Source organism: Sphingopyxis sp. (genome assembly GCF_016704835.1).
GTDB lineage: Bacteria > Pseudomonadota > Alphaproteobacteria > Sphingomonadales > Sphingomonadaceae > Sphingopyxis.
Genome location: NZ_JADIZJ010000009.1, coordinates 1 through 108,938, shown reverse-complemented (window position 1 = coordinate 108,938; position 108,938 = coordinate 1). Strand labels below are relative to the sequence as shown.

At 63.1% G+C, this 108,938-nt stretch carries 98 protein-coding genes and 12 pseudogenes; 34 read left to right on the top strand and 76 right to left on the bottom strand.

Going from position 1 to position 108,938, the window contains the following annotated elements; translation table 11 throughout:
• Positions 1-163: 163 nt before the first annotated feature.
• The 18 genes and pseudogenes from IPF76_RS13730 to IPF76_RS13645 all read right to left on the bottom strand — a co-directional run bounded on the left by IPF76_RS13730 (position 164) and on the right by IPF76_RS13645 (position 15,371).
• Positions 164-502, bottom strand: coding sequence for a conjugal transfer protein TraG N-terminal domain-containing protein (locus IPF76_RS13730; protein ID WP_293845029.1), 339 nt, complete (start codon positions 500-502; stop codon positions 164-166).
• A 10-nt stretch (positions 503-512) separates the two neighbouring features.
• A pseudogene (locus IPF76_RS13725) lies at positions 513-1,844 on the bottom strand (conjugal transfer protein TraH).
• A gap of 81 nt (positions 1,845-1,925) precedes the next feature.
• A pseudogene (locus IPF76_RS13720) lies at positions 1,926-2,730 on the bottom strand (conjugal transfer protein TraF); the annotation flags it as partial.
• Positions 2,731-4,439, bottom strand: a pseudogene (locus tag IPF76_RS13715) (conjugal transfer protein TraN); the annotation flags it as partial.
• Positions 4,436-5,032 (bottom strand): type-F conjugative transfer system pilin assembly protein TrbC, encoded by a 597-nt coding sequence (gene trbC, locus IPF76_RS13710; protein WP_293845026.1) that lies wholly within the window; start codon positions 5,030-5,032, stop codon positions 4,436-4,438. The pseudogene IPF76_RS13715 and the gene trbC, both read right to left, overlap by 4 nt.
• Positions 5,033-5,185: 153 nt before the next feature.
• Positions 5,186-6,199 (bottom strand): conjugal transfer pilus assembly protein TraU, encoded by a 1,014-nt coding sequence (gene traU / locus IPF76_RS13705; protein ID WP_054588511.1) that lies wholly within the window; start codon positions 6,197-6,199, stop codon positions 5,186-5,188.
• Complete coding sequence (gene traW, locus IPF76_RS13700) at positions 6,196-6,828, bottom strand: type-F conjugative transfer system protein TraW (RefSeq protein ID WP_054588510.1); 633 nt, start codon at positions 6,826-6,828, stop codon at positions 6,196-6,198. Before traW ends, traU begins: the two co-directional genes overlap by 4 nt.
• Positions 6,828-7,332 (bottom strand): annotated as a pseudogene (locus tag IPF76_RS13695) (S26 family signal peptidase). Before IPF76_RS13695 ends, traW begins: the two are co-directional and overlap by 1 nt.
• Positions 7,329-7,724, bottom strand: a complete 396-nt coding sequence (locus tag IPF76_RS13690; RefSeq protein ID WP_054588508.1) for a TrbI F-type domain-containing protein — start codon at positions 7,722-7,724, stop codon at positions 7,329-7,331. The pseudogene IPF76_RS13695 and the gene IPF76_RS13690 overlap by 4 nt, the downstream one beginning before the upstream one ends.
• Complete coding sequence (locus IPF76_RS13685) at positions 7,717-8,121, bottom strand: hypothetical protein (protein ID WP_034953502.1); 405 nt, start codon at positions 8,119-8,121, stop codon at positions 7,717-7,719. Before IPF76_RS13685 ends, IPF76_RS13690 begins: the two co-directional genes overlap by 8 nt.
• Positions 8,121-10,671, bottom strand: a pseudogene (gene traC, locus IPF76_RS13680) (type IV secretion system protein TraC). The gene IPF76_RS13685 and the pseudogene traC overlap by 1 nt, the downstream one beginning before the upstream one ends.
• On the bottom strand, positions 10,668-11,249 hold the full coding sequence (locus IPF76_RS13675; protein WP_173585659.1) for a hypothetical protein: 582 nt from the start codon (positions 11,247-11,249) through the stop codon (positions 10,668-10,670). Before IPF76_RS13675 ends, traC begins: the two are co-directional and overlap by 4 nt.
• A complete protein-coding gene (locus tag IPF76_RS13670; RefSeq protein WP_054588505.1) occupies positions 11,246-12,115 on the bottom strand; it encodes a DsbC family protein in 870 nt (289 codons plus the stop codon). The genes IPF76_RS13675 and IPF76_RS13670 overlap by 4 nt, the downstream gene beginning before the upstream one ends.
• Entirely contained in the window at positions 12,112-13,398 is a 1,287-nt protein-coding gene (locus IPF76_RS13665; protein ID WP_293845020.1) for a TraB/VirB10 family protein, read from the bottom strand. Before IPF76_RS13665 ends, IPF76_RS13670 begins: the two co-directional genes overlap by 4 nt.
• Positions 13,398-14,153 (bottom strand): type-F conjugative transfer system secretin TraK, encoded by a 756-nt coding sequence (locus IPF76_RS13660; protein WP_054588503.1) that lies wholly within the window; start codon positions 14,151-14,153, stop codon positions 13,398-13,400. Before IPF76_RS13660 ends, IPF76_RS13665 begins: the two co-directional genes overlap by 1 nt.
• Entirely contained in the window at positions 14,150-14,719 is a 570-nt protein-coding gene (locus IPF76_RS13655; protein ID WP_054588502.1) for a type IV conjugative transfer system protein TraE, read from the bottom strand. Before IPF76_RS13655 ends, IPF76_RS13660 begins: the two co-directional genes overlap by 4 nt.
• Before the next feature lie 12 nt (positions 14,720-14,731).
• On the bottom strand, positions 14,732-15,019 hold the full coding sequence (traL, locus tag IPF76_RS13650) for a type IV conjugative transfer system protein TraL (protein ID WP_054588501.1): 288 nt from the start codon (positions 15,017-15,019) through the stop codon (positions 14,732-14,734).
• 25 nt (positions 15,020-15,044) lie between these two features.
• Positions 15,045-15,371 (bottom strand): TrbC/VirB2 family protein, encoded by a 327-nt coding sequence (locus IPF76_RS13645; protein WP_034953512.1) that lies wholly within the window; start codon positions 15,369-15,371, stop codon positions 15,045-15,047.
• A 360-nt stretch (positions 15,372-15,731) separates the two neighbouring features.
• Between IPF76_RS13645 and IPF76_RS13640 the strand changes: the two genes are divergently transcribed.
• Together IPF76_RS13640 and IPF76_RS20875 are read left to right on the top strand one after the other, a co-directional pair.
• Positions 15,732-16,214 carry a helix-turn-helix transcriptional regulator gene (locus IPF76_RS13640; protein WP_054588500.1) on the top strand — a complete coding sequence of 161 codons (483 nt, stop codon included), beginning with the start codon at positions 15,732-15,734 and terminating at the stop codon, positions 16,212-16,214.
• Positions 16,153-16,485, top strand: a complete 333-nt coding sequence (locus tag IPF76_RS20875) for an AlpA family phage regulatory protein (RefSeq protein WP_366499695.1) — start codon at positions 16,153-16,155, stop codon at positions 16,483-16,485. The genes IPF76_RS13640 and IPF76_RS20875 overlap by 62 nt, the downstream gene beginning before the upstream one ends.
• Positions 16,486-16,707: 222 nt before the next feature.
• On the opposite strand, the gene IPF76_RS13630 is transcribed toward IPF76_RS20875, so the two are convergent.
• From IPF76_RS13630 to IPF76_RS13600, 7 genes and pseudogenes are all read right to left on the bottom strand, one after another.
• Entirely contained in the window at positions 16,708-17,067 is a 360-nt protein-coding gene (locus IPF76_RS13630; protein WP_054588499.1) for a copper-binding protein, read from the bottom strand.
• Positions 17,068-17,238: 171 nt separating this feature from the next.
• A pseudogene (locus tag IPF76_RS13625) lies at positions 17,239-18,590 on the bottom strand (heavy metal translocating P-type ATPase); the annotation flags it as partial.
• A gap of 145 nt (positions 18,591-18,735) precedes the next feature.
• Positions 18,736-18,867 (bottom strand): hypothetical protein, encoded by a 132-nt coding sequence (locus IPF76_RS13620; protein ID WP_293845008.1) that lies wholly within the window; start codon positions 18,865-18,867, stop codon positions 18,736-18,738.
• Positions 18,868-19,132: 265 nt separating this feature from the next.
• Positions 19,133-20,499: pseudogene (locus IPF76_RS13615) on the bottom strand (IS3 family transposase).
• 719 nt (positions 20,500-21,218) lie between these two features.
• Complete coding sequence (locus IPF76_RS13610; RefSeq protein WP_293845005.1) at positions 21,219-21,338, bottom strand: PEPxxWA-CTERM sorting domain-containing protein; 120 nt, start codon at positions 21,336-21,338, stop codon at positions 21,219-21,221.
• Between the two features lie 44 nt (positions 21,339-21,382).
• Positions 21,383-21,853 carry a hypothetical protein gene (locus IPF76_RS13605; protein ID WP_293845002.1) on the bottom strand — a complete coding sequence of 157 codons (471 nt, stop codon included), beginning with the start codon at positions 21,851-21,853 and terminating at the stop codon, positions 21,383-21,385.
• A 128-nt stretch (positions 21,854-21,981) separates the two neighbouring features.
• On the bottom strand, positions 21,982-22,521 hold the full coding sequence (locus tag IPF76_RS13600; RefSeq protein WP_293844999.1) for a hypothetical protein: 540 nt from the start codon (positions 22,519-22,521) through the stop codon (positions 21,982-21,984).
• A 413-nt stretch (positions 22,522-22,934) separates the two neighbouring features.
• Between IPF76_RS13600 and IPF76_RS13595 the strand changes: the two genes are divergently transcribed.
• Positions 22,935-23,576, top strand: coding sequence for a PEPxxWA-CTERM sorting domain-containing protein (locus IPF76_RS13595; protein WP_293844996.1), 642 nt, complete (start codon positions 22,935-22,937; stop codon positions 23,574-23,576).
• 455 nt (positions 23,577-24,031) lie between these two features.
• Here IPF76_RS13595 and IPF76_RS13590 read toward each other — a convergent pair whose 3' ends face one another.
• From IPF76_RS13590 to IPF76_RS13580, 3 genes are read right to left on the bottom strand one after another with little or no spacing between them, the layout of a single operon-like run.
• The gene (locus IPF76_RS13590) at positions 24,032-24,523 is read right to left on the bottom strand and encodes a HipA domain-containing protein (RefSeq protein WP_293844993.1); all 492 of its coding nucleotides are present in this window, start codon (positions 24,521-24,523) and stop codon (positions 24,032-24,034) included.
• A 17-nt stretch (positions 24,524-24,540) separates the two neighbouring features.
• Positions 24,541-25,317 carry a HipA N-terminal domain-containing protein gene (locus IPF76_RS13585; RefSeq protein ID WP_293844990.1) on the bottom strand — a complete coding sequence of 259 codons (777 nt, stop codon included), beginning with the start codon at positions 25,315-25,317 and terminating at the stop codon, positions 24,541-24,543.
• A complete protein-coding gene (locus IPF76_RS13580) occupies positions 25,317-25,670 on the bottom strand; it encodes a helix-turn-helix transcriptional regulator (RefSeq protein WP_293844987.1) in 354 nt (117 codons plus the stop codon). Before IPF76_RS13580 ends, IPF76_RS13585 begins: the two co-directional genes overlap by 1 nt.
• A gap of 719 nt (positions 25,671-26,389) precedes the next feature.
• On the opposite strand from IPF76_RS13580, the gene IPF76_RS13575 reads away from it, so the two are divergent.
• Entirely contained in the window at positions 26,390-26,656 is a 267-nt protein-coding gene (locus IPF76_RS13575; RefSeq protein WP_293844983.1) for a hypothetical protein, read from the top strand.
• 137 nt (positions 26,657-26,793) lie between these two features.
• Here IPF76_RS13575 and IPF76_RS13570 read toward each other — a convergent pair whose 3' ends face one another.
• From IPF76_RS13570 to IPF76_RS13560, 3 genes are all read right to left on the bottom strand, one after another.
• Entirely contained in the window at positions 26,794-28,122 is a 1,329-nt protein-coding gene (locus IPF76_RS13570; protein ID WP_293844980.1) for a HipA domain-containing protein, read from the bottom strand.
• Positions 28,122-28,361 carry a helix-turn-helix transcriptional regulator gene (locus IPF76_RS13565; protein WP_293844977.1) on the bottom strand — a complete coding sequence of 80 codons (240 nt, stop codon included), beginning with the start codon at positions 28,359-28,361 and terminating at the stop codon, positions 28,122-28,124. Before IPF76_RS13565 ends, IPF76_RS13570 begins: the two co-directional genes overlap by 1 nt.
• Positions 28,362-28,465: 104 nt before the next feature.
• The gene (locus tag IPF76_RS13560) at positions 28,466-28,801 is read right to left on the bottom strand and encodes a hypothetical protein (protein ID WP_293844974.1); all 336 of its coding nucleotides are present in this window, start codon (positions 28,799-28,801) and stop codon (positions 28,466-28,468) included.
• A gap of 257 nt (positions 28,802-29,058) precedes the next feature.
• On the opposite strand from IPF76_RS13560, the pseudogene IPF76_RS20870 reads away from it, so the two are divergent.
• Positions 29,059-29,340: pseudogene (locus IPF76_RS20870) on the top strand (acyl-homoserine-lactone synthase); the annotation flags it as partial.
• A gap of 245 nt (positions 29,341-29,585) precedes the next feature.
• Here the strand turns inward: IPF76_RS20870 and IPF76_RS13550 are convergent.
• From IPF76_RS13550 to IPF76_RS13520, 7 genes are all read right to left on the bottom strand, one after another.
• Positions 29,586-30,773, bottom strand: coding sequence for a carbohydrate porin (locus IPF76_RS13550; RefSeq protein ID WP_293844971.1), 1,188 nt, complete (start codon positions 30,771-30,773; stop codon positions 29,586-29,588).
• Positions 30,770-32,038: a putative porin gene (locus tag IPF76_RS13545; protein WP_293844968.1), complete on the bottom strand. Its 1,269-nt coding sequence runs from the start codon at positions 32,036-32,038 to the stop codon at positions 30,770-30,772. The genes IPF76_RS13550 and IPF76_RS13545 overlap by 4 nt, the downstream gene beginning before the upstream one ends.
• 10 nt (positions 32,039-32,048) lie before the next feature.
• The gene (locus tag IPF76_RS13540; RefSeq protein ID WP_293844965.1) at positions 32,049-33,137 is read right to left on the bottom strand and encodes a PepSY-associated TM helix domain-containing protein; all 1,089 of its coding nucleotides are present in this window, start codon (positions 33,135-33,137) and stop codon (positions 32,049-32,051) included.
• A gap of 139 nt (positions 33,138-33,276) precedes the next feature.
• Complete coding sequence (locus tag IPF76_RS13535) at positions 33,277-35,457, bottom strand: TonB-dependent receptor (protein WP_293844962.1); 2,181 nt, start codon at positions 35,455-35,457, stop codon at positions 33,277-33,279.
• Positions 35,458-35,626: 169 nt separating this feature from the next.
• On the bottom strand, positions 35,627-37,297 hold the full coding sequence (locus IPF76_RS13530; protein WP_293844959.1) for an amidohydrolase: 1,671 nt from the start codon (positions 37,295-37,297) through the stop codon (positions 35,627-35,629).
• Complete coding sequence (locus tag IPF76_RS13525; protein ID WP_293844956.1) at positions 37,294-37,788, bottom strand: hypothetical protein; 495 nt, start codon at positions 37,786-37,788, stop codon at positions 37,294-37,296. The genes IPF76_RS13530 and IPF76_RS13525 overlap by 4 nt, the downstream gene beginning before the upstream one ends.
• 86 nt (positions 37,789-37,874) lie before the next feature.
• Positions 37,875-39,335, bottom strand: coding sequence for a PLP-dependent aminotransferase family protein (locus IPF76_RS13520; protein WP_293844953.1), 1,461 nt, complete (start codon positions 39,333-39,335; stop codon positions 37,875-37,877).
• 189 nt (positions 39,336-39,524) lie between these two features.
• Between IPF76_RS13520 and IPF76_RS13515 the strand changes: the two genes are divergently transcribed.
• Positions 39,525-40,154, top strand: coding sequence for an FMN-binding negative transcriptional regulator (locus IPF76_RS13515; RefSeq protein WP_293844950.1), 630 nt, complete (start codon positions 39,525-39,527; stop codon positions 40,152-40,154).
• A gap of 12 nt (positions 40,155-40,166) precedes the next feature.
• Positions 40,167-41,552: an amidohydrolase family protein gene (locus IPF76_RS13510; RefSeq protein ID WP_293844947.1), complete on the top strand. Its 1,386-nt coding sequence runs from the start codon at positions 40,167-40,169 to the stop codon at positions 41,550-41,552.
• A 67-nt stretch (positions 41,553-41,619) separates the two neighbouring features.
• On the opposite strand, the gene IPF76_RS13505 is transcribed toward IPF76_RS13510, so the two are convergent.
• Entirely contained in the window at positions 41,620-41,847 is a 228-nt protein-coding gene (locus IPF76_RS13505) for a hypothetical protein (RefSeq protein WP_293844944.1), read from the bottom strand.
• A gap of 154 nt (positions 41,848-42,001) precedes the next feature.
• Positions 42,002-42,322: a hypothetical protein gene (locus tag IPF76_RS13500; protein WP_293844941.1), complete on the bottom strand. Its 321-nt coding sequence runs from the start codon at positions 42,320-42,322 to the stop codon at positions 42,002-42,004.
• 46 nt (positions 42,323-42,368) lie between these two features.
• On the opposite strand from IPF76_RS13500, the gene IPF76_RS13495 reads away from it, so the two are divergent.
• The 4 genes from IPF76_RS13495 to IPF76_RS13480 are packed head-to-tail and all read left to right on the top strand — an operon-like array spanning position 42,369 to position 47,828.
• On the top strand, positions 42,369-42,833 hold the full coding sequence (locus tag IPF76_RS13495) for an amidohydrolase family protein (protein ID WP_293845041.1): 465 nt from the start codon (positions 42,369-42,371) through the stop codon (positions 42,831-42,833).
• Positions 42,833-43,618: a pyrroline-5-carboxylate reductase gene (proC, locus tag IPF76_RS13490; RefSeq protein ID WP_293844938.1), complete on the top strand. Its 786-nt coding sequence runs from the start codon at positions 42,833-42,835 to the stop codon at positions 43,616-43,618. Before IPF76_RS13495 ends, proC begins: the two co-directional genes overlap by 1 nt.
• A gap of 50 nt (positions 43,619-43,668) precedes the next feature.
• A complete protein-coding gene (locus IPF76_RS13485; RefSeq protein WP_293844936.1) occupies positions 43,669-46,884 on the top strand; it encodes an amidohydrolase family protein in 3,216 nt (1,071 codons plus the stop codon).
• Positions 46,866-47,828 carry an alpha/beta hydrolase fold domain-containing protein gene (locus tag IPF76_RS13480; RefSeq protein ID WP_293844933.1) on the top strand — a complete coding sequence of 321 codons (963 nt, stop codon included), beginning with the start codon at positions 46,866-46,868 and terminating at the stop codon, positions 47,826-47,828. The genes IPF76_RS13485 and IPF76_RS13480 overlap by 19 nt, the downstream gene beginning before the upstream one ends.
• Positions 47,829-47,983: 155 nt before the next feature.
• On the opposite strand, the gene IPF76_RS13475 is transcribed toward IPF76_RS13480, so the two are convergent.
• From IPF76_RS13475 to IPF76_RS13460, 4 genes are read right to left on the bottom strand one after another with little or no spacing between them, the layout of a single operon-like run.
• Complete coding sequence (locus IPF76_RS13475; RefSeq protein WP_293844931.1) at positions 47,984-48,910, bottom strand: VOC family protein; 927 nt, start codon at positions 48,908-48,910, stop codon at positions 47,984-47,986.
• A gap of 24 nt (positions 48,911-48,934) precedes the next feature.
• Positions 48,935-49,534 carry an NAD(P)H:quinone oxidoreductase gene (gene wrbA / locus IPF76_RS13470; RefSeq protein WP_293844929.1) on the bottom strand — a complete coding sequence of 200 codons (600 nt, stop codon included), beginning with the start codon at positions 49,532-49,534 and terminating at the stop codon, positions 48,935-48,937.
• Positions 49,535-49,548: 14 nt separating this feature from the next.
• Positions 49,549-50,490, bottom strand: coding sequence for a 3-carboxyethylcatechol 2,3-dioxygenase (locus tag IPF76_RS13465; RefSeq protein WP_293844926.1), 942 nt, complete (start codon positions 50,488-50,490; stop codon positions 49,549-49,551).
• Positions 50,491-50,505: 15 nt separating this feature from the next.
• A complete protein-coding gene (locus IPF76_RS13460; RefSeq protein ID WP_293844923.1) occupies positions 50,506-51,390 on the bottom strand; it encodes an alpha/beta fold hydrolase in 885 nt (294 codons plus the stop codon).
• A 227-nt stretch (positions 51,391-51,617) separates the two neighbouring features.
• Between IPF76_RS13460 and IPF76_RS13455 the strand changes: the two genes are divergently transcribed.
• From IPF76_RS13455 to IPF76_RS13435, 5 genes are all read left to right on the top strand, one after another.
• Positions 51,618-52,253: a GntR family transcriptional regulator gene (locus IPF76_RS13455; protein ID WP_293844920.1), complete on the top strand. Its 636-nt coding sequence runs from the start codon at positions 51,618-51,620 to the stop codon at positions 52,251-52,253.
• Positions 52,254-52,392: 139 nt separating this feature from the next.
• On the top strand, positions 52,393-52,626 hold the full coding sequence (locus IPF76_RS13450) for a hypothetical protein (RefSeq protein ID WP_293844917.1): 234 nt from the start codon (positions 52,393-52,395) through the stop codon (positions 52,624-52,626).
• 98 nt (positions 52,627-52,724) lie between these two features.
• Positions 52,725-54,218: an NAD(P)/FAD-dependent oxidoreductase gene (locus tag IPF76_RS13445; RefSeq protein WP_293844915.1), complete on the top strand. Its 1,494-nt coding sequence runs from the start codon at positions 52,725-52,727 to the stop codon at positions 54,216-54,218.
• 96 nt (positions 54,219-54,314) lie between these two features.
• Positions 54,315-56,549: a TonB-dependent receptor gene (locus IPF76_RS13440; RefSeq protein ID WP_293844912.1), complete on the top strand. Its 2,235-nt coding sequence runs from the start codon at positions 54,315-54,317 to the stop codon at positions 56,547-56,549.
• Positions 56,550-56,678: 129 nt separating this feature from the next.
• Positions 56,679-57,173 carry a luciferase family protein gene (locus tag IPF76_RS13435; RefSeq protein ID WP_293844910.1) on the top strand — a complete coding sequence of 165 codons (495 nt, stop codon included), beginning with the start codon at positions 56,679-56,681 and terminating at the stop codon, positions 57,171-57,173.
• On the opposite strand, the gene IPF76_RS13430 is transcribed toward IPF76_RS13435, so the two are convergent.
• Positions 57,154-57,900 (bottom strand): IclR family transcriptional regulator, encoded by a 747-nt coding sequence (locus tag IPF76_RS13430; protein WP_293844901.1) that lies wholly within the window; start codon positions 57,898-57,900, stop codon positions 57,154-57,156. The genes IPF76_RS13435 and IPF76_RS13430 overlap by 20 nt on opposite strands.
• A 79-nt stretch (positions 57,901-57,979) precedes the next feature.
• Here IPF76_RS13430 and IPF76_RS13425 point away from each other — a divergent pair, with 79 nt between their 5' ends.
• The 4 genes from IPF76_RS13425 to IPF76_RS13410 are packed head-to-tail and all read left to right on the top strand — an operon-like array spanning position 57,980 to position 61,507.
• On the top strand, positions 57,980-58,765 hold the full coding sequence (locus IPF76_RS13425; protein WP_293845038.1) for a fumarylacetoacetate hydrolase family protein: 786 nt from the start codon (positions 57,980-57,982) through the stop codon (positions 58,763-58,765).
• Positions 58,766-58,769: 4 nt separating this feature from the next.
• Positions 58,770-59,726, top strand: a complete 957-nt coding sequence (locus IPF76_RS13420; protein ID WP_293844899.1) for an acetaldehyde dehydrogenase (acetylating) — start codon at positions 58,770-58,772, stop codon at positions 59,724-59,726.
• Positions 59,723-60,745, top strand: a complete 1,023-nt coding sequence (gene dmpG / locus IPF76_RS13415; RefSeq protein WP_293844897.1) for a 4-hydroxy-2-oxovalerate aldolase — start codon at positions 59,723-59,725, stop codon at positions 60,743-60,745. Before IPF76_RS13420 ends, dmpG begins: the two co-directional genes overlap by 4 nt.
• Before the next feature lie 15 nt (positions 60,746-60,760).
• A complete protein-coding gene (locus tag IPF76_RS13410) occupies positions 60,761-61,507 on the top strand; it encodes an SDR family oxidoreductase (protein WP_293844894.1) in 747 nt (248 codons plus the stop codon).
• A gap of 372 nt (positions 61,508-61,879) precedes the next feature.
• Here IPF76_RS13410 and IPF76_RS13405 read toward each other — a convergent pair whose 3' ends face one another.
• The 16 genes and pseudogenes from IPF76_RS13405 to IPF76_RS13330 all read right to left on the bottom strand — a co-directional run bounded on the left by IPF76_RS13405 (position 61,880) and on the right by IPF76_RS13330 (position 76,734).
• Positions 61,880-62,635, bottom strand: coding sequence for a fumarylacetoacetate hydrolase family protein (locus IPF76_RS13405; protein WP_293844891.1), 756 nt, complete (start codon positions 62,633-62,635; stop codon positions 61,880-61,882).
• 12 nt (positions 62,636-62,647) lie between these two features.
• Positions 62,648-63,316, bottom strand: coding sequence for a class II aldolase/adducin family protein (locus tag IPF76_RS13400; RefSeq protein ID WP_293844889.1), 669 nt, complete (start codon positions 63,314-63,316; stop codon positions 62,648-62,650).
• Positions 63,309-64,184 (bottom strand): VOC family protein, encoded by an 876-nt coding sequence (locus IPF76_RS13395; protein ID WP_293844886.1) that lies wholly within the window; start codon positions 64,182-64,184, stop codon positions 63,309-63,311. Before IPF76_RS13395 ends, IPF76_RS13400 begins: the two co-directional genes overlap by 8 nt.
• Positions 64,185-64,191: 7 nt before the next feature.
• A complete protein-coding gene (locus tag IPF76_RS13390; RefSeq protein WP_293844883.1) occupies positions 64,192-64,701 on the bottom strand; it encodes a VOC family protein in 510 nt (169 codons plus the stop codon).
• 15 nt (positions 64,702-64,716) lie between these two features.
• Positions 64,717-66,219 carry a 2-hydroxymuconic semialdehyde dehydrogenase gene (locus IPF76_RS13385; RefSeq protein ID WP_293844880.1) on the bottom strand — a complete coding sequence of 501 codons (1,503 nt, stop codon included), beginning with the start codon at positions 66,217-66,219 and terminating at the stop codon, positions 64,717-64,719.
• Positions 66,216-66,977 carry a GntR family transcriptional regulator gene (locus IPF76_RS13380; protein WP_293844877.1) on the bottom strand — a complete coding sequence of 254 codons (762 nt, stop codon included), beginning with the start codon at positions 66,975-66,977 and terminating at the stop codon, positions 66,216-66,218. The genes IPF76_RS13385 and IPF76_RS13380 overlap by 4 nt, the downstream gene beginning before the upstream one ends.
• 31 nt (positions 66,978-67,008) lie before the next feature.
• Positions 67,009-67,908 (bottom strand): fumarylacetoacetate hydrolase family protein, encoded by a 900-nt coding sequence (locus tag IPF76_RS13375; RefSeq protein WP_293844874.1) that lies wholly within the window; start codon positions 67,906-67,908, stop codon positions 67,009-67,011.
• Positions 67,905-68,102: a 2-hydroxymuconate tautomerase family protein gene (locus IPF76_RS13370; RefSeq protein ID WP_293844872.1), complete on the bottom strand. Its 198-nt coding sequence runs from the start codon at positions 68,100-68,102 to the stop codon at positions 67,905-67,907. Before IPF76_RS13370 ends, IPF76_RS13375 begins: the two co-directional genes overlap by 4 nt.
• On the bottom strand, positions 68,102-68,638 hold the full coding sequence (locus IPF76_RS13365) for a nuclear transport factor 2 family protein (RefSeq protein ID WP_293844870.1): 537 nt from the start codon (positions 68,636-68,638) through the stop codon (positions 68,102-68,104). The genes IPF76_RS13370 and IPF76_RS13365 overlap by 1 nt, the downstream gene beginning before the upstream one ends.
• A gap of 202 nt (positions 68,639-68,840) precedes the next feature.
• Positions 68,841-69,020 (bottom strand): annotated as a pseudogene (locus IPF76_RS20865) (hypothetical protein); the annotation flags it as partial.
• 80 nt (positions 69,021-69,100) lie between these two features.
• On the bottom strand, positions 69,101-69,880 hold the full coding sequence (locus IPF76_RS13355) for an SDR family NAD(P)-dependent oxidoreductase (protein WP_293844865.1): 780 nt from the start codon (positions 69,878-69,880) through the stop codon (positions 69,101-69,103).
• Positions 69,870-70,250, bottom strand: a complete 381-nt coding sequence (locus tag IPF76_RS13350) for a nuclear transport factor 2 family protein (RefSeq protein ID WP_293844862.1) — start codon at positions 70,248-70,250, stop codon at positions 69,870-69,872. The genes IPF76_RS13355 and IPF76_RS13350 overlap by 11 nt, the downstream gene beginning before the upstream one ends.
• Positions 70,247-70,705 (bottom strand): SRPBCC family protein, encoded by a 459-nt coding sequence (locus IPF76_RS13345; RefSeq protein ID WP_293844859.1) that lies wholly within the window; start codon positions 70,703-70,705, stop codon positions 70,247-70,249. The genes IPF76_RS13350 and IPF76_RS13345 overlap by 4 nt, the downstream gene beginning before the upstream one ends.
• Before the next feature lie 12 nt (positions 70,706-70,717).
• Positions 70,718-71,410 (bottom strand): SDR family oxidoreductase, encoded by a 693-nt coding sequence (locus IPF76_RS13340; RefSeq protein ID WP_293844856.1) that lies wholly within the window; start codon positions 71,408-71,410, stop codon positions 70,718-70,720.
• Positions 71,411-71,486: 76 nt separating this feature from the next.
• Entirely contained in the window at positions 71,487-73,646 is a 2,160-nt protein-coding gene (locus IPF76_RS13335) for a TonB-dependent receptor (RefSeq protein WP_293844853.1), read from the bottom strand.
• A gap of 1,327 nt (positions 73,647-74,973) precedes the next feature.
• Positions 74,974-76,734: a diguanylate cyclase gene (locus tag IPF76_RS13330; protein ID WP_293844850.1), complete on the bottom strand. Its 1,761-nt coding sequence runs from the start codon at positions 76,732-76,734 to the stop codon at positions 74,974-74,976.
• 327 nt (positions 76,735-77,061) lie between these two features.
• Between IPF76_RS13330 and IPF76_RS13325 the strand changes: the two genes are divergently transcribed.
• The gene (locus tag IPF76_RS13325; protein WP_293845035.1) at positions 77,062-77,442 is read left to right on the top strand and encodes a PilZ domain-containing protein; all 381 of its coding nucleotides are present in this window, start codon (positions 77,062-77,064) and stop codon (positions 77,440-77,442) included.
• A gap of 334 nt (positions 77,443-77,776) precedes the next feature.
• The gene (locus IPF76_RS13320; RefSeq protein ID WP_293844847.1) at positions 77,777-78,565 is read left to right on the top strand and encodes a hypothetical protein; all 789 of its coding nucleotides are present in this window, start codon (positions 77,777-77,779) and stop codon (positions 78,563-78,565) included.
• 27 nt (positions 78,566-78,592) lie between these two features.
• Here IPF76_RS13320 and IPF76_RS13315 read toward each other — a convergent pair whose 3' ends face one another.
• On the bottom strand, positions 78,593-81,259 hold the full coding sequence (locus tag IPF76_RS13315; protein ID WP_293844844.1) for a response regulator: 2,667 nt from the start codon (positions 81,257-81,259) through the stop codon (positions 78,593-78,595).
• Between the two features lie 252 nt (positions 81,260-81,511).
• On the opposite strand from IPF76_RS13315, the gene IPF76_RS13310 reads away from it, so the two are divergent.
• Complete coding sequence (locus IPF76_RS13310; protein WP_293844841.1) at positions 81,512-81,832, top strand: hypothetical protein; 321 nt, start codon at positions 81,512-81,514, stop codon at positions 81,830-81,832.
• 144 nt (positions 81,833-81,976) lie between these two features.
• Here the strand turns inward: IPF76_RS13310 and rlmJ are convergent, their stop codons facing one another.
• A complete protein-coding gene (gene rlmJ, locus IPF76_RS13305) occupies positions 81,977-82,807 on the bottom strand; it encodes a 23S rRNA (adenine(2030)-N(6))-methyltransferase RlmJ (RefSeq protein WP_293844838.1) in 831 nt (276 codons plus the stop codon).
• 62 nt (positions 82,808-82,869) lie between these two features.
• Here rlmJ and IPF76_RS13300 point away from each other — a divergent pair, with 62 nt between their 5' ends.
• Positions 82,870-83,205, top strand: a complete 336-nt coding sequence (locus tag IPF76_RS13300; protein WP_293844835.1) for a hypothetical protein — start codon at positions 82,870-82,872, stop codon at positions 83,203-83,205.
• A gap of 18 nt (positions 83,206-83,223) precedes the next feature.
• On the opposite strand, the gene IPF76_RS13295 is transcribed toward IPF76_RS13300, so the two are convergent.
• Entirely contained in the window at positions 83,224-83,961 is a 738-nt protein-coding gene (locus IPF76_RS13295; RefSeq protein ID WP_293845032.1) for a Fic family protein, read from the bottom strand.
• 207 nt (positions 83,962-84,168) lie between these two features.
• On the opposite strand from IPF76_RS13295, the gene IPF76_RS20860 reads away from it, so the two are divergent.
• The 8 genes and pseudogenes from IPF76_RS20860 (at position 84,169) to IPF76_RS13260 (ending at position 93,391) form a co-directional block, all read left to right on the top strand.
• Positions 84,169-84,822 (top strand): PhoD-like phosphatase N-terminal domain-containing protein, encoded by a 654-nt coding sequence (locus IPF76_RS20860; RefSeq protein ID WP_366499676.1) that lies wholly within the window; start codon positions 84,169-84,171, stop codon positions 84,820-84,822.
• Positions 84,823-86,223: an alkaline phosphatase D family protein gene (locus IPF76_RS13290; protein ID WP_366499674.1), complete on the top strand. Its 1,401-nt coding sequence runs from the start codon at positions 84,823-84,825 to the stop codon at positions 86,221-86,223.
• Positions 86,224-86,371: 148 nt separating this feature from the next.
• Positions 86,372-87,130 (top strand): trehalose-phosphatase, encoded by a 759-nt coding sequence (otsB, locus tag IPF76_RS13285; RefSeq protein ID WP_293844832.1) that lies wholly within the window; start codon positions 86,372-86,374, stop codon positions 87,128-87,130.
• A pseudogene (locus IPF76_RS13280) lies at positions 87,127-88,922 on the top strand (glycoside hydrolase family 15 protein). The gene otsB and the pseudogene IPF76_RS13280 overlap by 4 nt, the downstream one beginning before the upstream one ends.
• Positions 88,919-90,286 (top strand): trehalose-6-phosphate synthase, encoded by a 1,368-nt coding sequence (locus IPF76_RS13275; RefSeq protein ID WP_293844829.1) that lies wholly within the window; start codon positions 88,919-88,921, stop codon positions 90,284-90,286. Before IPF76_RS13280 ends, IPF76_RS13275 begins: the two are co-directional and overlap by 4 nt.
• Positions 90,287-90,809: 523 nt before the next feature.
• Entirely contained in the window at positions 90,810-90,947 is a 138-nt protein-coding gene (locus IPF76_RS13270) for a benenodin family lasso peptide (protein ID WP_293844826.1), read from the top strand.
• A 270-nt stretch (positions 90,948-91,217) separates the two neighbouring features.
• A complete protein-coding gene (locus tag IPF76_RS13265; RefSeq protein ID WP_293844823.1) occupies positions 91,218-91,643 on the top strand; it encodes a lasso peptide biosynthesis B2 protein in 426 nt (141 codons plus the stop codon).
• 218 nt (positions 91,644-91,861) lie between these two features.
• Entirely contained in the window at positions 91,862-93,391 is a 1,530-nt protein-coding gene (locus IPF76_RS13260) for an asparagine synthetase B family protein (RefSeq protein WP_293844820.1), read from the top strand.
• Here IPF76_RS13260 and IPF76_RS13255 read toward each other — a convergent pair.
• The 9 genes from IPF76_RS13255 to IPF76_RS13215 form a co-directional block, all read right to left on the bottom strand.
• A complete protein-coding gene (locus IPF76_RS13255; RefSeq protein WP_293844817.1) occupies positions 93,353-95,482 on the bottom strand; it encodes an Atxe2 family lasso peptide isopeptidase in 2,130 nt (709 codons plus the stop codon). The two genes, IPF76_RS13260 and IPF76_RS13255, sit on opposite strands and share 39 nt — an antisense overlap.
• Positions 95,483-95,490: 8 nt before the next feature.
• Positions 95,491-97,695, bottom strand: a complete 2,205-nt coding sequence (locus IPF76_RS13250; RefSeq protein ID WP_293844814.1) for a TonB-dependent receptor — start codon at positions 97,693-97,695, stop codon at positions 95,491-95,493.
• Between the two features lie 165 nt (positions 97,696-97,860).
• On the bottom strand, positions 97,861-98,130 hold the full coding sequence (locus tag IPF76_RS13245) for a hypothetical protein (RefSeq protein WP_293844811.1): 270 nt from the start codon (positions 98,128-98,130) through the stop codon (positions 97,861-97,863).
• A gap of 361 nt (positions 98,131-98,491) precedes the next feature.
• Complete coding sequence (locus IPF76_RS13240; RefSeq protein WP_293844809.1) at positions 98,492-98,977, bottom strand: hypothetical protein; 486 nt, start codon at positions 98,975-98,977, stop codon at positions 98,492-98,494.
• Positions 98,947-99,234: a DUF4880 domain-containing protein gene (locus IPF76_RS13235; RefSeq protein ID WP_293844805.1), complete on the bottom strand. Its 288-nt coding sequence runs from the start codon at positions 99,232-99,234 to the stop codon at positions 98,947-98,949. The genes IPF76_RS13240 and IPF76_RS13235 overlap by 31 nt, the downstream gene beginning before the upstream one ends.
• Positions 99,235-100,180: 946 nt before the next feature.
• Positions 100,181-100,678 carry a hypothetical protein gene (locus tag IPF76_RS20855; RefSeq protein ID WP_366499668.1) on the bottom strand — a complete coding sequence of 166 codons (498 nt, stop codon included), beginning with the start codon at positions 100,676-100,678 and terminating at the stop codon, positions 100,181-100,183.
• 149 nt (positions 100,679-100,827) lie between these two features.
• A complete protein-coding gene (locus IPF76_RS13225) occupies positions 100,828-101,193 on the bottom strand; it encodes a hypothetical protein (protein WP_293844802.1) in 366 nt (121 codons plus the stop codon).
• Complete coding sequence (locus IPF76_RS13220) at positions 101,190-101,756, bottom strand: acyl-homoserine-lactone synthase (protein ID WP_293844799.1); 567 nt, start codon at positions 101,754-101,756, stop codon at positions 101,190-101,192. The genes IPF76_RS13225 and IPF76_RS13220 overlap by 4 nt, the downstream gene beginning before the upstream one ends.
• A 162-nt stretch (positions 101,757-101,918) precedes the next feature.
• On the bottom strand, positions 101,919-102,668 hold the full coding sequence (locus tag IPF76_RS13215) for a LuxR family transcriptional regulator (protein WP_293844796.1): 750 nt from the start codon (positions 102,666-102,668) through the stop codon (positions 101,919-101,921).
• A gap of 678 nt (positions 102,669-103,346) precedes the next feature.
• On the opposite strand from IPF76_RS13215, the gene IPF76_RS13210 reads away from it, so the two are divergent.
• Complete coding sequence (locus IPF76_RS13210; RefSeq protein WP_293844793.1) at positions 103,347-103,607, top strand: hypothetical protein; 261 nt, start codon at positions 103,347-103,349, stop codon at positions 103,605-103,607.
• Between the two features lie 317 nt (positions 103,608-103,924).
• Here IPF76_RS13210 and IPF76_RS13205 read toward each other — a convergent pair.
• Positions 103,925-104,670: pseudogene (locus IPF76_RS13205) on the bottom strand (glutaredoxin).
• A gap of 32 nt (positions 104,671-104,702) precedes the next feature.
• Between IPF76_RS13205 and IPF76_RS13200 the strand changes: the two are divergent.
• The gene (locus IPF76_RS13200; RefSeq protein WP_293844790.1) at positions 104,703-105,104 is read left to right on the top strand and encodes a MerR family DNA-binding protein; all 402 of its coding nucleotides are present in this window, start codon (positions 104,703-104,705) and stop codon (positions 105,102-105,104) included.
• A gap of 169 nt (positions 105,105-105,273) precedes the next feature.
• Here IPF76_RS13200 and chrA read toward each other — a convergent pair whose 3' ends face one another.
• Positions 105,274-106,353 carry a chromate efflux transporter gene (gene chrA, locus IPF76_RS13195; protein WP_293844787.1) on the bottom strand — a complete coding sequence of 360 codons (1,080 nt, stop codon included), beginning with the start codon at positions 106,351-106,353 and terminating at the stop codon, positions 105,274-105,276.
• A gap of 441 nt (positions 106,354-106,794) precedes the next feature.
• A pseudogene (gene istA / locus IPF76_RS13190) lies at positions 106,795-108,840 on the bottom strand (IS21 family transposase).
• Between the last annotated feature and the right edge of the window lie 98 nt (positions 108,841-108,938).

The following is a 108,938-nucleotide window of genomic DNA, read 5'->3' as shown; positions in this document are numbered from 1 at the left end:
AGCGGTCGTAGAACACGCATTGGCGGACATGCTCGTCGAAATTGGCGGCGAATTCGGGATCGGCAGGGACCGCGTCGCTCGAGCAGCCGCGCGCCGTATATCATCCCGTTCTTCGAATAGTTGAGATCATCAGGAAGCCCGAACACCGTCTCGGCCGAACGCGTCAAATAGTCCCCCGCCTGGCTGGGCTTGCCATCAGCGCGAGCCCGAGCGACATTGGCAACGGTCGCCGGAGCGAGGCTCGGGACGACCGGTCGGTGACCTGCACATCCATCCGCGGCACCATCAGGCACATGCAGATCAGCGTCGCGCCGAGGAACCAATTGAGCCATGCGCGCCAGTTCTGCTTGAACGCCACCACGATCACCGCGAGCGCGAACCCCGCATGACAAGGGCAACCTGGATCAGGCTCTTGTATCCGCCTGCATTCCGTCCATGCGGCGACCGCGTTCAGGACATTGACGATGTATTCGCCGCCGCCGGTGGTGAAGATCTCGACCATGGTGCTCGCCTCAAGGAATGATCGAGCGCGACTGGAGCCCGCGCGACCAGTCGAGCGCGGCGGACATCGAGGGTGACATCGAGGCGGCAAGCGCGTTCTCGATCATCGCAGTCTTCTCGATGATTTGCATGATCGCCGAGACCTTGGCCTGTCCGGTCGCCTGCTGGACGAGGCCCGAACGCACCGGTGACCTGGCCGCGCCATATCGCGAGCTTTGCTTCGTCGGCGGCGATGAAGCTTGCTATCGAGCGCCCGGCTTCAACACAATCCGGTCAGATCGCATAGAGCAGATCGATGCTGGCGATTTCGGCGAGCGTGTCGCGGTCGTCGGTCGGCATGCCGCGACCATAGGCGGCCTGCACCGTGAGAATCTTGTACAAGGGGACCGAGGCCACCTGCAGCAGTTCCTTCTCAGCATTGCCGATTGAGGTGTCGGTGCGGATTGCATCGACCATGTTGCCGATGGGGGAGCGCACGCGGGGGCGGATTGCCTTGGCATTGGAAAGGCTCATCTGCTCGAATGTCGGATTGAGGCAGAGATCGGGTTCGTCGCAGCGAAACACGCGCACCGTCTGGCCCTGCGTCCCGTCGAGCAGCGCGCTCACGAGCGTCGAGGACGCATCGCCTGCGAAAGGCACGAACTTGCCTGGCTCATCGTCCTTGGGCGGCACATAGATCACCGTGCCGATAAGCGTCATGGCGTATTCGGCAAGCTCGCGGTCGAAAGTGCCGCCGGGATTGAAAAAGGCGCTCTTTTTCAGGACGTGCCAGGTGTAGTTGCGCGGCACGCCAGGATTGACGTCGGCATAGTCAGTGCCAGCGCCTTCATTGGTCGAGGCGCGCTGCCCCCGCGTGCCGCAGCCATGCTTCGCTGCGGCATAATCGGTGAAGATGCCTTCGGAATTGCCGATCGCTTCGCAGATCGCCTTGTCGGCGAGATCGCCCTTGGGCCACAGGCCGCCGACCAGACCCTGCGCCATTTCGCAGGAGTTGATCGAGAGATTATTCATGAGCTGCGCCTTCTGCGAAAACTCCTGCATGATCTTGTTGCACTCGGGGCAAACGGTATCGATCTGTGATGAAGGCGAACCAACCGCGTTGTTCGCCCTACGAGCGCGACCATCTCGCTCGCATTGATGAAGGAGAAGGAGCCCGCGAAGATGTCGATACCGCCACAACCCGCGCGGGCGCGGGGCAGCTGGAGATTGGCGATGTTCGTCGTCTTTTGCGGGAAGCGCGTCCAGACATTGCCGAGGCTGTAATAGCCCGCCGATTGGCCCTCGAAGGCGGTCGGGCCGGTGACATTGGCCGCCGCGCCCATATCATCCATGAACCTGTCCATGCTGTCGCCGACGTTGGCGGCGACCGGTGATGCGACCAGGCTGGCAGCGGCGAGGGTCAGCGCGTTTATTGCGAATTTTCGGAAGTCATGTCCGGCTTCCTTCGAGGGTGAGTGAGGTAGATGCGGTTCTGGAGCTCGTCGGCCGAGGCGCGCCATAACCAGAACGGGATCGGTCGCTTGAATCACGCCGTCCAGCGCTGGCGCCGGAGTGGCCTTGCCTTCAAGACCGAGTCTGGCGCGCTGGTTGGTCTCGACCTTGTAGTCCGGGAAATGGCGCGAAGGCCCGCCGTCGGTCGAGATGGCGCGCACAGTGATGCGCCAGCGGTCGGCGACTCCCTTGACGATGGGGCTTACACTACGCATGGGCCAGGGGTGGCGCTGAAAAAATAGGATGGCCGTGGCGCCGGAGAGCGTCGCCATGACTGTCCCGTTCGGCGCTGCGGGCATCCTGCCACTGCTTCTTCGCGACCGCTCCGACGGGCCGCTCGAGCGTGTAATCGAGTTCGGGGTCCTGCCAGATCGCGCGTTGCCAGACGTCGGAGAAGAGAGAGGCGCGGTCGAGCTGCGCGCGCTGGAAACGAATATAGGCCGCGACATTCGCCTCGGTCGGATAGAGGATCGCTCGCGCCTTCAACTCGCGCAGCTCGGACGTGATCGCGTCGAGTTCTTGGCTGGCCGGGACCGGTTCGGCTTCGGGTTGTTGCGGCTCTTCTTGGGGAACGGGCTTCACGCAGTAGAACCAATAGCCGAGCTTGCGCTCTTCGCAGTAGAGCGTATCGGCCGAGTTGGTTGACGAGGTGGCTTGCCGATCCTGGCTGTAGGCTGAGGTCACGGGAAGAGCAGTCATGCCCAGGGCCAGCGCCGCCATGCGATAGAGATGGGTCATGCCTTGCGTGTAGTAGTCGTCAACTTGCTGGATTGAGGATGCTGGTTCCGGTTCGTCAAAGACCGCGCGGCTTCAGAACTCGGCGTAGACTTCGGGCTGAAATCCATCCGGGAAAGATCGAGCTGCGCGAACTCGTCGAGGGTGAAGCCCTCGCACTGCTCTTCCTTGGGCTTGTCCCACGGTTTGGGGAGCTGCTTGCGGCCCTGTTCCTGGAGGATGCGCGAGAGCTTGCTCTCAAAGCAGCAATAAGCCTTCTTCTTGGTCAGGCAGACGCCAAGGAACTTCTTCGAACAATAGGTCCCGACATAGGCGCACAGCCCCTGCGCATCGCGCTGGTGGAGCAGCACTTCCTCGCGGTCGCAGCCGAGCGCGACCAGCAGGCTGATCCCCGGAATGAGCGGGAAACCCTTGCCCTTGCAGCAATTGAGCACGCCGAAGACCTTGGATGAGCAGGTGTTTCGGGTGCCGCGGAACAGCGTCAGCGTATTGGGATCGAACTGCCCGCGCGCTTCGTCCATCGCATGGAGCGCGGTGACCGCATGTTTGAACTCGTCATTGGCCGTGCGCTCGATCGTCTCGCAGCTGCCGTCGATGCAATAGACATCGCCATCGCACACATATTGCGTGGTGTTGTCGGTATCGGGCAGCGGGCATTCGTAAATGCGCTCCCAGGTCTCGCAAGGCGTTTCTTCGGTGAGACATTCGTCGCGGACAAACCGACAGGCTCCCTGGCTCTCGATATCCGAGCAGTCGGTTGCCGCTTCGCGCGACGTGCACGTGTAGCTGCGCTGCCATTCCCAGCACGGCCGGGTGACCGAGACGCCATCGATCATGCGGGTCTGCGGGTCGGCATCGGTGCAGATCTCTGCATCGAGCGTGCAATCGCCATTGTCTGCAAAGCCCGTGCACTGGCTCTCGTCGGGAATGGTATCGACCGTGCTGTCGGTGGTCACAGCATAGGGCGTGAAGCGCGCATCGGGCGCATCGCAGGAAATCTCGGCGACGGGATCGCCCGGCTCGGAGCAGAATCGGTTGAACCCGTTGTCCCACCACTGGAGGCAGAGACCGGGGCGATAGCCGGTGATGCGGCACGAGCCGCCATCGAAGGCCGAGCACCACGGAAGACCTTGGTAGATGCCGGTGTCGTTGCAGAGGTAATGCCATTGCTGGCGCTGAGTCACGTTGGCGACGAGCGGCACCGCGCATTGGCCCGCCGACTGGTCGATCCGCGTGCCGGTGTTGCAGGTCGCGGTGTAGGTCCCCGCCGAGCCAGAGCCGGGCGGCAGCGGGACGCAGGAGCCCTGGCCGCCGGAGATGTCCATGCCGCTGGTATAGTCGAGCGGCGTCTCGTTGATCGCGAGACTTCGCGCGATCACGTTTTCAATGTCCTGCGGGTCGAAGCGTGCACGGTTGGCGATGCTGTCGCGCATGGCGCGATAGCCTTGGTGTCCGGTGGCCGCTGACGCCGCATTGCTCTCGATCCGGTCGGGATCGTCGGCGAGCGTCTCGAGGTCGCGCACGGCATTGCGGTCGTAGTTGGGGAGGGTGGATGGGTCGGGCTGCGATCTGGCGGCTGCCTGCGCTTCGCCGCGCAGGCTTTCGCCAAAGGCCTTTCCGTCCGCCCGCGCATCCTGCTGCTGCGCGGAAAGGGGCGCGGCGACGGCGAGAAGGGCGAGCAATGCCAAGCGAAGGGAGTGTGTGAACTTCATGGCCGCTCTCCTTCGAGGCGGCGGAGATGCATGCCTGCGAGCTGCGCGCCCGGACCGCCTCCCGAAGCGAAGGTGTCGAGCACTTCGGCAACGCTGATATTGCCTGCGATGCGGTCGTGCGGCGGCAGGATGTCGCTGCAGTCGAACCCGTCGCAGGGGGCAAAATCGCTCGCGATCATCACGAAGCTCGGAGCGACCTCGATATCGAAGGCGCGGAAGAGGCGCGGGTCTATCCCGCGCGCACCGGCTTCGCTGCCATCGTTCCAGATGGCAGCGCTGCGATTCTTGAAGCGCACGCTGTCGCCTTGCGGAAATCCGCGCAGCACGGTGACGCCGCCCGCTCTCGAGACATCGCGAACCAGCGCCTTGAGCGAACGTTCCGGCATTCCCAGCGAGGCAAAGGCAATGAACCGGGGCGTCTCGCCCATCGCCGCCACTTCCGCATCGGCCTGGGCGCGGATCATGCCATCGAGATCGAGCGGGCCGGTGTCGGGAGTCGTCTCTGCCGTTTCTGCATAGGCAGCGCGGTTCGCGTGGGCCGTTTGCTGTGCTGCGCGCGCGTCTTCTGCCAGCGCATCGGCTTTCGTCCTCACCGATGTGGCGAGCGCTTCGGCATCGGCAGTATGCTCACTGGCGCGTGCGCGGATCTCGGCAAGATCGAGCTCGGGCGAACTCTCCTGCGCCGAAGCGGCGGCAAAGCGGCGGCGGTCGCCAGGCTGATAACGACGACAGGGGGAAGGCGTTTCTCATAATGCGCAGCAATTCCTCTTGCGCCAGACGAGGTATCCCATGTCTTCGCCGATGGCGGGGATGACCTGTCCGGGGGACTGGAAGGTGGTGGAAGCACCGATGGGCGGGCAGGCGAAGCGGCCCTTGGTCGCGGGGTTGGGGTTGGTGGCCTGGAATCGGTATTGCTGCTTGCGCATCACCGGCATCAGGTACTTGCCGCACAGGCCCTTCGATCCCATCGTCCCCCACGAGACGAGTTCGCGGTGAAGCTTGTAGGCGAAGCGCGAGAGCACGAGCCGCGAGGCCTGGACGTGGCCGATCGAGGCCGAAACATTGCCGTTCATGGGGTACATCGAACCCTGGCAACCCGCGCACCAGAACATCTCGTCGAGTGGCAGGTTGGCGGTCGATGCCGCGCAATCCGCAGCGCAGGCGGCCAGTGCCAGCGGGTTGGCGAAGAGCACCGCTTCGGGGTTGATGATCGCGGTGAGCTCGCTGTCCTGCCACAGCGGATCGATCTCGGAGATGTAGAGGATGTCGATCGAGCCGGGCTCAAGGCACAGGAAATCGGCGACGATCTCCATCCAATAGATCAGCGGATAGGCATACCAGTGGACGTGCCAGCTCGAATAATACTGGCTTGCTCCGCCCACCGCCGAAGGACCCGAGATCGAGCGAAAGCCGATGTCGAAGCCGGGATCAAGCTTCATCCCGCCGAGGTTCACGAAGCACCACGGCTTCATGCTGACATCGGCAAGCCGCACCGGCTCCCAGAACCCCATCGCGATGCCGGGCCGGAGCCCGCACAGACACACGGGCAGGTCGGGATTGTCCGGATCGGGACGATTGCTCGGCCAGATCTCGAGCCCGCCGACAGATATCGGGAACAGGCACGACCAGCAGATGTCGGTGATCGGATTGACGAACTGCCCGGTGCATTTGCCCGGACCGGCATCGGCCGAGGCCGGTGAGGAAAGAGCGAGCGACAATGCCGCTGTAACGAGGATCAGGAAGGCGCGGATGCTGCTCATGGCTGGGCCTTTCGGGGCGGCAGCGCGATTTCGCTTATCTCGAGCATTCGCCCGCTTTGGCGCACCCGCGCGGGGACGGCCTTAATGCCAAACTTTTGTGTGAGCTTGCCGCCCTGGTCGAAATAGAAGCGGCGCTGGCGTGCCTTCATTAGCTCGAGCGGCGCGCCTTTCACGAGAATCAGCTTGGCATTGGCGTCCTGCCTCAGCGCCCAACGGATCTGCGCCGGATCATCGCCGTCGAGGAACAGGAGGTCGGAACGCAGCTTGACGCTGTCGAGCGGATTGACCCGCGTTCCGGCAGCATGGATCAGCTCGCCTTTGGCGCCGCGGATATCGGCGGCAAGCGTGATCGTCGGATCGAACGGCCAGCTGCGATTTTCGCTCGCGCGGATCAGGCCGCCGACTGGGTCAGGCCGGTTGACCCGCGCGATGGTGCGTCGCTTCAATTCCTGGTTGAGACGGGCAGTCTCGCCCGACTTTTCCATTGCGGTGAGGCGCGAATGGATCTGTTCCAAGAGGTCGCGCTCGATGACAGGGAAGACCGCGCCGCGCTGGCCGTAGTCGCGCGCTTGCAGGCTGGCCGGGAGTGCAGCGAGTAGAAGTGCGCCGAGCGGAAGGAGGGAACGCATCACAGGATCGCCCTCCCGCTGCCGAGGATTTGCCCGCGGCAGACGAAGCCGATCTCTGCGTAGCGGCTGTCGAGCCCGCGCGGATGGCCCGTTCCGGTGTAGTAGCAATTGTCCGGTATCGCGCCTTCGGGACCGCGCGTGAGCGGAATGCCAAGGCGAGTGACCTCGCCGCGTCGCGACCTTCTTGCCATTGATGAACACTCCATCGTCCTCGTGGCGCACCACATCGCCGGGCATGCCAAGCACGCGCTTGCCGAACATTTGCGGTGCTTGACCGAAATGTGTGTCGACGAGCTCGCTTTGCGGCGGTTCGAAGAAGATCAGGCTGCCGCGCGCGATGGGCGCGTCACGATCGAGCCAGAACGCCCAGTTGGGGAGGCTCGGGCTGGCATTGATGAGGAAGGCGTGGTCCTTGCTGAAAGCATCGAGCGGTGCCCATGCAAAAGGCAGCAGGACGAGGCCGGACAGGAGCAAGGGGCGACGCAGGCGGAGCGGCAGTCTCATGGCTGCTCTCCACCTTCGAGTGGCTTGCGTTCGAGCTTCTCGGCGATGCGGCGTTCGAGTTCGGGAGTGGCGTCCTCGGCGGCCCCGGCAAGTACCGCTTCGGCCATCAGCACCACGCGGCCATCGTTCCCCATCTCGCCAACCGCGTTTTCCGCAGCCTGGAGGTAGGCAAGGCTTGCGGCCTGGACGGCCGCCGGATCGGCATCGGCGCGCGCAGCCTCTTCGACAAAAGTTCCGATCGTTTCGGCAAGGCGGACGGTGACGATGCGCTGCTCAGGAGAGCTGGCGATCTCGCGCGTCACCCAGGCGCCCCAGAGCAGCGCCGCAACCAGGGCTGCGGTGGCTACCAGTTTGAGAGCGAGCGAATGCGAAGTGTGGACCTGATCAGACATGGGCAGGGTCTCCTTCATTGAGGCGGCGATCGAGACGGCGCAGGAAGGCGGGCATGCGCAGCAAGGCAAGGCCTCCGGCGGCAATGAGGAATGCGATCTGGAGGTCCTGCGCAAAGAAGCGGCGCGCGATCGGTTCGGCGGTGTGGTAATGGTCGGCGAGGTTGCCGAGCTGAGCGAAAAGCAATCCCAGGTCCCAGCCTGCTACAGCCAAAAACACGAACAGCGGCAGGCCGAGGACCAGAAGAAGCGTGGTAACTGCGAAGCCTGTAGTTTCGATCAGAACGAGACAGGTGCCCTGAAACAGCTCCAGCCAGTCGATGGGTTGACGATCAGGCCTTGCCGTCATTGGTGTCGGGAGCGGGACGCGGTCTACGAGCGTGGTGGTTTCGAGCGTCATTATGCAGCTCCTTCCACACCTGCGACCAGCGCGACCGCGCGCTCCAGTGGCATCCCGCTTTCGACATGGCGGTGGATCTCGGCATAGGTGTCGGGATCGGAGGAGAAGATGGTTGCCGAGAGCGGATCGAGCACGAGCCGTCCGACGGCCTCCATCTCCGGACCTTTCAGATAGATCTCGCTGTATTCGGTGCCCGACCGCTTGAGGCTGCGGATCAGCGTCTCGGTCCGGTCGTCCATGTCGAGCCGCGCTTCTTTGCGGAAATCGGCAATGGTCTCGGGCTTTTGCTGGAGCACCAGCATCCAGTCGCTGTTTTCGAGTGCGGCGCGCGCGCCATCGGACTTGTAGTAGTCGTTGAGGGACTGGGTGGCGGTCGCAAGCGCGCCGCCATATTTGCGTGCAGTGCGGGCGTAGGTCTCGACGAACTCGCCCATCGACCCGCCCTTGAGCATCGCCCAGGCCTCATCGATCAGCAGCAGTTTCTTGGTCGCGCGCGAGCTGCGCGTCATCGCCTGGCCGGTCATGAACATGATCGCCGAAAGGACGACGCTTCTGAGTTCCTCGCGGCTCGCAAGGTCGCTCATCTCGAACACGGTAAAATCGTCCTCGAGCGCGAAACTCGCTTTGCCGGAGAAGAACCCGGCATAGCTGCCACCGCGGCAGAAGGGCGCGATCGCGGTCGCCAAATCCTTGCCCGCCTCGTTCTCGCTTGAGTGCAGTGCGTGCGCGACATCGTCGATCGCCCCGCCGCTGCCGAGCGCTTCCCAGACCTGCGTCACCGCGCGGTCGATGAGGCCGCGTTCGGTGTCGGAGGGTGCCGCGCTCGGCCGGGCCATCTGGCCCACGATCGCCTTGATCATCGCAAAGCAATCGAGCCGGTAGTCCTCGTCTTCATGCGCGCGGGCATCGTCGACCATCGAGAAGGGGTTCAACGAGAAGCCCGAGGCGAGTGTGAACTCGACAAAGCGGCCGCCCTGCAATTTGACCGAGTGCTCGAAGCTGCGCCCGTCATCGATCACGACGACCTTGGCGCCGGCACCGCGCAAGGCAGTGCACAGCTCCTGCAGCAGCACCGATTTGCCCGAGCCCGACTTCCCGCAGATCGCGATGTTGTGGTTGCCTGCTGTGTTCTCGAAGGGAGACCAGAAGAAGGGCTGGCCGCGCCGTCCAAGCAGCAGCAGGTGCGGTATCTCGCCCCCGAGATACTCGCCCTGCATCGGTGCGATGTTCGCCGCCGTTGTCGAAAGCATCGTCCGGAAGCGCTTGAGACGCGCCATGTCGTGGACGAGCCCGTCGGCAAGGCTCAGGGGGAAGGCGGCGACGAGACCCTGCAATTGCAGAAAACGCTCGTCGGCAAGATCCCATCCGGCCGCCTTGTAGATCGCCTTGACCGTGCGCTCATGCGCATCGCCATCGCCGAGCGGCGAAATGGTGGTGAGGCCGTAGAAGAGCTTGACCAGCTTCTTGCCTGCCTGGAGTTCGGCCTGGACGTGTTTCCACTCCGCCGACTGCTCGGAGAGCCTGGGCAGGAAACGCGCGCTCTTGGTCTCGGAAAGACTGGTGGTGCGCATGAACTTGTAGCCCGCGCGCGCAGATGCCGTTTCCTGGTCGGGATAGTGCAGGCACAGCATGGTGGCGGCAGGGCAAGGGAAGCGCAGCTTGTCGGTGAACATGTCGCCGATGAGGCGTGCGCACTTCCCACGGCGCCCAGCGTTCGGGGGTCGATCGCACGCCGTAATGGCGCACATCGAAGCGGTCGGGATAGCATTCTCCCATCTTCGGAATGCCATCGCGGGTGCGCCCCGTCTCGCGGAAGCGTTCGGTGCGCAGGATCAGCCGGTCGTCCTCGACCTCGAGTTCGATGTCGCGCCGGATGGCCTGAACGTCGAGCGTGTCCTCGCGATTCCAGTGCGTGCGTTCCGGTTCTCGCGCCGTTGTTGGCGAGGTCAGTTCATCGACGAGTTCGAGCAGGCCCGCCGGCTCGAGCGCGTTCGACGCGAGCCCTAGAGAATTGAGCATTCCCATGAGCCCGTTGCTGCATTCGGTTAGCTCTGCGTCGGTGACATGGCCCGGAACCGGGACACCTAGCGAGACAATCAGGCGTACATGGCGCGCGTGGAACGGTGCATGCGCCGAGCCCGATTGCCACACAAGATCGTAGAGCCGGTTTGTACGCGCTTTTGCGATGGCTTCGTAGATGCCGCCCTGCTCGTAGCGCGGTCCAAACCACGGGGCCACGATCGCCCCGATCCTGGGCGACGCAAAGTTCAGGACTTGGAGGCAGGCCCCCTGCGGCAGGCTCTCGGAAAAGAACTGGCCAAGGATCTCGCCGGTGCGCTCGTCCGCCCCGATCAGCGGGGTGACTTCGAGCACGAAGCCCTTCGAATGCGCGTTGCGATAGAGGCCGGATCCTTCGTCGAAGACGCGGTAGGGCAGCCAGTCTGACAACATGTCGAGCGAGAAATGCGCCTGCGGATGGTCGGCGCGCTTGGCTTCGCCGAATAGCCCGGAAAGCAGCGCATCGCGCGCGGACGCAAGCGAAAGGTTCATCGCGTCTCTCCTTCAGGCGAAACAGGGTGGGGCACCCGGCCGGGGGAGGGGGAACGGCCAGGTGCCCCTTGGTCCGGCGCCGAAGCGCCGGGCAGCTCCGGCGCGCCCTGGGAGGGGATAACCAGGAGGTCCGGAAGCTGCTGGGGGAGGGAAGAGGGAACGGTGGCGGCGCCTTCTACGTCGCCGGTGTCGGTAGCGGTGGCCGGGTTCTGACTGGCGCGGCCGAGCGCGCGCAGGACATCGCCGGTCGAAAGTGGGGCGCGCCAGTCCGATACAGGCTTCTCTGTAAGCGGCACGTGCACAACGCGCGCTTCGTGCTCGCGGCCGTTTGCGTCGCGCCAGGCCGCGAGGACGACACGCAAAGTGCGACCATTCGCTGGTGACAAAGAAGGTGCGTTCGCGCCCTGCGGTTGCATCGCATTCGTTGCCTGCTCATCAATCGCGGAGGTGGGCGCACAGCTGCTTGTCGGAGCGCGGCAGGCGAAATCGCCTTTGACATTGCCGCCGAGCGTTGTGCAGCCGCCGATTGTCAAAGCAAGGCTTGCCAGCGTGCCGAGTTTCATGAGCCGCGCGCTCATTTGCGGCCTCCCGGCTTGGCATTCGCGAACTTCCGCAGCGTTGCCGCATCGCGGTAGCCGTGGAGGACCGCGCCGTCGCTTGCGCGCACAATCACCGGGGTTCCGGCAAAGCCATTGGCACGCGCGAAGGCTTCGTTGGTATCGAGCGCCTCGCCGACGTCGCAATTGGCCGGGGCCGAAGGCGCGCGTCCGGCATAAGCAGCATGGAGCGCCTTTGCCTTGTCTTTGGCGCAGAGCACGCCTTCAGACATGCGGCGGCTCGATGCACCGAAGATCGAGATCGGGCGTTCTTCGACCAGCACGGCGGCCGCTTCGAGCTCGCCCGTCAGCCGCTGGCAGTAGCCGCACTGGAAATCGGAGAAAACAACGAGCCGTGGACCCCTGCGGTTGCCCCAGAGGACCGCGCCATCCTTGGGCAGGCCTGAAAGGTCCACCATGGTCTTGGCGGGCGCGGTTCGCGCTTCCGGAGAATGCGTTTCCGCACGGCCTGCCGCCCGTGCCGCTCCGGCAGCGAGCAGGTCCGGATTGAGCTCGAGCAGCCGCGCTGCCGTCACATCGCGGCGTTCTTCGAGGTCGTAGAGACGCCCGACGAAGAGATAGCGGGCGGCTTCGTCGATATAGAACAGGCTCTCGCCCGAGACGACCTCGCACCACGGCGCGAACGTCGTGCAGTCGAGCGCGTCGATCGGCGTTTTGGGCAGGCGCAGCTTCAATGCCTGTGCGACATCGCGCGCAATAGCGGCCTGAGCCGGCATGGCGGTAACCACCGCAACTCCGCTGGTAAGCAGCGCCGCTGCGCTGGCCGCGGCAAGCGAGAGGTGGGCGACGCGGGCCTTCAGACCCGGCCGGAATTCATTGAAATTCATTGGGAAGTGCTCCTGACATGGACGCCGTCGAGGAAGACGATCTCGACTGCGATGCCGGTCGGCATCTCGACGACGGGTTGGTATTGTTCTGCGCGTTCGATGAGATATTTGCTGACCGTGTCGGCCGCTTCGCCCGCGCCCTGCCCGAAGCCGCCTGCAAGGATGTCGGTGGGGGACAGTGCCTGGCGCGCGCCGTCTTCGCCGACACGCCCTGCAAAGACGCCGTTGGCGTTGGCCGAGAAACCGCGTCCGAAGCCGCCGACGATCCCGGCGAGCAGCGCCTGGCTGACAAGGCTGCCTTCGCGGCTGACAACGCGTCCGCGCACGCCGGACTTTCCAGCAAAAGCGATAAACCCTTTCACCTCGCTGACCGCGTAGCGACCGCCCGGCTGCGCGCAGGTCATGCGCACAAGCTTCACGTAGACCTTCTCGGCCGAGAGATCGCCGCGCGCCGCACCGTTGACGAGACAGCCGGTGAGATCGGTTGTGAGCAGGCGATTGCCCTTGAGCACCGAGCGGGCTGGTCCTGTGATGCGCAGCACCACGGGCAAGGGATCGCTCTGGCTGGTAACACCGGTCGATGCGTCGACGCCGACGATAACTGTCGCGGGTGCATAGCTGTTAGGCGGCAGGTAGTCGCGGCTCGCCTCGAGCAGCAGCGGCGGCGAGCCATCGCTCGATCTCGCAGGTGAAGCCTTTGCTTTCTCGCCATCGAAACTCAGCAAGCTGGCTTTGGGCTCGGCCAACGCTGTGGGATCGAGCGCAGCTGGCGAACCGCCTCCCTGGCGCGGGTCGGCAGGAGCAACCGGTGTGGCGGGAGGATTGGCCCGGACGGTTTCGAGCTCGCTGCGCAGCGCCGCATTCTCCGCCGAGATCGCATCGATCGCGGCCTGTCCATCGCTCAGCATCCGCGCGTTCTCGCCGCGCAGCGTTTCGAGCTCCTGCTCGATCGCGCTCTTGGGAAGCTGGCTTTCCTGGAGGTCCTTGATCGCCTTGCCCTGCGCGTCGAGACGGTTGCCATAGGTGGCAACGAACTCGCGCTGCGACAGGTTGCGATTGACGAGGCCGCCGGTGTCGATGGTGGTTGCACCTCCCTCTTCGCCGGTCTGGGCATCGTCGCCGCCGAAGATGAACATCGATCCGGCGATCAGGGCGGCCGCACCAATCCCGCCGAGCAGCAGCTTCTGGCGCTGCGCTATCCCAGAATGGAGATTCGATCGCTTTGCCCCGCCTTGATCTTTGGCGTGGAGCTTCCTGGATGTCGGGGAAGTATTGTCGGCCATCACTCGAGCCCTCCCTTGGCGAAGACAAGGAAGGCTTGCGCCGTCTCGCCGGGAGCAAGCGCATCGCGGCCATAGGCAAAGGCAAGTGCACCCGCAGGCGCTTCGCGCTCGCTGGAAAGATCGATGGGTTCGGAACCAAGGTTGCGCAGGGTGAAGGCCTGGCCGGTCAGCTCGGCGCCTTCATATTCGGCGACTTGCTGGACCTCGAGGCTGCCCGTCCGGCGCGGTCGCGAAAGCGCAGCCCTTGCGCGAAACCCGGGCAGCACCGCGTCATTCGCCATTGCCTCGATCAGGCGAAGTGTGGCGTCGTCGCGGCTCGGTGAGCCTTCTTCCCAGTCGGCGGCCTCGGACTTGGCGAGCGCCGGATTGGTGACGAAGAGCTGGCTCGCGTCCTCACCCTCGACCCGGCAGGCGAACTTGTAGACATGGCCCGCGCTGCTGGTGGCGAAGAAGCTGACTCGGGCGCTCGCATATTGGAGCGGCACCGAGACATAGATGTCGCCGCGCACCGGCTCGTGCGTCACTTCGAAATCGTTGTAGGGAAAGCCGCTCGCCATCTTGGAGACATTGGCAAAGCCGTCTTCGACGAGCGCGATGCGAGTGAGCGCACCGCGCGCCAGCACGCAGTCGATGGTCGCGCCGTCGGCGGCTTCGACGAACTGGTCCGCCTGGGCTGGCGCAGCAAAAGCGCAGGTCAGGGCAGCAAGCGCGACGCTGGTCAATGCGGTCGGGAAGGGTCGGGCAAGGAGACTCATAGGTCTTCCTCCTCGTTGGCGTTGGGAAGCTGACGGAAACCCGAGAGGCCGAGGCTGAGACCGCGGCGGTTCCAGGTGAATTCGAAGCTGCGCTCCTGGCTCGCGATGACCTGCGCTCCGACGAAGGTCTTGAGCGTGCCGGTCACAGTAGAGGTCAGCGCCTCGGTATCGACGCGCATCGAGGCGATGACGAAGGCCTGGCTGATGTCCGAGCCCCGCTGCTCGTCGACGATCTTGACCAGTTCGGCCTTGAGCTGTCCGCGCGCTGCCGGATCGGCGACCTCCAGGATCTGCCCCATCCAGTAGTCGAGGCTTTCGGGCGCGCGGTTGAGGAGCATCAGCGCGGTGTCGCGCGTAACGAGTTCCAGATACTGCGCTTCGATACCGCCGCTGCTGAGCGCGACCCGTTCTGACGTGATCGGCACGAGCACGAGCGTGTCGTCGCGCGTCGCTGCCGCGCCGACTGCGAGCACGGTGGTGAGACCGAGCAATCCGGCAAGCGCCGCAAAGCGATTGCGCTGCTTCAGATGGCGCTGCGCTTCCTCGTAGGCGAATTCGTGTTTCATCGATGTCCTCCCTCAGCCTGCGAGCAGGCGGCAATGGGAGGGCGGCGTGGCTTTCAGCCCGAGAAAACTCCCCGGAAGGTACCAGTAGGCAGCGTGCACCAGTTTCGAGCCTGCGCCTGAAGCTTTCGCCTTCCGCAAGGCGAACCAGGTTATGACCGATAGGCCAGTGCCGATGATGATGTGCTGCGCGAGAATGCCCCAGGCGAACGGGACGAGCAGTCCCGCGAACTCGTCGATTGTCCAGAAGCCGATTAGCTCCGGATCGTCGAGCCGCCGTGGAACAAGGTACGTGTCGGCCATGCCGCCCTCCCGTCGAGACCTGCGATCAGATGGTCGCGGTCACGACCGAAGTGACGATCGGAACGCCGGTGCCGACACCGATGCCGACGCCCACTGGCACTGCGACCTGTCCGAGCGCGAAACGGCCTGAAGCAAGCGCGATAAGGCCGCCGGCAAGGCTGAGGACGGTGATGATCTTGCCGCCTGAGCCTTCGAGGAAGTCGGTAAATTTCTGCAGCGCAGGGTCGAAGGTCGTATCCGCGCCGGCATAGGCTGCGCTGGCGCAGGCAAGAGCTATGGCAGCGGGAAGAAAGTAGTCGCGGGCGCGAACGCTGTTCTTGTGGTGTTGCGGAAGGGTGCTTGCTTTGGTCATCGAGGAACTCCGTTTCAAACATTGGCAGCGATGCGTTCGCTGTATGTTCTTTCCTCGATCCAAAGGGAGGGTGTAGGAAACTCCGATCGTGACTGGGCCGATCAATGACCAGGCGAAAAGCGACAATTTTCCGCGATCGGCTGCGAATTGCGCTCTCAGGTCGTGGTCCTGCATCTCGATGACCGAGATATGCGCCGCGGGTGACGGGTATTGCGCTTTGACGACCGGCTTCTGCGCGAATCAAGATTCGGCGACGATCCGCCTCATCCTATAAGTTCTATCTTTGTTCTTTTCACTTTCCTACAGTCTTCCTGCTCGGTTAGCGCGACTCTTTAGTTGAGCAATCCTTAGGAAGGTCCATTGGTCAGTCCCGACAAGTCCGCAGGCAAACAACTGCATGAAGGTCTCGCCAGCTTACTGGCTGCCACTGTCTCGAACAGCGGCAAGACTCGCATCGAGATTGCCCGTCAAACATCAATCCATAAGGATGCGCTCCGCCGCATCCTGACCGGCGAACGGGCAGCCTCACTTGCTGAAGCATCGCACATATTGAACGCCTGCGGGGTCGATCCGAAGCTGTCGCTTGCGCTTTTCATACTGACCGACGCGGACCAGGCGATCCAGTGGATCGATACCGAGGTCGGCGACTTCCTCGGCGCATTCTTTACCGGACTACCCGTCGCCTTGACCTGCGAACTCGGCTCAAGGCTGCAGGAAGTGCGGCCACGCTGGGCGAAGGGAACAGCGCAAAGGCTCGCACGCCTCCTCTCCGATCACATTGATGATCTCGAACGAAGAGACGCACTCTATATCGAAAACGTCAACGGGAGCGTCGATGACTAAACCGGAAACTCCACTCTCGGGCGGTCCGGCGAACGCCGTTGACTATGTTGCGGAGCCATCAGAGCGGCTGTTGCGCCTTCCTGAAGTCATGGAGCGCGTAGGCCTCAGGCGCACAGCTATCTACCAGAGAATGAGGGAAGGGCGGTTTCCGCAATCGAGGTCGCTCGGGTCTCGCTGCACCGTCTGGGTGGAGTCCAAGTCAACGACTGGATCGCTCGTATCAAAAGGTCTTGAAAGCGTCTGGACTGGGCTTGCTCCTCTATCGAGCTGACGCATCAAGCCATGGCTAAGTTTAGCCTCGTATAACGCGCACATTATCCGGATAATTCCGGTTTCACAAAAATCAGGCAACATGTGCGATTGCCATATCGAGCCGCGATACGGATCTTATTTCGATCGGAATTGCGACAATCTATCCCAAACAAGCACCCTTGGCCGAGCCGTGGTTGGTCGGCCAAGGGTGACGCTTTCTTGTGCGAAAAGTTTCGCAGGCTTACTGCTTCGTGATCGCGGTGATCGTGTTGCCTTCATCGGTCGCCTCGACCGTGAATTTGATCGCATCGCCAACCGAGATGTCGCCGCGCACTTCCTCGCTGGCATCAAATGCCATGACCATCTGCGGCCAGCCCAGTTCTGCAACGGGTTCATGATCGACGGTGATGGTGCCTGCCTCGGCATCGATGGCGGTGACGGTTCCTACAGCGCTGGCCGTTTTTGCGCCATCAACCGCATCCATCGCCGACATGTCGTGTCCTTCCATCGCCATCCCGTCCATCGGCATGTCTTCCATGGTCTCTGTTTCCTGCGCGCTATCGCAAGCAGCGAGGGCCAGGGGCGCAGCAAGCAGCATCATAAGGGTTGAGGTACGGATTCAGTTTCTCCTTCAGATTGTGGTGACCGCTGGGGCCGGGGGCGCCGCATCAAGAGGTATGCGGGGGGAATAGCGAACATCGACAACAGCGGGGCGGTGATCATGCCGCCGACCATCGGCGCGGCTAATCGCTTCGAAATCCTCCGCGCTTGCAAGCTCGAGACCGCGCTCTTCGGCTCCGCGGACGATCGCTTCTGCAAGCGGATGCTCGGACCCGCGTTCGAGCGAGGCCGCCAAGCGCAACAGCTCCGTTTGTTCAAACCCTGGCTCGGCGGTGACAGCAACCAGTCTGGGCTTTCCTTCGGTGAGCGTGCCGGTCTTGTCGACAATCAGCGTGTCGATGGTTTCGAAGCGCTCGAGCGCTTCGGCGTTCTTGATGAGCACTCCGACCTGAGCGCCTCGGCCGGTTGCAGTCATGATCGACATCGGTGTTGCAAGACCAAGAGCGCACGGGCAGGCAATGATCAGAACGGCAACAGCTGCTACCAGCGCGTAGGCCAAGGCAGGCTGCGGTCCCCAGACAGCCCAAGCGATGAAGGCGAGGTTGGCAATCGCAATGACTGCCGGAACGAACAGTCCAGCGACCTTATCGGCGTATTTCTGAATTGGTGCGCGCGAGCGCTGAGCGGCGGCGACCATATCGACGATCTGTGCAAGCATCGTATCGGAGCCGACGCGCTTAGCCTCGATCACGAGACTGCCCGTACCATTGATTGTTGCACCTGTGACGCCGTCCCCTTCGACTTTCTCCACCGGAACGGGCTCGCCGGTAATCATGCTTTCATCGATTGATGAGCGCCCCTTGAGAACCACGCCATCGACCGGGACTTTGTCGCCCGGTCTCACTCTGATCCTGTCGCCGACAACGACCTCTTCGAGCGGGATTTCATCCTCGGTGCCATTGTCCCTGATCACACGGGCTGTCTTAGCAGCGAGATCGAGCAGCGCACGAATGGCTTTGCCGGTGCCTTCACGGGCACGCAGCTCCATCACCTGGCCTAGCAGGACCAGAGTTACGATGACCGCTGCCGCTTCGAAATAGACACCCACGTGGCCTTCGGCATCGCGAAAGCCGTCGGGAAAAATATCGGGAGCAACAATCGCTGCAACACTGAATATCCAAGCCGCGCTGACGCCCATCGCGATGAGCGAGAACATGTTGAGGTTCCAAGTCCTGAACGAGTTCCAACCCCGTTCAAGAAACGGCCATCCGCACCACAGAACAACAGGGGTTCCCAAGACGAATTCGGTCCACAAGGTGGCGCGCTCGCCCAGAATGTCGCGCACTCCTGGCCAGCCCAGAAATGGCCCCATTGTGAGCACCAGCAGTGGGAGTGAGCACCGCGCCGATCCAGAACCTTCTGGTAAAGTCGACGAGTTCGGGGTTGGGGCCCTCTTCGACCATAGCGGCCGATCTGTTCGAGCCCCATGCCGCAAAGCGGACACGAACCCATTTTGGGTTGGCGAACCTGGGGGTGCATCGGGCAGGTGTAAACCGGGCCTTCATAGTCCGCTGGAACGGCGTCGTATCGTCCGTCGTCAGCTGCCGCGGTGTCACCATGTTGATGCGCGCAATGAGCGTGGTCCATTATCGGCTCCGTTCGTTCATATGATGCTACCGAGCTTGCGGATAGCGAGATGCAATCAGTGCTATCGGTTGCGAGCTCGGAAGAAGCGGTAGAGCGGCACGGCCAGCCCCGCGATGTACCAACCGTAAAGAAAGCTGCCGATCGCCCCGGCGATGAAACCGGTCAGCGTGAGCCATTCAAACCCAGGAGCCACGGCGCCCAGGCCTCGTGCATGCGGAATTGCGCAGGGCGAGCAACCCAAAACCAATGCAGATGAGGTAGCTGGCGAGAAGGAAGACGCTCAGCGTCCATCCCCAAGTCATGATCGAGGCTCTCAAAGGCGTATCAGACATTATAAGCTCCAATTGAAATATACTATAGGGGGGTATAGTATTTGCGATGCAGTGTCCGTCGTCAGAACATTTGGCGCAGATCGCGGCGTAAATTAGTGGAGAGCGGGCCTCGTCTGGGGATTGATATTAGGCGGCGAGCTTTCGGTGCTGCAAGCGCCGATATTGGATGGTCTGTCGTTTGATCCTTTCGCGCTGTTTGATGATGGCCGGTGCCCTGCCGAAGTAGGCGTCGGCGGGCGTCACGTTACCGAGGCTTTCGTGGTATCGGCGGTGATTATAATGGTCGATGAAGGCCTCGATCTGGGCCTCAAGATCGCCAGGCAGGAAGTAATTTTCGAGCAGGATGCGGTTTTTGAGGGTCTGGTGCCAGCGCTCGATCTTGCCCTGGGTTTGCGGGTGCATGGGGGCACCGCGGACATGGGTCATCTTGTTGGCCTCGATATATTCGGCCAGTTCGCCCGCGATGTAGCTCGGACCATTGTCGCTGAGCAGCCTGGGCTTGTGCAGCACCGTGGCGCTGTCGCAGCCGGAAGCCGCCAGGGCGAGGTCCAGCGTGTCGGTCACGTCCTCGGCCCGCATGTTGGTACACAGCTTCCAGGCAATGACGTAGCGCGAGAAGTCGTCGAGCACGGTCGATAGGTACAGCCAGCCCCCACCCGATGATCTTGAAGTAGGTGAAGTCGGTCTGCCACATCTCGTTCGGGCGGGTGGTCCTGGTGTGGAACGCATCGGCGGCCTTGATCACGACATAGGCCGGACTGGTGATCAGGTCAGGTGGGCCTTGAGAAGCCGGTAAACCGTGGCTTCCGACACGAAGTAGCGCCTCTCGTCGGTGAAGCGCACAGCCAGTTCTCGAGGGGATAGTTCGGTCGTCTCCAGCGCCATCTCGACGATCTGGTCCCGGATGTCATCACCGATGCGATTCCACACCCGGCTTGGCGCCGATGGCCGATCTTCCAGGGCCTCCGGCCCGCCTTCGAGGTAGCGGTCGTACCACCGATAGAAGGTCCGGCGAGCGATGCCGAGCTGGTCCAGCGTGCGCTTGGCCGGCAGATGTGACTGCTCGACGATCCTGATGATCTCGAGCTTCTCGGATGCGGGATACCTCATTCGTCGTCGCCCCCATCCGCAATCATGCTTTTTTTGAGCAGGCGGTTTTCGAGTGTCAGGTCGGCCACACATTCCTTCAGGGCACGGGCTTCGCGGCGCAAGTCCTGCACCTCGCCGGTGGTTGCGGCGCGGGCTGTGTCGCCAGCAAGCCGTCGCTTCCCGGCCTCCATGAACTCCTTCGACCAGGTGTAATACAGGCTCTGGGCGATGCCTTCCTTGCGGCACAGCTCGGCAATGCTGTCCTCACCGCGCAAGCCTTCCAGCACGATCCTGATTTTGTCCTCTGCGGAGAAGTGCCGGCGCGTCGCACGCCGTATGTCCTTCACCACCCGCTCAGCAGGGGCCTTCGTCAGCGATTTTTTCAAGGAGGATTTGGGCTTCATCTTCGTTCCTTCGTCACTACGACGAAGCCCAAATCCTCCTTAAATCACAACCTCAATTCTGTGCCATTGGTGCTGACGGCGGACACATATGGATAAGCACGATGAAGAGGGGACGGAACATCACAGGGGTGATGCGTTCCGCGAGCCATGAGGCGCTAGCGAAGTCGGTGACCCGACAATCGAGATAAATTCCACTGCACGAAGTGCGCTTCGCGACTATCGCGGCCAGTACTTCAGTGTTCAGTGTGGTTCAGCGAGGTCACTCAAAGCACCATGGGACCAAGACAGGCATGCTCGGCGCTGGCTGAAATTGTTTAGCTCGCGGTCTGGCTTACGCGCGTGGGAAACATCGGTTCTTCTGCCGAGTTTTGACATGGTGGACGGTCCATCAAGGGCAGGAGCCCTGCCGTAATGAAGGTGAGATGCCGGCCAATTTATACTAGGGAATCGGTTCGTCGCGGAGGATGAACTGGTTACCGCAACCACCGGTGGTTGGGGGTATCGCTGGGGGTATTTTCGGGACGGAGAAATAAAGGGTCTTTGTTTATCAGGGGCTTATGCACTCCTTCTCGTTCCCTCCTCCGCTACCAAGATTTATCCATGTTTTCTGCGGGTTCAGCAGGCCGTCAGACGTACCTGCATTTTTTGCCTCAGGCGATCCTCATGACACAAAAACGCCGCCGGTTACCGGCGGCGTCTTCGTGATAATTCAGCCGGAATTAACCGAACGAAACTGCCAGTTTGCTCCGACGCTTCGCCGAGCGCATGGTCCCTCCGATAAGGCCGAAGCCAACCAACATCATCGCCCAAGCCGCAGGTTCCGGTACAGCGTTATTCACCGGCGCGTAAGGTGTCGAACCAGTGAGCGCCTGGTTGCCGATGTTTACGTAGCCGTTGATATAGGGCTGGCCAAAGGCTCGGCTTCCGAAACGACCTTCAGCGTGCCGCCACTCAGGCTGAACAGATAATTCTGTCCCTCGAAGGTGAAGGTCGAGTTGAAAACAAGGCCGTTAAAATTGCCGTTGTTGTACTGCACCATAGCTGCGGGATCGTCTGCGAGCGTGAAGAGAAAGTCGCCGAAGTTAAACACGAATGCATCCGACGCGGGGACGCCATTGCTACCAAGAGCAACGTTGGCAAACCCGCTTCCCGCCCCAGGGACCAAATCGGCGTCAAAAACGAAGCTTCCTGTGAAAGTGTCGTTAGGGAAGAACGGGTCCAGCAGCGGATTCCGCACGTTGGCATTTCCTCCGAAAATAGCCGCGGAGAAGTTCGTCTTTACCAACGTCGCGGCCTGAGCTGGCAGCGAGACGACAGCCAGCAGCAGAGCTGCGGCGAATGAGCGCTTGATCATAGTAATCCCCAATCAGAAATGCATGTACCCCGCAATTCCGACTGCAGAATCGCTCGCACAGCGTGCAGCCGGCCCATCGCTAAGGCAACCATCCATTAACCATATGTGTATCGTTTTGGAACGGCGCCCTAGCGTCGGCCGTACACCATCTCAGCGTCACGCCTCGCACGTACCGCATCGCCAAAGCGGGTGAACTCGCCGAGCTCCACGCGCTCTCCATCGACGCTGATGCGCGCACGCCAGCGACTCTTGGCTCGGCGCCAGTGCACCCCGGTTTGCCCACTGCGATTGTCGACACGCATGCCGCCCCGCGGTCGGGGAGGGGCAGGGGCGCGCAGGTTGCTGATGCGCAGATCGCTGCGATCGGGGCCGACGAAGCGGACCTGCCCCGCGGGCCATGCGTCGTGATGGATGGCCCAGGCGATGCACTGAGCCTTGTACGAGCGGCTCGCGATGCTCACGGTACGATAGCCCTGCCCATCGTCAGTGTGGGCGGCGTCTGTGCCCGCATAGCGCGCGTTCCACTTGTCGAGGTCAGTAGGGACGGACAGGCCATGTGTTGCCAGCGTCTCGGCGTCCCTGGGGCGCCAGGTCAGGGCGCCCGTGGCCGGGTCATATGCCAAGAGGGCGCGGAGGGCTTCAGGGCTCAGAATGTCATTGCGGGTCATCGTGCTACCTCGGGAGCAGGAGGGCGCTAGAGCGCCCGTTTCGATGTCCGGCATGATGGGCGAACAGGCAGCGAACATCAACGAAAAACGGCGGAAAACTGCGGAAAAAAATCGCGGGTCCTACCTACGGCTTTTCGATTTCATATGCGCTGTGGGACCGCGAAAAACGCATCAGGCCCGGTTTTCGGTGTTCGGCACAATTTGAACTTCTAGTTTGTCGGTACACATCAGCCAGAATCGGGTCAGCTCGCAGCCCATGTCGCCCGATCGGCGCGCAATACCATTGGATCAGTGTCCGCGCGGTTCGTCGAGGATGTTGCGCAATGCGCCATTCTGGGACAGACCTAAACTATGCGGCGCTTGGCATGCGGTCGTCCGTGGTTAATTAGCAGGCTACCAAAAGGCGAGGGAGAATGAATTTGTTAAGAAGGTTTATCAGCAGCACGATCGTCGCGATGGCGGTAATCGCTACTCCAGCTTCGGCCGCCTCATTGGTTCTGGACTACACCGTCACCCCCACTGCCGGCAGCGTTTTTCAGTATGACTTTACGCTTCGGCTAGACAATCAAGACTCGAGCTGGGTTCCTGGCCAACAATGGGACTGGATCATTTTTGGGGATTCAAGTGGTTCCCCATCACCGCTTGCTGATTTTTCCAATTTCTTTTCATCTGATCCGGCGGCAACACTGACTTTCTCGAGCGGCGCGCACAACGGCCCAACGGTATCGTATGGAGCGAACTCCGTTACGCTTCCTGGCTGGCAGCCAGCCTCGGTGGGGTCAACGCTGACGTGGAGTGGCAACTCCAGCAACTTAGTTGGCGCAGGCCAAATGAAGTTTTCTACGTTAGTTGTCGGAAACGGAGCAGCGCGTTCCGAATTCCAGACCGCAAACCTTATTAATTCGGCGGTCCCGGAGCCTGCAACTTGGGCGATGATGCTGCTGGGTATCGGCATGATAGGTGGCGCCTTGCGTTCTTCGAAACGGCGCAAACTAGTGTCGAAGGGCTATGTTGAGCGCTGTGAAGGCTTTCGCGAAGCCTTGGTCCTCCAATAATATCTTCGTCGATGTGCAGCGGTAGCCTCGTTTGTCCATAAAGGTCCACTGGTGCGACTGACGAAAAGTTGGCGGTCAGTCCAATAAGGTCTGACCGCCAGTTTGCCCGAGCCGAATTGCCGCCATTTGCTGGTGGAGCGCGGGGGTTCGTTGTCTGGGGGAAACGGCGGCCGACCAAAAGCTTTGCAAGCCCAAGCCCAAACCGACTGGCAGGGCAAAACCGGCATTGGCGGCGCGGCAACTCCAACGCCCAAGACTGCCGGGCGCGGGCGCACTGCTGCCTCCGCCTGATCACGGATCTTCTGCTTTTCAGCGAGTGGCGCGGCGTGCGATCAGCGCGCGGCGGACAACTGCCGGCGGCTTGCCTGCCAACGTCTTGAGCAACTTCGCGCGGCCGAACCGGATGGTCGCAATCCAGGTGAGGGTCGATCGGTGCGCTGCCGGGATTGCGGCCTTCAGCCGAGGACTTCCTTGACGAGACGCAGTGTCGCCAGCCTTTCGATGATTTTTGCGGCTCTCTCCTCGCCGAGCAGTGCCGGCGCAGCGTCCGGCCAGAACTCCAAGGCGTTTTCCACGGCCTTGGTCACTTCGCTCTTGATCAGCTTCGGTTCGATTCCCAGATATTTTGCGACGCGCTCGAAGCGGTGCAGACTGACCATGTTGAAATCATGCGTGCCCGCGAATCTGAGCGCCATGTCGTCGCGTGGGTTGAAAAGGATCGTCGGGACGATGTCATAGGCAGGCGACAAGCGGATATCGCCCGGCGCCTGAAATCGAAACGACCAGTTTTTGAGGTGATTGTCGCCGTTGCCGATCAATATGTCGGCGACCACCCGGCGGACCGCCTCGAGGATATCGAACCGCCGGTCGGTGCTGAATCGCGCAACCATGCGAATGATCGTTTCGGTCGTCGCCATCGTATATTTTCGTTCGCCGACCGCGCCCAATATTTGTGCGGCATCCTCTATATGGATGCGGATCCGTCGGCGGTTCGATCGAAGCGATCAACCGCGAGGACGTTCTCGCCATGAGCGAGCAGATCGTCTGGAATCCCCCGGACTTGGTCACGGTGGACGAGCCGGCATTCGGCGAGGTGGATGCCGATGAGCTTTGCAAGCTGCATGGCACCGAATTCGGCCTCCGGAAGATCGCGATAGCGCTCGCTCCCGACCTTGATGATGCAGCGCCCCGTTTCGCCTCGTCCAGGCACGGTAAGCTTGTCGCTGTCGGGGTTCGCCGTGAATTTGAGCTGCACCCCCGCCAGCGAAAATTTGACGACGCCTTCTGGAGCGACGGTTTTGAAACCGGCTATGTGGGTCAGGTCGAGAGAGCCTGCAGACGGCGGCGTGTCTGTCTCGGGAACGATCAGCACAGCACCTGGCAGATCGCCGCCCAGCCTGGTCAGCACGTCGAATTCGTCATGATTTCCGGGGCCCATTTCCGTGAGTACGAGGTCTCGGAGCGAGCCTTCGGGCAAAAGGCCGGCGAACCAGGGAGGTAGCGAGCCATTTACCCCGATCTTGTCGTTGCGCCCGGTCAGCCGAGCGATCGTCTGATCATTCGATTCCGGCACATACCAGGCAAGACTCAGGATCGGCCGTTCGGCATCGCGGACATAGACTTCCGAGGGGTTGAAGGCGACGGCGCCGTCACCATCGCGCGTGATGGTGCCGACACGCGTCGGGCTGTTGCCGCCACCGAGTAGATGGACGCCAATGATGCTCGGGACCTTTTTGGCCATCAGGATGCGGCCTCATCGTCTTCGTCTCCGAGATCGACAAACAGATCGTCGAACGCGGATCCCGCAGGCTCTGCAGAATGCACGCGTGTGTTGCGCTCATTGATCATGTTTCGAACGGCGGACACGCGCGCTTCCGGTACCAAAATCGGCATAACGCCCAGTGCGTCGCACATGTCGGCAAGCAACGTGAGGCGATCTCGGCCCAGGCGCTCCTTCGCCAGGTCCCTCTCGAACTCGGAAATGCGTGTCGCGCTCCTGCCGACCCGGCTGGCAACGTCGAGCTGAGTCCATCCGCGGATTTCTCGCAAAGCGCGCAATTGATGGCCAAGGTCTGAGAAAATCGCTGTTTTCATACGCTATTCCGATTTTTTAGATTTAAAACACCGAATTCCGTAATTTAAAACCGGTGCCGCGTCAAACGGAATATCGTAAGCCACGACATATTAATACGGAATTCCGTGATATAGAGAATTGGTTTCGGCGTTCAGAATAGCCGGCTTTGTCAAGCAATCGGCGAAAAGGCTATGACGTTCTCGAAGGATAAAATGCCGACTTCTATTCAAAGCTGATCCGGCAATATCAGACGAGCGTCTTCCGCGCAGACAGCGATCCACCTCAGCGTTGATAGATGTCAATGATGCGAAAGATGCCTTCAAGCTATTCGAAACCATAAATAACCCCGGTCTACGGCTCAGCCCGACAGACATTATCAAGAATTTTGTGTTGGGAAACGCGGCCCGATTCGGGGCCAGTCAGCTTGAAATCGCCCGGAAGTATCAAGCGACATCGTGAAGTGGTCCGGGGGCGTACCGGAAAAGCGATTGCGAAATCGACTTTGGCGATGCTTCAACATGGAGGATACGAAATGCCTCCGCGTCCGCAGGGTTTCTGTCAGCGATCTGGATTGGCGCGTCCTCCCATTGCCACACATTGCTGCCCTTAGACCTGCACAACCGGATAGATCCACGCGTTCCTTCGATGCGTACCCCAGACCAGAAGCCCGCTGCCGGAACTGCATCTTGGTCAGCCGAACCTATAGCGTCGGCGAGGATAGAGATCGCATCACGGGCGCGTGCTCGAATTTCATGCCTATAACCATCAGGACAGTGGGCGGCACGGGACCGCCGATACCCGCACCAGTTGGCGCGAGAATCCCGATTTCACCCCGGACAATGACCCGGTGCAGGCGAGCGCGCAGTTGATCGTCTTCGCGCGCGAACGCGCCGATTGGGCGACGATCGTCAAGCCTTATCTGCTGCGCCAGATATTCTGCATCGACGCGGACGCCCGCCCGTCGAGCGATGGCGGCTTTACGAAAGCCGGTCAGCCGTCCGCCTGAGCGAGCGGTACCGGGCTTTGGCCCGGATCCGCGGCGCGGCTCGCTTGTGCGCTCGCGGCCTTCGGCGGAGCTGCGCCTGATGCGCCCGGCGGGAGATGCTTCGGGGCTGCGATCATGGTGCGGAATATCCGGGCGGTCTAGCTCAGCTGCCAGCCGCCCCCGCTCGTTGCGGGGGCATCGCGGTCGCGCAGATCGATGCCGAGTGCAAGCGTGTCATTGAGCAACTCGGCCACCGCGCCGATCTGCCGGTCGAGCGCGCCCATCGCCTGTTCGAAGCCCGACGACAGCGCCTCAATCGCGGTGACGACGTTATGCGCCTCCTTTGCCAGGATCGACGCGGCGCCGGTCGCGGAAATGCCGATCTCGCCGGTGAAATGGAGAAGGTCGGCAGCATCCACCTCATGGGCGAACCGCGCCTTGCCGATGTTATATGCAAGATCTTCCCGAAACCCCGACGCGATCTGGACGGGCACAAGATCGTAAAATGGGGTGAGCATCGGCGCGTCGCCAGGAAGGTGGAACAAGCCATGGTTCTTCGCATGATTGTCGTTGTTACCGACAAGAAGATTGAACAGCGTCAGCCGCAGAAACAGCGCGCGGGCGCGTGCGGGCTGCGCGGTAGTAGCAAGAATGCGCCCAATTGTCGCGGCGTCGAAGCGCCGACCGGCGATGCCGCTGCGCTCATATTTCAGCGCCGCGGGCAGCCCGGCAGCCTGCGCGAAATCCTCCTGATGGATCCGCGTCACGGCATCGCCCTCGACGATCCGGTCGAACCGCTGGATCAGCAATATGTCCTGACCCTCGACCTGGTCGGCGATGCACGTGCCGACGGGAAGACCGCATTGGTGTGCGAGCAGGGTGACAAATTCCTCGTCCCGGGCTTCGTGCCGATGATCCGCATCGGGAATTTTTAGGATATGCGTCGTCGGTGCGCCGCTGTTCGGCTTCGGCAGGCCGAACCGGCCGTTGGGAAGCGCGGCAAGGCTGATCTTGTCGCGGAACCCCGCGACGGGCGACGGGTCGCGCATCTCGTATGCGAGCGGTTTGCCGCTCGCGAGCCGCATCACCATGTCCCGGAACTCGGCGTCGGAGAGTTCGTCATAGTCATTTGCGAGATCGCCGGGACGCTTGATCGGGGGATGATCCTCGGGAAGCACGCTCACCGCGCCGGCGCAGTCGGCGCCGACGATCGCAAGCAGCCCGACGACGTCATTTTGCGCGAGGCCTTCGCGCGCGCGCACTTGGTCGAACTGCCGGTTCTCCTGGAGCAGATTGTCGAAGAAGGCGCGGGTCAGAACATCGCCATGCGGGGTCGGTTCGAGCGGCAGGGACAGCGAGAGCGGATGGTTCTCGCGCGTCATCAGCCATGCGGCCGTATAGACGAAGTCGGTCGTGCCGCTGTCGGACGCGACAAGCACGCCGATCGGGGTTGGGGAAGATTCCAGCCAGACGTTGAGGCGCCGCATCAGCCGTGCCGCAAACGCGCGAACAGATCGATGCCAGCAGCCTGCGCGCAGGCGACGACCTTGTCGAATTCGAGGCTCGGCTTGCCGCCCTCGAGTTCCGAAAGAAAGCGTCGCCCGACACCCGCATGCGCCGCAAATTCTGCTTGGCTCAGCTTCATCGCCTTTCGCGCCTTGCGGATCAGCGGGCCGATACTCGCCGCCCCGTCGACGCGCTTGGCGCGCGGTCCGCTTGCCGTCATGGGTACAGGCCGCATCCGGGGCGTCGCGGGCAGAATCGCCGACGTGGCGTCCATCGCCGCACTCAGTTTGGCGGTGATGGCCGACGCCGTCGCCGAGGAATCGATTATGGGGGAAGGGTGCGGGCGGCCGCCAGGGTCGAAGCCGTCATGTTCGAAATTTGCGCCGTCGCGTCCGCCAGCGTCTTGGTGCGTGCGCTCGACGATGCGGTCACCGCCTGCGCGGCGGCCGCGGTGCTGAAATCGGTCGCGGCTAAAGCCCGCGTCGCATCGGTGGTCAGACGAGCAAGGCGCATGGCTTCGCTGACCCCCGGTTCGTGCAGCACCTTGGTGACACGCAGCGCCTCCTGAATCTCGGCGACCGAACTGCGCTGCGCGAGCAGGTTCTTGGTGATGCCGACGTGTTTGAGCAGGCGGTCACGGTCACGCACCTCGCGCAGCATTCGCTGGGTCGCACTCTCATATAGCCCGGACATCTTGTTCCCTTTCGGGAGCATTTTACCACATTGCTGTGCGCAGGTCAATATTTGTTACCGTTCGGGATCAAAATGACCTGATCGGCTTTGGCCAGATATCTTTGATCCCGAACGGGGTCACAAGAAAACATACACCGCTGACGTCATTCCCGCCATCTGGCGGAATTTCGGCGGCGGCGCTTTTCCGCTCTCCTCGGGGCTCACTAAGTCCCGAGGGAGGCACCATGATCCATATGATCGAAGGCGTCGGCGCGGAAGCGGACCAGCCGCTGCTGGAATCGATGTTCGAGGCGCGTAAATGGCTGTTCATCGACCTGCTCGACTGGGACCTCGAGGTCGTCGACGAGCGCTTCAAAATCGACCGTTTCGACGATGCCTATGCGACCTATATCGTCGCCGTGGACGGGTCGCGGCAGCATCGCGCCTCGCTGCGGCTGCTCTCATCGACGCGGCCGCATCTGCTCGGGTCAATGTTCGAGCGGCTGTGCACCAAGGGCGTGCCCGTCGGCGCCGACATCTTCGAAATCACGCTGCTCTGCCCGCCAGCAAACTGGCTTCCGAGCGCAACTGATGAAGAGGCGTGCAAAGAAGGTCGCGGCGGTGGCGCTCGCAAACAAGACTGCGCGCATGGTCCCGGCACTGATGGCGAGTGGCGAGCGTTATCGCGAGCCAGTTGTGAGGCACGCATAGGAGGGCAGGCGCCGCAACCCGTGGCGCTTCGGCAGTATCGTCATGCCGCAGTCCATAAGTCTTAGAGGGTAAAAGTTGCTTCGGCCCGCAGTCCGATGACTAGCGCGTTGGCTATCCCGCGCTCGGCCGAGGGATTGCGGACATAATGAACGTTGGGCTGCACAGCGAGCCATGAGGCTATCGGGGCGCGATAGGTCATCTCGACCGCGATTTCCGATGAACCCGCGCCGGTTGCGGCGCGCCAGCTATCGGAGGTGAAGGCGGCCGACACGGCGATGCCGAACTCGTCTTCTTCGCGCCCCGGAAGCCAGCCGCTGAACTTGATCCCGCCTCCGGCGAAGCGGTCGAACATGTTCAAGCGGCCGCTGGCGGTTCCGAGCCGCAAAAATCCGTCTATCCGAGCGCCCGAATTTTCGAGCAGAGGCAGCTCGGCCCGCGCATATGTTCCGGCATTCCCGCCATCTGTACCCTGCCCGTCAATTCGGTCGAAGTGTGCGGTATAGCGCCAATGGCCCAGCAGTAGCTTGCCACCCCCAAGCGGCGCCTGCACTTCGCCGACGAGGAGGGCGCCATCGCCGTGGCCAAGCTTGATAGTCGTACGCGAAGGATGTGCAGGATCGCCGGGAACGCCGTCCAGGACAGCGGCGCGAACGGTCCAGCCTTCGGCGGGCGTGAACGCGAGCCGCGCGGCGAGCGAGGTCGAAGGAAAAATCGATGGGCCGTTCTGGCCGCTCTGGGCGAAGTCGGTACCAATTCCGTTCGGGCTACTGACGAACAGACCTGCGGCGTCAAGTGCGTCGAACTCTGAGTTGAGATCGTAGAGGCCGACGCGCAGCGAGAGCTGGTCGCCGATCTTCTGGTCGACCCATGCTTCGTAGAGGCGCAGCGCGGCGGACCCGGTTTCGATATTGCTTACCGCCTGGGTGTCGCCAACGAGATCGCTAATCGACGTTCCGTTATTATACAGGCCATAGACATGGACCTGAGCGCCGTTCCAACCGACGAGTTTTTCCATATCGGCCTCGAATATGATGTCGAGATTGTCGAGGTAGCGTGTTCCGCGCTGAAGCCCACCGGCGGCGTTGCCGATCACCTCGCCGGTATAGGTGACTTGCAATAGCAGAGGGTCGTCCCCCGCATCGATCTCGGCCGGTGCGTGCGTGTGGCCGTGCGGCAGATGACCATGCGGGGGGGGAACGAGGGCATCCTCGCCGGCTGCAGCGAGCATCAAGGCGGAAATCAGCGTCATAAGGTCACCATCAAGGCAAGGCGGATGCGATCTAGCCAGTCCGATGGCGGCAGCGCGCCAGCATAGGCGCGATCGAGCGGACGGTAATGATACCAGAGCAGGTCGATCTGGAGGTTCGAGGCGGGTACGTAAGAGAGCGCGAGTGCGTGCAGCCGGTAATTGGTCGACAGGTCGATATTGTCATGGCTGAACGCCGCGAGGACCGCGTCCACCTCCACTTCCGAGAAATTGTAGGCGATGCGGACGTCGCCGGGCCTGGCAGTGCGGCCCGCCGCGAGTTCGAGGTTTAAGGCGGTATCGCCGGGCACCGCGGCGCCGAGGTTGCGCACAAAGTCAGCGGTCAAGGTCACCGGCCAGCGCGCCGAGCCGGCCCAACCGATCGAGCCGATGCCCTCGACCAGATGGAAGTCCGAAAGGTAGCGGCCGCTCGCGAGCAGGTTGCCGCGAAAGTCGCCGACATCGGCGCCGGCTACCGAGCCGAGGCGGTAATGATAATAGCTGCCAGTCAATCCGACCTTGATCTGGTCCGACACCGGCGCGGCAACGGCAAGCTGGCCGCCGAGCATGTCGCTGTCGCGCGCGACCGCGGTTTCGTCGATTACGAACCAGATACCGCGCGCATCGAGCGTCGCCTGGCCGATCGGTGCGGTGTAGGCAGCGCCGACGCCCTGCAGTGATATGTCGCTGTCCCACAGCATGTCGGTGCGCTGAAAGATCTGCGGAAACTTGCCAGCATAAGCGGCGAGCCCGCCGCTACGATAGCGAATCCATGCCTGGTCGAGCGAGACCGGGAAATCATCGGCGAAGTTGCCGAGCGTGACGTCGGTGGAGTTGGGATCATCGGGGTCGCCGGTCGCGATCTGGGTGCCGACCGAAATTTTGTCGCTGACCGCATAGGTCGCGCGCAGCCTTGCGCGTACGGCGGTGCGCGAGCGGTCGCGGCCCTTGACGAGGTTCCATTCTTGCCGGGCCCGCATGTCACCGCCGAGGTCGAGGCCGCCCACGGCGGTCGATCGCGGCGGAACGGCGGCATCGGCCGGCATAAGCACATGCGGCGCGGCGGGTGTTGGCGCGGAAAGCGCCTGCGTTGCAGGGGAGGTGACCTGCCGCAGCAGTTCGGATTGGGCCGACACCAGCGCTTCCAGTTCGGCGATCCGCTGTTCCTGCGCGGCGAGCCGATGCTCGAGCGCGTTGAGGCGGCTTTCCTGGGCATGGGCGACCGGTGTGCTGGCGAGAATGGCCGCGGTGAGGAGGAGCGAACGCATCCGCATGGCGCTAGTCACTGGCGCGGGGTTTGCGGCGCTTTATCCACAACGCTATCCCTGCGACGATCATCGTGATCAGCCACAGGCCGATCGCGATCGACAGCAGGCGACCGGCAAGACCCCCGGCTTCGCCTGTGTGGATCGGGAACAGCGCGCTCATGAAACTGCGCGCAGGTTCAGCCGCAGCGATGGGATAAACGCCGCGAATCGATCCACTATTGGCGTCAATCATCACCACGCTGGCGCCATAGGCGCGGCGGATCTCGTCAGGAGCGCGGACGCGGAAGCGATAGGTGGCGTCTTCGTCCTTGGGCCAAGCCGCCTGCGTCAACGTGCTACCCGGGACCGCTTGCAGTGCGGTGGTAGCGGCGGCGGCAAAGCCTACTGGCTTCCCCGCAGGTGGATTGTCGGGAAGCGAAACCGGCTCTACGCCGATCAGCGCGCCGACACCAACTTCGAACTTCAGGATCGTGCCCGTCGCGGCAATGACCAGGGCCGGGACGACTGCCCACAGCCCGACGGCGCGATGCCAGCTATAGAGGCGAGCGGTCGCAGGACCGCGCCTGGCGGGAATGAGCGCGCGGCGCCATGTCCCGCGCTTCGGCCATGCCGCGACGAGGCCGAGCAACAGGTTCGAGCAAAGCAGGATGCCGCTGATCGATACGATCCAGCTGCCCCACGAACCGAGCAGGTCGTGGTGGAAACCGACGAGGAACCCCATGAGATCGCTATCATTTTTGCCCGGCGCGTCAATGACGGTGCCGTCGCCCAGGATACGAACCTTGCGGCTGTCGCCGGCCTCGTCCTCCAGATAGATGATGTAGCGGTCGGCAAGACCGGCAGCCGTCCAGATCGTCGTGACCCGGTCGCCGCTGCCCGGCGGCGCGAGTGCGTCGAGCCGCTGTTCGATCGCGGCAAGATTGGTCGGCCGATGCAGCGCAGAAATCGAGCGGTCGGTGATTTCCCAGTGGAAGACGATCAGGATCCCGGTGAGCGCCTGGAGCAACCAGAAGATTGCGGCGCCGAGGCTGAGCCAGCGGTGCAGGGTCACAATTGGGCGGCGCAGGCCGGGCCGGGCAGGTGAAGCAGGTGCGGTCATGCCTTCCGGTTTCGCGATTTTGCTCGGCCCCCAAAACATCCAGCTTTTAATTATTTGAAGGGTCCAAGAATGACCCGAAAAAGAAATGGCCCGGCTGTCGCCAGCCGGGCCATGCGGGAGCTCCAAATTTGTGCCGGGATCAGAACTCGATCGAAGCCGAAGCCTTGAACGTACGCGGCGCGCCTTGCAGCAGGTCGGGGCTGAAAACTTCGAACGCCGAAGCCCAGTACCGCTTGTTCGCGACGTTATCGACGCCGAAGCGCAGCGTGACCGGTTTGTCGGCGACCACGGCAACGTAGCGTGCGCCCAGGTCGAACCGCGTCCATGATGGCAACTCAAGCGTGTTCGCCTGATTTGCAGCCTGCTTTCCGGTATGGACGACGCGCCCGGTGAGGGTCAGGCCCGGGGCGAAGGGCAGGTCCCATTCGACATTGGCATTGACCAGATATTCGGGAACGCCGGGCGCGTCATTGCCCTGATTGATACCGCCCAAGGTTCGACGGAGCTTTGCATCGATGAGCGAGCCGCCGGCGATCAGACGCAGACCTTTCGCCAGTTCGCCGTCGAAGCTGAGTTCGATGCCCTTGTTGCGCTGCTCGCCGGTGAGGCCATAGATGACCTGACCCGCATTCGCAGGGTCGGCGACCACGCCGGGGCGCGGGCGGTCGATCTGGAACGCGGCGAGCGAGGCGTTGAAGCGGCCGAAGCTGTATTTGGCGCCAAACTCCAGTTGCTTGGTCTTCACCGGTGCGAAGACGGCGCCCGAGTTGGTAACCGGCGACGCGCCGACCGTCGCTGGCGCCGGATCGGGCTTTTCGAATCCTTCCATGCGATTGGCATAGAAAGCGAGCCCGTCGGCGGGTTTGACGACAAGGCCGAAGACCGGGGTGACCGCATCCTCGTCATAGGTGCTGGCGAGTGCGCCGCCAAAATAACTGTAGCTTTTCTGTCGGATCGACTGGACGCGTAGTCCGACGGTCAGCAGGATACGGTCGTCCCAGGCGCCGATCGTATCCGAGGCGAAAGCACTGAGCAGGCGCGAGCGACCGACCGGGTAGGGATCGTTGAGATCGCCGCCGACAAAAGCCGATGCCGGGATCGGGACTTCGGGCGCGTTGTAAAGATTGGTGTCGAAGCCCGCGAAACCGGGACCATAGAGGAAGTCGAAGGCGTTGCGGTTGACCTGCCAGTTCATCGAGCCGCCGAAGTTGATTTCGTGGGTGATGCTGGTGCCGAGTTTGACGCGCAGGCCTGCCTGCGCGGCTTCGTTATTGTCGGTGCGCGGAACATAGAGCGCGTTGCCGTTTGCGGCGCCCGTTGTGGCGTTCAGCACGGTGATGCCGCCATAGATGCCGTCTTCCATGCCGTCGCGCGCGCCGAATGAGGCATAGACCATGGCATTGTCGGCGATGTCATATTCGGCCTTCAGGATACCGAAGACGTCGCGCATCTCGGTATAGGTCCAGGGCTGCGAATAATTGGCGTCGGCCTTTGGCACCGCCGGAATCGCGTTTACGCCAAAGCCCAGTGCAACTTTATGGCGCAAGCCGCGAACCTTAACGCGCTGATAGGCAAGGTCGAGCGAAAGGCGCAGCGGGCCATTGTCGAAATCGATCGCGCCGCCAGCGGTGTATGCGCTGCGGAATTCGCCATCGATCGATACGTCACCCGAGCGTGCGACGCCGTTCACCCGAACGCCCCATTGATCATTGTCGCCGAAACGGCGCGCCAGATCGACGCTGCCGCCGAAATGCTCGTCCGAGGTGTAGTTGACGGTGGCGCGGACCAGATCGCGCTTTGCCCGCTTCGGCAACAGGTTAACGCTACCGCCGAGGCCTGAGCCGCCGGGCGCGGCGCCGTTGATGAAGGCGCTTGATCCGTTGATCACCTGAACCGAGTCGTAAAGCTCTGGCGCGATCAGTTGGCGTGGGGCGATGCCGTAAAGGCCGTCGAGGCCGACATCGTCGCCAGCAAGCGCGAACCCGCGGATGACGAACAATTCAGCGGCGTTGCCAAAGGCGAACCCGGTTCGCACCGACGGATCGTTTTCGAGCAGCTGGCCGAGCGTCTGCGGCTGCTGGTTGAGGATCAACGCTTCATTGTAGCTCTTGATCGTGAAGGGCAGATCTTCGGCAGCCTTGTCGCCGAACACGCCGCCGTTACCGCCGCGGGTCACCTCGGTTTGATTGTTGCGCTGTGCGGTAACGACGATGCTGTCGTCGCCGCCGCTGTCCTGCGCCAGTGCGGGCGTGGTGGCGGCGAGCGCTGCGCCGAGCGCGGCGAACCCAGTTCCTCGAATGATGTTGCGATAGGCAACCATGATGCAATCCCCCACTTGGTGTCCAAATCCCCGTCCGATGCGGCTCAGCGTCTGGGCCAAGCTTGCCTCGGAAATTCTACATTATTGTCATCGTTGGGTCACAAAACATCCAGTTTGCTTAGCAACAGGGGACCAACTCGCAGCAAAATGACAAAGCGAGGCGAAATCCTCAGCCAAAGCGTTGAACGCCGCCGACGATCGTCCGTAATACCTTTGATTTTGCGAGCAAATGCGGGTCGGCGGCAAAGAAGTCGCTGTCCCACGCCACAAAATCCGCAACAAAGCCCGGGGCAATCAGGCCCTGACTTTTTTCGTGGAAACCGGCATAGGCGCCCTCGTGCGTATAACATCGCATCGCTTGCGCCAGCGTTATGCGTTGTTCGGGGTGCCAACCATCGGGATGCTTGCCGTCGAGCGTTTCGCGATTGACCGCGGCATCGAGCCCGGTGAGCGGATCGATCGGCGCCACCGGCCAGTCCGATCCCATGCAGACATGCGCGCCCGATCGGACGAGCGATCCGAAGGCGAAACTTGTTTGCAGGCGTTCCTCGCCAATCCTGCGGACCGCCCAGCGACCGTCGTCGATGGCATGATAGGGCTGCACCGAGGCAATTATGCCCTGTTCCCTGAATCGCGGGATCGCATGCGCCTTCATATGCTGGACATGCTCGATGCGGAACCGCCGGTCGCGTGCGCCACTGGCCTTGGCGACATCGGCCATCGTGCCGAGAACGATGTCGTTCGCCTCGTCGCCGATAGCATGCGCCGTGACCTGAAGACCGGCCTTGTCGGCGCCCTCGACCCAGCGGCGAAGGTCGGCAGGATCGGTGACGACGATGCCGCGCGTCGACGGATCGTCGGCATAGGGTTCATAGAATCGCGCGGTTCGCGAACCCAGCGAGCCGTCGAACACGACCTTGCAGCCACCCCACTGAACCCAGTCATCGCCGCGTCCCTCGCGCTGGATCAGCGCGGCCTGCGCCGCCCAATCCTTCAGGGGCAGATAGTGGCGAAACCGTAGTCCCGTCTCGCCGGCAGCGCGAAGGCGGCGTGTCGAGTCGAACGTGGTCGTATCGAGTTCGGTGCAGTGAACCTGTGTCACGCCCTTGCTGAGCGCCAGAGCGATGCCCTGGCGCGTCATCGCGTCGATCTGTTCGGTCGTGGGGATGCCGATCGCGCGCTGGACAAGATCCTTGGCGGCGTCCTTGATAATGCCCGTGGGTTCGCCCGCCGCGTCGCGTTCGATCACCCCGCCCGGCACATCGGGGGTGTTGCGGTCGATTCCGGCGAGCCGGAGTGCCAGCGAGTTGAGCAGCAGCATGTGCAGGTCGTAGCGAATGACCGCGACTGGCGTGTCGGGCGTAACGGCGTCGATCCACGCCCGGTGCGGCATTTCGCCGCCCCAACGGTCTTGATCCCAATTTCCGCCCTCGAGCCATTGTCCTTTCGGTAGGGCCTTGGCGGCCGCGGCGATGCGCTCCACAAAATCCTGCCGGTTCGCGGCGGTGCGCAGCGACGGCTGCGACAGCATCGCCGATGCGATCACGAAATGGACATGCGGATCGATAAAGCCGGGCGTCACAAAGGCGCCCTGCAGGTCGATTACGCGCGTGGCTTTTCCGGTGCGCGCACGCACTGCATCGGCGCCGATCGCGGCAATGCGGTCGCCCTTGGTGCCGATCGCGTCGGTTCGGGCGTCGGGGCCAGCCCCGGTCCAGATCTTGCCATTGATATAGGCGATATCGAGATCACTACCGCTGCCGGCAAGGGCGCCGCGGGTGACGGCCACCGCCGCGCTTCCGCCGGCGAAGGCAATCAGCGAACGGCGACCAAGGATCATTTGGCGACCGCATTACGCGGCGGATTTGCCGCGCGCCATGTATCGAGACGGGCGAGCCATTGGGCAGCCGAGACCGGCCCATTCGTCTTGGTGTCGCTATGCTCGGCGACAAGCTCGCGGATATAGACGAAATAGGCCGGACCGCTTGGCAGGCCGAGTTCTTTTTGCTTCTTCGCCATGGCCGCTTCCTGTTCGGGCGTCGGATCGATGCCGGTCACCGGTTTGAACAGGATGACGTCGAAGTCGGCCCCATTTTCGTGGAAGAACAGCTGGGTCGGCGGCAAGCCACCCGCGGCGCCAACTTCATCGGCCTGTGCGAGGCGACGGACGAATTCCTCCTGTTTGCCCGGTGCGAGCTTGAAGATCTCGAACCATGCTTCGGGCCAGGGCTCATTGGCGGCAGCAGGGGTTTGAGCCGGCGCTTGCTGCGCCGTGACCAGCGTCAGCGGCAGCGCTGCGGCGGCAAGAACCAAGGCGAAATTAAGCTTCATGCGATTCCCTCCTGTCAGGGCCAAGCTCCGCCGTTGTCATGGATCGGAAAACATCCAATTGAACGCGTCGCAAAGGGACCAAGAGCTTATCCCGCGGCTTCGCGCAGCGCCGCGAGCGCGGTCCGCGCTTCATGTTGGTTGAGGCTCGCAAAACCGATCCGCAATCCGCGCGGTGCGCTGTCGCGCGTCATGAACGAACGAGACGACGCGAAGCGCAGCCCTACTGCCGCGGCGCGGGCCTCCATCTGATCGAGGTCGGTGTCGAACCGCAGCCAGAAGGCGAGCCCGCCATCGGGCATGCGATAGTCGGCGATGCCACCGAGCGTCCGATCGATTTCAGCGGCGAAATCGCCGCGCCGCTTGGCATAGACCTGCCGCACCTTGCGCGCGTGGCGGCGCAGCTCGCCATTTTCGATCAGTTCGGCCGCGGCGTCTTCGGTCAGCGTGTTGCCCATGCCGTCGGTAAGCGAGACCATATGGGCAATCGCGTCGATCACCGGCGGCGGCGCGGCGACATAGCCTATGCGCAGCGCCGGCAGCAAAAGCTTTGACAGCGACCCGACATAGATGACGAGGCCGGGGCCATATCCCGCCATCGGTAACAGCGGCTGCGATTCGAAATGGAATTCATGGTCATAATCATCCTCGATAATCGCAAAGCCGAACTGACGCGCCAGCTCGAGAAGGCGCAGCCGCCGTTCCGGGCGAAGCGACACGGTCGTCGGAAACTGATGATGCGGCGTAACGAACACGGCACGGACGGCGTTACGGCGACAAGCCAGTTCGACCGCGTCAATGTCGATCCCGTCCTCGTCGAGCCCGACCGGCAAGATATTGGCGCCAAGCGCGCGAAAGGCGGCGACGGCGGGCTCGTATGTCAATTCTTCGACGATCACCGAATCGCCCGGGCAGATCAGGGTGTGCGCGGCGAGGAAAATGCCGTTCTGGCTGCCGCGGGTGATGCAGATATTCTCTGCCGTCACGGGAAGGCCGCGCTGGCTCTTGAGCATTGTCGCGATACTTTCGCGCAGCGCTGGCGAACCGCGTGGATCGCGATATTGGAATCCATTGTCGCGCGAGGCGCGGTGAGCTGCGACGCGATAGGCGCGCGCCAGCAATTCCGCAGGAAACAGTCGTCCGTCGGGCGCCCCCTCGTCGAGCTTGAGTCCTGGACCGGAAGGCAGGGCGAGCGGCCGGTCGGGCGGTGAAGCGAAGCGATAGTCAATTGTGGCGGTGCTCATCGTCACCTCGACTTCGCCGTGATGGCGCCGCACCGGATCCGCCAGCGCGCTCGCCACCATCGTGCCGCGCGTTCCCGCCGAATCGAGCCAGCCTTGCGCGATCAGGTCCTCATAGGCGAGAACGACGGTCTTGCGATTGACGCCCAATATTTGCGCCAGTTCGCGGCTGCTCGGCAGGTAGGTCCCCGATGTCAGCCTCCCGCGTTCGATGTCGCGGATCAGTGCCTGGATGATCTGCATATAGATCGGGACGTCGCGCGCCGGATCGATCCGATCGCCGAGACTGACTTGCCATGGACGCAGCATTGGACCCGCTCCTCTGTCAGAATTTATCTCTGCAGGGACCAAGGTATCGAGCCGGAGACGTGCATGCAATGGTCCACTGGACCCCCGTTTTTTTCGGTTTTGGTGCTTGTGGCGGTCCCAATGCTGGGGAACAAGCAAGGCATGAGATAGGTCTGGCGGAGCAAATCGCTGGATTGCAGGGGCATCCGCGTGACGGACGGGGACATTCAGGCGGGGGGCGACGTGGCGCTGTTCGAGCGGTTTAATCTGGGCGATGTTCGCGCATTGATCGCGGAATTCCCGCTCGCCTGGGTCTGCGGCGGTCGTGCGGCGACGCTGGAGGCGAGCCTGCTCCCATTGGTCGGGGTGTATGACGCGGATGGCCAGTTGGTTGAGCTGATCGGGCATTTGATGCGTTCAAACCCGCTTTTTACCGCGCTCACGGCCGAACCGGCGGCGACAATCCTCTTCACCGGCCCTCAGGCCTATGTCAGTCCCGAACATGCCGGGCGACGCGATTGGGCGCCGACGTGGAATTATGCCCAGCTCAAGATCGCTGCCGATATCGAGTTTGACGATGCGCTGACCGAACCGTCGCTGCAGACGCTAATTGCCGCGATGGAGGAAGGACGATCCGATCCTTGGCACATTGACGAGCTTGGCGAACGTTATCGCTCGATGCTGGATCATATCATCGGCTTTCGTGCTACGGTCACCGGCGTCACGGGCAAATTCAAGCTGGGGCAGGACGAGCGCGCTGATACACTGCATGCCATCCTAGGTGCCTTGCCCGACGCGGCAACTGTGGCCTGGATGCAGAGATTCAACCAGCGACGCTGACAGGGGGCGGGCATGACGCGAGCGATGCGTTTCGGAATGATCGTGGCGGCGGCGATCGCGTTGGCAGGGCCTGCCGCCGCGCAGCGCGTCGCGCCACAACCTTGGCAGCTCGATCCGTTTCCCAGCCGTTATCGGGCGCCGCCCCCCGACGATATGCTGCTCAAAGGCGCGACGATACTCGACGGTGCGGGCGGCCGGATCAACAGCGGCGACATCCTGATCCGCGGGGGCAAGATCGTCGCGGTTGGCAAGGCCATCGCCAATCCCGGCGTGCGCGAGGTCGATGCGACCGGTCGCTGGGTCACGCCAGGGGTGATCGACGTCCACAGCCATGACGGCACCTTCGTTCTGCCGCTGACCGCGATCGACCGCGAAGCATCGGACGTTTCCGAAACCAGCGCGCCGAACGTCGCCGACACCTGGGTCGAGACTGCGGTGAATGCGCAGGACATGGGTTTTGATCGCGCGCTGGCGAATGGTGTGACGACGCTCCAGATCCTGCCTGGGTCGGTCCCGATCTTTGCCGGGCGATCGGTGGTCGTCAAACCGATCCACGCGCCGACGATCTGGGACATGAAGGCCGTCGGCAACGTCCAGGGGTTCAAGATGGCGTGCGGCGAAAACCCCAAGAGCTGGGGCGCCGACAAGGATAATGAGGGTCCGACGAGCCGGCAGGGCGTGATTTCCTACATGCGTCAGACGTTCCTCGACGCGCAGCGCTACAAGCGGTCCGTCGAGCAGGCCCGGCTGGGTGCGGGCGCGATGCCCGCGCGCGACCTGAAGTTGGAGGCGCTGGCGGGAATATTGGCGGGCGATATCCGCGTTAATCTCCATTGCTATCGCGCCGGCGACATTGCCGCGATGCTGTCGATCGCCAAGGAGTTCGGGTTCCGCATCGGCGCGGTCCACCACGCGACCGAGGCCTACAAGATCCCCGGCTTGCTGCGCGAAGCGGGCACCTGCGCGGCGGTGTGGGCCGACTGGTGGGGTTTCAAGATGGAGGCGCAGGACGCGATCCGCGCCGAGGCGCCGTTGCTTGAACAAGCCGGTGTATGTGTGATGATGCATTCGGATTCCCCCGTCGACGGTCAGCGACTGAATATCGCGGCGGCAAAGGCGGCCGCCGCGGGCCGGCGTATCGGCATCGACATTCCGCCCGAGCGCATGATCAAATGGACGACAAGCAACCCCGCGAAACTGCTCGGCATGGACAAGCGCATCGGAACGCTGGCGCCAGGCTATCAAGCCGATGTCGTCCTGTGGTCGGGTAACCCTTTCAGCATCTACACGAGGGCGGATCTGGTCATGATCGACGGTGCGGTCGCCTGGGACCGGTCGAAGCCGCCAACTCAGGCGGTTTCGGACTTTGAAGTCGGCCGGGTGGAGGTCAGTCAATGAGGATCGTCGCGAGCCTGATCGCACTGGCGATCGCAACGCCGGCGTCGGCAGAGACGCTTGTCATCATTCACGCCGACGCCTGGACGATGGAAGACGCCGAACCTGTCAAGGACGCCACGATCATCATCGACGATGGCCGGATCGTGTCGGTTGCGCCTTCCGGCCCGGTGCCTTCGGGCGGCAAGGTGATCGACGCCCGCGGCAAGCCGGTGACGCCGGGACTGGTCAATGCCGCGACCCAGATTGGCTTGGTCGAAGTCGCGAGCTCGCCCGAAACGCGCGACGATGCGTCCACCGACGAACGCACCCCCGGCTACGACTCAAGTCGGGCGCTCAACGGCAATTCAACGTTGGTCAGCCTCGCGCGCGCCGATGGGGTCACGCGTGCGCTGATCTATCCATCGCCTTCGCGCAATGCTCCGATGAGCGGCGAACCCGTGTTCGCACGGCTACGCGACGGAGTGGATATCCTCGATCGCGGCGGTGTCGTTGCGGTCTACGCGGTCATTGGCGGCGGCGCTTGGGACCGTCTCGGCGCCCGCGCCCAGCAATGGACAGCGCTTCGCAAGCTGCTGGGCGATACCAAGCGGGGCATGGCGGCCCCGCCCGAGGCGGCGGCCAGGCGCAAGGACAAGCGTGGTGGATCGCGCGAGGACCGAACTAAGGGTGATAGTGCACCCCTGGGCGGCGCTGACGGCGCGCTGCGCGACGTTCTGTCGGGCAAGCTGCCACTGGCAATCCAGACCCACCGCGAGTCCGATATTCGCCAAGCAGCGGCGCTCGTATCGGATTTCGGGATCAAGGTGATTGTCGTCGGTGGTTCCGAAGCGGCGCGCCGCCGATGTACTCGCGGTTGCCAAGGTCGCGGTAATCCTCGATCCACAGGTCAATCTGCCGTTCAATTTCGACCAGCTCGGCGCGCGGCAGGACAATGCCGCGATCCTTGCCAAGGCCGGGGTTGCGATCGCGATCGGGCAGGCGGGCGGGGCGATCCATACGACCTACAACGCCGGGATGGGCCTGCGCGAAGGCGCCGGCATCGCGGTTGCTAACGGGCTGCCCTACATCGATGCGCTGCGCGCGGTGACGGTCAGCCCACTAGCGATCTGGGGTCGTAGCGGCGGTGCGCTGACGCCCGGAGCCGACGCCGATCTGGTGATTTGGGATGGCGACCCGCTTGAGCCTTCGACCAATGCCGAGAGCGTGATCATCGAAGGTCGCCTGGCCACCAACCGGTCGCGTCAGGACATGCTCGCCGAACGCTATCGCGACACACGCTGATGGATGTACTGCTGATCGGATGCGGCAGGATGGGGAGCGCGATGGCGCGTGGTTGGCAGGGCCAGCATCGCGTGCTCGTTTTCGATCCGATGCTCGACACGCTACCCCCCGGCGCCGAGCGGATCGACGCGCTCGGCGACGTCGATGCTGAGGGTGACCTGGTCGTGGTCCTTGCCGTGAAACCCCAGAAGTTCGAAGCCATCGCCGGTGACTTGCGGCCATTAGCCGATCGCGGCGTGTTGGGTGTGTCGATCATGGCCGGGATCACCTTGGGCGCGCTCGGCGAGGCGATAGGCTCGCGGATCGTCCGGGCGATGCCGAACACTCCGGCAGCGATCGGCAAGGGAATCACGGCAGCGGCCGCGGGACCGGGCGTCGGCGCAAACGACCGCTCCACCGTCGATGCGTTGCTGGCTCCAACGGGCAATGTCGTGTGGCTCGCCGACGAAGCGCAGATCGATATCGTGACCGCGGTTTCGGGCAGCGGTCCTGCCTATTTCTTTCGCTTTACCGAAGCGTTGGCGAAAGCCGGTGGCGACGCGGGATTACCGATTGCGCTGTCGACCCAGCTTGCGCGTGCCACTTTTGTCGGGGCGGCGGCGTTGGCAGACGCCGACAGCGCCGCTCTGGCGCAGTTGCGGCAGCAGGTGACGAGCCCCGGCGGAACAACCGCAGCGGGGCTCGCGCCGATGGATGCGGACGACGCGATCGACCGGCTCGTCGGCAAAGTCGTCGCTGCCGCGGCGACGCGGTCGCGCGACCTCGCTGGCCGCGGTGGCGCATAACGATCGATGTCGATTCCGGGCCGATGGAACACGGGCGAAGGGGTGATACAGTGAGGCGTGCAGTTTGGGCGACATGGGGGCTGGCAACCGCGATGGCGCTGGCGATCCCCGCGGCGCAGGCGGCGGACCAGCCGACGCTGCCAATGAAGCCGGCGCGCACCCTGGATTACGAGGTGTCGAGCGGCACGTTCATGTCGATCGCGGTATCCCCCGACGGCAAAACGATAATCTTCGACATGCTCGGCGAAATCTATTCGCTACCCATGGAGGGTGGGCGCGCGGTTCCGATCGCCAACGGCATGGCTTTCGAAGTGCAGCCAAGCTTCTCACCCGACGGCAAATGGATCGGCTATGTCAGCGACAGGTCTGGCGGCGACAATGTCTGGATCGCACGCGCCGATGGTAGCGGTTCGCGGCGGATCAGCGCGGACGATGATGGCGCCGTGCGGACTTCTCCCGAATGGAGCGCCGACGGCAAATCGGTCTATGTCAGCCGCTATCGTATCCGCATCGACCGGTACGAGCTATGGCGCCACCCGGTTGATGGGGGAGGTGGGGAACTCGTCGTGGCCGCGAAGCCAACGGATGATTCGCCATACGATAGCTGGCAAAGCACCCTGGGAGCTGCGGCATCAAGTGACGGCAAGTATCTCTATTACGCACGGCACACCGGCAACCTGTCGTTCGACGCGCCGGTGCCGTGGACGATCGTTCGCCGCGATCTGTCCAGCGGAGCCGAAGAAACAATCGTTGGCAGTTCGGGCGGACGCGAAGCCGGGGACGAGACCTTCTTCCGCCCGGCGATTTCGCCCGACGGCAAACTGCTTGCCTATGCCACGCGGCGCATGGCCGAAACACGGCTGCGCGTCCGCGATCTGGCTCGCGGTATCGATCGCGACCTCGGCCCTGCGCCGCTCGACCTGATGAACGGCGCGGCGTCACTCGACCTTATCCCGCGCTACAGTTTTACCCCCGACAGCAAAGCCATCCTGATTGCCTATCAGGGCAGGATCGAGCGCCGGGCGGTGGACGGATCGGGGGTGACGCCAATCCCGTTCAAGGCGCGGCTGCGATTGGCAGTGGGGGCAAGCACGCGCATCGGCTTCCGCGAGGATACCGGGCCGGTACGGGCGAAGTTGCTACAAGGGACAACCCCGTCGCATGACGGCGGCCGCGTCGCCTATGCCGCACTGGGCAGCGTCTATGTCCAGACCATCCATGGCGGCCCAGCTTTGCGGCTGCCGATCGACGGTGATCCGCCATCGCTTCCCGCCTGGAGCCCCGACGGGTCGCGGATTGCCTACGTAACCTGGGGCGAGCGCACTGGCGGTGCGGTGTCGACGATCGCAACCGACGGATCGGGGACGGCGATCCGGATCAGCGATCTGCCGGCCTTTTATTCGCATCCCGCGTTCACGCCCGATGGAAAGACCATTCTGGTCGTCCGTTCGCCCGCTGCGGCGCGTCAGCAGTCAAGTTTCGAATTCGGCACCGTGCGCCAGGGCGAGTTGGTCGCGATACCTGCCGGTGGCGGCCCGGCGCGAGTGGTCGCCGAGGGGATTTTCGGGCAGCGGCCGCATTTTGTGAACGGTCGGCCCGGCGTCGTCTATCTGCTCGGCGAAGCGGGGCTGGTCGAGGTAGACCTTGCAACCGGCGCGCAGCGGCTGGTCGCGGCGGTTAAGGCGCAAGGCTATTATTTTACCGACTATCCCGCAAACGCCGACGACATCCGTATCAGCCCTGACGGCGAATGGTTAGCTGCGCAGACAAGCGAACAGCTTTATGTGCTGCCCCTGCCGACCGACCCGACGGTTGCGATCGACCTGACTGCACCCGGCAATAGCGGTCGCAAGGTTACGCATATGGGCGCCGATTTCTTCGACTGGCGGGCGGACGGCAGCCTGATCTGGTCGGTGGGGAATTATCTGCAGATTCTGCCCGGCGCGGCCGCTCCCCTTCCTACCGGCCATGTCGAATTGGTCGCCGAACTGCCGCGCGCGCGACCGGTGGGGAATATCCTGCTGCGGGGCGCGCGGGCGCTTACCATGGCAGCTGGCGATCAGGTGATCGAAAATGCGGACATCCTGATCACCGGCGACCGCATTGCTGCCATCGGCCCGCGCGACAGTTTTGCCATTCCTGCCGCCACACCGACGCGCGAGCTCGGCGGCAGGACCGTTACGCCCGGCTTCATCGACGCGCACGACCATATCGGCGGCATCCGGCGCAACGTCATCGGATACGAAGAATGGGATCTGCACGCGCGGCTTGCGTTCGGCGTTACGACGTCGTTCGATCCGTCGACGCTGGGCATCGATCAGATCGCTTATCAGGACCTGATCGATGTTGGCCTGATCGTTGGACCACGACTGCGTTCGACCGGACCCGCATTGTTTTCGAAGGAACGATTGACTTCGCTCGACCAGGTGCGCGCCGTGCTCCAGCGCTATCGCGACGCGTGGGGACTTCGCAACATCAAGCAATATCGCGGCGAAAGTCGCAGCGTGCGCCAGTGGATCGCCATGGCCGCGCGCGAGCAGGGGCTGCTCCCGACCACGGAGGGCAGCCACAATCCGAAGCTGATCCTGAGCCAGATCATCGACGGTTATGCAGGCAACGAACATGCGCTGCCGATCGCACCGTTCGGCGAAGATGTGGTGAAGCTCTATCAGCTGATGCGCACGAGCTATGTCGCCACGTTATTGATCAATACAAGCGGGCCGGCGGGGCGGAACTATTATGTCGACAAATACGACCCCGCGCTCGATGCAAAGGTGAAGCGATTCTGGTCGCCTGCTGCGATCTCCCACAAGCTGGCCCATCGTGATTGGGCATCGCTCGACGCATCGCGCATGCCCGCACTAGCCGCCGACGCCGCCCTGCTGGCGAAAAACGGTGCATTGGTCGGCATGGGATCGCATGGCGACGAGCCGGGAATAGGCTATCATTATGAAATGGAAGCGCACGCGCTGGGCGGCATGAAGCCGATGGCGATTCTTCATGCGGCCACCGCGGGCTCGGCTGAGACCATCGGCAGGCTGGCCGATATGGGGACGCTCGAACCGGGAAAATATGCCGATCTCGTCATTTTCGACGCCGATCCGCTGGTCGATATCCGCAATAGCCGAACGGTCAAGCTCGTCATGCGCGGCGGACATCTGTTCGACGCCGACACGCTGGACGAATTATGGCCCGTCGAACGCAAACTGCCCCCGCCATGGTTCGCCGAGGGCGAAAAGGAGATGCAATGGTTGCCCGCGAAATGACCATAGACCCCGAGATCCAGTACTTTCTCGACGAGATGAAAGCGGGTTGGGCGAAGCATCCTTCATTTGGCACGTTGAGCTTTCCCGAGCAGCGCGCGGTGTCGGAGCAGGTGCGCGCGCGGTGGGCCGAGGGCGGGCCGGTCATGGCGGAAACGCGCGAGCTGCATTTCGACGCAGGGGCTGGCGAGCTTCGTATCCGTATCTATCGTCCCGAAGGCGTCGGCACCGCGGCGCCGGCGCTCGTCTATCTGCACGGCGGCGGCTTCACGCTGTTCTCGATCGACACGCACGACCGGCTGATGCGCGAATATGCCGAAGCCGGCGGCTTTGTCGTGATCGGTGTCGATTACCCGCTATCGCCTGAGCATAAATATCCGGTCGCGCTCGACCGAATCGAGGCGCTGATTTTGTGGCTCAAGGATCATGGCGCTGATTGGGGAGTTGATCCGGCCCGCTTGGCGATGGGAGGCGACTCCGCTGGCGCCAACCTCTCGTTCGCAACCGCGCTCCGCTTGCGCGCGCGCGGCGAGGGATGTCTCATTCGCGCAATCCTCTCCAACTATGGCTATTTCTCGACCGAGGTGTCGGACGAGGCAGAGGCTCGGTTCGGCGGCCCGGGCTCGATCATGGATCGCGCAGAGGCGCGTAGCTATTACGCCAACTATCTTGCCGACTGGGGCCGGCAATCGCGCGACCCGCTCGTTTGCCCGATGCTGGCTGACATGACCGGCATGCCACCCGTTTTTCTGGTGATTCCTGAATGCGACCTGCTGGCCGAACAATCGGTCGCCATGGGTGCATTGTTGCGCGAGCAAGCGGTTGAGACGGAGGCGAAAATCTACGCGGGCGCGACGCACAGTTTTCTCGAAGCGATGTCGGTGGCGCAGATCGCGCGCAATGCGATCGACGATGGCGCCCAATTTGTCAGCCGCCGTCTGACCTGATCCATCGGGCGGAAACACCCCACACCCGTACGCAATTTTGAGCTTATTCAAGCGCGGCTTGTACACGGCCGGATTGTACCTCCTCGTTCAACCGGTTACCTACGGCGCCTGGAACGACCGCGGACGGTTACCGCCGCGGCCGGGCTTTCGCGGGACTAATCGATCTCGTAGTTGCGGCCGCAGTCTGGTGGCGGTGGCCCGTCGGCAGACCACAGAAACATGCCATCCTTCTTGGTCCATTCCTTAGCCTCCCACTGAAACGAGGCGGGGATATAATCCATGTCGTAGAAATATTCGGCCATGCCATTCCACGGATCGCGGAAATAATGGAAGTAGTTGGAACCGACCCCATGGCGTCCCGGCCCCCACGCATGTTTATAGCCCTGGTTGTATAGGCGTACCGCGGCGACTTCGGCTTCGTCGATATTGGCCATCTCGAAGCTCGCATGGTGGAAACCCGGCGCGTCCGATTTGAGCATGGCGAGCACATGATGGTCGCTGTCGCCCGGCAGCCGCATGAAGGCAGCGTATCCATCGGTGATGCGGTCGCTGACGATGAAACCCAGCGTGTCGCAATAAAACGCGGATTGCGCGATCACGTTGCGCGCGAACAGGATGAAATGGCCCATTCGGCGCGGGCGTGGACTCAGCCCGAAGGGCGGGCAGCCTTTGTCACCGCTGCGTGCGATCACGCCTGGGCGGTTGATCGCGGGCGCGGCATCGACACCTTGCCAGGGTGCAGGGTCGCAGACTTGAACATTGACCAGCGTTCCCTCCGGATCGCGGAACCAGATACCGCCCGGCGCGCCGGCATAGGGTGGGTCGAGCTGCTCGATCCCTTTCGCCTGCAAGCGCTGCGCGATCGCTGCGAGGCCGGCATCGTCGGTCCCCAGCGAAAAATGATGCAGCTTCCGGTTCTGCCCCGTCTCGACAAGGACGATCTGGTCCTGATCGCGGCCGGGACAGCGCATCGCGACATGGTCAGGCCGTTCGGTCGCGGCGAGGCCGAAGGCGTCATAGAAATCGACGCCGACCTTGAGGTCGGGGATTCCGAGCGCGACATATTGCAGCGAGGTGATCATCTGGTCTCTCCCGTCGGTCTCGCGTCAGGCCGCCAACTTGGCGGCAAGCTTTGCGACCAGTTCGCCTTGATGGCGCGCGCCGTCCAGCTCATTGTCCGACGGCTGGCGCTCGCCCTTGCTCCCGGCGATCGTCGTCGCGCCATAAGGTGAGGCGCCGGTAATCTCGTCGAGCCGCATCTGGCCCTGGAAGCTGTACGGCAGTCCGCTCACCACCATGCCGAGATGAAGCATGTTGGTGATCAGCGAAAATAGCGTGGTTTCCTGTCCGCCATGCTGGGTGGCGGTGGAAACAAACGCGCTGCCCACTTTTCCGTTAAGGGCGCCGCGCGCCCACAGGCCGCCAGTCTGGTCGAGAAAGGCCGCCATCTGCGAAGGCAGTCGGCCGTAGCGGGTCGGGACACCGAAGATGATCGCGTCATAATCGACAAGCTCTTCGACGGTGCAGACCGGCGCGGCCTGATCGGTCTTGAAATGCGCCGCTGCGGCCACTTCGGCGGGCGCGGTCTCGGGGACACGCTTGACGACTGCTTCGGCGCCGCCCGCGTTGACGCCTTCGGCGACGGCGGCGGCCATGGTTTCGATATGGCCATAGCTCGAGTAATAGAGGATCAGCACGCGGGTCATAAAAATTCATTCGATCAGGTAGCGGGTTCGGCGGCGGCAATGCCCATTCCGGCATTCCACTGCGGAATCGGATGGTAGAGTATATGGCGCGGCGTGAACGGGCCAGCCGCGGCCATGGCGGCATAGGCCGCCACCCAGTTGCGCACTTCATGGCCCCCGCAGCCGGCGAGGCGGGTCAGTTCGGCTTCGCCCATCGCCGCGATTGTCGTGAAATCGCCGGCGGCCATTTGCGCCATGAAGGCCCGGTCCCAGTCGGGCGCGAGCGGCGTCGCGACGCCTTCACCGCGCGCCAGCTTGCGCGCCGTCTCATAATTGGCTTCTTCGCGCGCGCGCCGCGCTTCCATCGGCGGGTTACGTCCCGCGATCAACATTTCGGCGACCGGCGGGGGCGCGGTCGCGATATTCGGGATCGGCGGATCGTGCGAAAGACCGCCCGATCCCAGGATCAATACGCGTTTGCCCAGCCCTGCGGCCCAGTGACCCACCGCGGTTCCGAGGCGCTGCACCTGGCGGATCGATGGCAGCGGCGGCCCGGCGCAGTTCACATGGATTGGGAGCACCGGCCAGGCATCGATGCGCCCGCCGAGCAGCACGAGAAGCTGCGCGAAGCCGTGATCGGCCTGCATCCGGTAGGACATGGCGACATCGACGTCGTCGGCATGGAGCGCGCGGATGCAGTCCAGCGCGAGCGCCTCGGGTACATCGAAGGAGCCGCTGCCGATGTCATAGTCGCCAATCGCCTCGGCACGGATGCCGACGGTAAACGGCGGGAGCATGTCGTAGAAGAAGCCCTTGAAATGGTCGGGCGCGAACTGGATCACCAGTTCGGGGTCAAAAGCGCGAACTTCATCGCCAAGGCGGGCGAAGGCCGAGCGGACTTCGGCGTCGATCGCCGGATCGGCCTCGACATGGTCCATCAACGGGGTGTGCGATGCACAGATAAGGCGAACAGTCATGGCCGGGACGAGCTTTCAGGCGGCCGCGCTCGCCGGCGACGCGGCGTGACGAAGCAGGAATTCGATATGCAGCGCGTTGAAGGCATCGGCCTTTTCCCACTGCGGCCAGTGCGCGCAATCTTCCATCACGACGAGCGGTTCGGCGCGCGGGATCGCCGCGACGAAACGCTCGCCGGTGGCCACGGGCGCCGTGGGATCATGGTCGGTCCAGATCACCAGCGTGGGCGCCGCGATGGATGTGAGGCTCTCGTCGGTGAGGACGTTGCGCATCCGGATGTCCATGTCCTGCAGGCAGAGGATATGCTTCATCGCCTGGAGGAAACCGGGCTGGGAATAGATGGCGAGGCGAAGTTCGACGAGATCGTCGGTGACCCGCGCCGGATCATTCATCAGCCACTCGAGGCGGGCGCGGACGGTGTCGGGGCTCGCCTCGGCGACCGCTTTCATGGTGACGTTATAGACGCGCTCCATTACTTTGGGGTCGGTGTTGAGGCCGCCAGCGGTGTTGAGGGTCAGCGACGCGGTTCGCTCGGGATGATCGATCGCGAACTGAGCCGCGATCCAGCCGCCGAGCGACTCGCCATGGACATGGATGCGGGCCAGGCCGAGCGCGTCGCAGAAATCGAGCAGATGCTGCACATAGTGGCGGATCTCATAATCATGGTCGGGCTTGTCGCTGTAACCATGGCCGACCATGTCGAGCGCGATCGTGCGAAAATGCGCCGCATGGGGCAGCAGGTTGCGCGTGAACGCCTCAAGATGCCCCCCGGTCCCCGGGATGAAGACGACCGCCTCGTCGGCCGACGGGTCGCCCGCCTCGACATAGCGGGTGCGCACAGGCCCGGCCTGGACATAGCCCAGCCGAATCGTTCCCGACGCGATTTCCGGCCACAAGAACATAATCGTCTCCCAATTCTGATTCGAAGCATCCTAGCATGTAAGTGAACCGTGTAAACCCTGCCTGTTTGATCGGGGACGGGCGGAGCGACGGTGCCGGCATGCCCGATAAACGGCAACAGCAACCCGCATTCGGAGCCAATTGGCGAAGATTATTGCGTAGAGCTGCCATGTCGCGTTATGGCGCACGCTTCCGTTCTGGAATGCAAGCGATCGAAAAGGCGTCTCGCGTGAATAAGAAGGATGAGGTTTACGAGTTGCTGGTGAGCCGGCTCGTCACGGCGCAATATCGCTTCGGGCAACGTCTCTCGGTAAAAGAGATTGCGGCTGATACCGATGCGAGCCGTCAGCCGATCATGGCGGCGCTCAATCGGCTCGAAGCTGAAGGCTTTGTCCGGATCATTCCGCAGGTCGGCTGCGCGGTGGCCAATCCCGGCCGCGAAGAAATCGCCGATTTCTACCTGATGTTCGAGCGCATGGAGGGGCTACTTGCCGAGCTGGCGGCCGCCCGGCGGACCGACGCGCAGCTGCGCGATCTTCGGCGGCTTCAGGACCAGATCATGGGCATTGATTTTGCCTCGGGCGAGCATGGCTCCGAATATACTTTGCTCAATCGCCGTTTCCATCAGCTCATCCACGATATGGCGCAGTCGCCCTTCGTCGACGAACGGGCCGCGAGCAATTTCAACATGTCCGATTTTTTCATCAATCAGTCGGTCGGCTTCCCCAGCTTCATGGGCGACGCGGCCAAGGAACATGACGACATTATCGAGGCGATTGCCGCCAAATCGCCGTCGCGGGCGCGCACGCTGGCAGAGGCGCATATTGCCGATATCGCACATTGGGTCTCGAAGGGTCTGCGCTGAAATCCCATCTAACATACTTGCATGTAAGCTAGCTTGCGACTAGAACTGTTCGACAACGCGGCGCGAATCGAAAACGACGTGCCGCGATCGCGAAGGTCCGTCGCCGGGTAACCTTGGCAGCAGTTTGGAGAGGATCGATATGTCGACGCATGAAGCAGCACCGCAGTCGTTTGACGCGGAGGCGCTGCGTCGGCGCTATCTTGCAGAGCGCGACAAGCGCCTGCGCGGCGACGGCGAGGCGCAGTATATCGAGGCGCGCGGCGAATTTTCGGATTTCGTCGCCGATCCCTATGTTGAACCCGGTTATACGCGCGAGCCGGTCGAGCGCCGCGTTGACGTGCTGATCGTCGGAGGCGGTTTCGGGGCCTTCTGACCGGTGCCGAACTGGTTCGCGCCGGCATTGGATCGTTCCTGCTGGTCGAGCAGGCGGGGGACTTCGGCGGCACGTGGTATTGGAACCGCTATCCGGGCGTGCGCTGCGACATCGAGGCCGCCATCTACATGCCGCTCATCGAGGAAGTCGGCACCGTGCCGATGGAGCGCTACGCGACGGGCGCCGAAATCTTCGAGCATGCCAAAGCCATCGGTCGGCATTTCGGCCTCTACGAAAGATCGCTGTTCCAGACGAAAGTCGATGACATGCGCTGGGACGATGTCGCGGGCCTTTGGTCGGTCGCCACAAATCGGGGAGACCGCATCCTCGCGCGCTTCGTTTGTGTCAGTCAGGGACCCCTCGCGAAGGTCAAATTGCCCGGCATATCAGGCATACGCGACTTCAAGGGCCGGATGTTCCACTCGGCACGCTGGGACTATGATTATACCGGCGGATCGTCGGCGGGGGGATTGACCAAGCTTGCCGACAAGCGGGTGGCGGTGATTGGTACCGGCGCCACCGCGGTGCAGATCGTCCCCAAGCTCGCCGAACACGCCGAGAAGCTATACGTTATCCAGCGTACGCCCTCGGCGATCGACGTCCGCGAAAACAGCCCCGCAGATAAAGCCTGGTTTTCGAGCCAGGCGCCGGGGTGGCAGCGCAAGCGGATGGAAAATTTTCTCGAAGTCGTCTCAGGGCGCCCGGTCGCCGAGAATCTCGTCGGCGACCGCTGGGGCGATCTCTGGCTCCGCTTCGGCGAACTGATGCATCAGGCGAAGGGCGAGGGCGCCGCTGCCGATCCGCATGCCGCCATGCAACAGTCCGATTATGAAAAGATGGAAGCGATCCGCGCGCGGGTCGCGGCTGAGATCAGCGATCCGGCGCTCGCCGAGAAGCTGAAGCCCTGGTATAACTTCCTCTGCAAACGCCCGCTGTTCAGCGACGAATTTCTGAAGGTTTTCAACCAGCCCAATGTCGAACTGATCGACACCGACGGCGGCGGCGTCGAGCGCATTACCGCGGACGGCGTCGTCGCGAATGGCGAGCATATCGCCGTGGATTGCATCGTGCTGGCGACGGGTTTCGACGTCGGCGCGGCGCCGCACAAGGTCGGCGAATACCGCGTGACCGGGCGCGGCGGCATCACGCTCGACCAGAAATGGGACGGCGAACTTCGCAGCCTTCACGGCACCCAGTTCAGCGGCTTTCCCAATTTCCATATCGTCGGCGGGACGTCGCAAGGCACCACCGCGTTCAACTTCACGCATACTTTGCTCATGCAGGCCGAGCATGCAGTGGCGATCATCGCAGGCTGTCTCGCCGACGACGTCCACAGCTGCGAAGTCACACGAGAGGCAGAAGAACGTTGGCATGCGGAACTCGAAGCCAAGCATGTCGATCACCAGCATTTCTACGAGGAATGTACGCCGGGCTTTCTCAACAACGAGGGCCAGTTCAGCGACAAGCCGACCTATGTCGGCGGCACCTATGGCGGCGGACCGCTCGAATATGAGCGGGTTATCGCCCACTGGCGACAGCAGGACATGCAGCGCGACACGGTGGTGACACCACGCGCCAGCGACGCTGCCTGAACGGCCGCGGCGTCCGCGCGTCCGCGCGTCCGTCAAAAACTTGTATGCTAGTATTTATCAAATGGCTCGCAGAAGGCCGACCAAGGGAGAGGAATAATGACCAAAATTGCAAAGACCGTGTCTGCCAGCCTGTTTGCGTTGGCGGTGAGCCTCGCGGCACCCGTGTCTGCACAGGACGGAACCGTGGCTGATGAGGCCGCGGCGGCGAGCGACACCAGCTATGGCATCGAGGAAATCATCGTCACCGCCAACAAGCGCGAGGCATCGTTGCAGGATACGCCGCTCGCCATCTCGGCGATCGGTGGCGGCGCGATGGAAGAGCGCGGGATCGACGATGTCTCGAATCTACAAAGCTACGTGCCGAACCTTCGCGTTGGCCAGGAGCAGGACGGGGTGAAGATCACGCTGCGCGGGATCGGGATCCAGGGGACCAGCTCGATCACCGACAATGGCGTCGCCTTCTATCAGGACAATTTCTACCTCTCGCGCCCAGCCGGTGGCAGCGCAGTCTTCTACGACGTCAACCGCGTCGAAGTGCTGCGCGGACCCCAGGGAACGCTTTACGGCCGCAATGCCACCGGCGGCGTCATCAACGTCATTTCCAACGAGCCGACGACGCGCGGTATCGAAGGCGAGGTCGGGGCGAGCTATGGCTCGCGTAATCTCTGGGAGGTGCGCGGCTGGCTCAACGCGCCGCTCGGCGATGTCGCCGCGGCACGAATCTCGGCGGTCTATACCGAGGAAGATGGTTATGTGAAGAATCTGAGCGGCCCCGATCTTTACGGGTCGAAAGGGGATCTCACGGTGCGCGGCCAGATCAAGGTCGGCGATCTCGATAGCGTCGAGTTGCTCCTTTACGGCCTTTATTCGAAGCTGAAGGGCAGCGGCACCGCCAACCAGTTTCTGACCCGCAACATCGGTGGGCCGCCGCCGACGCAGGCGCTGCTGCGCACGCTGCCACCGCTAATTGCGGATCCGCTGGTCACCGACATCGACGCGCCCGCCTTCCTCAATGTCGAGACCAAGCTGGCCTTCGCGCGGCTGCGCAAGGATTTTGGAGGGGTGGAGGCCTATCTCCAGGTCGGCCGCATGTGGCAGGACACCAGCAACCAGCAGGATTTTGACGGTTCGCCAGTCGATGTGTCGATCTTCAACAAGACGCAGGACAATAAGGCGACGAGCGTCGAAGCGCGCCTGTCATCGACCGGGGACGGTCCGTTCAGCTGGATCCTCGGCGGCTATTATTTCGACGAAGAAACCTACATCCAGCGCCGCGTGCGGCTCAAGGGGCTGACACCGGGCGGGATCATCAGCCTGCCCGACTTCCTGCTCGACGAGTTTGGCAACAGTTCGACGATCGCGGGTTTCGCATCGCTGACCTATGCGCTGTCCGATGCCTTCCGAGTGACCGGGGGCATTCGCTACACTGAAGACAAGAAGGACGGTCGCAAGATCACCCTCGGCAATTTCGGTCAACCTTTCCCGCCCGATCTCCCCAATGCCCAATTCCCGGCCGATGTGAAATTCGACAAGGTGACGTGGAAGGTCGGTCTGGAATATGATGTGACACCCGATGTCTTTGCCTATGCCAGTGTATCGAACGGCTACAAGGCCGGCGGGTTCAACCTGTCGTCCGACGGACGGCCCTATAATCCCGAGACGATCACGGCCTATGAAGCGGGAATCAAGTCCGATCTTTTCGACCGGACGGCGCGGATCAACGTCGATGCCTTCTACTATGATTATACCGATCTGCAGCTGACCACGCTCGGCGTCGCCGCCGATGGCGTCACCCCGGGTCAGTTCACCACCAATGCAGCGGCGAGCACGATCTGGGGCGTCGAACTCGATACGCAGTGGGAGCTAACGCCGGGCTTCCTGTTTACCGCGGGCTATTCCTATATCGACGCGACCTTCGACGAATATGTCAACCGCGACCCGCTCGCTGGGCCGGGACCGGCGCTCGATCTGTCGGGTAACCGTCTGCCCTTCGTTTCGAAACACACGGTCAATCTCGGGCTGCAATATGAAACGACGCTGGGGGCGGGGACGCTGACGCTGGCCGCCAACAGCAACTTTCACAGCGATTTCTTCCTGCGCGAATTCAATAACCGCAATATCGACCGCGTCGAGGCGAACACCAAGACCGACCTCACGGCGACCTATCGCCTCGATGACGTCGGGCTGCGCTTCACCGCCTATGTCACCAACCTCGAAGACAATGTCGAACGCAACAACATCTATCTGACCCCGGGATTCATCGGCGTGAGCCCGACCACCGCTTACACGAAGCCGCGGACGGTCGGGGTTCGGGTTGATTATGCGTTCTAAGCCTGATGGTGGTAGATAGTGGGGGAAGTACGGCGGTTGCCGCAATCGCGGCGCCGTTGGCTTGGCCGGCTGGCGGACCGGACCGGGCGGTTTCGCCCGGTCCGGTCCGCCTTGCGATGGGAGTAGAGCGTGCCGGATCCGATTCCCGTCCCGAGACGCCATGGCCCGCGGCCGCAAACGACCGATTGCGCGCCGCATAGCCAGATCGACCAGCTCGCCAGCGATCGGTGCGCGATGTCCGCGATGCTGATGTCGCGGCTCGCCGACCTGCCGCATGTCGAGCTCGGCGCCAGTCGCCGCGCACCGCCGGGTACCATTGGCCTGTACATCGAGGCCGCGCATTGTTGCGCGGGAGAGCAAGCCTTTCTGCTGGGCCGCGAATTTGCGCATGTGCACGTCGAGGATGACGGAAGCCTGCACGCCATCCTCGCCGAGCCTCTCCGGACCGCCGCGATCGACGCCGGCTGGGCCGAACCCCATCCGCTGGCGGGACAGCCGACGGTGTCACCCGATACCGTGATGCTCTATGCGCCGCGCGATGTCGCGGAGGTGGGCGTCATTGCCTCGCTTGTTAAAGCGAGCTGGGCGAACGCCTGCGCCGTCGCTAGCCCAGACGCTGGCTGATTTGCCGCGCCGCCTGTTGGAGTTTCGCTGCGATTTCAGGCGCATTTTCGGGATGGAACCGCGTCGGTGGCCCGGACAGCGAGACAGCATAATCACTGCCGCGAAGCTTATGGAGCGGCACCGCAACGCAGCCAAGATCGTCGGCCATTTCCCGATTGTCGATTGCGTAACCGCGCGCTCTAGTCGCGTCGAGTTCTGCCCGCATCGCCACCGGATCGGTAATCGTGCGTTCGGTAAGCGGCACCAAGGGAGCCGCCAGATAGGCGTCGAGCCGCGTTTCGGTGAGATGCGCCAGCAACATCTTGCCGATGCCGGTGCAATAGGCTTCCAACTGGTTTTGCTCGCGCGTAAAGCCTGCCTGCACCCCTTCCTTGACCAGATAGGTCACCATCTCGCCCTCGAACACCCCCAGATAAGCGGTGGCCCGCTCGGCCTGCGCCAATCGGCGCAGCAAGGGCCGCGCGGCTTCGATAAGCCGCGCATGCGGGCTGACGCGCGAGGCGAGTTGGCGCAGTCGGTCGCCACCCGCATAGCGTCCGCGCGAAATTCGCATCAGCAGTCCCCGCTCGACCAGCAACGCGATCAGCCGCCGCCCGGTCGCTGGTGCCAAACCCATTCCGACGACGATCTCGTTCGCCGACGAACGACCGCCGTCTAGCGTGACCGCTTCGAGGAGCGCCAGCGCGCGGGTAGCGGACTGCGCTCCTGACATGTTAGAACTGCTCATATTATGAGCATTTGTAGGTTGCAGCCGCTTCCGCGTCAAAGGGTGAGTGCCTAAGGTGTCGGCATTGGGAGATAATATGATGACCAAGACCAGCCACGACGATCTCGCGCTTCGCTTGCGCGCCGCTTACGCTGCCGGGGCGGTGCCCCCGCTCCGCGACGGGCTCGATCCCACCGACGCTGACGGCGCCTATGCGGTGCAAACGATCAACACGCGCTACTGGGTGGCGGCGGGTCGCCGTATTGTCGGCCGCAAGGCGGGGCTCACCGCAAAAGCGGTGCAGACGCAGCTTGGCGTCGATCAGCCCGACTTCGGGGTGCTGTTCGACGACATGCGTATCGCCGATGGTGGTGCGCTCGATCCGGCAAGGACTTTGCAGCCCAAGGCCGAAGCTGAGATAGCTTTCGTCCTCGGCGCCGATTTGCCCGATCCCGCGACAACGGTCGAGCAGGTCGCGGCGGCAGTCGCCAGCGTGCACGCGGCAATCGAGATCGTCGATAGCCGTATCACCGACTGGAAGATCAGCTTTGCCGATACGGTGGCCGACAATGGCTCGTCGGCCTTCTTCGTCCTCTCGCAAACGGGTCTCTCGCTTGCTGGCCTGGATCTGGAAGGTGCCGCGATGGAGATGAAATTCAATGGTGCGGTCGTCTCAACGGGGATCGGCGCCGCGGCGCTCGGCAATCCGCTCAATGCGGCCGCCTGGCTGGCGCAGACGCTGGCGGCGCGCGGCGAACCGCTGAAGGCCGGCGACGTCCTGCTCGCGGGCGCGCTCGGGCCGATGGTTGCGTTGACGCCGGGCGATCATGTCGATGTGCGCATCGCCGGGATCGGCGCATGCAGCTTCACTTATGGCGAGGGCTGATCCGATGGCGAAGACCCCCGATGGCAAGACAAAGGTCGCGATCATCGGTTCGGGCAACATCGGCACCGACCTGATGATTAAGATCATGCGCCTGTCCAAGGTGCTCGAAATGGGCGCCTTCGTCGGCATCGATCCCGAGAGCGACGGGCTGAAGCGCGCCGAGCGGATGGGGGTGCCGATCACATCAGATGGCCTGGACGGACTGGTCGCGCTGCCGGGCTTTGCCGATATTGCGATCGTCTTCGACGCGACCTCGGCGGGCGCGCACCAGCGCCACAGCGAAGTGCTGATCGCGCATGGCAAGCGCGTCATCGATCTGACGCCGGCGGCGATCGGTCCCTATACGATCCCGCCAGTGAACGGCGATGCGCATCTGGACGCGCCGAACGTCAATATGGTCACCTGCGGCGGGCAGGCGACGATCCCGATCGTCGCCGCGGTGAACCGCGTTGCGAAGGTTCATTATGGCGAGATCGTCGCCTCGATCGCCTCGAAGAGCGCGGGGCCGGGCACGCGCGCCAACATCGACGAGTTTACCGAGACGACGAGCGAGGCGATCGTCAAGGTGGGGGGCGCCACCCGCGGCAAGGCGATCATCGTGCTCAACCCGGCCGAACCGCCGCTGATCATGCGCGATACCGTCTATTGCCTCTGCGACGACGGCGACCGCGAGGCGATCCGGCAAAGCATCGAGGCGATGGTCGCCGAGGTGCAGACTTATGTCCCCGGATACCGCCTCAAGCAGGCAGTGCAGTTCGAAAGCATCGGTAGCAACGCGCCGCTGCGCATTCCCGAAATGGGCGGCAGCTTTACGGGGCTCAAGGTCAGCGTGTTCCTCGAGGTCGAGGGCGACGCGCATTATCTGCCCGCCTATGCTGGCAATCTCGACATCATGACCTCGGCGGCGCTGAAGACCGCCGAGAAGATTGCAGCCCGCATGTACGCAGGAGCGGCCGCATGAGCCTCGACCCGGCTACGACCAAGCTCTATATCCAGGACGTGACGCTGCGCGACGGCATGCACGCGATCCGCCATCAATATGGCCTCGATCATGTGCGGGCGATCGCGAAGGCGCTCGACAAGGCGAAGGTCGATGCGATCGAGGTTGCGCATGGCGACGGATTGCAGGGATCGAGCTTCAACTACGGCTTTGGCGCCCACACCGACTGGGAGTGGATCGGGGCGGTGGCTGAGGTGCTCGAGCACAGCATCCTCACCACCTTGCTGCTGCCGGGCATCGGCACCGTCCACGATCTGAAACACGCCTATGACCTTGGCGTGCGCTCGGTGCGGATCGCCACGCATTGCACCGAGGCCGATGTGTCGAAGCAGCATATCGAGGCCGCGCGTGGTCTTGGCATGGACGTGTCGGGGTTCCTGATGATGAGCCATATGTCGGCGCCCGACGCGCTCGCGCAGCAGGCGCTGCTGATGGAGACCTATGGCGCGCATTGCGTCTATGTCACCGACAGCGGCGGCGCGATGACGATGGATCAATATGCGGCGCGTTTGCAGGCCTATGACCGGATCCTCAAGCCCGAGACGCAGCGCGGAGTGCATGCGCACCACAACCTCAGCCTCGGCGTCGCGAACAGCATCGTCGCGGTCCAGAACGGCGCGGTGCGCGTCGATGCGTCGCTGGCCGGGATGGGGGCAGGGGCAGGCAACGCCCCGCTCGAAGTGTTCATCGCCGCCGCCGATGTGCATGGGTGGAATCATGGCTGCGACCTCTATGCGCTGATGGACGCTGCAGAAGACCTGGTCCGACCGTTGCAGGATCGCCCCGTGCGCGTCGATCGCGAGACGCTCACCCTCGGCTACGCCGGCGTATATTCCAGCTTTCTGCGCCATGCGGAAAAGGCCGCCGCCGACCATGGACTCGACACGCGCGCTATCCTCGTCGAGCTAGGGCGGCGAAAAATGGTCGGGGGGCAGGAAGACATGATCACCGACGTCGCGCTCGACATGCTGAAAAAATAGGGCGGGAGATACGAGATGGATTTGGGGATCAAGGGACGCACCGCGATCGTGTGCGCCGCCAGCAGCGGGCTGGGGCGCGCCTGCGCGAAGGCGCTCGCGGGCGAGGGCGTCAACGTGGTCATCAATGCGCGCACGGCACAAACGCTTGAAGAGGCTGCCGCGGACATTCGCCAGCATGCGCCTGACGTGGCGGTCACCGCCGTCGTCGGCAGCGTGACCGAACCCGCCGTACGTTCGGCGCTCGTTGCAGCGGCGGGCGAGGTCGACATCCTTGTCAACAATGCGGGCGGCCCGCCGCCGGGTGACTTTCGCGACTGGGACCGCGAGACGTGGATCGCGGCGATCGACCAAAATCTCCTGGCGGCGGTCGAGCTGATCAAGCTCACCGCCGATGACATGGCGGCGCGCGGCTTTGGGCGGATCGTCAATATCACCTCATCGGCGGTCCGCGTTCCGATCCCGGTGATCGGTCTGTCGAACGCGACGCGTGCTGCGCTTACCAACTTTGTTTTCGGCCTCGTGCCGCAATATTCCGGCAAGGGCGTAACGATCAACAACCTGCTTCCCGGACCGTTCGACACCGGGCGCCTTCGCAACTCGAAGGACATCACCAAACATCTCACCGGCAATGCCGTCGCCGGGCGCGTCGGCGATCCCGCCGAAATGGGCGCCATGTGCGCGTTCCTATGCAGCCGCCATTCCGGCTATCTCACGGGACAGAATATCCTGATGGACGGCGGGCTCTATCCCGGCAGCTTTTGACGAAAGGATCAGGTGGCGAACTCCTTTTCGATCGCGACCGATGGAGAAGGAATCGTCAAAGTCGTCGCGAAGGGCTGCCGGTCACCCGCCGATCTTGACGATCTTTTCGGCGACTTGAACTGCGCCGTTCGCGCTTTGCGCGCGAAGTTCGGGTCGTTCGCATGCTCGTCGACCCTCGCGCCAGCAGCGTCCAGTCGCAAGGCATATCGGACCGGCTCCGCGCGGCGACCAGCGCAATCTACGCCGCCGAGGACCCGATTGCGACTGTCGCGGGATCGACGCTGCTGACAATGCAAATGCGCCGGTTCGGCGCCAAGACGGGCCGCGCGGCATCGCCAACAGGGACGAAGCGCGCGGATGGTAGCTTTCGGCCTAGTCGATCGCCACCGACACGCTCCCCAGCCGCGCGACCTCAAGCACGACGTGGTCGCCGCGGCGGAGCGCTTCCGCCGCGGTCGCGCCGCCCGCCATCACGACATCGCCCGCTTGCAGCGGTTCGCCCGCTGCTGCGGCGAGACGCGCGGCGCGGACGAGCGAGCGGATCGGGTCGCCGAGAATCGCCGCGCTCGATCCCACCTGTTTCGGCTCGCCGCCGATCGCCATGGTGAAGTCCAGGTCGGCCAGATCGGGAAAGGGGGCGTGCCACGGGCCGACGACGAACGCCGACGAGCTGCTGTTGTCGGCGACGACGTCGGAGAGCGAAAAGCGGAAATTCTCGTAACGGCTGTCGATAAGCTCGAGCGCGGGGGCGACGCCGGCCAGCGCGGCATAGGCTTGGGCCTCGCTGATGTCTCCTGGCAGGTCGGCCGCGAGCAGGAAAGCGATCTCGGGCTCGATGCGGGGATGAACGAAACGGTCGAGCGGCACCGATGCGCCGTCGGTCACCTGCATCGCATCGGTCAGCCGACCCCAGATCACCTCGCTGATGCCCATCTGCTCCATCTTGGCGAGGCTGGTAAAGCCCATCTTGATGCCGACGCGGCGCTCACCGCGCGCGTAGCGGCGGGCAAGCGATGCGGCCTGCACCGCATAGGCCTGATCGAGACTGAGCGGCTCTGGCAGCTGCGGCACGGCCCGCGCGTCGCACATCGCGGTGTCGAGCCGTTCGGCGATGGCGGCGATATTCATGGCCTGTCTCCGTCAAATTCGGGGTCGCCGTGGCAAAGATGGTGCCACATGCGTTCGAAGAGCCCCCCGGCGCGGACAGCGCGGGCGGCGACTTCCTCGGAGGTATATTCGCGCGCTGCGGCCCGCTGCGGTCGCGGTGAGCAGCGCGAGTTCGATCCGCGCGGCATCCTCGAGGAAGAAAGCAAGTGCAGCGGCATCCTCTACCGACGGCCCAGCAGTAACCGCGCCATTGCCCGACAGGACGATCGCGGCGAAACTGCCCATCATCGTCGCAACCGCCCGAGCGCTTTCATCGTCGCGGACAAGCGTGACACCGGGCCAGAGCGGCGGCTGCGGCGCGAAATAGGCACCAAGCCCATGGCGCACGCGCGGCGTTTCGCCGAGCGCCGACAGAGCGATCACGGCCGGCGACTGGAACCGGCAGATGGCGCCGACGTCCAAGCGCCTGCGATAGATTTCGCGGTGGATGCGAACTTCCGGCAACGCGCCGGGGGGCAGGTCGCCGTCGAGCGGTACCTCGACGCCGGGCTGTCCGACCGCCAGCGTGCCGAGCGGCTGCGCGGCGCTGACCAGGAAGTGGGTCGGCGACAGGCGCGTCGATACATGGCCGTAGGCATGGGAGAGCCCGTGGCGGGCCAATGCGCGGCCCGCCAGCCGCACCGCCAGGGCGGGATCAGCCACGCGCCGTGTCGAATTCGGGAATATCGGGCTTTGAGCCCCACATGCAAAAACTGCTGGGTTCAAAGGGAAAGGAGCGGGGGACATAGGTCGCCTCGTCCTCTGCAGTGATCGAGCGGACGCCGCAGCTATATTCATAGATGATGTCGTCGGGTCCTTGGAAATAGAGGAAGCGCGCGCCCGAGGTCGGATGGCGGCCCGGGCCAAAGACGATCTTCACATTCTGCTGCTGCAAGAAATAGAAGCTGCGCATGATGTCATCCTGCGACCCCACCTGGAAATTGACGTGCTGGATGCCGGCGCGGGTCGACGGGAACAGCGCGACATTGTGATGGATCTCGTTGATCCGGATCAGCGCTGCATCGCCGATCCAGTCGCTGACCTTCGCGCCCATATGGGCGACCCAAAAGGCTTCGTCGGCGCGCGCGTCGATCGAGTGCAATCCAACATGGCTGAAATGGCTGATTCCGGCGTCGCGCGAAGGGAAATAGCGCCGACCGCTCGCGTTGGGACGCGCGACGATGTCCATGACATTGCCCGTGGGATCGCGCGCAACGATCAGACCGCGGACGCGGCGCTGGTCGCGCTCGTCGCTGGTACCGGCGCGCACGTCGACCCCTGCCGCTTCCAGGTCGGCCGCCGCCCGGTCGAGCTCGGACATGCTGGATGTTTCCCAGCCGGTGACCTGGCCGCTTTCGCGCCCCTTGGTGTAGCAGATATTATGGTCGCGATCGTCACCGCGCAGATAGGCGGAGCCGGCGTCGCGCTCCATCAGCTCGAGGCCGAGGACTTCGGTCGCGAAGCGGACGCTGGTGTCGAGATCGTCGCATCCGATGCGAACATAGCGAATATCGTGAAGGTCGGCGCCCATGATGATATCAAGCCGTCGCCGGCCGGTCGTAATCACGCGCCATATGGCCCTTGCCGGTCTGGTCGCCGCGTTCGAAACCCCAGCTGTAGCCGCCTTCGGGGTTCGAGAGAATCTCCCAGATATTGCCGTCAAGATCGGTCAGATAGAAGCAATAGGTGCCGTGCTGGACCATCGGCTTGGTGACTTTCTGGATACCCCATTTTTCCTGGTCGCGCTTGACGATTTCCCAAGCGGCGTCGACCTCGGCATCAGTGGCGACGTCGAGGCCATTGTGGTTGAGAAAGGGCATATCGGTCTTGCGGCCGGTCGGGCTCTTGACGACGACGATCACCTGGTCGCCGCCCATCCGGGCCCAGAAAGACACATCCGCCATCTGGACGGTATCGAACCCGAGAAAATCTTCGAAGAAGGCGCGCGTCTTGGCAATGTCGAAACATTCGAGCGTCGCGTGCGAATAGAAGCGCGTCTTGAGGGCACCCTTGACCCCGGTTCTTGCGTCCGCTGCTGCCTCGGCCATTGTGCCTCTCCTCGATTATAATTTGATGCAGATATTGGTGGGTTCGGAATAGAAATTTATCGAATGCGCACCGCCTTCGCGGCCGATTCCCGATAGCTTGGCGCCGCCGAACGGGGTGCGCAGGTCGCGCAGGAACCAGCTGTTGACCCAGGCGATCCCGACCTCCATCGCCGCCGCGACGCGGTGGCCGCGCGACAGGTCGCGCGTCCACACCGAGGCGGCGAGGCCATAGGGCGAGTCATTGGCGAGCCGGACCGCCTCGGCTTCGGTGTCGAAAGCGATGATCGCGGCGCAGGGGCCGAAGATTTCCTCGCGGCACACGCGCGCGCTGTGCGGCAGGCCGGTCCACAACGTCGGTTCGACGAAGAAGCCGCTGGCGGCATCGCCGGCAAGTGTCGGGACGCCGCCGCCGGTGACGACGCGCGCACCTTCCTCTTGGGCGACGCGGTAATAGTCCAGCACCTTGCGTTGATGTTCGGCCGAGATCAGCGGGCCGAAATCGACCCCTGGATCATTCGGCAGGCCGGGCTTCAGCGCCTCGGCGTTCGCCTTCATTCCCGCCACGAAGGCATCGAGCACGCTGCGCTCGACATAGATGCGCTCAGGCGCGAGGCACACCTGGCCTGTGTTGAGGAACACCGCGCGCGACAGGCCGGCAACCGCGGCGTCGATATCGGCGTCGGCAAATACGAGCGCGGCATTCTTGCCGCCGAGTTCGAAAGACAGCGCTTTCACGTAAGGTGCGGCATTTTTCATGATCGCGCTGCCGGTGCGTGTCTCGCCGGTGAAGGTGATCGCCCGGACGCCGGGATGCGCGACGAGCAATTCGCCTGCCGAGCCGGGGCCGAAGCCGTGGACGACATTATAGACACCCTCGGGCACACCCGCGTCGGCCATCACTTCGCCGAGCAACGTCGCCGTCGAGGGGGTTTCTTCCGAAGGTTTGACGACCACGGCGTTGCCGCAAGCAAGGGCAGGCGCGACCTTCCAGGTCATCAGCAGGAGCGGGAGATTCCACGGGCTGACCACGGCGACAACCCCAAGCGGGCGGCGTATGGCATAGTTGATCGCCTTGCCGCCGTCCGGGGTGTCGAATTCGAAGCTCTCGCTCGGCAACGCGGCGACGACGTCGGCAAAGACGCGGAAATTGGCAGCGCCGCGCGGAATGTCGAGATGGGAGGCCAGGCCGTGCGGTTTGCCGGTATCGGCGATCTCCGCCGCCAGAAACTCGTCGAACCGGGCCTCGATCCCGTCGGCGACCTTCATCAGCAGCGCGCGGCGCTTGGCCAGTGTCATCGTGCCCCACGGACCTTCGAGCGCGGCGCGCGCGGCGGCGACGGCGGCATCGACGATTGCGGCATCCGCTTCCCACGCCGTCGCGTGCTGTCGGCCGGTTGCCGGGTCGATCACGGGAAAGGGCGTCCCGCCTGCGACGAAACGATTGCCGACGAAATTGCGCAGATGGCGCAGCGCTGCAGCTTCCTGGGCCTGTCGTTCGGGGACGGCGATTTCAGTCATGTCAGTCCTTTGGCTCCGGCGGTCGCGAAGCGCAGGCTGTCGCGGACGCGGCTGGAATCATATTCGGGGGCGAGCGCGGCGAGCAGTTCGAGCGCGGTGCGCGCGAGGTGGCGCGCCGCAAGCTCGCCTGCCTGCGCGGCATCGCCATTCGCCATCGCTTCGAACAATTCGCGGTGCTCCGCCTCGCCGCGCTGCCACCAGCCGGGCAGATGCGCGCCCTTGTAAGCCGACTGATAGCGCTCGCTGCGCTTTTCGAGCTGTTCGAGGTCAGCGATCATCGTTGCCCCCGCCCCGGCGACGATATGGCGGTGGAACTGGCGGTGGAGGCGCTGCCATTCGCCGAAATCCTCATGGGCTTCGGGGCTTTCAAGGGCGCGCACGAGCGTCTCAAGCTCGTCCGGGCCGTGCGCTTCAAGCCGTTTGACAGTCATCGCGACGCCCAGCGCCTCAAGCACGATGCGCTTGGCATATAAGGCTTCGATATCGACCGGGTCGAATTCCACAACGCGGCTGCGATAATTGGGTTCGCCGGTCAGCAGACCGCCTTCCTGCAGCATACGCATCGCTTCGCGCACCGGTGTGCGACTGACCTTCAGCGCTTCGGCGATCGCGACCTGCGACACGATGGTTCCCGGCTTCAAGGTGCCGTCGAGGATGGAGGATTGCAACATGTCGTACACGTCCATTGCCGTGCGACGGCCCGCGCCGTCGGCTTCGCGGTCGATGGGTTTCAGAATGTCGGCAAGCGGTTGTGTCATGATGTTCCTCGGGGGAAGGATGAAGCCCCCATCATATGATAGGCGTGACAAGTTCGCCAAGCGGGCCGATTTCCATGCGGACTTCGTCGCCGGGCTTCAGATACTCAGGTGGTTTGCGGCCATGTCCGACCCCTGCGGGGGTGCCAGTCGCGATGATGTCGCCGGGTTGCAGCGTCATGATCGACGAAAGATGCCGGATGATCGCCTTCAGGCCATAGATCATCTGACCGGTGTTGCTGTCCTGCTTGATCAGGCCGTTGACACTGAGCCGAACGGGGAGATCCTGCGGGTCGGCGATGAAGCGCGCCGGCACAAAATAGGGACCGATCGGGGCAAAGCCGTCGTGGGCCTTGTGCCGCACCCAATCGACGCCGATCGGCGGCCGCGAGGCGACCCAGTCGCGTGCCGACAGGTCGTTGAAATTGATATAGCCGGCGACATGCGCGAGCGCGTCGTCTTCGCTGACATGCTTGGCAGCGGTGCCGATCACGGCACCGAGCTCGGCTTCCCAATCCATCATTTCGACGCCCTTCGGCGCTTCGACCCCGTCACCGCTGGCGCTCAGTGTATTGTGGGTCGGCTTGACGAAGGCATAGGGATATTCTGGCGTCATTGGCATCGGCATTTCGGCGATGTGGTCGTGATAATTGGCGCCGATGCACATCAGCGCGCCCGGATGGGCGAAGGGCAGGGCGAAATCGGCGCTCGCGGCGTCGATGGCCGCCTGCGCGAAGACGGCGCCGCTCGCGTCGATCGCAGCGTCGAGCCGCGCGGAGCTCGTCGGCCAGTCGGCGAGGAGCGGGCCGAGGTCGCGCAGCGGTTGGGCGTCACCGAGCAGCGGGTGCAGCGGCGCCATACGGCCGTCCCGTTCGGCGACCGCGAGCGGACCGTCGGCGGTCCGGATAACGGCGAGGCGGTAGAGGCTCGTCATGCTTGTCCTTCCAGATCGGCCTTGCTGCGCGTGCCGACGCCCCAATGGTCGGGCGCGACTTCGGTGATGATGACGCGGACCGCCTCTTCGCGCACGCCGAGCGCGCGCTGCGCGCCTTCGGCGAGTTCGCGGATCAGCGCGCGCTTTTGGTCTGCGGTGCGGCCGGCGAGAATCGCGGCGTTGATGATCGGCATCAGATGCTCACCCCCGCGCCGGCGGCGACATTCTCGGGGGTGAAGATGCGTCCCATCTGGGCTGCGAGCGCGGGCTCGGCCATGTCGAACAGCGCGTTATTGCCTTCGACCCACTGGAAGTCGTGCTTGACATACGCCATCTTCCAGACGCCGCTCTCGCGTACAAAATGGCCGTCGTACCAGCCGTGCTGGTTATAGACCGACGCCCCCATGTCGGTCGCCTTCCAGTGGCGCGCGGTGAAATACCAGACGGCGGACGCGGCATCGCCATCGACGTCGATATGGAAGTTGAAATAGCTGTGATGGCGCCGCACCGGAGTCAGGATCAGATCGGCGAAGCGCGTCCATTCGTCAGCCTCGACGAGGATGCGCGGACTCCCGGTGAGCCGCTCGAAATCGACGAGCAGCCGGTCGGTGAAGCAGCTGCGATAACCCGGCCAGTCGCCAAGATCGAGCGAGCGCCCGAAGCGCAGGATGATCTTCTTCACCGCTTCCGCGTCGAGCAGTCGGCGCATCTCGGCTTCGATATCCATCATGGCAGCTCCGATTGGGGGGCGAGGCCGAGCGCAGCGCGCGGGCGGGGATGTCGTCGATCCAATGGTCCTTGTAGCTATGCTCGCCGCTCGACAGGTCGGCGAAGATCGCTGCCTGGTCGAGATAGGCGCGCTGCTCGACCAGTTCGCGGCCGTTGTGGCGCACGACGTCGCAGCAGGGGACAAGCACGACCTTGCCGTCGAGCCGCTCATATTCGATCAGCGCCTCGACATAGACGATGTCGCCCGCTTCGCGCACGCGCCAGATATTGTGGCGCAGTCGCCCGATCATCGTCCAGAAGTGATTGACGACGGTCCGCGCGTCGTCCTTGCCGACGACCGGAGGGCGAGCGCCAAAGATGAACTGATGGTCGTGCGACAGCATGTCGATGAACCCGTCGATGTCCTTGCGGTCGACGGCCGCAAAACGTTCGAGCACCCAAGCGTTTTTCATCGTCTCTCCTCTCACCAGGCCCGCACGCCGCCATCGACCGCGATGTCGGCGCCCGTCACGTAGGAAGCGTCGTCACTCGCGAGGAAGGCGACGACATTCGCGACTTCCTCAGGCTGCCCCATGCGGTTCATCATCGCGCGGCCCAGTTGGACGCGGCACCATTCGGGGTCTTCGAGGATGAAGCGCGTCTGGTTGGTCTCGATCGTGCCGGGCGACACGCTGTTGGCGCGGACGCCATGGAGGCGGCCCTCCATCGCGAGGTGGCGCGTCATCGCGAGCACGCCGCCTTTCGCCGCCGCGTGGGCGAGACCGGGCAGCCGCTCGATCCCGGCCCAGGCCGACAGCGAGGCGGTGTTGACGATATTGCCTTTGCGCTTCTTCAGCTCTTCCCACGCCGCCTGCGTCATGTGGAAGACGATATCGAGCTCCTCGTTGAGCGTTTTGCTCCAGGTCGCGGCGTCCATGTCCTCGATCCACGCGAAATAGGCCATGGCGCCATTGTTGAAGAGCATATCGACGCCCCCGAACGCCTCGACCGCGGCCACGACGACGCGGTCGCACGCGGCGCGATCGGTCAGGTCGGCGGGATGGACCGAGATGATAGATCCGCCCGCCGCCGTCACTTGCGCGTGGGTCTCCTCGGCGCCCGCCGCGATCAGGTCGGTGCCAACGACATGCGCGCCTTCGCTCGCGAGGCGTAGGCACGCGGCGCGGCCGATGCTGCCGCCCGCGCCGGTGACGATGCAGACCTTGCCCTTGAGGCGTGTCGTGATCGGATTGTCAGTCGGCATAAAGCGGCCCCAAATCGATGTAGATCCACAGCCGGTCGAGCGTGCCGGCAGCGTCGCGGCGCAAATGGCTGGCGACGGGCATCGTGACCTCGCGCCCGTCGAGACGCGTGTAGGTAACCTGGCTGCCCTGGAAGGCGCTGTCGCCGTCGGTGACGAGTTGCTCGCGCCTGTGGCGCATGCCTTTGACCCCCGACCAGAATTCGGCGAACGTCGCCTCGACGGCCTCGCGTCCCACGATCGGTGGGACATTGGCGAGGCGCAAATCGATTTCGGGCCCGAACCAGCGCATCAACAGCGGTAGCTCGAGCCGGTCCGCGTCACGGAAAAATGATCCCGCCCAGTCGTCTTCGGTACGTGCGGGACCGCTCATGCGAGCTCGCCGTCCCGAACCATCTGCCGCACGCGATTGACGGTCGCGGCAACCGCGCCGGTATAGGCTCCACGCATATTGTCGCCCTGCGCCTGCTCTTCGTGGGTATCCTCTGCGATGCCGGGGAAGGTGACGCCGAAGGTGAAGGTCAGTAGCAGGCCGCCGTCGGACTCGCTGATGACATTGTCGATCCAGCCGGTGCCGTCGAGCCGCTCGAACTGCACTTTAACCGGAGCGAATAGCGTGATGCGCTCGCGGTGCTGGGTGCCGCGAAAGGTGATCGTGCGCGTGATGACATTGCCGTCGTGGCTGTCGACGTCGCACTGCGTCATGCCGTCGACGAAAGGCATTGCGTTTTCGGCCTTCATTTCAAGGCCGCGCCACACCTGCTCGCTGGTCAGCCGGGGTTCGGCGCCCGGCGGGTTGACGGCGATGCTATGAGAGAGGGTGTACATGCATATGTCCTTTCAGATCGACAGATAGCCGCCGTCGACGGCGACGGCGGCGCCATTCATGAACGATGCGGCGTCGGAAAGCAGCCAGGCAACGGCTTCGCCTATCTCCGAAGGCGCACCGAAGCGGCCGATCGGATGGCGCGCGCGTAGCGTGTCGAACATCGCGGAAAAATCGGGGTCGGACGATAGCCTGGCGATCATCGGAGTCTCGATAATGCCAGGCAGCACGGCGTTCACGCGCACTCCGCGTGCGCCATAGTCGGCACCTGCCGCGCGCGTCAGGCCGACGACGCCATGTTTCGCCGCCACATATTCGCTGGCTCCCGGGATCGCCACCTGCCCGAGGGAAGAAGCGGTGTTGACGATCGCACCGCCGCCCGAGGCGAGCATCGCGCGCACCTGATATTTGATGCACAGGAACACCGCGGTCAGGTCGATGGCAATCGCACGGTTCCACTCGTCCAACGTGAGTTCGTCGAGCGGTTTGTTCCGCTGTTCGACGCCGGCGTTGTTGAAGGCGCCGTCGAGCCGGCCGTAATGGGCGACCGCCTTATCGACGAGACTTGCGATATCGCTTTCATTTGCCAGATCGGCCGCGACGAAAATGGCGTCGCCACCTTCGCCGCGCACCGCCTGTGCCGCCGCTTCGCCCCCTTCGGCGGCAACATCTGTCAGAACGAGCCGCGCTCCGGCCCGCGCCAGCACCAGGCTGGCATCATGGCCGATCCCGCCGCCGCGCCGGTTACGATCACTACCTTGCCGGATAAAGTGCCCGCCATGGTCAGAAGTTGAGTCCCGCGCGCAGGCCGAAGGTGTGTGGCGGCGACAGATAGGCCGTCGCCGGACCCGGGATGCCCGCCGCCGCGGTCGCCGCGATCACGGCCTCGTTGGTCAGATTCTTGCCCCAGATGCCGATGTTCCAGCGCTCGTCCTCGGAATAGTAGGTCAGCGAGGCATTGAGCTTGGCATAAGGCTTTTGCCGCGTGCCCGGATTGTGGACGAAATCGGCAAACCATTCGCTTTCATAGCGTGCATCCGCCGCCGCACGGAGGTAACCGCCGCCGAGGTGGAAATCCTGACTGAAGCCGCCGCCAATGGTCCAATCGGCGGCATAGGGTCCGGAGAGACCGTTGAAATTCTGCCCCGCCGGAGTGATGAAGTCCTTGTTGCGGGCATGGACGTAGCTGATCGACAGGTTGAGCTTCGTGTCCGGAACGGGCTGGAACAAGATGTCGAGCTGGTTCCCCGGAATTTCGACGTTCCCGGCGTTGAAAATCTCGTTGTACAGCTTGCTTGCGTCATAGGCCTGGATCGCGAGATCGGAATAGACGTAGAAGAACGCCTCGTTGTTAATCTGCAGCCGGTTGTCGAGGAAGCGCGCCTTGAAGCCCCCCGAGATGCCCTTCATCTTGCCGGTCTTCACCAGATTGGTGCGCCCGGGCAGGTCGACGACCTCATTGAACGTGCCAGGCTGATAGCCCGTCTGGTACGTCGCATAGAGCATCACGCGGTCGGCCGCGTCATATTCGAGCCCCGCCTTGTAGTCGAAGCGGCGGAAGGTCTTTTCGAACGTGTAGGGCGAGACCTGGTCGTCGAGGGCGATGCCGCGCGCCTTCTTATTGTCAATGCCGTAGCGGCCGCCGAGCGTGACGCGGAAGCGGTCGGTGACGCTGTAGGTCGCCTGGCCGAAGATCGCGCCGCCCTTCATGATGTTGCTCTGCACATTGGAGGAAAAGAAGGGGAAGGGGGTGCCCGGGATCGCGGGGCCGCCCGGGCCGACGGCGGTTCCGACGATCGCCTGGCCGACGCCCTTGTTGCGATAGGCGAACAGGCCGACAAGCCATTTCAGCTTGTCGCTGTCGCCGGAAATCCGCAGTTCGTTGCTCAGCATGCGGTATTGGTCGAGCTTGTAGGCGGGCAGCACGCCCAGCCAGTAGACTTCGGTCTCGGCGTCGAGATAGACATAACCGGTGATGTTGGTCAGCGAGACGGTGTCGCTAAGTTCGGCGTCGATCTGAAGCCCCGTCGCGTAATTTTCGTAATTTTGCGTCGAGGGCGTCGGCTGGCCGAACGGCGCGGTTTCGGCGAGGACGCCTGGCCGCAAATCGTCCCACGGGCGATCGCGCAGGAAGGCGTTTTCGTCAAAGACGAACTGCAGATTGCCCCCGGCGTCGCGCACCGGATTGCCGTTTGCATCGACAACGAGCCGCGATCCCTTGTTCACCAGGTTCGAGGTGTTGCCGTTCTTGTGGGTGGTATTGCCCCACCAATAGAGGCTGAACCCTTCGTTATTGTCATAGAGCAGGCCGACGCGGCCGGATATGTCGTCCTGCGAGTCCGACCCCGTTTCCATATAGCCGTCGCGGTAAGCGTAATCGACGCCGACGCGCAGCGCGAGCTGCTCGGACAGCTTGGCATTGCCGACAACGGTGCCGTGGATCAGGTCGTAATTGCCGATCTCGAGCGCCGCATTGCCGCCATTCTCGAACTCGGGCCGCTTGAAGGCAACGTTGACCGTACCGCCGATTGCACTGCGGCCATAGAGCGTGCCCTGCGGACCCGGCAGGACCTCGAAGCGTTCGATGTCGAAGAGCGGCACGCTCGTCGCCTCGCGCGGAATGTTCACGCCGTTGAAATTGAAGGACACCGAGGGCTCGACGTTGGCGAAGTCCAGGTTCGAGCCGATGCCGCGCAGAAAGACCTGCGTGGTATTGCCTTCTTGATGAAAGCGCGCGCCGGGAACGATCTCCTGCGCGGCACTTAGATCCTTAATGCCCGAAGCCACGAGCAGGTCGCCGTTGACCGCGGTGACCGCGGCAGGCGTTCGCTGGAGATTCTCATCGCGTTTTTGCGCGGTGACGATGATTTCGGCGATCCCGCCACTGGCTTCGGTGTCAGCTTCCTGCGCGTTTGCGGCCGCCGGGGCCAAAAGCGCGAGCATGCTCGCTGACAGCCATAAAGTCCGAGAACCTCTTGTCATTTCACCCTCCCATATTCCACTGGCTCTGCAACGCTGTTGCATGCTAGTGTTTCAACGAGAGAATTACGGCCACCTCGGTGCAATGTCAAATTAAATGGATACAGTTTTTTCGTATTTAGTGGCTGAAGGAAACAAACTGACGTTATATCAATGGTATAGGTTCGAGGCGTCAGTGGATAAATATCGCTTTCTGTACACAGTTTGCGAATAGCGTCGCGGTCGGCGCTTTTGGACTCGCACCGCGCCGCTTTCTTTGAGCGGCCTTTGTTTCTTGTGCGCAGCCGCCAGCACCTTTCGCGAACGCTGTCGACGAAGCAGGCAAGCACCGAGCGAACCTTGACGCCGTGCCGAATTTTTTGGGGCGCGACTAAGGCACAAGATGCCAGCCGCAACGCACCCGCTGACCGATATCAGCGCAGCGTGCGGAAGGTGATCGACCAGCGCGGTGTATCCATCGCGGCGGTGCTGTGCTCCCACGCGCTGCGTGCCGCGCCGGCAAGATGGTAGATCGGGCGCGGGGCAGCTCGGCAGACGCTCGCTCAAACTTGCCCCCGCTCGATAACAAATAGATGAGCGAATCTTGGTGGCAGCGCGCAGGGTGCCTCGGAAATGCGTTATGGCAGATAGTCGGGGGAGCGGCCCTCATCGAGCCTCCTTACTGATCGCAAAGAAGCGGCCGCCGCGTGCGAACGGTTGCGCCTCAGAAACTGACAGTGCGCTAGCGGCCAAGTCCAGCGGTATGTTGGCAGCCTAACGAAAAACTCGGCAGAATGTCTCCTGTGGGCGGGTGAGCGTAGGTTCAACTCTTCCAGTGCCCGGCAGGCCATTTGCCCGAGCGTCGCTTTGGACGACGGCGTTTCCTTCGCCACTCGAAAACCACTGGCACGAGGAGGATGACAGACAGCACAATCGCCAGTCCGCTGATCCCAACCCAAAGCCAAGCAACCACTTCTGTTCGCATGAACGGTCGGTCCCCGAGAGCGAGGCCTGTGAAAAGCCCGGCCCATCCTGCGGGGAATAAGACCGTGCCAGCTATGGCTCGGTGACGGAATGAGAACCACCTTGGAAACAAAACTAGAGCGGCGATGAAAATTACCGCTCCGATCCACATTGCTACGTCATTCCAGTCCATCAGCGCTCCTTTGGCGAGCAATTGGCCTAGCTATGAAGCGACCGAGCGCCACAGCAGAACGTCGCCAATCGGTCGCTTTACGTCGCCAGCGCAAGGTCCTGATGAACGTCGGCATCTTGGATCCACGTCTGAAAGCCGCCGGTCGGAATCCGGCCATCAGAACACGTCCGCAACAGTGCGATTTCGGCCCGATCGTTTTGCTAGATAGAGGCGTCTGTCCGCGACCTCGACGGCTGTGACAGGATCATCGCCCAGTTCCGCGATGCCAGCACTGATCGTCACTTTGGCACCGGGCACCGCTGATAAGGCGGACACCTCCTCTCGCACCCGTTCAATAATTTGCCATCCGGCAGCAAGATCGCATTCCAGAAGCATCACGAACTCGTCCCCGCCCAGACGCGCAATGAAGTGGCGATCGCCGGCAATAGCGAGAGCTACCGTGGCGACATCCTTCAATATGCGGTCACCGACCTGGTGACCCCAACGATCGTTGATGGATTTGAAATCATCAATGTCGAAAATCGCGATGCAGGCGGGTGCGGCTGTCGTCCGGCGCCGCGTGATCGCCTCCTCGAAGCCCGCTCGATTGGCAATTCTCGTCAGGGGATCGGTCACGGCGAGGCGCGCAATTTCCCTCTCTCGCGCGCGCTGACGAGTGACATCCCTGATCATCGCAACCGTTCCGACGACCCTGTCATCCGAAAGCACGGCTTTAACGGCCACTTCCAACGTGCGCGTCGGCAGGCTGGCGGGGTGAAGATCTGCCAGATGGGATGCTGAAGGCGTGGCGAGAGCCGCATCGGAAAGACTGGAAAGCACAGGACTCACCAGAACCGATAATTGGTCGATCGGTGCGTCGCGGCAGATAGCTTTGCTCAGTCCGATCAATTCATCGGTCGCGCCCTCCACCCATTGGCAGCGGCCTCCAGCGTCGAAGCTCAGGATCGCATCGGGGGAATTTTCCAGGATCATCGCTAACAGCTCTTCGCGGCGCGCGGCATCTGCCAAAGCTTCCGCACGCGAAGCGACGAGCGCCGCCACCGGCAGCGCCGCCGCGAGCATGATCGCGAGATAGGATTGAAAAAAGATCGCTTCAAAAACCGGCCCGCGGTGGATGAGAGCAACCGGTCCAACATGATAGACCGCCGCAAGCGCGCCAAGCACGCCAACCATTACGACGCCGGCCTGGGTCGCGAGACGTCCGGACCGGATGGCAAGGACAAGAAGACTACAAAGCGGAGCGAACAGCAGCGGCAGGCCGCTTTGACCAAATGTCACGACGCTCACCGCGCCGTGGAAGAAGAGGAGCGCAGTGTCTTCCAGTCGCTGCCGAGGCAGGCGGGCCTTGATCGCCTTGACATAACCTCCGTCGAACCATGACTTCAAAAATGGCGTCAAGATGACGAAACCCAATGCATTGCCCGCATACCAGCGCGCAAACGAGGGAAGAAAGCTCTCGCCATAATTGACGACCGAGACCGCCGAGCCAATGATTGCACCCGCCGCGGGTGCAACGAAACCGGCCCAAAAAAGAAAACTCAAGGCTGTCGGGGTGTCGGCAAGAATATCGATATTCTCCGATTTCCGGCGCATGATCGAGCCCGCCAGCAGAACCTGTCCCATGTTGATGCCGCCATAGAGGACGATCCCGGGTGCCCAGTCACGGGTCAGTGCGTTGGCCGCAAGATTGGCCGCCCATCCGAAAAGGAGGGCCAGTGGCCATTCCGACTTGGGTCTGCTGAGCAGCACAGCCAGCACAGCGGCATCGGCAAGCCAGACTGTCGCATGGCTTCGACCATCGCTCGTAAGCAGTATCGTGATGGTCGCGAACGCGAAATAAAGGAGCGCACCCACGAGCGCGGGCGCGATCGTCAGCCGCTTGGGAGGTGCGACCAAAGTGGCTTCGTCAAACGGCATTGCAAACCAATTCACTGGAAGACATGGGACCATACAGCAAACCCAAGCAGCAAGATAGCAAGGCGTCCTTTACGGCCCGTGGGGTCTTTGCCTTACCCTATTTGGACATGAATGCTTGGCAGCGATTTGTAAGGATTGATTGATCGTGTTTTCCATCGCCGGCAGAACTGCCAGCGGCGCTAACGCGAGAATGCGCCCGCGACTGCAAAATCCTGAATAACGGCTTTTCAACACTATGCTGTCATTTGCCTGCAACCGAGCAGGTGGGGACCAACATTGAAACAAGATGAAATAGGCGCGCCGATATCGGCGGACGGCTTCGCAAAGGTGTCGCAATTGTCGGTTCTCGATACTGCAACGCCGGCAATCGACAGGCGGGCAAGCGAGCGCGACGGACCATCGCGGCGCGGTGCGCCAAGGGTGGAAGTCGAGGCCGCTGTCCGGCTTCGCGGGGCCGCGCAGGGTGCCATTGATGCCCGGATCTTCAATCTGTCGGCGGGAGGTTGCGGGCTCGTGCTGAAATCAGGCATATTTAACACAGGGGATCTTGTGACGATCAAGATCGAGGGCGTGGAGCATTGGCCCGGCACGGTAAAATGGTGTGTCGGTCAGGAAGCCGGAATTGCCTTCGATCGTCCATTCTATCCAGCGGTGTTCGACGCGATCGTGGCGATCCATAAGGATCATGGGCCAGACGCGGCACAATGACCTAAGCGCCGTCGTCGTTTTACTTTGGAAAGTGCCTGGCGCCAGCAACGCTCGCTCGGCAATCTGGTTTTGCGAAGAGTTTAGCGATTGAAGCTGAGTCCGGGAACCTGGACCCGGCTCGCGGCGTATCGTCGCCGAGCTTCAAAACAGCATGGATTGAATGCTTTCCACCGGGCCGCGCTACTGCGCGGTCCGGACTAGCTCGGCGCGGTGGGGCCGATGGCGGTTTGCTCCCCAGACTGGCTGTCGCTCGTTGGTATAGGCCTTCGCCCGACGCGCATTGGGCTTCCCCGGTCGCCGGGAACGCAGCAAGCCTTGGCGAGTTCGATACCGCATGCAGAACGCCTCCTCACAATCGTCGAGCTCCGCATTCGATGTCGCACTCGTGATATTTGCGGCGACCCTTCAGATCGCCGTCTCCTTTCTGTCGAGCCTGGGCATCGGAACTCCGATCGGGGAGAATTCGGACCGCGTCTCGACACTGGTGACGCCTGCGGGTTGGGCCTTCTCGATATGGGGAGCGCTCTACCTCGGAGCTTTGATCTTTGCCGCCTATCAGGCGCGGTCAGCGCAGCGGACCGACGCGCTCATCGCGCAAATCCGCCGTCCGGCTGCCGTTGCCTTTCTCGCCAACGCGAGCTGGGCGACCTATGTCCAGCTCGTCGATGTCACATTTGTGTCGGTCATCATCATCTTGACCGGGCTTGCCGGTGCCTTGCTCGCGCTGCGACGCCTCTCGAGCTGGCCCGACCAGCTCTCGAAAGGGCAGTTCTGGTGTGCGGCGGTGCCGCTGACCTCGCTTGCCGCCTGGCTCACCGCCGCGGCGATCGCCAATATATCCTCCAGCCTCCGCTTTCATGGTGTCGATGCGGACGCGGTACAGGCGCCGATCGTCGCGGGAGCCGTGCTGATCCTCGGCGGCCTGATCGCCGGAGCCGCGCTTGCCAGGTCGAAGGGCTGCCCGCCCTACGCGCTGGTCTTTCTCTGGGCGCTCGCCGCGATATTCGCCGACGGCGGGCAGCGCGCGCCGATCGTTGCCGTCGCGTCCGGGTTATCCGCGGTGATCGTGATTGCCAGCACGGCCTATGGCCTGCGGCGCACCCGTGGTCATTGGATCGGGTAGTTTGTTACCTTGCTGGCGGTTTCGCCGTCACGCCTTCATAGCGGCGCTATTCTCACCGGCTGACGAGAATCTTGCGCCCGCTTCGCTCACCGCGTCGAGTAGCTGCCGCATTCCATAAGGCTTCGCCAGCAGGCGGGAATTCGCAAGCGCCGGAGCCATTGCCGAATCTCCCGTCGCGAAGACCAGACCGACTGCGGGATGCAGCGCGCGCGCCTCTTCCGCAAGCGTGACCCCTGACGAGCCAGGGAGGTTGATGTCGGTGACGAGGACGTCGATACGCGATCTCTGCAAGGCGATCATCGCCTCTTCCGCGCTCCCGGCTTCGATCACGAGCAGGCCCGACTGTTTCAGCATTTCGGCGGTGTTCATCAGGATGAGGCTGTCGTCCTCGACAAGCAAGATTGTGCCGTGTGCCAGCGCAGCGGGGAGCGCCCCGCTTGCCGCCGCTTCATCCTGCTGCCCGGTGGCAGGGGCGCGCGCTTGGCTTGCCTGTCGGCTATTGGCAACGACATGGCGTAACCGCCGCGCGAGCGCCTCGCGGGTGTAAGGCTTCGACAGAAGCTCCACGCCTGCGTCGAGCTTCCCGCCATGTACGATGCTGTTCTCGGTATAGCCCGAGGTGAACAGGATGGCGATATTCGGTAGGCGCTCACGCGCTCTGCGCGCCAGCTCGGGACTTTTCAGCGTCCCCGGCATCACGACGTCGGTAAACAGGATGTCGATCGGCATGCCGCTCTGTACGATGATGAGCGCGGCGTCGGCGTCGGGTGCCTTGACCACATTATAGCCAAGATCCGCCAGCATCTCGACGACGGTGGCGCGCACATCCTCGTCATCCTCGACGACGAGCACCGTCTCGCTGCCGCCGACCACCGGGCCGGCTGCAATCTGGACCTCGGCATCCTCGCTCGCGAGCGAGCGCGGGAGATAGATCCGCACCGTCGTGCCTTCGCCGGGCTCGGAATAGATTTTGACGTGGCCGCCCGATTGCTTGACGAATCCATAGACCATGGAGAGGCCAAGGCCTGATCCCTTGCCCTCGACCTTGGTTGAGAAGAAGGGTTCGAACACTTTTTCTACGATTTCCGGGGTCATGCCGCAGCCGGTGTCCGACACCGCAAGCATGACATATTGCCCCGCCTCGACTTCTTCGTGCCCGAGGGTGTAATCAGCATCAAGGAAGGCATTACCCACTTCGACCGTCAATTGGCCTTGGCCGTCCATCGCATCGCGCGCATTGATCGCAAGATTGAGCAGCGCGTTTTCGACCTGTGCCGGGTCGACGAAGCTATTCCAGAGGCCGCCGCCAACGATTGTCTCGATTTCGACGCCTTCGCCGAGCGCGTGCCGCAGCATGTCGTCCATGCCGCGCACGAAGCGGCTGACATTGACTACCTTGGGCTCGAGCGTCTGCCGGCGGCCGAAGGCGAGCAGCTGGCTTGCGAGCTTGGCGCCGCGGGCGACGCCCGCTTCGGCATTTGCCAGCCGCGCTTCGGCTTTCTCGTTCCCGGCCACATCGCGCGCGAGCAGTTGAAGGTTGCCGGATACGACCTGAAGCAGATTGTTGAAGTCGTGCGCCACGCCGCCGGTGAGCTTGCCGAGCGACTCCATCTTCTGCGCTTGTGCGAGCTTGGCTTCGGCCTGACGGCGCTCGTCGATCTCGGCGATAACGCGGGTTTCGAGGTTGGCGTTAAGTTCGCGCAGCGCCGATTCGGCGGCGCGCTGGTGCGTGATGTCGGTGTGCACGCCAACCCATTCGCGAATCTCCCCGTCGTCCCCAACGATGGGTAGCGCGCGGATCGCAAAGTTGCGCCAGGTCCCGCAGTGACGGCGTACCCGATGCTCGTGTACATACATGGACCTGCTGGCGACCGCGGCATGCCAGCTTTCGATCGACCCCTGCCGGTCATCCTCATGAACCGCGTTCGCCCACCCGAGCTCCTGATACGCCTCGAAGGGCTGCCCCGTGAGTGCGGCCCAGCTTGGCTGCTCACCAAGCATGCGCCCGTCGGCACTGTTGGTCCACAAGACGCCGTGCACGGCTTCCATCGCAGTGCGAAACCGAAAATTGCTGGCGGCCAGGCTGCGTTCCAGCGCCACGCGATTGCTGTTGTCCATACAGGTGCACATGACCCCGGCGACCGCACCGTCGGCCTCATAAACCGGGGTATAGAACAGATCGAAGGTGACCGCCTCGAGTCCCGCGCCGCGATCGAGGACCAGGGGCTGATCCCGATAAGCTAGCTGTTCGCCCCGAAACCCCGCCGCCAATATCTCGCGGTTCCAGTCCCAAATCTCTGGCCATATATCCGGAACCGTGCCGCCAAGCGCATCGGGATGCTTGTCACCTGCGATCGCAATGTAAGCGTCATTATAGATCATGACATGATCTGGTCCCCACATCAGGACCTTCGCGACGGGAGAATTGACGATGTTTGCGACGGTTGCGCGCAGCTCCAGCGACCAAAGGTCGACAGGGCCAAGCGGCGAGCCGCTCCAGTCTAGGGTCCGGATGATCGCGCCGCACTCACCGCCAGCGATAGGCCAGTCTCCGCGGCGCAAAGCCGGAAGGAGCAGGCGCCGGGCCGCCTCGAGAAGCTCGCTCTCTCCCAGGCGTCCGTTCGCGAGACATTCGGCTGCGAGACTGTCCCATTCGGCTAGGAAGTTGGGCTGCGGGATGGGTGGATTGGCCATGAGCGTGCCTCAGCGGATCGCCGCGAATTGTCAATTGCTAAGGATTGAAGCGGGTACGCTGTCCAGATCCATCGGCCTGAGTTGTCCCGCGAGGCTGAGCGGCAGCCATCCGATATGGGCGCCCAAAAGCGGTCGGGTCGTTGTCGGCCAATCATCGCCGCGGGGAAGCTGTCTTGGCCGCTAAACGTTCCGACAGCCGATCTTTGATGTGAACCGACTGGAGCGCCGCGCCTAACATGCTAAGGGCATCCTATGCTTCACAAGAACGGCCGCGACGGCACCGTCCAAATCGATGGTGTCAAATATGACTGGGAACTCCTGACCGAGCCCCAGCTGTCCTCGTCCGAGGGCTGGAAGGGCATGACGGTCTCCTTACGCCAGAGAGATATGCCACGCGAAGCCGTGCTAGAATTTCCGACGCCAAAGCGCCTGTTGAAAGGATTGCCGAAAGGGCGTCTGCAAATCAACGACGCGATAGTCTCGCGAGGGGTGCGAGCGGCATTGTCGGCAGGATGGGACCCGGCGTCTCGCGGCAAGCCGACGGTATTCATGGTCGATGCCAACGGCGACTAAGCGCAATCGGCTGGAGCACTGGCATCCGGGGAGCACTGGCATCCGGCGCGAAAAACCTGTTCTAAATTCGGCGTAACCAAATTTGTCCAAAACCTGAAACGCCGCAATTGCTTCTTTTGGAGTCGAGGAAGATTAGGGTTTGTTTTAATCGCCCAACCAATTGGTTGTGATCGCTCCCCTATGCCCCTCCGGCGCCAGCGCGGCGCGCAGAGCTTCCAGCAGAGGCGGCAGCGCCTGCGTGAAGGCGTAGGGCGGGTTGACGATATAGAGGCCCGCGCCGTTATAGATGCCGGGCTGATCGCTATCGTACAGCCAATGCTCCACCCGCAGCAATTTCGGTATGCCGAGCTTGCGCAACTGCTGCGTCCACCGCACATGCGTGGTGCGGTCTTTTAGCGGATACCACACCACCGTCACGCCATGTGCCCATTTGCGGTGGGCCGCGGCGAGGGTGGCGGTGATACGTGCGCGTTCATCGATCTGCTCGTACGGCGGATCGACCAACATCACGCCGCGGGCGGTGCGGGGCGGCAGCATCGCCAGCCAAAATTCGTAGGCGTCGCGCTGATGCACGGCGGCGGATGTGCCGCGCATCGCGCCGCGCAGGGCATAGGCGTCTTCGGGATGTTTCTCGTTCAGGATCAGAAAATCCTGCGGACGCAGAAGCTGCGCCAGAAATCGCGGCGATCCGGGGTAGAAGCGAGGCTCGGCCCCGGCATTCACCGCCTGTACCGCCGCGCGGTAGTCGTCCAGCAAGGGGTTCGGGTCGTCGAAGGCGCGCAGCACGCCCTGTGTGGCCTCGCCGGTGCGTTGGGCTTCCTCGCTGCTAAGGTCGTACAGTCCGCAACCGGCATGGGTGTCGATCAGGGTCAGCGCGCCCGGTTTTTGCTGCAAGGCCCGCACGAGGGCGATCAGCAGGCTGTGCTTTACGACATCGGCGCTATTGCCAGCGTGGAAGGAATGGCGGTAATTCATCGTAATTCAAAATCCTGACGATCTACCTTTATACGAACGGCTGCGCGCGAAAGCCGAGCGCGATGCAAGGCAAGCAGTCCGGTGCCCGTAAAGAGTCAGGCGAAAACTTCAAAACATTCTGCGCAAGGCCGCAAGCCTGCGATTGCGATCGACACCAAGGGCGGAAACAGCGGGCTGCGGCCGCATCGGGGTGTTCGATCATCGAGGAGCTGGATGCGCCGGATATGATCATCATCGATGTCGATGTCGCGCCTGCTACCGTGACCGAAGCGGGAATTCGGGCCGTATTTGCCGGGTTGCTGGCGGATGGCGCGAGGTCCGGAAGATCGGCCAGCAATAAGGGGAGGGAATTGCCAGATTCCCGTTCGACCGGATGTCGCGGCCCGGGCGGGTTATAAAAATCGGACGGGTCGATCCTAACTTTTGTCGGGGAACAAACCCGGCATCCATCGCGAGGCGAGAGTAGCGGGAAAAGCCATGCGACGCGGAGCGCGGCTGCTTTCGGAAACGATGACGCCAAGATCAAGCAGGCTAGCTGCCACCCGCCGTGCCTGTCGGTCACCGGTTCCGACCACGGCCTCGAGTTCGCCGCGCGGGAGTTCGCCGCGATAGAGAATCGCGTCGATGATGGCGCCGGCCTTGAGCGGGATATTGCCCAGCGCAGCCTCCTCCTCGATCCAGCAGTGAATACGGACCCGCAGCCGGTTGGGATCGACCAGGCTCTGCATGAAATCGACCTGATCGATACAAATCTGCAGAAAATAGCGCGTGAAAGCCGCAAGCTCTTCCTCGCTGAATGCGTCGCGGCCATCGAGATCGTTGCGGCGACGCAGGTCGCATGCGGCGAGATGGCGTTTATAGTCTTGAGTGGTGCGGCCAAGTCCGCGCGCAACCGACCAGACACCGCCCGTGTCGAGCGTATCGAGCAGCATCGCGTGCGACATGAGCCGGGCGACGCGGCCGTTGCCATCGAGAAAGGGGTGGATCCAGACGAAGCGGTGATGCGCTGCCGCGACGGCTATAATCGCGTCGCTGCGTCCAAGCCGCCCATAAGCCCATTCGAAATGGTCTAGAAAGCGGGGAACGGCGCCCGGACTGATCGCGACATGGCGCCCAACCTGAACGTCGCGCGTGCGAAGCGACCCGGGTTCGATGCGCAGTCGCTCGCCGCCGGGGACATCGGCCGTCCTTCTGCACCGCGTGCTTGGCTGTCGCAGCAGCCGGCCTGTGATCGATTATTCACCCGCTTTTTGCCCTTTGTCGAAAAGTCACGGGCTCTCGTGGCCTAGGTCTTCCGTGTCAGGCGAAGCTGGATAGAGATTGGCGGCAGGACGTTATCGGCTTGGCTCAGGGGACGAGAGATGAATCGACGGCAGTTTATGGCGTGCGCAGCATCGATGGGTATAAGCGGCATCTGGGCGTCGCGACTGGCCGCAGCGCCTTCGCATAGGGACTGGAGAGAAGATCGAACGCTTTTTCCACAAGGTGTCGCGTCGGGGGATCCGGATGACCATAGCATCGTCCTCTGGACCCGACGGCCCTATGAGAAAGGCGAACGCCATGAACTGACGGTGGAAATCGCACTGGACCCAGACTTCCGCCGTGTCGTCGCTACCGCGCGTACGCCGGTGCTGGCCGCTGCCGACTGGACCTGCCGTGCGCTGGTCGGTGGGCTCGCGCCGGCGACGGTCCATTGGTATCGTTTCACCGACGACAGCGGCGCGGGTAGCCGGATCGGGCGCACGATCACCGCGCCGCGCGCCACCGACCAACGCCCCGTTCGCTTTGCTTTTGTATCCTGCAACAGCGTCAACGAAGGCGCGCAGAACGCGTATCGCCGGATGATCTGGGAGGACGCGCGTGCGCCAGCCGACCGCAAACTCGGCTTCGTCCTTCATCTGGGCGATTTCATCTATGAAGTGGTCGAATATCCAGAAGAAACACCGCATCGCTACGCGCGCACCGGTTATGATCTCGGCCACATACCGGACGCGCGCAAGGTCGGTAATTTCTAGGTGCCGACCAATCTGGCCGGATATCGCCACGTTTATCGCGCGCATATAAACGATCCCGACATCCAGGATGCGCGCGCCACTTTTCCCTTCATATGCATGGGCGACAATCACGAATTCTCTTGGCAGGGCTGGCAAAGTTTCACCAAATTTGGCGGCAAGGTCGAGCCCGCGCAGCAGCTACGCGTCGACGCGAACCAGGCCTGGTGGGAATTTATCCCGTCCCGCGTCCGCAAGGCATCGGGCACTGGAACCGATCAGTTCGTGCCGCCGGCGGTGGCGAACGCACCTATTGAAACCTTCGACGAGGACGGCTTCGGGACCGAGACGAATAATCGTATCGCGGTCGGCAGCATGACCACCTATCGCGCGCTGCGCTACGGCCGGCACGTCGATCTGATCTTGACCGACTTGCACAGCTACAAAGCGGCGGATCCGACGGATCGAACCGAGGCCGCAGCGCTCGACTCGGGAGAATATCCCTTCATCCCGCAGGAGTGGATGGAGATCGTCGACGGCGGGAAGGACTATGCCAGCGGAAAGCCGCCCGCGACCATATCAATTGGCGATAAGACCATCCCCAATTTCCGCAAGGACGAGCCCTCTCACACCGTGCTCGGCCGCACGCAGAAGGCGTGGCTGAAGGAGCGGTTGACCAAATCAACCGCAACCTGGAAAATCTGGGGCGCGACGAACGGCACGCTTGACATGCGCACCGATCCTCAGAACCTGCCCGCAGGGCTGGTAGAGGCGAAGTGGCCCGGCAAGGATTACGGCACCTTCGGCGGCGGCGACATCAGCGGCGCATTTGCCGAGCGAGCGGAAATCTACGACCTGGTCCGCGATAATAAAATATCAGGCTTCGTCACTGTATCGGGCGACCGTCATAGCTTCTGGGCGGGCTATGCCGCACCCACCTTGCCACCCGCCGGATTCGCGCCGGTGGGGGTCAGTTTCATAACCGGATCAATCTCCGCACCAGGCCTCGGTGAGGCGTCGGAATATTACAAGGACTTTCCGCTACGCCCGCTATTCGTGCGTAAACCGGCAGCTGGCGATCCCGAGCATACGATCAACTTGACGATCAAACGCGGGGTGCGCTCGGCGCTCGAATATGCGGCGAGCGGCAATATCGAGGCGGCGCGAGCGCTGACCAACCCGGAAGTCGCGCCGCATCTGGAATTTGTCGATATGGCGGGGCACGGCTATGCTGTTGTCAGTGCTGGCCCTGACGCCATCGAAGCCGAGTTTGTTTGCATCGTCCGCCCGATCGTAAGAGCGACCACGCCCGATGGCGGACCCCTTCGCTACCGCGTCTCGCACCAGGCGCAGATGTGGCAGCCAGGTAGTCGACCGAAGCTGGAGCAACGGATTTTGGAAGGAGATGCCAAGCTGTCGATATAGATTTGGTCGGCTGGAGGGCAGAAAGGCGCCTAAAATGGTCGTTGCGAAACACGCAGCCTTGACCTGAAAGCGGCCGTTGCAACGCAAAGAGATCGCCATCCTAGAACTCGAATTGGAATAGTGACGCAGACTGGCCTATGACGGATGAATGCCGTCGCCAAAATCCGCCAGCACCAGCCGGTTGGCGCCACCTGCGCCGCTGAGCGCGTTGAACTCCAGCCTTTTGCTCGATTTCGACGGGACGCTTGTCGATCTTGTCGACCGTCCCGAGGCCGTCGTTGCCGACCTAGCCCTCAAAGCCTTGCTCGCCCGATTGGCCGGAACCTTCGAAGGACGCATAGCTTTGGTAAGTGGGCGCTCGATCGTGCAGCTGTTCGACTTTTTTGGAAATGCGCTGCCCCGATTTGGATTTGTCGGAAGTCATGGCGCGGAGGTCCAAGTCGGTGTGCAGCGGGTCGCGCCCGTTCGTCCCGCGGCGCTTGATGCGGTGGAACAGGCAATGCGGTCGGCGTTCGCTCAAGAGGAAGGGATCATCGTTGAACCCAAGTCGCTCGGTGTCGCCTTACACTATCGCCTCGCGCCAACGGCCGAGACGAAGGTTCGGTCCTTTGCAAGCGAGCTCGCCGCAGCGAGCGGACTCATGATTCAGGAGGGCAAGATGATGATCGAACTTCGCGCTTCCGGGCATGACAAAGGGACAGGGATTGTCGATTTGATGGCGCAATCACCTTTCTTCGGCACGCGCCCGATCTTCATTGGTGACGATCTCACCGACGAAGCGGGTTTTGCGGCCGCCGAACGGTTTGGCGGATTCGGCGTCCTGGTCGGGGCCGAACGGGCAACCGCGGCTCGCTATCGACTGAGCGATGTGGCCGCCGTGCGTAACTGGCTAGGCGAAGCAGCATGACAGCAACGCTCGACCTTTGGCCGATCGGAAACTGTCAGGTGTCCGCGCTCGTCGATCGGGCGGGCCGCTTCGTCTGGGGCTGTACGCCAAGGGTCGACGGTGACCCTGCCTTTTGCTCATTGCTCGACGACGCTCCGCCCGCTGGCGAACAAGCTTTTGGCTTCTGGGAAATTGACCTCGATGGCGTCGTCGAATCCCACCAATCCTATCTTCGCAATACGCCGGTGCTTGTCACTCGACATGTCGATGAGCGCGGTAATTCGATCGAAGTGATCGACTTTTGTCCGCGTTACAAGCGCAGCGGCCGAATGTATCGTCCCGTGGCGTTCGCCCGCATCGTTCGGCCGCTGTCGGGGAGCCCGCGCATTCGTGTGCGACTGCGTCCGGCGCGCCAATGGGGCGCGTCGCGCGCACCGACAACGCGTGGCTCGAACCATATTCGCTATCAGGTGGACAGCAGCGTGATGCGACTTTCAACCACGGCGGCGATCGGCTGGCTCGAGGATGAGCGCCTGTTTCGCGTCGAGCGGTCGCTTTATTTTTTCCTTGGCCCCGATGAGAGCTTTGTCGGGGAAATCGGCAGCAGCGTGGAATCGATGCTCGACCAAACGGTCGACGAGTGGCGCAGCTGGGTTCGCGGCCTCGCGACACCCTATGAGTGGCAGGAGGCCGTAATTCGTTCGGCCATCACGCTCAAGCTGTGCCAGCATGAAGAAACCGGTGCGATCGTCGCGGCGTTGACAACCTCGATCCCCGAACATGCAGGCTCGGAGCGCAATTGGGATTACCGCTACTGCTGGGTTCGCGATGCTTACTACACAGTGCAAGCGCTTAACCGGCTGGGCGCGCTCGACGTGCTGGAGAGCTATCTCGAATATCTGCGCAATATCGTCGATAACGCGGCCAGCGGTCACATCCAGCCGCTCTATGGCGTGGGCGGCGAAGCCACGCTCGTGGAGCGGGAAGCGACGGCGCTCAGCGGCTATCGCGGCATGGGTCCGGTCCGTGTCGGCAATCAGGCCTATGAGCAGATCCAGCACGATGCCTATGGCCAGATCATCCTCTCCAATGCCCAGGCGTTTTTCGACCATCGCTTGCTACGCGTCGCGGGCATCGAAGATTTCGAGGCCCTGGAACCGATCGGCGAGCGCGCCTGGGAAAATTTCGACAAGCCCGACGCGGGGCTTTGGGAACTGCGGACCAAAAGCCATGTCCACACCTATTCAGCCGCCATGTGCTGGGCCGCCTGCGACCGGCTGGCGAACGCCGCCGAGGTGCTCGGGCTCGCGGGTCGGCACGCCTTTTGGGGCGACCGGGCGGAAAAATGCGGCTGCACATTGAGCAGGCAGCCTGGCGGCCTGACAGCGATCGCTTGTCGGCGACCTTCGCTGGCGACGATCTCGACGCGAGCCTCCTGCAACTGCTTGATCTCAGATTTCTTGCACCCGACGACCCGCGCTTTCTGGGGACGCTAGCGGCGGTTGAGAACGGCCTGCGGCGCGGCTCGCACATGTTGCGCTACGCCATAGAGGATGATTTCGGACTGCCGCACACCGCATTTAATGTTTGTACCTTCTGGCTGATCGAGGCTTTGCATGTCACCGGTCGGGACGCCGATGCGCGCTTGCTGTTCGACGAAATGCTCTCACGCCGGACGCCAGCAGGCCTTTTGTCCGAGGATATCGATCCGGTTACCGGTGAACTGTGGGGCAACTACCCCCAAACCTATTCGCTGGTGGGACTCATCAATTGCGCCGTGCTGCTCAGCAAGCCATGGAGCGCCATCCGGTGAGTCGGCTGATTGTCATATCGAACCGCGTGTCGGCCCCCACGGCGGACCAACCCGGGGCGCAGGGAGGGCTTGCGGTGGCGCTCACCGCGGCGCTGCGCGAGGCCGACGGCATATGGTTCGGCTGGTCGGGTGAAACCGGAGAAACCGTTGCGCCGAAGTTCGAAACTTATGACGGGGTAACATCCGCCACGATCGATCTGCCCGAACAGGACGTCGAGGAATATTATGACGGCTATGCCAATCGGACCTTGTGGCCGCTCTTCCACTATCGTCTCGGCCTGACCGAGTTCGAGCGCGATTTTCAGGGCGGGTACGAGCGCGTCAACCGCCTGTTCGGCGAGTTTATCGGCCCGCATATTCAGCCGGACGACCTGATCTGGGTGCATGACTATCACATGATCCCGCTCGGCTGGGTGCTCCGCCAGCGGGGTCTGACCAATCGCCTGGGCTTTTTTCTGCACATCCCCTGGCCGCCCACGCGCCTGCTCACCGCCTTGCCCGACCACCGGCGTTTGGTCGAAGCCTTGTTCGCCTACGACGTCATTGGATTTCAAACGCAGGAATGGCTCGAAACCTTCCACGACTATGTCGTTACCCAAATGGCCGGGTCGATCAACGATGATGGTTCGATCACCGTTGGCGGACGCACTATCTGCGCCATCGCGTGTCCGATTGGCATCGATACGCGCGAATTTGTGGCCGGTGCGAACAGCCCGCACGCTGTCGAGACGCATGCGCGTATGATCGAGAGCTCGATCGGGCGAAGTCTGATCGTCGGCGTCGATCGGCTCGATTATTCCAAAGGTCTCGAAGAACGCTTTAACGGCTATCAGCGCTATCTCGAAACCAGGCCCGAGGCGCGCGCTGCGGTCTATCTACTGCAGATCGCCCCGCCCTCGCGCGCTGCCGTCCAAAGCTACCAGGACATCCGCGCGCAGCTCGATGCGCTGTCGGGCCGTATCAACGGCGCCTTTGCCGACATCGACTGGGTGCCGCTGCGCTACGTCAACCAAGGGTACCCGCGCGACGTGCTGGCAGGCGTTTACCGGGCGGCCCGCATCGGCTTGGTAACGCCGCTGCGCGACGGAATGAACCTGGTCGCGAAGGAATATGTCGCGGCCCAAGACCCTGAAGATCCTGGGGTTCTCATCCTCTCACGCTTCGCCGGCGCCGCCACGCAGCTCGAACAGGCGCTGCTGGTAAACCCCTACAGCCCTGATGACATTGCCGATGCCATCGACCGGGCTCTCGCAATGTCCAGAGAAGAACGGCTCGCCCGCTGGAAACCGATGTTCGCCAACATTTGTCATGAGGACGTGAACTGGTGGCGCGAACAGTTTACCGCCCGTCTTGCAGATACCTGACTGCGAGAATTTGAGAGAGGCTTTGATCTGCCCGGGGGCCGACGGCGACACCATCTTGCAGCGTGGAATGGGCCGGCGGATTATGCGAACATCGCTGCAAACCGTCAGGATAACTGATGCGCTATAGTCTGCTCCGGAAATATTTCTCTAGCTAATCGTTACGTAGGCTCCGGGCACCCAGGTCGATCCGTGTGGGGGGACGATGACTTTCTGCGTCATCGAAAACTGAGACTCGCGTGCCGTCGGCATAGGGCAAGCGATAGACGGCCTCGAATGTCATTGGCGCTGGCCCGTTGCTCGAAGCGGTAAGCAACATGATGGCAAACAGCAGCGACGTTAGCATAGGGCATTCCTCTTAGTTATCGCGGCTGTGGCAAAAAGTCTTGACCGTGTACAGCGGCAGCTTAACGCCGGAGGGGGCTGCGATAGATTATAATTAGATTATAAAATAGATCGAAGCAGATCATGAGCATAACTTTCACTTGCGACTCATTCCGGTCGTAACTGCTGAAAGGAAATAGCCATGAATACTTATGATGATCGCACCGAGGATGTTATCGACCTCGGCACTGCCTCGGTCGAAACCAAGGGCGACGCCAAGATCGAACAGGACTCGGGCGGTGGGCGCCTGCAGTTTCTGAGCGGCGTCGCGCAGGACTGAAGGAAATGGGCGCTCGGCTCTGCAGGGCGCCCGTTTTCTGCTCTTATGGGCTACGAACTTCGCCCTGGACTTTCGTTCTGCGACACGGGTTCGCAGATTATCTTTCTCGACCTCGCGCAGGATCGCTACTTTCAGCTGCCCCCAACTCTCGCAGATGCATTTCGCACGTTCGCCGACCCAGCGCGATACGCCGAGACCGCGATTGAAGATCTGCTCGCGGCGGGGATCGCGCGGCCGTCGGCTGCGCCGCGACGACCTGAGCCGGCGCGCGTGCCGCTAGCCGAAATCACGTTTGAGCCGCACGGTCACGCCACCGCCCTCAAAGTTGGCCGTGCGCTGAGCTCCGACATGCTGATCAGTTGGCAGCTGCGCCGCGGCCGGCTCGCGCGACTTGTGGCGTCGCTCCGGGAGCAAAAGCTCGCCCGGCCGCTGTCCCAGGCGATAGCCGACCTTGCGCCGCAAGTGATCCTTTCTTCTTATGCGGCGGCACGCCTTTATCGCTCGCCTGCCGGGCGCTGCCTATCGGGTTCGATCGCCTTGTCGCGGCATCTGAGCGGCATCGGCTGCGCATCGACACTCGTGATCGGGATTCGCGCTGAACCTTTTGCTGCGCACAGCTGGGTTCAGGTCGATCGGTTCGTTTTGAACGACATGGCGGAAGAGGTGCGTCGTTTCACGCCAATCCTCGCGTTATGAGTGCGCTACGCTTTCTGATCGCACTGCCCAAGGCGTCGGGTGCGCAGCGGGGACCAGCGCTATTGCGAGCGCGAACGCCCTCGACTGCTGTCACAAATGGTGTGCCCGCTTTCTGGTGCCATAGCTCCGAACGACCGCTGCAAGCTGGTCGGCTAACAGTGATCGGTACCCTGTTCGGTCGGCGGGCGTCTTCGGGGCTGGACCAAATTCCTCAAGCGGTGGCCGACCGGATCTCGGCATCTCCGGCAGCGCTCATCGACGATTATTGGGGGCCTTATCTTGCCGTAATTGGGAATGAGGATGGCAGTATTTCGGTCGTTCGCGATCCTTCTGGCGCATTGCCATGTTACGTGATGGAAACCGAGACGCATTTTATGCTGGCATCGGATCTTGGCACGTTCGAAGCGGCCGGCACTCCAGCGGGGGGTGTGCAGTGGGAACGGCTTTTCGATCACTTGCAAGCCATCGAAATTCGCCGGGCGGAGACATGCGTCGAGGGCATATCCGAGCTTCCACCCGGCAGTGTGACCCGGTTCGCTGGCGCGAACCGGTTGACGACGCCCTTGTGGAGCCCATGGCCGTTCACCAGCCCGGCGGCCCGGCTTGCCCCGGGCGCGGCGCCTGCGATTTTGCGCGACGTCATCTGTACGAGCGTTTCCGCGCTCGCTTCCCGGCACCGTCAGGTCCTCGTCGGCCTGTCGGGCGGACTCGATTCCTCGATTGTCTGCGCAGCGCTTGCCGCCGGCGGACATGACTTCACATGCCTCACCCTGGCGACATCGGACGCGAGCGGCGACGAGCGGCCTTACGCGAAGCTGGTCGCCCAGGCGGTGGGCGCCCGCCTACTTGAGCATCATTATGACCCGCGGAAGATCGAACTTGCGCGAAGCGCCTCCGCCCACCTTCCGCGGCCGGGTGCAAAACCCTTTATGCAGGAGATCGAGCGCGCCTACGCACTGGCGTTGGGCGCAGGGCAGGCGGATGCGATCTTTACCGGCAACGGCGGCGACAATGTCTTTTGCTATCTTCATTCCGCCGCGCCGATCGTCGACGCCATTCGGGCAGCGCAATCGCCCGCCCTCATTCTGCGCACCCTGCGCGACATGTGCGCCGTTACCCAGTGCGATCTGCTCACCATGACGCGGGCGTTGCTATCGTCGCTCCTCGGTCGAAGCCGGGTTTCCGGACCGGACCCCAGCTTGCTCAACGCGGGGCGGGCGCGAGGCCACATCTCGCGCGCGCTCACGCCCTATATGGATGATGCGCCCGCGAACCTCCCTGGCGTCGCGGGACACGTCCGGCTCCTCTTGAGCATCCAGAATTTTATCGAAGGCTATGATCGGGCGGCATTCCCGGCGGTCGTTCCAGCCTTGCTGGCGCAGCCGATTGTCGAGACGTGTCTGCGCATCGCACCCTGGGACTGGTGCCGTGGCGGCATCAACCGCTCGGTTGCGCGCGAGGCTTTTGAAGGCCTTCTGCCTCGACCCATTTTGCGCCGTGTTTCGAAGGCGGGTCCCGAGAGCGTCACGGCAGCCGTGTTCGCCGCCGGTCGGCTGCAACTGAGGGAATTGCTTCTCGGCGGTTTGCTTCGTGACCATGCGATCGTCGACCCGGTCGCCGTCGAGACTGTTCTCGACGACCCCGCGACCGTGCATGGGCAGATGCTGTACCGGATATTGGATATTGCCGATGCCGAGGCATGGGCGCGACTACGCGGGGCGGGTGTCGGCAGCACAATTGGGAGGTAAGGTGGGTATCCGGCGCATTGCTGTCCATCGCCGATATTGTTCATCCTTGGCGGCGTTGCAGTCGCGTTCGCCTTGCAGCCAGAATGCAAACCAGTCGATCACCCGCTCGTACATGGCGAGGCGATGCGCCGGCTGCCATTTGACATGGGGCTCGTCGGGGAGAACGAACATTTCCATGGGTTTGCCATGCTTTCTGAACGCGGCCAGCACGTCCAGACCGATTTTATATTCGCCGGTCTGGATCAGGATCGGCGCATCGATCTTATCGACATTCTGCGCGAGCGAAAGCGGCGCCCAAAATTTCGGGTCGGAGTCCTCGAACAGCGGATAGCCCATTTCACGCAAATAGGCCTCATAGTCGATGCCGCCATTGAGCGGCAGCGCCCATTTGTCTTCACAGCAGACGCCGAGCGATGCGACCTTGAACAAGCGGCTGTTGATGAGCGCCCATTGTGCCGCGCTCGTGCCCTCGCTGAAGCCGCTGATGCCGAGGCGTTCGGCGTCGATGCGGCCCGTGGCGATTGCTGCCATTATTCCTGTCTCGAGCGCGGATTGGACATTTTTCCGGTCGATCCAGTCGCGGCGCGCCAGCCGGCGATATTCGAGCTCACTTGCCGCGTCCTTCGTGCCCGGCGCACCGAACGGCCGGTGAAAGCTCAGCACCGCGATGCCGCGGGCTGCGAGTGCCTGGATCGGTACTTCGTCGCCGGTTCCCCCGCGCAGGAAGCCTTCGCTATTATATTGAACGACGACCAGCGGATGTTTGTCGCCGGGGCGCGAACCCGGCGGAAGGACCAGATCCGAATAGGCTTCGACGCCGAACTTCGTGTGATAGCGCAGGCGGCGTATCTCGCCGAGGAGGTGCGAAGCGAACCGCGGGTTCGGATCGAAGAGAAGCCGCGAGCGACCCGTCGCAAGGTCGATCGCGACGAGCCGGCGCGGCCTGCCCGAACTCTCGCGCGCGCAAATCATCTCAGAGCGCTGGAAGGCGCAGCCGATCAGCGCGTCGGCGGTTCGCAGGATCTGCTGCGGGGAAGTGTCGCCGGCGCGCCAACGATAAAGCGCGGTGTCGGAGTCCGCCCAGCCTTCGCGGGCAAGGAAATACACCATGTCCCCGGTCTGCGACCAGGCGATGCGCCGGACCGACGCGCATGCGGCATCGTCGCACACAGCAGACGAGCCGTCGCGCCATAGGACCCGCAGGCGGGTCGAGGAGAAGAGGCGCGCCGGGTCGCGCGCCTCTGACCAAGCCTGGCTGCCCTGCGGTCGCTTGACATAGGTTTTGGCCCCTGGCGGCCGGTCAGGGTGAAGCGATGGATCGAGCCGCGCCGCTTCGTGTGGCGCAGCAGCACGGATGGCGTCGCCCGCGATGGCATCGGAGGCGGTGCTCGGCTCCACATGAAAATATTGCATGGGAAAATCGCCCAGCGGTAGCGGATGATCGGCGATCATCGGGCTGAAACGGGCGTCGAAGAGATATCCGGTGCTCGCCTCGTCGCGGATCGCAGCTTGCGCGGCCGCGAGGCGAGGGCGCCCGGCGACGATCCAGCCCGCCCCGTCTTCGGCCCATCGAAAGTCTTCGACTTCGAACGGAAGGCGCGTTGCCGGTCTCGCGGCGCCGCCGCTCACGGGCACGGTCCAGATTTGCACCCCGCCCTCGGTCCGTTTCAGATAGGCGAGCGTCTTGCCATCGGGGGACCAGTGAGGCGTGATGACCCGCGCCGTGCCCGACCGGACCGCTCCGAGCTGGCGCAGTGAAATGAACTCGCGGATGAACTCGCCGCCCCGATCGACTTCGCGCGGCGCGCCCGATCCATGCACCGGCGCGACAAGCAGGCGCTGGCAATATTGGTTGGCGGGCGGGTTCGCTCGCCGGACGACGAAGGCGATCCATCGCCCGTCCGGCGAAACGCCGAACGGGCTTTCGGAATCGTGCGCATTGGCGCGGCCGATGTCGGCGATCGTGGCGAGATCGCCGGCGGTGACGGGGCGCGCGGCAGGGGAGGGACGCGATGCTTCCGCATCGAAACCTGCACATGGATCGCCGGTGGTGGCGGCGTGGGTCGCCGCCGCCAGCATGAGAACGGACATGCCAAGCATCACCAGCTCCGCGCGATCTTGAGTCCGATGAAACGGCCGATCGGCGAGAAATTGGTCGAGTCATAGGGCGTGTCGCTTGAGCCCCGCGTGCGGATCCGCGCCGGGCTGGCATTGAACAGATTATTGACGACCAGCGACAGGTCGAACAGCGGCTCCGCGTCGCCGCGAGATCTGACAGCCACCCGGGCCGCGAGATCGACCGTGACGATCGACTTTACATCGCTGACCGGCGTGAAGCGCCGATCCTCGACCTCGCCGATATAATTGGCGAAGACCGAGATCATATGGCCTTCGCCTTCGAAGGTGGCGCCGACGCGTCCGCGCCAGTGCGGCGGATTGTAGAGCAGGCCCGCGAGCTGCGTTCTCGGCAGTTCGGCGGTGATCAGCTGATCGCTCTTGAGGTAGGTCGCCGAGCCGCCGAGATCGAGCCGCTGCCCGGAGCCGAAATCGAGCGAATAGCGAATAGCGAAGTCGACGCCTTCGATCGCCTGCCGGGCGACATTACGGTTGCGATTGTCGACGAGCACCGCGACCGCGGCAGGGTCATAATCCTCGTCGGCGAAATTTGTGAGACCGTAAAGCGCACCCGCGATCAGCGCGTCCAGCTGCGCCGCTCCCGGATTGCGGATGAGCAGGCTGGTATAGCCCGGATTGCTGAACGCGGTGGCGATCGACCCGGCGATCGGCTGCGCGACCCGGTCGCGGTAGCGGACGTTGAAATAGCTTGCGTTGACGCGAAGTCCCGCGATCGCGGGCGGATGCACTTCCGCGCCGATCGACCAGCTGCTGGCGCGCTCGGGCTTGAGGTCCGGATTGCCCCCGCTCGTATAGATGATCGTTCCCGAGGGGGCGGCGGCATAGTCGGCGGCGTTAAGGAGATAGGTCTCATAGCCGACATATTGCTGGTACAGCGTCGGCGCCTTGAACGAGCGGCCCCACGACGCCTTGAGCGTGAGGGCCGCGCCGGGCTCGTAGATGAGTCCGACCTTCGGCGTCGTCACCTTGCCCATGCCGGGATAATCTTCATAGCGGGCGGCGGCGGTGACGGTGAGACGGCGGAGCAGTGCCAAATCCTGATGGGGGGCTATGATCGGAATTTCCGCTTCGCCGAACAAGAAATGGCTGTCGCGACTGACGTCAAACGCGCCGACGATGGTGTCATTCTGCCGCTGCGAATAGGCCATGCTGTTCGACCGATAGCCGCCGCCGAAGGCGGCGCGGATGTCGCCGGCCGGCAAGGTGACCACGGCGCCGTCGAAAACGAGTTCTGCCGACAAGGCGCTGTTACAATAGCAGCCGCTGGTGAGGACCCCGGCCCGGCCCGGCGGGGTGATCAGCGTGTTGTAACGGGTCCGGTCGCGGCCGTAGGCGATTGAGGCGCGCGCCTTCCAACTTCCGCCCAGCGCAATGCCGACTTCAGGGGTGATGCTGAAGCTTTCGGCGGAGGGCGCAAAAATCGAGCGGGTGATCCCCGCGGTTCCCGCATTGCCGCCAATGGTGCGCGAACGGCGGTGGCTGTACAAGGCGTCGACGCTGAACTCGACGCCTTCGGCAATCTCCTGGCGACCCGACAATATCAGGCTGTGCTGCTGGATCCGGGGATAGATGCTGTTGCCCGCGGGGAGCAAGGCGGCAAAGTCTCGTTCGCTGGCGAAAATCGGCGAGTTTTTTGCAAATTGATACGCCAGCATGATGCCGCCCGAGCGCCAGGTGACTCCGCCGACCGCGTCCGCGCCTTGCTGGAAATTCCCGCCCGAGGTGGCGGCACCAATGCGCGCCGAGGTGGTCAGTCCGGTAAAATCGCGGCGCAGAATGATATTCGCGACCCCCGCAACCGCGTCCGACCCATATTGCGCCGAAGCGCCGTCGGGCACGATCTCGAGCCGTTCGACCGCGGCCACGGGGATCGCCGAAATGTCGACGCCGCCAAAGGCGCCGTCATAGGGAAGCCGGTGGCCGTTGAGCAAAGTCAGCGTGGCGTCGGGGCCGAGTCCGCGCAGATTGAGCTGCGAGGAGGAATTGAGATTGGTGTTGATCAGTCCGGCGCCGTTGCCGACGCCGGGATTCTGCCCGCCGCTGAAATTCTGCGGAATGCTGCGCGCCACTTCGCCGAGATCATTCTGTCCGGCTTTTTCTATATCGTCGCGTCCGACGGTGATCACCGGCGACGTGACGCTCGCGCCGCGGATGTTGGTGCCCGTCACGACAATCGGCTCCGGCGGCTCGGCCCGGCTGTCTGTCGCTGCCGACGCCGCCGATGACGACGATGACGACAACCGACGAATGACAATCGATCGTCCGTCGAAATCGGCGCTCAGGTCGCTGCCGCGCAGCAGCGCCGCGATGGCCGCGCGCCGTGAAATTGCCCTTCAGCGCGGGCGCTGGGCGATCGGGGTCGCCGACAGCCAGCGAGCATGGAGTTCCAGCCGGCGCGGGGCGGCAACCTGCTGCAGCTCGACCGTATCCCCCGCCGGCATCTCGAACGACAGCTTGCCGCCGGTTGGGCCGATCCCCCGTGGGCGCTCGGCCTGCCGCGGGCGTTGCGCGTCGCCGCAGCCCGCAGCTTCCGCCTGCGCCAGCATTGTGCCAGCGCTGTCGGCCAATGCCGCTATGAACGTGCGCGAATGTCCGGTCGTCATAATCACTCCCCCTTTCGTTACGCGCACGACGCATTGAGTGCATGGCCTTCGAGGGGAGTGTTGACGCGGACTGCGCGGGATGGCCTGGTGCGAAATATTTCAGCGGGGGAGCCTTTACCGCTTTTGCAGATGCAGCCCGTCGGTCTCGTCGAAACTCCAGGTCAGAACAGGCTGGCAAGACGCCGTGCGACACCACCGTCCTCAAGTGAGCTGGAACCGACCCGATACGGCAAGCTCGGCAACCGCGCGCTCGTCGACGATGATCGGGCGATGCGCGTAGCGATTGGCCTCCGCCACGAGCGAACCGAGCGCGATGCTGCGATATTCGGCCCAGCCATTTGGCCAATCCGCTGCGCCCGGGTCAGCGGCGCTGGCCCGGCGGGGGCTTGCGGAACGATCGACCGGGTAGACAGGCGCTCGCCAAGCGCGAGCGGGCGCCGGGCGCCACCGCCGCGACGGCTGGCAAAAACCCGCCGCTTACACGTCTGCCCCGCCGCGCAGCAGAACGTGCCTCGCCCGCCGCGCCGAGGTCGAGATCGAGTAACCCTCGCGCGTTTGCCGCCGCCGTTCCCGCCGCTGCCTCAGGGGCGCCGTACCGTTGCCACTGACAGGCGAACGCGACCTGGCGAGACGGACCCGGCGAAAGTGTCAGAAAATTCGATCCGACGCGGCTGTCGGTGTCGAGGGTGGCGGTCGAGCCATCGGCGAGCCGAAAGGTCCGGATCTCGCCGCGCCGGGTGACCAGCGGCTCGGCGGCGCGCGCGGTCGAACCCGCGCCAACCGAGCAGCAAGGGGCGCCGCCCGCGCCGATGGCGATCAGGACCAGCGCCGCGGGCCGCCGTGGCAACCGCGCTCCATGACCAGCGCCGCTAAACCTCTTTGCCGTCGGTGCGTGCACCGACCCGTGGCGGGGGCGAGGTCTTGAGCAGCCGGGCGCCGTCCATGGGCGCGTGCGATCCGGTCATACGCCGCTCGGTGCGCCGGCGCGGCGGCGAGCCAGGCTTCGAACTCGGCGCGCAGCGACCGCGCATCATCGCCGCGCATCTTGACGAGCCAGGCGCGCGCGATTTCGCCGACCTCGAAGTCGTCTTCGGCCTTGGGCATCGACCGCCTTCCACCGCCCTTGAAATATGGCCCAGCGCTTTCATCATATGATATTCCACCGTCGCGACGCTGATGCCGAGAAGTTCGTGGATCTCCCGGTAGCTCAGTTCATCAACGCGGTGCATCAGAAAAACCCGTCTTGTCTTCGCCGGCATCGCGTCGACCGCGGTCTCATAAAGTCTGAGAAGATCGGCGGCCTCGAGGTTCTCCATTCCTGCTCGGGCGGACTGGGCATCACACTCTTCGACAGCGCGCGCAGGGCGGGGTGATTTAACATGCCGCGCGGTCGATCAGCAAATTCTGCGCGACGATCTGGCCGCAGAAACCCGCCCGGGTTGATTCAGCCGATGCCGTTTTTGCCCCACGGCGCGGGGCGACCACTTCTTGACGAGACGGATGCCTCGTCAGGCCCATTAAACCTGGCGGCCACGCAGCGGGCGCCGCGCCACCGGGCTCTGGAAGGCGTCTTCAGGCCCGTGTCGACGGCGGGCGCGCCGTGGTTCGCCATCGCGCCAATCGTCGGCGGAGAATGGGGCGCGGCCGAAAGGCCCGGCAGCGAAGTGTCGTCTTAAAGGGCGGGGTAGGGGCAAGACACACCCGAAATTCCGATGGCACGACAATTGGGCCGGTGTTGCTGCCATTTCAGCCATCCAGCGCCCGCCGCCGTGTGGCGCAGGCGCCAAGTCCAATCAGGCCGCCGGACCTCGGGGATCGCGTTCGTGATGGCCGGCGGAGTTTTCGCGCGGCGACTGCCAGCTCTGCGCCGCGCCGGGGATCCGCGCCAAGCCGCGCGCGAACGACAGGCGCGCGTGGCGGCGTCGGATGGACCTGGGGTTCCTATGGCGCGACAAACCCGCAAGCAGGCGCGCCAGCTATCGGCCTCTTACTTTCCCGCCCATGATAGCAGGATGAGGTTGCGGCGTAGGCGCCGGGGCCAGACGCGCTGTCAGTGCGGCCTCTCATTTGATTTGGGGCGTTCTCGCCAAGGTTGCCACGCCAGTCCGGCGTGCCACGTGAAGCGATCGCCCGGCGCCGCTTTTGCCGCGGCGAGTCGGCATGCCCGACCGGAGGCCCACGTCGAGGCGCGCCGCGATCCGGTGCGTCCCTCACCGGGAGCCGGCAAGGCGTCGCCCTGGCGACTGCGACCGGTCGCGATCGCGAAGCGAGGAGGGATGAGGTTGAGCTCGATAATGTCGCGCAGCTCGGTCGCGGTGAGCCGATGCCATGGAAGCCCTCTCCGGGCGCGAAATCGGGCCATCTTCGGGAAGCTGCGGGCGACGCTGGGTGGATAGGCCAGCCAGGGGTTTTCATAAGGTTTGAGCCAACCCAGGCTGTAGCCGATGACGAGACCCCGCCGCACGCTGCCGGTGACATTGGCGCCCGCGCCGTGCGCGGTCGATCCGAGAAAGCAGATCGCATAACCCGGTTTGCACGCGGCGATCAACGGCGACCCCAGCTCCGCCTTCGCTGTGCCCGCTTTGACGCCTGGCTCTTGGGATGGATGGGGTTGCGCCATTGTCGGCGGTGAACGGGCGTCAGCGCCAGATGAAGCGTTGAAGATGTTCGCTCGCCCTTTGGGGCACCGGCCACATGTCACCAGTCTTGGTGCGGAACTCGCCGCAGTTCGCCCGGATGAATCTCGATCGCCTGCGCGACGTTGAGCTGGACGCGGTCGCAGGCGGGACCAAGAATTTGTTCTACGGCACCAAGGATCACGGGATCGCGCGCGAGATATTGGACGCGCTCCGACCGTTTGAGCATCCCGCCAAACCGTTTCGTTCGCTGACCGTAGAACGGGCCCTCGCTGAACGGCGTCGCCGCAAAGACGGGATCGAGTTCGGCCGAGAGGTCGGTCAGATATTTCGCCGTTCGGCACGACCTTATGATCGCATGGCCCTTGGTGCGGAGTTTATCGGCGAGATCGTTGCTCGCCTTCTCCAGCATGGCATGGCGCGTCATTGGACCGTCTCCCCGCTCACATATCCGACGCGGGCGAGCGCAACATAGGTCCCGGCGCGTTTGAGGCCTTTCACGGTGTCGGGATCGATCCGAATGCGCAGGCCGATGATCTGGCAGCGACCATCGTCGCATGGCTCTCCCAGGGCTTCGCAAGCCCAGCCGAACGCCCTGATCTTTTTGAACCAGCGGATGTCGGCAACGCCGACATAATCGGTGATGCCGTGGCTGAGCGCATAGTCGGCGAGCGCGGTAACAAGCGCGTCGCGCGCGTTGCGGCGTTCAGCTGCGGTCTGATCGGGATCAAGGCAAAAGCAGCTGATTTCCCAGATGCGCGCGCCGCGCGGCGCGCCGCCATCGCACACGTGGGAATAGAGGTCTCCAAGCAGGTGGGGCTGCTCGGTCGGGAGGAGGCGCGCCGACGCCCGGTGCCTTCCATCCTCGCCGAGCAGGATCACATATTCCGCTGCCGATGTGTCGAACGGGTCGAGTTCGTATACGTCTTCCAGGGCCGACAAATCCCAGTTCAGAAAATCGATGAAGACCCGTTTGCGAGCCGCGAACATGGCGCGCATCGCGGCGTCGCCGGGCGCTTGCCGCGCCCGCGCGCACGGGTGTCATCATGATGTGATCCTCGATAGTAGGTGCCAAGGATCACATCATTTTTTGAGCTTGGCCGACATACCAAGAAACGGGGATGGTTTGCGCCTCGCCATCCCCCCGGCTGGTCAGGCCTGCCACCAGTCGTAAATATCCGAAAAGCCGATAAGACCGTCGAAAAGCGTACAGAGAATGAGCATCTGGCGGCAATGCACGTCATAGCGGTCGCGCGCGATCTTGAGGTGCTGGATGACGGTCTCTTCGCTGATGCCCAGGATCGCCCCCACTTCGCTCGCGGTCTTGCCGCGCGCGGTCCACAGGACGCACTCGCGCTGCCGCTCGCTGAGCGTCGGCCGCTTTCTGGGCGATGTGCCGCCGACAATCTGCCGCGCCGAGGTGAGCGCCACCGCCCCGAGGATTTCCGCGACGCTCAGCGTGGCAGGATCCGGCAGGTTCCCGGTGGTCATCACGAAAGAGCAGGCGCCGCTGGCCTCGCCGGGCAGGTGCCGCGGCACCGTGAAACCCTCCGCCAGCCCGTTCTGGCGGCCCATTTCCAGCATCTGCAGATCGCGCTTTGTCAGCGGCACATAAGCGGCAAGGTTACGCCATTCGAATCCGGTCATCGACCGCTCGCCCGCCCGGCGCACCGGGTCGGCGCCGCCGAGGTCGAGGTCGACATAGGTCCTGGCCCAGGTCGCGGGATAGTCGTGGATCAGCAGCGACCCCGTCGTGCCGCCGCCGCGGCGTTCATAGGCCAGTGCGAAATGGCTGAAACCGAGGCGGGCCGACGCATCGGCGAGCGCGGCAAAGAGATTTTCCTGCGAAGTCGCGCTTGAAAGCTCAGCGGACAGTTCTTCCAACAGATGATATCGGTTCATGTGAATATCGGCCGCCGGCACGTTCAGACCCGTCGATCCGGCAATCCGCTCCGCATTCGCTGAGCCCGGGTTCCCCTCCCGGTCCGGCGAGATTGACGTTCGCGCGATCAGTCCTGTCATCGGACGGCTGGCTCTTGCCAATCCCGCTGCGTTTCGATGACAATCGGCGCCGCGATCATAGCGTGGTTTGCTCGGCGATAAAGCCTGCCGAACTGACAATCGGCCCCAGATCTGGTGCTATTTCATGCCGGGCGAACGGCTTGGTGATGCGGCACACAGGGAACGGCGACCGCGATATCAATGGCGCGGAGGCGACGCCCGCACTGGAGCCGCCGCCGGATGTCGATCCAGGGTCGGCGGGCGGGCGGCTTCAAAGCGGGGGCGTTAGGGCTGGCGGGGCAGGGGAAGAGCGGGTCCCCCTCTGTGGCTGCCTCAAAAGACGCAAACAGTTTTTGGAGGTAGTTCACGTCGTCGGATGCTGCCATCTTTCCGGCCTCTGATGCAGCATCGGAGGCTGCGGAGCCGTAGGGGAGTCCGCGGACCGGAACCACCCCGTTTTGGTCGTTCAGTGATCCGAGACATCACCGCCTCGTCTACCGGCCACGTACGATATTGGTCGATTGCGCCTCTACCGCACGATAGCCTATGATCACGAATAGCGAACGAAGAGGGGTGACAATGGCCGCATTATTTTCAGTGGACGATCGCCGCGAGCACTTTGCCTATTGCGTCCAGCTGTTTGGCGGCACGACTGCGTTTTCGCGGCGCCTTGGCATAGACGAGCGGGCCATCCGCCGTTTTATCAGTGGCGAGCGGCCTCTTGGTGACGGACTTCTGGAGGACACCGCGAAGGCATTGCGCCTTCTTATTGCTGAAGCAACCACGGCCGAAGCACAGATCGCTGCCACCTTGCGCTTTCCGCCGACCGATCCGTCATAGTTTACCCCATGAGACCAGGCGCGATTAGCGTTCGATGCCGGACGGTCAGGACCAGGGCATAGAAGTTTGCCGGATAATCTACTGAGATTGGTTGATTTTCGTCCTCATGTAGCCAGCCGGTTCGATCTTTGTCCCTGATGCGATGGCATCGAAGAGGCAGCTTTTTCGATGCCTTCAGGCTTCCCTAGGAGAGGTAATAGATCCGCGGGCCGTTTACGATATCCATGAGTTACGGTGGGAACGCTATCGCGGCGGATGGGCCGTTGGCCGCGACTGGCCAATCAGGAAGAGGCCGAGCAGAAGCTGGCGGAGCATCGTCACGCCGGCATCCATAGCATCCAAAATGCCATGCCGATCATCGCCAGATTTTCGGCCAGTGAAATAAAGCCCAGCGGCACCCGGCTGCTGCCGCCAACGCAGGCGCATTTCAGCTCGCGCTTGTCGATATAGACCGCCTTAACCACTGATATCGCACCGATCCCGCCGATAAATAGTGCAAGAGGGATCGACAGCCACGGCAGCGCGCGCGCGTCATCAGCACGCCCGCCAGTCCTTCGGCGAACGGATAAATGGTGGCATAAGGCACCCAGCGGCGCGCGAGCAGGTCGTAATTGAGGAACATCGTCGCGAATCTGTCGATGTCCTGCAGCTTGAGCAACGCCAGCACGACCATGCTGAACGAGATGAACCATTCGCCTGCATCCGCCGTGAATGCGGTGCCGAACGCCGCAAAGCTCGCCGCCAGTGCCATGAGCGCCGTCATCGCGAACAAGGCGATGACAGGGCGATAGCTCACCGCCTCGGAATCGGCGACCTTCAGCCCGAAATGGCGGCGTAGATCGTCGTAGCCGCCGATCCGAACCCCATCGATAAAGGTTTGCGGCGTCGTCTGCACGCCCTGTGCGGCCTTGAAGGCATCAACCTCGGCGCGCGTCGTCAGCCAGCGGTCGTCAACCACGAAGCCGCGACCAGCCAGCAGATGTTTTGCCTTGAGGCCATAGGGGCAAATATGCCCCGGCATGACCATGCGATATAGGGTTGCCGTTTTCGTCATTCGACCCATATAGCCTCCGTACCATAGTACGGAGTCAACCTATGCAACTCACCATCGGAAAGTTGGCGATGGCGGGCGAAGTCGGGGTCGAAACGATCCGCTATTACCAGCGCCGCGGCCTGTTGGAGATACCCGCGCGCAGCGGCGGAGACGGCTGGGGCGGCGGCGTGCGTCGCTATGATGCGGCGCATGTTCGCCGCCTGAAATTCATTCGGTCCGCACAGGCGTCGGGATTCACCCTTGATGAAATCGCTGAGCTGCTCGCATTGGAAGAAAGCGACGACCGGCTGCGCGTGCGAAGCCTTGCGCGGCAGCGGATCGACGCACTGGACGCCAAGATTGCGCAGATGACCGCAACCCGCGCGGCCTTGGCGCGGCTGGCGGATCAGTGTGCTGCGAGCGACCAAGGGTCATGCCCGATCCTTGCGGCCTTCGAGCCTTAGGGCTTGCCGAGCCCTTTCGGGAAGCGGCAGCTGACGATTAGCAGCCGCAACAAGATCCTCTTCGCTTGCAGGGCGGGGGACCACCGAAGGCGGTGGAGGGGCTGGGGGCCAAAAGCACCGTGGCGCGCGAACGCCAGTGTGATCTAGCGCTGTAGAGATAGAATGTGCGTCAAAGTGCAAGTAGCCATCCCGCGAGCCCCCCGCCGATGATCAGCATCGGCATGACGGGCTTCCCCTTGACCTTCCAAACCAGAGCTAGCGCAACAGCGAACAGCGCCATCGACAGGTCGAGGCTCGACGCACGTTCGGCCGCCGACCAACCGAGCGCAAAGAGCGTCGCGGCAATCACGCCGACAACCGCGGCCGCGACGCCGGCAAGCAGTCGGTGCAGCGCCGGGTTTTCGATAATGGCCTCGAGGTGCTCGAAGAAGATCATCGAAAAGGCGAAAGCAGGCAGGAACATGCCGATGGTGATCGCGATCGCTCCTTCCCAGCCGCCGACGACATAGCCGGCGAAGGTCGCGAAGATGACGAGCGGCGCCGGCAAGATGCCAGCAAGCGCGACACCATCGAGAAACGAGCCGTCCGAAAGCCAACCGCGCCCAACGGTATCGGCGCGGACATAGGGAATGGCTGTATAAGCGCCGCCAAATGTCAGCAGCCCGCCCTTGAGCCCGGCGATGAAGAGAGCCCGCGTCGTCGCGGGCACGATCGCCGAGCCGATCGTATCGGGGTAAACGCTGTTGGCCGCTGGAACGAGCAACGCGAGCGCGACCGCTCCAGCCAGGACAGCGAAGGCCAGTGCCTTGCGCGCGGATAGTGCATAGATAAGCCCTCCGGCGAGCAGCGGGATCCAGAACGGAACGCCGATCATCGTCGCCGCGAAGCTCGCGCCCGCCAGCAGCCACAACAGCCAATCTGCGAGAATATGGCTGCCGATCCGATGTACCGCGCGCAGGATGATCGCGAGCACGACGATCTGGATGCCGACTAAGATGCTCGCGGTACCCGGCTGGCCGACGATCCAAGCGTCATAGGCCCAGGCGGCCAGAAGCATCAGAAAGAAGCCCGGCAGCATGAAGCCGAGCCCGGCAAGCAAGCCGCCAATGCGGCCGCGCGCGACCATCCCGAGATGGACGCAAAGCTCATGCGCTTCCGGCCCAGGCAGTATCTGCATGACTGCCAGCAGCCTGTTAAACCGCTCCGACGAAATCCAACGCTCTTCGTCGACCAGCGCGTGGCGCACCATCGCGATTTGCGCGACCGGTCCGCCAAATGCGAGGCAACCGGAAGCGCAGGAATTTGAGGAACAGCCGAGTCAGACTGAGGAACGGTGGACAAGGTTCGAGATTTGTCATGCCAAGCGCGCTCCTGCCGCAAATCGCGGCCAAATGGAGCGGAACTTGGGCGATACCATCACCTGATCGGGCGTCCGCGTTGCCCGCAACATCGCTTTATCACGCAGACCGCCGAAGAGAAGACAGGCTTGCTATCAAGACGGTGAAGCTCAAGTTTGCCGACTTCAGCCAGTCTTCGGGTTGGGGTCGAAATCTACAAAGCGGACGTAGCTTGTGAACGGCTGAGCAAAAGTCGGCCAGTCGGCGGCGTAAAACCAGGCCATCGTGTTACACGCGGGGGGGGGTGGCGTGAGGGCGTAGCCGAGGGCCACCCCCCGGCATTGGTGTAATTTTCAGGGTCTGGTTTTGGCCTTGCGCGCGCGGCTTTGCGCGAGGCGATAGCTTTCGCCATTCATCTCGAGGATGTTGACGTGGTGGGTCAGGCGGTCGAGCAGAGCGCCGGTCAGTCGCTCGGATCCCAAGGTTTCCGTCCATTCGTCAAATGGAAGATTGCTGGTGATCAGTGTCGCGCCGCGCTCGTATCGTTGCGAGATCAGCTCGAACAGCAGTTCCGCGCCGGTCTTGGAGAGCGGCACGAAGCCCAGCTCATCGATGATGAGAAGTTGGTATGCGGCCATTTGCTTCTGGAAGCGCAGCAGCCGCCGCTCGTCACGTGCCTCCATCATCTCGCTAACCAGCGCCGCCGCGGTGGTGAAGCCGACGGACAGGCCCTTTTGGCATGCTGCCAGGCCGAGCCCGAGAGCCACATGGGTTTTGCCCGTACCGCTGGGACCAAGCGCAATGACGTTCTCGCGCCGCTCGATCCATTCGCAGCGCGCCAGTTCCAGCACCTGCATCTTGTTCAGCTTGGGGATGGCGGCGAAGTCGAAGCTGTCGAGGCTTTTGACGACAGGGAATTTGGCCCCCTTGATCCGGCGTTCGACCTTGCGGCGATCCCGCTCGATCATCTCCCGCTCGGCAAGCCGGGTGAGGTATATGTAGAGGTCCAGCCGTGGCGGCCGCTTCTCCACCTGACACAGGAGAAGATGCTTGACGGCGTCGAAGCTGATCGCGCCGAGTTGGAGGGCCTGCTTCACCGCCCCGTGCAGATCGACGAGATCGAAGCTTTCCAGCAAACGCAGCACCTGCACATACTCACGGCGGCCCTGCTTGGCCATACGTGCTTCCATCAGGCGGCGCAGTGGGCGAACTCTTCCGGCAGGTCCCAGCCCTGGAGAGGTGCAGCCTGATCCAGCGCATTGATCTTCTGCTCGATCAGCGGCAGGTAGTGCAGCGGATCGAAGACGACGTCTTCACGCTCCCAGCTGCGGGAATGGCGAGCGATGATATCGCCGCGGCAGCCGATCACCACCTCGTCGACATAGCCCCGGATCCAGACGTCCTGATGGCCCTAGGCGACCGGGACCGAGTAGTCGTTGGTCTTGTAGCGCACGAGGGACTGCGCCGTGACCTGCGCGCCTGGTCTGATCGCAGGCCTCGAACGGCGAGGCTGGCAAGGGGCGCATGGCGGCCAGATCGCGCTGCAGCCGTTCCCCGATCGTCTCGCTCTGCCCGCGCAGCCTGTCCTGCTGGCGCTTGCGGCATTGCTCTTCCAGCCAGAGGTTGAACGCGTCCCATGTCGCAAACTGCGGGATCGGCACCATGAAGTTGCGCCGGGCGTAGCCCACAAGGCCCTCGACATTCCCTTTGTCATTGCCCTTTCCGGGACGGCCATATCGATCGCGGATCAGGTAGTGGGACAGGAAGCCGCTGAACAACGCCGCCCGCTTGCGGGTGCCGTCGGGCAGGATCTTCGCCACCAGGCATCGGTCGTTGTCGTAGACGATCGACTGCGGCACCGCGCCGAAGAAGGCGAACGCATGGATGTGGCCATCGACCCAGGCCTCCGACACCGCCGCCGGATAGGCACGAACATAGCAGGCGTCGCTATGCGGCAGGTCGAGCACGAAGAAGCGCGCCTTCTGCTCGACGCCGCCGATGACGACCACAGCCTCGCCGAAATCGGCCTGCCCATGCCCGGGTGGGTGCGACAGCGGCACGAACACCTCCCGCCCGCGGAGCTCCCGCTCGCGCATATAATCCTTGATGATCGTGTAGCCGCCGGTGAAGCCGCACTCGTCACGAAGCCGGTCGAACACCCGTTTGGCCGTATGGCGCTGCTTGCGCGGCACCTTCACGTCCTCATCCAGCCAGTGATCGATCGTCGAAACAAACGCATCAAGCTTGGGCCGCTGGATCGGACTGGCGCCGGTAGCCCGGCGGGACGAATACGACAGCATCTTGGCTACGCTGTCGCGCGATATGTTGAAATGCTTCGCCGCCTGACGCCGGCTCATCCCTTCCGAGCAGGCCAGACGGACCTTCCGATAAAGTTCCACGGTGTAAATCCCCACCCTCCCTGCCTCGTCGCAGAAGGGAAATAGGTGGCCGACTTTTACGCCGCCCGCAGCGGGACTATCCCGCCGCTACCGTGGCC

Coding starts and splice junctions, on each gene's coding strand:
- IPF76_RS13220 (WP_293844799.1), bottom strand. CDS start 101,756: ATGTTCGCGGCTCGCAAACGGGTCTTCATCGATTTTCTGAACTGGGAT.
- IPF76_RS13395 (WP_293844886.1), bottom strand. CDS start 64,184: ATGGGCGCCGACCTTCACGATATTCGCTATGTTCGCATCGGATGCGAC.
- IPF76_RS13385 (WP_293844880.1), bottom strand. CDS start 66,219: ATGACTGAAATCGCCGTCCCCGAACGACAGGCCCAGGAAGCTGCAGCG.
- IPF76_RS13410 (WP_293844894.1), top strand. CDS start 60,761: ATGGATTTGGGGATCAAGGGACGCACCGCGATCGTGTGCGCCGCCAGC.
- IPF76_RS13660 (WP_054588503.1), bottom strand. CDS start 14,153: ATGAGTCTCCTTGCCCGACCCTTCCCGACCGCATTGACCAGCGTCGCG.
- IPF76_RS13200 (WP_293844790.1), top strand. CDS start 104,703: ATGCAACTCACCATCGGAAAGTTGGCGATGGCGGGCGAAGTCGGGGTC.
- IPF76_RS13560 (WP_293844974.1), bottom strand. CDS start 28,801: ATGCTGCGCGAGGTGCGTGACCGTGACCGCCTGCTCAAACACGTCGGC.
- IPF76_RS13215 (WP_293844796.1), bottom strand. CDS start 102,668: ATGAACCGATATCATCTGTTGGAAGAACTGTCCGCTGAGCTTTCAAGC.
- IPF76_RS13465 (WP_293844926.1), bottom strand. CDS start 50,490: ATGACTGTTCGCCTTATCTGTGCATCGCACACCCCGTTGATGGACCAT.
- IPF76_RS13675 (WP_173585659.1), bottom strand. CDS start 11,249: ATGAGCGCGCGGCTCATGAAACTCGGCACGCTGGCAAGCCTTGCTTTG.
- IPF76_RS13405 (WP_293844891.1), bottom strand. CDS start 62,635: ATGAATATCGCCGCCATCGCCGAACGGCTCGACACCGCGATGTGCGAC.
- IPF76_RS13605 (WP_293845002.1), bottom strand. CDS start 21,853: ATGATCAAGCGCTCATTCGCCGCAGCTCTGCTGCTGGCTGTCGTCTCG.
- IPF76_RS13685 (WP_034953502.1), bottom strand. CDS start 8,121: ATGACGCTCGAAACCACCACGCTCGTAGACCGCGTCCCGCTCCCGACA.
- traW (WP_054588510.1), bottom strand. CDS start 6,828: ATGCGTTCCCTCCTTCCGCTCGGCGCACTTCTACTCGCTGCACTCCCG.
- traL (WP_054588501.1), bottom strand. CDS start 15,019: ATGGCCGACACGTACCTTGTTCCACGGCGGCTCGACGATCCGGAGCTA.
- IPF76_RS13320 (WP_293844847.1), top strand. CDS start 77,777: ATGCAGAACGCCTCCTCACAATCGTCGAGCTCCGCATTCGATGTCGCA.
- IPF76_RS13645 (WP_034953512.1), bottom strand. CDS start 15,371: ATGACCAAAGCAAGCACCCTTCCGCAACACCACAAGAACAGCGTTCGC.
- IPF76_RS13225 (WP_293844802.1), bottom strand. CDS start 101,193: ATGACGCGCCATGCCATGCTGGAGAAGGCGAGCAACGATCTCGCCGAT.
- IPF76_RS13730 (WP_293845029.1), bottom strand. CDS start 502: ATGGTCGAGATCTTCACCACCGGCGGCGGCGAATACATCGTCAATGTC.
- dmpG (WP_293844897.1), top strand. CDS start 59,723: ATGAGCCTCGACCCGGCTACGACCAAGCTCTATATCCAGGACGTGACG.
- IPF76_RS13310 (WP_293844841.1), top strand. CDS start 81,512: ATGCTTCACAAGAACGGCCGCGACGGCACCGTCCAAATCGATGGTGTC.
- IPF76_RS13600 (WP_293844999.1), bottom strand. CDS start 22,521: ATGACCCGCAATGACATTCTGAGCCCTGAAGCCCTCCGCGCCCTCTTG.
- IPF76_RS13530 (WP_293844959.1), bottom strand. CDS start 37,297: ATGATCCTTGGTCGCCGTTCGCTGATTGCCTTCGCCGGCGGAAGCGCG.
- IPF76_RS13425 (WP_293845038.1), top strand. CDS start 57,980: ATGACCAAGACCAGCCACGACGATCTCGCGCTTCGCTTGCGCGCCGCT.
- IPF76_RS13510 (WP_293844947.1), top strand. CDS start 40,167: ATGACGCGAGCGATGCGTTTCGGAATGATCGTGGCGGCGGCGATCGCG.
- IPF76_RS13580 (WP_293844987.1), bottom strand. CDS start 25,670: ATGAAAACAGCGATTTTCTCAGACCTTGGCCATCAATTGCGCGCTTTG.
- IPF76_RS13565 (WP_293844977.1), bottom strand. CDS start 28,361: ATGACGGCAAGCGGACCGCGCGCCAAGCGCGTCGACGGGGCGGCGAGT.
- IPF76_RS13375 (WP_293844874.1), bottom strand. CDS start 67,908: ATGACGAGCCTCTACCGCCTCGCCGTTATCCGGACCGCCGACGGTCCG.
- IPF76_RS20875 (WP_366499695.1), top strand. CDS start 16,153: ATGATCTCGAACGAAGAGACGCACTCTATATCGAAAACGTCAACGGGA.
- proC (WP_293844938.1), top strand. CDS start 42,833: ATGGATGTACTGCTGATCGGATGCGGCAGGATGGGGAGCGCGATGGCG.
- IPF76_RS13390 (WP_293844883.1), bottom strand. CDS start 64,701: ATGGCCGAGGCAGCAGCGGACGCAAGAACCGGGGTCAAGGGTGCCCTC.
- IPF76_RS13315 (WP_293844844.1), bottom strand. CDS start 81,259: ATGGCCAATCCACCCATCCCGCAGCCCAACTTCCTAGCCGAATGGGAC.
- IPF76_RS13270 (WP_293844826.1), top strand. CDS start 90,810: ATGAATACTTATGATGATCGCACCGAGGATGTTATCGACCTCGGCACT.
- traU (WP_054588511.1), bottom strand. CDS start 6,199: ATGAGCAGCATCCGCGCCTTCCTGATCCTCGTTACAGCGGCATTGTCG.
- chrA (WP_293844787.1), bottom strand. CDS start 106,353: ATGGTGCGCCACGCGCTGGTCGACGAAGAGCGTTGGATTTCGTCGGAG.
- IPF76_RS13300 (WP_293844835.1), top strand. CDS start 82,870: ATGCAAGGCAAGCAGTCCGGTGCCCGTAAAGAGTCAGGCGAAAACTTC.
- wrbA (WP_293844929.1), bottom strand. CDS start 49,534: ATGACCCGCGTGCTGATCCTCTATTACTCGAGCTATGGCCATATCGAA.
- IPF76_RS13450 (WP_293844917.1), top strand. CDS start 52,393: ATGTCGACGCATGAAGCAGCACCGCAGTCGTTTGACGCGGAGGCGCTG.
- IPF76_RS13350 (WP_293844862.1), bottom strand. CDS start 70,250: ATGAGCGGTCCCGCACGTACCGAAGACGACTGGGCGGGATCATTTTTC.
- IPF76_RS13630 (WP_054588499.1), bottom strand. CDS start 17,067: ATGATGCTGCTTGCTGCGCCCCTGGCCCTCGCTGCTTGCGATAGCGCG.
- IPF76_RS13355 (WP_293844865.1), bottom strand. CDS start 69,880: ATGCCGACTGACAATCCGATCACGACACGCCTCAAGGGCAAGGTCTGC.
- IPF76_RS13570 (WP_293844980.1), bottom strand. CDS start 28,122: ATGCGGCGCCTCAACGTCTGGCTGGAATCTTCCCCAACCCCGATCGGC.
- IPF76_RS13520 (WP_293844953.1), bottom strand. CDS start 39,335: ATGCTGCGTCCATGGCAAGTCAGTCTCGGCGATCGGATCGATCCGGCG.
- IPF76_RS13550 (WP_293844971.1), bottom strand. CDS start 30,773: ATGACGCTGATTTCCGCCTTGATGCTCGCTGCAGCCGGCGAGGATGCC.
- otsB (WP_293844832.1), top strand. CDS start 86,372: ATGCCGTCGCCAAAATCCGCCAGCACCAGCCGGTTGGCGCCACCTGCG.
- IPF76_RS13335 (WP_293844853.1), bottom strand. CDS start 73,646: ATGCTCGCGCTTTTGGCCCCGGCGGCCGCAAACGCGCAGGAAGCTGAC.
- IPF76_RS13210 (WP_293844793.1), top strand. CDS start 103,347: ATGGCCGCATTATTTTCAGTGGACGATCGCCGCGAGCACTTTGCCTAT.
- IPF76_RS13440 (WP_293844912.1), top strand. CDS start 54,315: ATGACCAAAATTGCAAAGACCGTGTCTGCCAGCCTGTTTGCGTTGGCG.
- IPF76_RS13430 (WP_293844901.1), bottom strand. CDS start 57,900: ATGAGCAGTTCTAACATGTCAGGAGCGCAGTCCGCTACCCGCGCGCTG.
- IPF76_RS13380 (WP_293844877.1), bottom strand. CDS start 66,977: ATGACACAACCGCTTGCCGACATTCTGAAACCCATCGACCGCGAAGCC.
- IPF76_RS13255 (WP_293844817.1), bottom strand. CDS start 95,482: ATGTCCGTTCTCATGCTGGCGGCGGCGACCCACGCCGCCACCACCGGC.
- IPF76_RS13475 (WP_293844931.1), bottom strand. CDS start 48,910: ATGATCACCTCGCTGCAATATGTCGCGCTCGGAATCCCCGACCTCAAG.
- IPF76_RS13370 (WP_293844872.1), bottom strand. CDS start 68,102: ATGCCGATCATCAACGCCGCGATTCTCGCCGGCCGCACCGCAGACCAA.
- IPF76_RS13690 (WP_054588508.1), bottom strand. CDS start 7,724: ATGTCTGATCAGGTCCACACTTCGCATTCGCTCGCTCTCAAACTGGTA.
- IPF76_RS13235 (WP_293844805.1), bottom strand. CDS start 99,234: ATGCCCAAGGCCGAAGACGACTTCGAGGTCGGCGAAATCGCGCGCGCC.
- IPF76_RS13420 (WP_293844899.1), top strand. CDS start 58,770: ATGGCGAAGACCCCCGATGGCAAGACAAAGGTCGCGATCATCGGTTCG.
- IPF76_RS13460 (WP_293844923.1), bottom strand. CDS start 51,390: ATGTTCTTGTGGCCGGAAATCGCGTCGGGAACGATTCGGCTGGGCTAT.
- IPF76_RS13540 (WP_293844965.1), bottom strand. CDS start 33,137: ATGACCGCACCTGCTTCACCTGCCCGGCCCGGCCTGCGCCGCCCAATT.
- IPF76_RS13345 (WP_293844859.1), bottom strand. CDS start 70,705: ATGTACACCCTCTCTCATAGCATCGCCGTCAACCCGCCGGGCGCCGAA.
- IPF76_RS13535 (WP_293844962.1), bottom strand. CDS start 35,457: ATGGTTGCCTATCGCAACATCATTCGAGGAACTGGGTTCGCCGCGCTC.
- IPF76_RS13365 (WP_293844870.1), bottom strand. CDS start 68,638: ATGATGGATATCGAAGCCGAGATGCGCCGACTGCTCGACGCGGAAGCG.
- IPF76_RS13480 (WP_293844933.1), top strand. CDS start 46,866: ATGGTTGCCCGCGAAATGACCATAGACCCCGAGATCCAGTACTTTCTC.
- IPF76_RS13665 (WP_293845020.1), bottom strand. CDS start 13,398: ATGGCCGACAATACTTCCCCGACATCCAGGAAGCTCCACGCCAAAGAT.
- IPF76_RS13525 (WP_293844956.1), bottom strand. CDS start 37,788: ATGAAGCTTAATTTCGCCTTGGTTCTTGCCGCCGCAGCGCTGCCGCTG.
- rlmJ (WP_293844838.1), bottom strand. CDS start 82,807: ATGAATTACCGCCATTCCTTCCACGCTGGCAATAGCGCCGATGTCGTA.
- IPF76_RS20860 (WP_366499676.1), top strand. CDS start 84,169: ATGAATCGACGGCAGTTTATGGCGTGCGCAGCATCGATGGGTATAAGC.
- IPF76_RS13545 (WP_293844968.1), bottom strand. CDS start 32,038: ATGCGTTCGCTCCTCCTCACCGCGGCCATTCTCGCCAGCACACCGGTC.
- IPF76_RS13245 (WP_293844811.1), bottom strand. CDS start 98,130: ATGACGACCGGACATTCGCGCACGTTCATAGCGGCATTGGCCGACAGC.
- IPF76_RS13655 (WP_054588502.1), bottom strand. CDS start 14,719: ATGAAACACGAATTCGCCTACGAGGAAGCGCAGCGCCATCTGAAGCAG.
- IPF76_RS13595 (WP_293844996.1), top strand. CDS start 22,935: ATGAATTTGTTAAGAAGGTTTATCAGCAGCACGATCGTCGCGATGGCG.
- IPF76_RS13585 (WP_293844990.1), bottom strand. CDS start 25,317: ATGGCCAAAAAGGTCCCGAGCATCATTGGCGTCCATCTACTCGGTGGC.
- IPF76_RS13670 (WP_054588505.1), bottom strand. CDS start 12,115: ATGAATTTCAATGAATTCCGGCCGGGTCTGAAGGCCCGCGTCGCCCAC.
- IPF76_RS13330 (WP_293844850.1), bottom strand. CDS start 76,734: ATGCCGTTTGACGAAGCCACTTTGGTCGCACCTCCCAAGCGGCTGACG.